A 107,457-nucleotide genomic window follows, 5' to 3' on the forward strand; every position below is an offset into this window, starting at 1 on the left:
ATGATGCGACCTTACGTGATGGTCAGGATAGTGGCGCCAAAGTCCAGCGTGAAGCTTTCGCCGTCCGCCAATGTGATCGACGAGCCATAGTCCCAATAACCGATCAGGGCATCGGCCGGCGATGTTGTGGTGTCGTTGTAGAGCACCGCATAGCGGAACGGGCCTACAGAGCCGCCTGAAGCAGTGAAGACATTGTCGGTGGCGACAAGGGAACCCACGCCTCCGGTCTCTGTATAGCCTACCCCAGCAAGAGTGAGCCCGCCACCAGCGCCGCCAGTGTAACCGCCGCCCGTCGAGATTTGGGTGATATCAGAGAGCTGAACGTGCGTTGCCGCGTTTGGCGCTGCATTCGTCAGCGCAATCTTGAGCGTATCGGCGTTCAAATTGTGGTTCTTCTTGCCGAGCTGCTCGGCGAAGTCCTGATATTTGGTGAATGACGACGTTGGCATATCGGCTCCTGATTATTCTTCGGACGCGTCCGGCTTCTTGCCCTTCGGCTTGCTTTCTTTTTCGGCCGCAACCTCTTCGATCGCACCGGCGCGCAGCCAGGCTTTGACGACGTCATTGCCGCTGACGATATCCCAGTTGTTGACCTCGACAGTCTTGCCGGCGCGGATCACAGGACCCTGCGGCAGACGAAGATCCGTATCGTGGTTGGATTTGATGACAGTCATGACGACACCTCGTGAGTGGACGAGCGCGGCAAGTGATCCGCCGCGCCCGAGGGATTATTCGGCCAGCTTGGCGTCGATCAGCTCTTTCAGCTTGTCGGTCGAGATGTTCTTGGCGTAGTCGATGCCAAGTTCATCGGCCTGCTTCTTGAGATCATCCCGAGAAGAGTCCGACTTCTGCGCGGCCGCCGTCAGTCGGGCGATTTCCGAGTCCCGGTCGGCGAGCTCGGCCTTAAGCGCGGCAAGCGCATCGTCGGGAGCGACGGTGCTCGATGCCTCCGGATTGGCCTTGTACGAGCCCGAGACTTCGAACCACTGCGTGGCCTCGATGTGCTCCTTCTCGCGGGCGTAGACGTCGACCTCGACGGTTTCACCAGCTTCGATGAGCACTGGGCCATTGACGGTGTTGACACCGCGCGGGCCCTTCTGGGTGTTGGTGATCTTCATGACAAACCCTCCTTAAATGCCGTCGAGATAACGGACAGACTTAGGACGGCGAACGTCGACGCCACCCAGACGCATGATTCCGGGAACGTCGAACTTCAGCGGCCCGGTCTGCCAGACTGGCAGGAAGCGGAACGACATCGGAATGTGCATTTTCAGCACTTCCGGCGACCGGCGATAAGCAACCATGCGTTTGGTGCTGCCGGCACCAGCCGCATCGAGATAGCCGAACAGGCCGCTAATGGTCAGCGGCTGGCGCCTGGTGCGGGTGTAGATGTTGTTCCGCTCGATCCATTCGAGGATCGTGGTCTGATTGACCGCATCGATCCGGCGGGTGGAAAGGTCCAACAACACTGAGTAGGGCAGAAGCAGCGTATCGGCGATTTCAGCGCCGAGCGTGCCTGTAAAGATACCCGTCAGAACGCCATTGATATCCCGAAGGATCTGGTCAGGGGTCTTGGTGGAGAAGGTTGTAGTTGAACCCGTACCGTCGGCCGGCGCAGTCGTTGCCGTGACAGTGGCGTTGTTGACCAATCCCGAATAGCCCTTGCCGGTATCACCGACAAAGCTGACAACATCGATTTTTTCTTCAGCGATACGGCGTGCCGCAGAAGCCTTTTCGGGATTGAGGTTCATGCCAAGAAGCTGGGCTGTGCCGAGTTCTTCAAGGTTATAGCCGTACCCGATGGCAGCCATGCTGACGGACGTTTCCAATTTGTCACGGGTCAGTTCAACCTTTGGCACGTCATGGGCATTGCCATTGAACCATTCTGCCCGACCGACAGAATCCATCGAGAAGTACGTGACGGACTGAATCCATTCGGGTGCACTGTAGTCGACCGGGATCAGGGAAGAATACTGTATCTCCTGATACTGCATCGCGTAGACGGTTGGTTCGATCAGCGAGGCCTGACGGATGAGAAAGCTCATCGCGACCTGCTGAGCGTCGTTCATGTTAATTGCGTTCATTGGAGGTCGCTCCTGTTAGCCGAGACGAAGCGCTGCGAGACCGGCACCGGAAGTGCTGGTATCCCATTGAGCGCCCGCGATGAGGGTGTTTCCGGAAGCGACGTTCGTGAGAACACCGGTTGCCGGGACGTAGTAGACGGGATCGCCGACGGCGACCGCGACCGAGGCCTGTGCAACAATGACGCCCTTTTTCATGACGGCGACGTTGTCGAACTGCTCGTATTTTCCGGTTGGACGGGTCGTGTCGAGAACGGCGATACCGCAGAACTTGACGGTAATCTCCGAATCCACGACCTGATTATCGGCCGTACCCTGAACCGCGACCTTGCCGAAACCGATGCCTTCAACGTCTTCCGCCAGGCGGGTGACGACGTCGGAAGGCTCCATGTTGAGGACCATGCCCTCAACCCAACGCGCGTGTGTGGCGTTATAAGTGGTCTGAATTGCGGGCATTACGCTGCTCCTTTCGTGGGTGTTTTCCATGCATCCCGGAGACGGGCTTCCATAGCGGCATGAGCTGTGCTCGCATCGTTGGTGCCGTCCGTCTTGAGACCGCCCTGCACGACAGTGCGGAAGGGATCGCCCGGGTTCTTGGCGGCATCCTCGGCGAGAATGTCGAAGCGGGCGTCGACATAGGCCTCGGCCTTGTCCTTGACGGCTTCGTCACCCAGCTTGGCGGCGACAACAGCCTTACGGATGGCTGCATCGGTCAGGCCGTCGGTCTTGACGTCCTTAGCAATGGCCTTGGCTGTGGTGATCAGGTCCGCACGGTCCTGAACGCGCTTGTCGAGCGCAGCAGCGTCGAGCACCTTGCCCTTGAGGTCGTCGATCTCGGCGTCCTTCTTCGCGAGCTGCGCATCCTTGTCGGCAACGAGCTTGGCATGATCGGAATCTGCCTTTGCCTGAGCCGAATGGGCGTCGGTAATCTGCTTGTTGAGGTTGTCGATCGTGCGCTGCACGATCTGGGCGTCCTTGTCGGCCAACTCGACCGAGAGGCCGTCAACAGTAATGGTCCTGGTCGTCATTGACCTGTTTCCTTTCGTTTCTTCGTCGGAAGTGATCGGGGTGATGCCCCATGCGTGCGCACCGTCGCCGATGCGAACCTGCTTGCCGGCGCGGCCGCGCTGCACGATGGCAACGTGGTTGATCCGGATGTTCTTCTGAATGGCGTCGTAGGCCTCGCCGCTTGGCGTGGTGCCGGCGGTGAAATCGAGGTCGCAGGTGTAGCCAGCGCTCAGTTCCTGCTTGCCGCCCTCAATGTCGTTGATCGCTGTCTCATCGCTGACCATCAGCGGGACACGGATAAAGATGCCCTCGCCCGCGATTTCGTCGCCGGTCTGACCGACTGCAACGTCCTTCCAGGTCTTCGAGGTGACCAGTTCGCTCGGATGATCATTCGTCACCGGTCGATGGGCCGCGCTCTTAAGTGTCTCATCAGAGAACACCTCTGAGCCCGGCCGATAGACCCGGACAAGTGGCATTGCCGGCTTGCCGACCTCGGAGCCGAGATACGTCTGGATACCAGTGCGCGCGATGCGTGCGTCGGCGACAAGATAGCCGTCATCTCGCCGGCGCGTTCCCGCGACGGTCACAGCATCTGTGAATTGCATGGGAATCTCGCTATAGGGGAGTGGGTATCGGGGGTTAGCAGATGTTGAAAATCGTAGTCTTCACAGCTTCTTTCGCTGTGTTCGTCGTTTGCTTTTGGTTTTATTGGGCTTTTTACTCGGACGATTTGGCATATCGCGCGGTAGGGCACATTAATGCTTTGAACCAAGCCGGGACATGGGGTGACTCATTTGGTGGTTTCAACGCATTGTTGGGAGCTTTGGGCTTTACTGGCGTCCTCGCCACGCTACTCCTCCAAGGTCAGGCTCTACTCGTTCAACAGAAAGACCTTCATAAACAGCGTTTTGAGCAAACTTTTTTTGAGTTACTGCGCATGATAAGAGAGGCCCGTGAACAAATCAGATTCAGACACTCGCGGACCTATCAAGGACTGTTTCCGAAGGAAGATGGAAGTACACTTTCCGGCAATCACGCATTTCGGGCGGCGTATAAAGAATTGAGTTATTGGGTATATCTCGCCAATAAAAACGGAACGGAAATCAACAAAGATACATTGGGAAAATTCTATGCTGAACATGTGCACTCAAGATACGAGAGCACTTTGGGCGCATACTATCGCTTAATTTACGGCGCATTAGATCGTGTCCGGAACGACTCCTATCTCTCCGAAAAGGAGAAAGATGATTTGGGCAATCTCATCCGCAGTCAATTTACAAGCTTCGAGGCATTAATTGCCGGCTGCAATGCGTTGAACGATTTTGCTAAAGATTTCGACACGATAGTAGTGCGCTTCCGGTTATTAAAGTATGCTCGACGAGGCGAGGTTTACGATGCGTTACGAAAGCTCTATCCTCGAGAAGCGTTTTTGGGCCGCGACGAAGTAGATGTCGCACCCGACGCCGACACCCGAGATGATGACGACCTCGCAGATTGATTGAAACCAGCAACATCAATGCAACAGACCGTATGACCGCAGAACAATTCCGCGAACTCAAACAGCTGATTCTGAACCTCGCCGTTCGCGTCGAGGCTATCGAATTGCATCTGCGGCGTCAGGACGAAATCGCCGATCACCGGCATTCCCAACTCTACCAATGGTGCGCGCCGGACAACTACAAGATCAAGGTCGAGCGGATCGCTGGCACGCTTGACGTCGGCATTCCAGACGACGTCAGAAAGTTCTTCCCCAAGAACTAGAACTTGACGATGCCCCGTGCCACACAGCGGCAGTTGATCGGCTGTCCAGGCGGCAATCCGCCCTCAGCCCCCGTGGCCTCACCGTACCTGTATTCATGGCCGTCCAGCGACCTATGCAGCGGCCGCACGCGCTCATCATGCGAAGTCATCCACTCGTAGGACGTCACGCCTGCCTGAACGTGTCTAATGCGGTTCAGATCGCTGTTCAGTTTCGATATCTGATCCCGCGCGATCAGTTTCGCCCGGCGATCGGACAATGCGAACTGCTCGGTCAATTCTTTTCGCAGCACAGTCGCTGAGCGGCCGTTGATCACCGCATCCAGCACACTGCCCTTGAGCCGCTTCGCAGTATCCTCGAGCAGGCCCTTGATCAGCCCGACATTTCGGGCCGTGGCAGCTTCGAGATAATCGCTCAGGTCTTCCTGCCGAACGACTGCAGCGAGATCGATGCCGAGCACCCGTTTTGCCGAAGCCATGAAGTTATCGGTATGCCGCCTTGCTTCCAAGTTGAGAATCCGGCGCACCATGGCGGATGCACTGGCCGTCAATCTGCTGGTGATGATATCCAGCGTCGTGAAGTCATGCTCGGTCATGTCGACCGTCATTCGCTTGGCCGCCGCAACCTCACGCTCGGCGATCGGCAGGATCATTTCCCGAACTTGTGTCGCCATTTCCCGCAAGGAAGCCCGTAGGGCCTTGAGGTATGCTGTCTCGGCCGCAACACTGCCGCTTATCGGCGGAAGCGTTACAGAGGCTCCCTTGGGGCGTTTGGCCAGCGACGCCAGCTTATAGCGCACCATCAGTCGGTCTGCTGGCTATTCGGATCGGTGTTGTCATCTTCCTCACCACCCAAATCAGGATCGAAGTCATCGCCAGTGTCGGCAACGACCTGGTCAAGACCCGGATAGAAGGAGGACTCCACCAACTGCGTGGTAACAACCGTGCGGAGCTCCTGCCCCATGAAAATGCCACTGTCGACCAACGTCTTCGCAGTCTCGGCGTTCATCTTGCCGATCTCGGCGAGCTGCTTCTCGCTCATCTGCTCAAGCGGCGCCCAGCTGTAGAACACTTCCTCGGGGCGGGCACCGAGCGCAGAGCGCATCAGGCACTCGTCCAGACGATGAATGGCCGGTGTGATCTCCATGTTCTGCATCGACGAGATACGATCATGATAGTTTTTCATATCGCTTTCGCCGGTGGCGCTCATGCCGGCCGGAGATTGGCCGAGGAGACGCGTTACCGGGATATCCGCAGCACCCGACACCATCTGCAGGAACGTCTGCATGACCTCGGGCAGCGTAGAAAAGCTGATCGTCTTGCGCTCATATTCCTCACTGGCATCCATGACCAGGGCGCGGTTGATACCCTTCATGGTGGCCGCGAGGCTAAAGCGCCTGATAATGCGCGCCTCGTAGTCTGGATCAGCAAGGCTGGACATGAAATCCGGCGTCTTGAACACATCCACGTTGGCTTCGAACACAAGGCTGGCGATATTCGCCGCGGTGGAGTCAGCCTGTTTCATGGCAGTGATGACCGAATCCAGCGCGCTATCACCCCAGCCGGTATTCACACCAGCAAGCAGCGGATCAGGATGGGCATTACCGACGAAGATGCAAAGCCGCGAAGGATGGATGCGAAGAAACGTGGTCGCGCCGGTCACCTCGTACCATGAAGGCTTGCCAAACCATTCTGCAGTGACATCCTGCTCGATCGGCCCGGCAGTGATATCGCGGCGGTTGAGCACGGTCAGGTATTTGATGCCACCCTTCTTGATGCGCTCGATGTCGAGAGGCTCGGTAAGGTCAGGGTCGCCGGTCCCAATGAACAGGGCAGCGCCGCCCCACAGGCGAGCCTTGATCTGGACCTCATAGAGCTTCTGCCAGAAGCCGAGACGCTTTTCTTCGGCTTCGATTATTCCGATCTGCTTCTGGTCCGCCTGCCAGTCCCTGCCCTTGCGGACAGCGTCCTGTGCCGGGATATCCACGATCTTGCGACCGAGCCAGGTGAAGCGATAGGCGTTAAGCAACTCCAGGTCAGTCAGGCACTGGCCGCTATAAAAGGCGGTAGCCATCTTGTCGCGCAGAGGATCATTCAACCCGGCGACGAGTGACGTCAGACCATCGGTCTTGAGCTTCACGACTTCACCCATTGCGGTTTGGCTTTCTGAGGCTCGGCGGGTTCTGGATCACATGCTTGACGATGGAAGGCGCAGTCTTCACCACACCCTTCAGTCCTTGCTTGCGCGCCTCTGCCAGCATGCGCCGGCGCTGTTCGCAGGAAGAGCAAGCCATCAGTCATCCTCAAAGGTTGTCGAGTGTGTAATTCGAGCCGCCGCATATCTCGTCGACCGCATCGATGAACGGGTCGATCTGATCGTCGAACGAGCCATCTGGAAACGCGGCGTACTCGGATATGAATGTTTGCTTCCACGGCGCTGACTTCGGGAGCACCACCATGCCGGAGGCGACCGCGGGCACCACGTCGAGCGCGCGGGTGTATTTGTCCTTGTCACGCTGCAGGGCGATGACCGGTATCGACTTCCGCTTCACGGTCTGGATAAGTCCGGTACCGGAGACCTTGTCTTCCACCACCATCTTGCGCAGGCTGCCGTATCTCGCAGCATCCATGCCCTTGGCCTTGGCCCAGAAGGTGAGTGCGGTCTTTTCCAGTTCCGGCGCTTCGAAGCGGCCGCGCACCAGATCGATCAGGTAGGCCTTGTTGTCGAACCCGGCTCCCCAGTGCTCAAAGACCGAATAATCGTTGCGCTCTTTCGTCTTCTGCGCTGTATCGACGTAGATGGCCCGCCATTTCAGTTTCGGCAGTTCATCGTATTCGCCGAGCGCTTCGGTCTTGAACAGGTTACCGCCGGCAACGACAGGATCCTGACCGTACTGGCCCGCATAGACCTGCATCGCGCTCTGCAAAACCTTGATCTGTTCAAGATTGTGCTTCTCGCCCCATAGCGGCCCGTCGGGCAGCCCGTGCGGTATGACGGTCACATCACCCGGCGGCGGCTCCATCGCTCCATCGATGAGGACGGGAAGCCGCAGCACATGCCAGTGCTCGCCGGAGTTCTCCATCAGGTGCGCGGCAAAGTCGTCGACATGCAAGCGCTGCATGATCACGACGACCGGCACATCCTCATGTGCGAGACGAGACCGGAAAGTATTTTCCCAACGCTCGTTGATGAACTTGCGCGTCGTGTCTGAACTCGCATCGTCCGGCTTGAGCGGATCGTCGATCACCAGTGCGCCGGTGCAGCATCCATGCCCTTGGCCTTGGCCCAGAAGGTGAGTGCGGTCTTTTCCAGTTCCGGCGCTTCGAAGCGGCCGCGCACCAGATCGATCAGGTAGGCCTTGTTGTCGAACCCGGCTCCCCAGTGCTCAAAGACCGAATAATCGTTGCGCTCTTTCGTCTTCTGCGCTGTATCGACGTAGATGGCCCGCCATTTCAGTTTCGGCAGTTCATCGTATTCGCCGAGCGCTTCGGTCTTGAACAGGTTACCGCCGGCAACGACAGGATCCTGACCGTACTGGCCCGCATAGACCTGCATCGCGCTCTGCAAAACCTTGATCTGTTCAAGATTGTGCTTCTCGCCCCATAGCGGCCCGTCGGGCAGCCCGTGCGGTATGACGGTCACATCACCCGGCGGCGGCTCCATCGCTCCATCGATGAGGACGGGAAGCCGCAGCACATGCCAGTGCTCGCCGGAGTTCTCCATCAGGTGCGCGGCAAAGTCGTCGACATGCAAGCGCTGCATGATCACGACGACCGGCACATCCTCATGTGCGAGACGAGACCGGAAAGTATTTTCCCAACGCTCGTTGATGAACTTGCGCGTCGTGTCTGAACTCGCATCGTCCGGCTTGAGCGGATCGTCGATCACCAGTGCGCCGGTAAAGCCCGGTTCAGCAAGGATACCAGCACGAAAGCCGGTTATCGGCTCGCCAGAAGCCGCGGCGCGCAGATGGCCACCATCCGTGGTGCGCCACAGCCCTTTGGCGTTGGTCTCCAGCCGCATCCGGATCGGCCAGTTGGCCTGGTAGCCATCGAGACCGATGACATCCTTGACCTTCGACGAGTTATCCAGCGCCAGCGCTTGCGCGTAGCTGGCATGAATGAACCTCGATCGAGGATTGATGGCAAAGCCGCGGGCGATGAAGTTGACCACTGCGAGCTCGGTCTTGCCATACCCCGGCGGGATATTGATGATCAGCCGCTTGATCTGGCAGGTGAGAACCTTGTCGATCGTATCGCAGAACACCGGATGGAAAGGTGCGATCGAAAACGGCTGTCCTTCCTTCTCCAGAAAGAACTTCTTCGTAAAGGCTAGATGCGAGGCGAGCAGCGTGACCTTCTCAGCCTTGCGCTCTTCCTCAGTCTTCCGGCTCTCCCGCTCCGTCCTGATCGCCTTCAGCAATTCCAATCTGGACAAGTGCACGTTCAAGAACTTCAAGCTCCTGTTCAGTCATGCCCTTGAGGCGGGTGATGTCGGCAATCTGTACCGGTCCGCCCTTGGGTCCAGTATGTGCAACTGCAGCCAGCCGGGCATGCATGTAGGGTGCAGCGTCCTTGGCGAACGATGCTGCGCCGGCCAAATCTTCTTTTTTGACGCATTCGTTCATTGCCATCAGCATGACCTCCAGAGGCGTTAAGCCTTCGGCCGATGCCTTATCCGCAATTGCGCGCGTTCGCTTTGTAGAGGCACCTGGCTTACGCCCAGCCCCTATTCTTTTGCCACCACGCGCCACGATGATTACCTTTGATTTTTTTCAATCCGAAACCGGAATCGCCCTAGTGAGGCACGACCCCAGCACGAGCCAGCACAGCAGCCTGGCTAGCACTATCCAATGATGCTGTGACGCTTTCCATGATCGGCCTTGCGACGATTCGAGCCCCTGCCGTGGTGAAGTGTCCGAAATCCCATGAGATGATATCGGACGCTTTCCCTGGTATTCGAGCAAGGCAACCCTGATCGTTGCATAATACATCAGTCAGGGAGAAATAACGGGTGCCATTTTCTGAGGCCAGATGCCTGATCTGCCCGTCGACATGCTCATTCTGCTTCGTCGGAAGATCGGCAATCCTCTCTGGGATATGCGATCTATCTGCGTTCCACAGATCGAAGAGAACATCGGGCAGGTTTTTCGGATACTCGGGGAATTGACCGATGAGGACGACGTTGCTGCCGATTTGATGCAGCGCGTCGATTGATGCGCGCAGGCCATCGGCGTACTGGCCGGAAGCCCAGTCACTAGAATATCCGGCCCATCGAGCATAGATCAAAACCACATCGGGACGGGATTTGGCAAGGCGCTGGATTACCTTCGCCGTCATCGCATTGCAATAAGGATCGGAACTTCCTCCGGGCGGGCAGTTGCTGACGCTGAATTGAGCAATTTCGATACCTGCGCCAGCCTCGGCGCGTAGCCCCGGGTAAAGGCGGGCGCTGTAAGAATCTCCCCAGATCGCGACCTTCTTCGATAAGGGACTGAACCTATCGCACTCATCGCCAAAGTCGTTGGTGCCGTCCGCCTTTATGAACCAGCACGACCCCTCGCGAGCGTCCGTTACGTAGTCGTATTTCGAGTAGGCGAGGATCTTGTTGATGTCGCTCGAATACCATAACGAGCGCAGGTCGAAATAGGACGTCAGCGCGAAGACAACGCCCAAGGCGCACATGGTCGGGAATAGGTGTGAGAACGCGGTTTTCAGGCTCTGCCGCTGAACGCGACGCTCGAGGAGCAGATAAGTAGCTGCTGCCAAGCCGACGCTGATCCCAACAAGGTATGCCATTTGGAGCGCGGTGGGGGCGCCGATCGCGATCCGTGCAAGAGAGAAGACTGGCCAATGCCAGAGATACAGCGGGTAGCTGATCAGGCCTAGGCCAACGAAAGCTGGACTGGATAGGATGGTTCGATTGAATGCGGCGCCGTTTCCTGCGGCGATAATAGCGCATGTGCCGACTACCGGGAGTAGTGCCGCGGGACCAGGGAAGAACAAATCGCTGCGCTGAAAAACGGCTGAAAGGCCTATGAGTAGCAATCCTCCAGCGGCAATGATCTCCCCGCGCTTCAGATTTCTGGTTGGCAACACCGCGAGGAGGCTCCCGGCTGACAGTTCCCATGCCCTGCTCAGTGGGGAAAAGAACGCAGCGGTAGGAGACCAATTGGTGGCGTAGACGCTGTAGAGTAGCGAGATGATCGTAATGCCGCAGAATACGGTGACCATCGTCTTTCGTTTGCGGAATATGAGCGCGACCAAAGCGGGCCAGAGGATATAGAACTGCTCCTCGATGCCCAGGCTCCAGAGGTGGAGCAGCGGCTTGGTTTCCGAGGCTGCATCAAAATATCCCGCCTCGTGCCAAAAGATGAGGTTGGGGATGAATAGTGCAGCCGCAACGCCATGCCTGCCCAACATCTGAAGCTGCGCCGTCGATAGGACAGCCAAAGACGCGATCGCAGTCGCTGCGAGGACAAGGCACAGTGCCGGGTAGATCCTCCTGACGCGTCGGCCGTAGAAGGCTGATAGACTGAATGTCCCGCTTTCCAAGCTTTTTACGATGATTCCGGTGATGAGAAAGCCGGAAATGACAAAGAAAATATCTACGCCGACAAACCCGCCTGGCAACGCGCCCGGGAAGGCGTGAAAAATCACGACGATACCTACGGCTACGGCGCGCAGTCCGTCAATCTCTGGGCGATATTGGGGCTGCATTCAATCAGTCGCATCGTTTCATGAAGGATAGTCGCCTGGTTGCGACCAAAACCTCATAGCCGTTTACCAAACTGATTTCAAGGAACATCCCCGCCGCTCCCCGGGCGCTTCGGTGCGCGGGGAGTGCGCTGTCGTCGTGCCGCCTACCATCCATTCGAGCGAGGCGAAACCCTCATCGCCCGTCAATGTGAGGATCGTCGAATACGAAATGTGATCGCGCGGGTTCTCGCCGACAGACTGCAACCACCTGACTTGCGCCGTGATGGCCTCGACCTCGAGGTCGTTGACGCCCTCGAACACGTTCCCATTCATCGGGATGCCGTTGCTGTGCTGCACATGGTGGACGAGCTCGTGCACCAGAACACACTGGTCGTATCGGCATCCCTGACGCCAGCGCTTCAGCGTTATCACCGGCATCCACTGAACCGAGAACCGGCCCCGCGGCTCCATGTCAGGATCGATGTGGATGAAAGGCAGAAACTCAGGCCGAGGATACTTGAGGAGATCAGCACCGAAGTGCATGAACTCCAGCGCCAGATCGTACATGGTTATTTGGCCTTCGCCGGCATCTTTGCAACGGGTCGGTCAGGCTTTGGAAATGCTCCAGCCGCGCCGGAAGACAACAGCACGCCGATTGCAGCAAGGAATGCGCGTCGGTTCATACTGTCTCTCCAAATGAGAAACCCCGCACTGGGCGGGGCTATTGGCTATCAAGACGCACCGTAATCGGCCCTTATCAAGGGAGGATGTCTACGCGGGCTTTTCCCATCCATTTAACCGACTGGCCCATGACCTGGCGTCGTCCTGCCATGGGTTCGACCGACGCTGCCGCCGTCCTGATTATGCCGCCTGCTTCTTGAGCATTGCTGCCCGGCGCTGGCGTCTCTGTTCATTGCGCTTTTCGGCCCAACTGAAATCGTTCTTGGCACCTGCGATGATCGGCTGGAAGGCTTCGTCGTCGGCCCAGGAGATCACACCGTTCGTTCGGCGGGGTTCTCTGATCTTATCTGCAAAGTATGCGATTTCGGGGTCGTCAGGCAACTCCCCGAATTCAGCCATATCGTTATTCTGCAATGGCTTGCGAAAGAGTTTGAATATAATTTCTGAGACAGCGCGGTCTTTTCGGCGCCGCCCGGTCTCGGGATGGATGCCCCACTTGAAGCAACTGTCCTTGAAATACCGACGACCCGACGCATGGCAGAAAGCCCATTCCGAGAGGCTCATGCGATTGTTGGCATTTGAGACCAGCGCGAGCCAACTCAGTGCCTCATCCGCTTCCGACACCTGCCGAGCGGTGGGCTGGCGGGCAAGGCTGTCCCAAAACTCCTTGCGCTCCTCGGCAAGTCGCTCACTGCCCCAGCCGTTCTTGTCAACCTGGTCATGGAGATAGGGGAGCGACATGGATTTCATCGCCGTCGGCCCCACGCTGCCATAACTGCGCAGCGCGATCTCGTAGGCCTCGATCAGGCGCTCTGCGATATCACCCTCGGTCAAGGAATCCTCCGTCTGTCGTCAAGTAGGTCAAGTTGGTCGGAATTAGGGCCGAAGCGGCGATACAGGCGTTCATAAACCATGCCGCCCAAGGCATGCCTCTGTGATACCACACCGGACAAATCATGGGTGATGAACTGCAATTCACCCACAGGCATTGCGTCCCATGTCTCGAGCCAATCGCCCGTGCGATTTTCAACGATACTGCGGCAAGCTCGGATCATATCGGATGCCATCCACAGACCCACCTCGTCGAGCAGCAGCTTGTTATTGGCGGTCTCGGCCAGCGTTGAAAGTACGAGCCGCAAGTGCCCCTCGCCGAAGCGCCGAGCAATTCGCTCCAAGGTGGCCACAGCACGGGTTTCACCGAGCTCCGGATATCTGCGCCCGTCGATCAGTGTCACGCCGTACTCGGCCGCTATGGAGGCGACGCGTTCTGTCATGTGGACAACGCCTTCAACAATCTGGAGTGGCGATCGATATCCTGGTTGATCTGCGGCAACTCGTCGTTCCGAGCGGTGCGTAGGCGCCGGCATTCGCGGTCCTGCTGGTAGCGCAATTCGTTGACGAGCCATTCGCAGTCGGCAGCATCGAGTACGACGGCGTGCTTCAAAGGCTTAGTCATTGCTGCCACGCCTCCGGAAGCACCATGCAACCCCAAGGATCACCAACGCATATGTGAGAATGTCGAAGGAGGTCATGCCTTTGCCCTTTCCTTCCGCTCGATCTTCACCTCGCGCCCTTTGACGTAGATCGCGCCCCACTGCTTCTCTGCCTCAGATATGGCCGTGGGGAGCGTTTCGCCGTCTCGCCGGTATGTCCCGTTGATGTGACTGATGACGTGAGCCTGTGCGGCTATCAGGGCCTCGTTGCGGTCTGTGTAGACCTTGGGGTTCTTCCCATCCATGATCGGCCATGGCTTTGCATCGTGCGAAAAGCGACACATGGCATGATATCCAAGCGGGACCGGTACGACATAAGCTGCAACGCAGTTCATAGGAGTGCCATCGGGTTGGAGATTGCTTCGCGGCGGATGAGCTCGCTTTCGCCAGCGCTGCCGGTTTCATAGAAGGTTGTGGTCGGACCGTCCCAGCCCATCTCAACTTCGGCCGGCCAGTTGGCTTCACGCGAGAGTGCCAGCACGAGCTTTGCCTTGTTCTTCTGATCGTTGACCATCTCCTCCCAGAGTAGGTGAAGATCCGAATGCTCGGATGGCTCGTGCTCCTTAAGAAATACGAAGGGACGGAACGGAATGATCACGTGGTCAGCATCGCGCTCGACCGCTCCGATCAGATCGGTGTAGCGGGGGCGTCGATTGAGGATGGATTGCAGGAATTTCTCGTTGAGCGGCCCACGGTTCTCGTTGAACACATTCTTCTTCAACTGTGCACAGCCGAGGACGGGGCAATCCAGTTCGCGCGCGAGCTGCTTTAGCTTCATGGTTACCACCTGGCCGAATTCCCAATCCGCCAAACTCTTCTCGCTCTTGGTGCGATCGATCAGCCCGATGTGGTCGACGACAATAAGGCCTTTTCCTTTGCGCTGGACGAAGGCTCGAGCCCTTTCCATCACCAGATCGAGCGTTAACCGGTTCTCTTGGATGTAGAAAGGCCTGTCCCGGTTAGCATTGCGGAACTGCATCAGCCTTTCATAGTCAGCCTCGACGACCTTGCCGCGCTTTTGACGATTGACCGATATCTTGGTGTCACGGCTGGATTCGCGCATGGCGAGTTCCATTGCCGTCATCTCACCCGAATACATCCACACCGGGAACCCGTCGATTGCTGCACCCATGGCAATCTGACCGGCCAAGGCTGACTTGCCCTGCTTGGTGGCGCCGCCGAGGATGATCAATTGGCCGCCGCAAAGCGGCCCTATGAGGCGTTCCAATGGTGGAAGGCGGTAGCTGACGCCGACAGTCTTCTTGCCGCTGTACGCCTGACTGGTGGCTGCTAGGGCATCATCACACGCTTCACCGAACGAAGTCGCGCCATAGATCGTGTCTTCATCCGACAAAGCGGTGGTGATTGCCGAGATCGCCTGCTCGCCGAGTTCCTTCGGGCTCACATTGGGCGCGCGATTCCGCACTGCCCTTATGAGATCCTCTGCACCATTGATCAGCGATCGATCGACAGCGAGATCGTAAATCTCGTTGGCATAGGTCGGCGCCATCATTGCCGGCATGGCCTCGGCCGCGAGACGGGCGAGGTATTGGGAGACTGTAAGCCCACCCACCTTCGCATTCTCATCAAGGTACGACTTGATCGTTATTGGACTCGCTATCTTGCCGGCGCGGATCATCTTCGATGCGTTGTCGTAGATCGCCTTATGCAGCGGCTCATAAAAATGTTCGGGGAGGAGTTGCCCAGAGATAAGACCGAACGCCTCGTTATTGATCAGGAGTGCGCCGAGGAGAAGCTGCTCGACCTCGATGTTGCAAATCTCGCTCATGCTGCTGCCTCAAACAAGTCTGTCGGGAATGGTCCGCCCCACTGGTCGGCCATCGCCTCGGCAATGCCGGAGAAGAAACGGGAGCGCTCGCGCCAACGATCGGGACCGGGCGAAGCACGATGAACGCGCGCCTCGCGGCCCTCGACGATGTTGGTGGGCGTCAAGGTCGGTAGGTTCTTGAGCCAAAAGCAGGTGCGCTTTGTCTCGCCATGGCCGAACTGCCACGGCTGCACCGATTGGGCCGGCTCCTGATAGTTCTCGATCAGTGCCTTGGCATGGCGATGCATTATGGGGTTCTCGACGCATATGCGGTCGATCGGCGCGTTCCAGAACGTTGAGAAGAGCGCTGCGCCTTCGCGGAGCTCTTCTTGCATCTGATCGGCAGTCTTCCCCGGCGGCGGTACTGAAAGCCAGCGAACGCCGGAATTGCACAGGCGGGTGCATGGCGGGTGCGCGACCATAAGCAAATCCCAGCCATCATTCAGGATGTCGCGAGCATCGCCGACTATATGTTTGTTGCTGCGATCATCGGCCGGCAGCAGATCGCATGACCATGCATCATGACCACGCGCGGCAAATGCCCGACGCACTGTGCCGGAAAACTCGCAGGCGACGAGAACGCGAAGCTCTTTCATGCCGCCACCGCCAGGTCGAGTTTCTTCTGTCTGGTTTTGGTGAGGCGTTGTTCTTTCTTCTTACGTCGGCTGCTTTCCAACGCATCGATGCCGCCAACCAAAGCCCAGAACATTATGCCGAGTGCATCAGCCTCGTTATCGTTTTTTGGATGAAGACCTCGCTCCGAACATACGCGCATAACCTTATCTTTAAGCCACTTGCGACGGGCTTCCGTCCTCGCGGCATCATCTTTAAGGCCAGCACCTACCTCTTTGGGCGCTCTCGTGCACTTGATGAAGGATTCGCGCCAGCTGTCCACCGGACACGTAATGGGAGGCGGAAGCTTCTTGCGAACACACATCATTTCCAGCACGACCAGCCACATAGCGGCCATGCGGCGCCCCGCCTCACTCTTTTGCGAACCGTATGACTCGCCTTCGAGAATTATTTGAAGTTCGTCTTCTTCAATTCCACGCTCTCGCCGAAGAGCGTTGAAATTTTCCCAGAGATTCCAGGCGAATTGTCCGCGGAGGCAGCACTTCTTGCCGTCGATGTCTTTTTCAAGATCCCACGTTCCATAGAAAAGCTGATCCTCTCGCTTGTAGGGCTCTGCACGCTCGGGCAACAGATCGATATCAAGATGGAGGCACCATCCGAACTTTTTGGAAGGGTCGAGCGCAAGCTTATGCATCTTTTCCATATTCCTTCATGTCTTGCAGGGCGAAGAGATCGAGGGCTTCCTCGTCGCGCATGATGCGCAGGCCGCGCGGTGCAATCTCGCGATTTACTCGGATGAGCGTGCTCGCGAACTGAGCGTAAGCTCCGACCGGTTGCTTGATCGGATCATCGAAGCCACAAGCCCGCATGACGGCTTGGCGGCGAATCCATCTGCCGGGACGCTGTTCGAAATAGGAAAGCAAACTGCGATCCAGTGGGTTGTCCAATCGAACGATGTGGCGAGCGAGGTTCATGCTGCATCCTCCGCGAAGAGGTTGGATTGACGTGCATCCGAATGGCGATCGAGCATGCGGAGAACGGTCTCGCCTTTCCATTTCTTGTCGAAGACGAACCAGGCATTGAGCATCGGCGGAGCGCCCTGCCCGGTGAAATCGATCTTCCAGCGCATCAGGTAGACTCGCGCCGGCGGATGCTGTGCCCAAAAATGCTTAAGCCCACCGGCACCCGGCCAACCCCAATTCATCAGCAGCGCCATGTATTCGACATTGAGGACGTCGAGTGCGTGCTTTAGCCAGCGAGCCTTACCGTTGCCCCATCCACATTCTGCAAAAGGCGGGTTGGTGACGATGGCATATGATGGGAAGGTCGCTTCCGTAAAGTCGTAGAAGTCCCTGATCACCGCGCCGCACCCGCGATCGACGAGATCCGACGCATTTACGTCGAGGCCAATAGCCTCCATCTCTCGGACCATGGCGCCGTCACCGGCGGCCGGCTCAGCTATAGTGCGGAAGTCGCGAAGCCGGTCAATCTCAGCGGCGAGGAAAGCGCGGGTCGGCTCTGGCGGTGTTGGATAGAACTCATCTTTCTCGCGCTCGAGGTGCTCTACCTTCTCGTAAGAGCCGTCGAGATTGAGCTGGACAACCGGCTTTGATTTCTTGCCCGTGGCACGAAACAGACCGCGTGCGGAAGGTGCGTTCATGGCCGCACCTCGCTCATAAACCCGATTGCGATCAGACCGACGAGGAGAACTGCCATGACGGCTGGAACGACGATCTCCCAAAGTTTGACAGGGCGCTCGTTCATGCCGCCCTCGCCTGAATGGGTTTCGGCGGGCGCGGGACATAGGCGAGATTCGCGTGATACGGGCACCACGACTTGCCTTCATCGGTCCGCTTGCCGCAAAAAAGGTGATCTTCGCCGACCGGGGCGTTATTCACTTCCCATTTGCACTGACGCGGTTCGAGCTCGTGAAGGAGCACCCGCAAACTGTCGGCTTCAAATGCAAGCTTGCTGACGACCGGTGCCTCAACGAGAACCGGATCGTTCACCCGGCTGGCCTTCTTGGCGGCGAGATTGCCGGAGTGGAAACGGTGCTGGGTGGGCTTTACAACGAGCGGGGCAATCTTTTGCACTGCCTTTTGCCGGACGGTCGCGTTCGTGCACTTCTCGGATTTGCTGATGCTTCCGCCCAGACCAATGCCCATCTGCTTTTGCAGCCGGTGGACCTTCCCGATGACACTGTTTCGCGACGTGCCAAGTTCCCTGGCGATCATGCTGCCGCTCTTGCCCTCGTGGAGTAATTCCCGCAGCAGGGTCACCCGCTCTTCCGTCCAGTCGAAGTTTGATAGCGACCTCATGCTGCGCGCTCCTCGACGAGCTCGATTGAGCGAGAGCGATTGGGCATGATCCTGACGAAGCCGCGCTCATGCAGGCGCACGATCAGGTTGTAGGCAGCGGTTTTCGAGACGCACAGTGCCTCGGCCGTTTCCTCGTAAGTCGGCGCAAGTTCAGTTTTGGCTTTGAATTCACGGATGAACTCGATCGCTTTCAACTGCTTCGGCGTGAGACCGGGCCGATCCGTCTGCAGTTCAAGTGCGATCGCCTTTGCCAGTGCCGGGCTCTCTTTGACGATGCGCCGGGCGCGCATTTTGAGCGTTTCCATGGGCTTCACCCTTTCTGCGCCAGCGCCGAGCGTGATGGTTCTGGGTCGCCCATAAGGCGCGAGGTGACCGTGCCGAATGCCTTGGCGCGCTCATGTGGGCCCTTGGGCGCTGCCGCTGCCGGCAGGGCTGCGACCTTGCTCTCGACCTTCTGGCGGGTCTCGTCGGCCCATTTCGGCAGGACGATTTCAAACCATCCGCCTTCCTCCTGGACCTTTTCCCACTGGCACCATTTCGCCGGCTCGACGCGGTTGACGAACATCGCCTGGTGACCAAGCTTGATGAGGAAATAGTCGCCCTTCCCTGTCGCCTTCTTCTCGACGATCGCCTGGCCGACACTGTTGTTCTTGCGAAGGCGGATCATGCCATGCTGGGGGCCGTCGCCGAGCAGGACCTCGACCTTATCCTGGTCGGAGACGCCAAGTGCTGAGGCCGACTTCATATCGATGTTGAGGAGAAGGATCGCGGTCTTCTTGCCGCGAAGCGTTGCCTTAATGCCGGTGCCGATCGAAGCGGGCTTGAACTGGATGACTGCTTTGACCCACGCCATTTACGCAGCCTCCTCGCTGAAACCCGGATCTTCGCCGTTGATGGTTTTTGACAAATCCTTGTTTGCAAAGGCCGTTCCGTCGTTCATGCCGCGCTGCCAGGCCTGCCCCATCGGGCTATCGACGCCATATGGATTGATGTTTTCCTTGCGGCCCTTACCTGCCGCGAGACCCTCGGCGTAGGCGCGCTCCTCGGCGTCCGCCCGATCTACGTCGAGTAAGTCAAGCTGGCGGCCAAGTGGATGACCAAGCCAGCGAGCAACCCTGATCTTCCATTCCAGATCGCGAATGACATCGTTGATGTCTTTGTCCTCAAGCTCCTGAGCCCATTTGAAGACTGACTTTGGAATCCCGGCGTTGCTGGCGCGCTTATAATTGTCCTTCATTCCCGACATGATGCCGGCGATCTCGCTCTTATCCTGCTTGATCACGCCGAGTGTCTCGTGGAAGACCTGCTCGATATAGTCGTCGTTGCTGTTATGGCCTGCTGCGGTCATCGTGAATCCCCTTCATCAGTGGGTGTGGAATTTTCAGTCCCGCGAAGTTCCGGCGCGATCCATAGCGCCAAGGAACGCGCGGAAAGCAGCAATGAACGAGCGAGAGATATCCTCCTCTTCGCCAGCCAAGAGAGCTTCGGCCCGGGCAATGATCCGTTCATTCTTTGATAGTTCTGATTGGCCGTATCGGACACCGGCTATCTCCTCGATTTCTTTGATTTCGTCGGCGCTGATCGATATGCGCGGATCCGCATACCAAGCGTCTTTGGTTCTGTTGAATGACCAGCCAAGCAGCCTTGAAGCGGCCCTGATGCGGTCCTTGACGCTCCGGCCCGACCCCACCGGAGAAATGCGCTCGTGAAGCGCGCACTGCACAAATTCAACGCTACTCATTTTGGATTTCTCCGATGATTTTTCGGACATTTCCGAAGTCCTTTCCGGTACGTGTTGAGACGTACTACCGGGGCGTTAGGCTTCGGTTCTGGGTTGAAAGGGAAAGACGATGAACCTGCAGCGAGCAAAAGGTTTGGCGACGCAGATGCCGGTGCAGTTGGAATTGTTCGGATCATTTGCGAAACTTCCCCGCAATGGGGGTCGCCAGACCCGAAATTACGGCCCAAAGAACAACTACAGGCCAGATTGCGACAACGATCCATTCGCGGACGCCCGGGGCTACATCCCACCGTATGAAGGCAGCACCCCCAAATAGACCCAAGACATAGAGGCTGATCGCGACGACGGTCATTCAAGCCACCGCTGCTGGTGCGGTTGGCCAAGGCATCCACGCTACTGGCGGAGAGTCCTTCGTGAACATCTCCCAAGCCTCACGCTTGGATATCCAACGACTGACGGTGACGGTGCCAGAAGAACCCACTGCGATGATCTTTCGATCTTGGGGCGCCGATTGCATGTCGAAGTTCCAATCCGACGCTGCTGATTTCGCAACCGCCAAGGCCTCCTCGAGGCCAGCAATGATTTTCTGAAATGCCTCAGCACTCACGCTTTCACCTCGTACTCGGAAGGATCAATCTTGCGGACGTCAGAAGCCGCTCCAAACGTACCAAGCTGTTTGGTACGAAACTCGCGCGTGCCCTGCGGATCGAACGTCGCTGCAGCTCCTGTTCGGAGCCAGCCCGGCGCTTTCGCAGCGGCACGCGCCATTTTCTTCTGGGAGGATTTACTCATGCTGCCGCTTCCGTAACCGGTCGAGAGACAGACGTGGGCCACTCCGCGCCGTCTGGCCAATTCTCGGAGAACCACAAGACAACTTCGTCGTACTTTTTCGCGGTGAAGGTCTTGCCTTCCCTGATACGAGTGAAGAACCGGCCATCGGAGGCGCAAAGCCGTCCGATGGTGCTCTCCTCGATCTTGCGAGAAACACCGAAAGCCGAAGCCAGTGACAAAAGATTGTTTGAAAGCTCTGTTTCCATATACAAAGGGTAGTGGGAAACTTCCCACTTATCAAGGGGAAATTTCCGATTTCACAAAATATGTGGAAATTTCCTATTGTCGCGAGATCATGGATCTCAAAACGATTGTAGTTAACCGCTTGGAACAACTTGGTGTTGGCGCTGTAGAGGCCGCCACTGCTGCAGGCATTGAACGAACCTTCATTCGCGATATCGTTGATGGCAAAAAGAAATCGGTGCGAGCGGATAAAATGGGGGCATTAGCGCGGGCTTTAAAACTTAACCCCGAAGCGCTTATGCAAGGCGAATTGCTGGCTGATGACGAGCCGGTCGACCACGCTTCCTATGTACGTCTCATGGGGTTCATTGGAGCTGGCGCTGTGATCGAGCCTGACTTTGAACAGACGCCTCCGGAAGGTCTCGATCAAATCCATATAGAAATCCCGCTTCCTGGCGACATGATTGCATTCCAAGTGAAGGGCGTTTCGATGTTGCCTCGCTATGACGAGGGCGACGTAATCATCGTTTGGCGGGAACAGAAGCGCGGGACCGACTCGTTCCTTGGCGAAGAGGCCGCAGTACGTACGCGCGACGGCCGAAGGTTTCTCAAAACTATACGTCGCGGCGAGAACGGCTATACGTTGGAATCGTGGAATGACCACCCCATTGAAAATCAAGAATTGGATTGGGTTGGCGAAATCTACGTCACGATTCGGGGCAATCAACTTCGGCGTATGGTGAAGTCCATGCACCGCCAAGGCGGTGTTCAAGGCCAATTGAAGTTGCGCGCCTAAATGGATCCCGTTCGTCTTATAGTTGTCATGGCCTTTGATCGCTCCGACGAAGGCGAGCTCGTTCCTGCTTTTGAGGCTATGCAATTCGACAGCGAAGATCGCGCGATGCGCAGCGCTCGCGAGTTGGCGAGAAAGCATGATGGCGTTCTCGCCTGGGCGCGTGACGCTCAACCGGATGTAGGTGAATACGGGCCGCCGACGGTCCTCTTTCAGTCCGGTCAAGTGCCGGAGATGGAATAATGCCGGATTTTCGGAGCGATGCCGAAGGGAATCGTCGGTGAGAAAATAGTTCGGTTCTGGCGCTGGAATGGCGACGGTGATGCACCGCAGTTTACTCACTGGACCAATCGTGGAACCATCAAAATCAGAGCGAAAACACCTGGCATCTCTAGCGAGGTCTTATTTAATGGCCTCCTGCTCGGAATAGACGATATCCTGCCGATAATTCCGGCTGAAAATCTCCATCGAGGCAACTACGACAAAGACGCGGGATTCAAGATCAGCGAGATTGTTCCGGCGGCTTTGGATGAATGGAATGATCTGGGAGGCTAAAATATTCGTCCAGAAGATATCGCAGACGCATAAGGCCTTCGTAACCTATCTGAATCCGCTGATGTTCACCGCCTACCTGAATAAGCAACGCGCCAGAAATGGTAATTCCGCTAGGATAGGCGCCTTCTATTGATCTAGCGTCCATCAAGGTTTTTCCTTCCTGTTGTGAATATCGAACGCTGATTGCGCACGCGTGTTTGATAGTTCTGAACCCTTTTCACTTAACCTTCCTTTCTATCTCTTCTCTCCTTCAGGGGATTTCTCAGGAACGATTAGGCTTTAAGGAAACGGCGTAGTAATCCCTTGGAGCCGGAATAATCCGACCCAAGGAAACTACACGTCTTCAGGACTCGATTGAGTATTCTGAGGTATCCGTGCATCCCCGCCAAGCCATATGTCGGCCCGTCCCACCTGCGGATCATGGTCGGCTTTTATTGGCTGGTGAGCCTCATGCGCCGGGACCGATCTCCCGTTGTCGTCGCGCCTTCCCTTCAACCTGATTGCCGGTTGACCGCTTGAGTCCCTTGCCTTCGACGCTGCCATGGACCGGCAAACCACTCCCCTACTGCACCTGCGTTACAGACTTGTCCGCTTCGCCGTGAGGCCGTCCCTTTCAGGATAGGCATTCCATGGAGACCACCAAAAAGCACTCGGTGATTTGCCATGGCATAAACCCGGTCGCGACAGCGCGTCAAACAAAAAATAGGAAACTTCCCACTTTTACGTTGACGAGTAGGAAATCTCCCACTATTGTAACTCCATGAAACGAACTTCATGGGGCATTACGATGAACACCTTCGACCCATTCACACTCACCGATCTGGCGCTGCAATCAGCGGGCGCCGTCGTTCTCGTCATCCTCTGCGAACTGGCCAAGCGCCAGATCAATCGCACCGTCTCGCGCCGGAGGATCGCACGATGAACAGTTCCTACCGCCAAAGCATCATCCAAGAAGTCAAAGCGCTTCCGCGCAACAAGTTTCAGCGCATTTCTCACGCCGACTTTGATCGCATCAATGGTCGTATCAATGCCGACTACAAAGCCGGTCGCATCGAGTTCCACGATTTCGCGAACTGCTACGCCGTCATCGGTCAGGCAGTGAACGGGTTTGCCAACGGGAGGTGGAATTGAACATGAGCGCGCACCCCGCCAACAGCGTCTTTCACGCACTCACCAATGTTGTGAAGAGCGTCCGATCAGTCACCGTTGAGGACATCTGCTCCGACATGCCAATGGGCCGCCACGTCAAGAAGGCGTTGGAGTTTGGCTACAACATTCCACCCGAGACCGAGATCAACCACGCCATTCGCTGGCTGGACCGGCTAATTCAAAGCCAGGTGTCGCTCCGGCAGGCAAAGAGCTGGGCATACGACAGCAACCGACTGATCGGCTTGGTCCAGAACAAGCGGTCCCTAGAAGAGGCGCTGGAGCGCCGGCAGGCAGCGTGATGGGCGAAGATGATCCTGACACCGACTGGTGGGAAGTCGATGACCCCATCGAGGTCGAAGAATTCGACGACGATTTCAACAACGATATCACCGAGGAGGCAGTTTGATGCTCAGTTTTTCAATCGCATGTGTCGGCCTTGCCGGTCTGACAGCAATCGTCCTCGCCAACATCGGAACATTGGTCAAGACCTACGACCAGATCATGAATGAGGTCGACCAATGAGCTGTAGACCCCTCAACGAACGGGAATTGCCAGACGACTACCCTGTTTATGGTGATTACCTGTACGTCGCTGACGGCAAGGTAATTCGGTCTGATGTGTTTGGCACGGTACGCGACTTACGGCGCGACACGGGTGCCAAGGTAATCACAAGCTGTGACATCTACGGTCGTGAAGCGCTCGCCAAGGCAGGTGCGCTATGAGCCCGATCTCCCTCATCGAACTCGAACACATCCGCCTGATGCAGGCACGCAAGCACAGAATGCGTGTCCGCCTCGTCGAGTGGTTCAGCATCGGCGTGATCGCCCTGTTCGGCGTGATCCAAGTGATCAATTTCATAGCGAGCGTCTGGCTATGAGCACTGAACGGATCATCGATACCGACGCCTTTGTCCAGATCGGGCAGCCCGCCAACGCGGTCGTTGCCGAGGTCGCCAAGAAAATCAACAAACCATACGAGGGAGCTGCAGCCATGAGCGCGCCAGCCGTAATCGACAATCAGAATGTAACTTCGACGACTCCGATCCGAGGTTCGATGACACCGATGGACATGCTCAACCATGCCGTCGAGACCGGTGCGAACATCGAGACCCTGACCAAGCTCATGGACCTTCAGGACCGGTGGGAAAAGAACCAGGCGCGAAAGGCCTTTGAAGCCGCCATGTCTGCTGCCAAGGCTGAGATCCCCGAAATCAAGAAAAGCCGCAAGGTTGATTTCACGTCAGGCAAAGGCCGCACCAACTACCAGTACGAAGACTTGGCGGGCATCATGAGCGCCGTCGCGCCGGTTTTGTCCAAGCATGGTCTTCATGTTCGGTACCGCACCGCGGCCGAACCCAACATGCCGATCTCGGTGACGTGCATCATTTCGCACAGCATGGGCCACAGCGAGGAGAACACGCTGACGGCCGGCCGCGATGACAGCGGCAACAAGAACAGCATCCAGGCAATCGGTTCAACGGTCACATACTTGCAGCGGTACACACTCAAGGCTGTGCTTGGTTTGGCAGCGGCCGCAGACGATGACGGCAGTACCGCAGATCAGACGACCGACGAAGCGAAGCCAATAACCGAGGCGCAAGCGTCGGTAATCCGCGAACTGATCGAACAGGGCGAGCTCGAGACGCCGACCTTCTGCGATCATTGGAAGGTTGAAGCCGTCACCGACATCCCCATGGACAAGTTCAACGAGGTGGTCGGTTCCCTGCGGCGCCGTGTGGCTTGGCTCAAACAGCAGAAGTCGGAGAGCGCGGCATGATCGAGATCATCGACTGCGACCAGAATTCGCCGGAATGGTATCAGGCGCGTTGTGGCATCCCGACCGCTTCCAACTTCGCCACCATAATGGCGAAGGGCGAAGGCAAGGTCCGTCGAACCTACTTGCTTAAGCTGGCGGGCGAAATCCTGACCGGCGAACCATCTGAAGGCTACACCAACGCCCACATGGAGCGCGGCCACGAGATGGAGCCGGAAGCGCGTTCACAGTACGCGTTCCTGACTGGTGCGGAGCTCACCCAGGTTGGGTTTGTTCGCAACGGCGCCAAAGGGGCGAGCCCCGATAGCCTGATTGGAAATAACGGTGTTGGCGAGTTCAAAACAAAACTCCCGCACTTGCTCATTGAGGTCTTGCTGAAAGATCAGTTTCCACCCGAGCATCGCGCTCAGTGCCAAGGCGCGCTTTGGGTCTGCGAGCGTGAGTGGGTCGATATCGCCTGCTACTGGCCGAAGCTTCCGCTGTTCGTTAAGCGCGCCTACCGGGATGACGTCTACATCAAGCAAATCGCCGACGAGGTCGATCGCTTCAACGCCGATCTGGCCGATACAGTCGAACTCGTGCGCCGCTACGGCATGCTGGAGGCAGCATGACCACCCGCCGGCAGCTAGTGATCAACACGCCAGCCGATCGGGAAATGGTTGCGGCATGGGCGCGCAACGTCGAATACGGAACCATTGTCGAGTTCCGCAAGAAGACGCGCAGCGCCGAGCAGAATGCCAAGCTTCACGCCATGCTGGGCGAAGTGGCGGAGCAAGTCGTCTGGTACGGCCGCAAGCTCGATATCGACGACTGGAAGAATATGTTCACCGCGTCATTGCGGCATGCCGACGTCATACCTGGCATCGACAAGGGAACCATCGTTCCGCTGGGCATGAAGACTTCGACCATGACCGTGGAGGAAATGGGAAATCTGATCGAACTCATTTATGCGTTCGGTTCCGATCCGGAACATCCTGTCCAGTTCAAAGAGCCACAAGAATCGGACGTACCCCATGCGTCCGATGATGGAAGCGAAGCCGACCTCCTCCCCGGCGAAGCTTCCAATACTGAGCCCGGCGGTTCTTCGGAAACCTCCTCCCCCGATCAACCGTCGGGCTCAAACTTTCTCACCGACGAGGACAAACGAAATCTCGGCGAATTCATCGTCCGATTGAATGCCGCTGTCGGCGCCGACCCCGATGTGGTCCGCATGGCGCGCAACAGCTTTGCAGCTGAACAACGCCCCTTGAGCAAGCTGGCTAAGGAAAAAGCCGAGACAATCACAGGGCATTTCCGCGATGCGTGCGGCAAGTCTGATGAGGTGCGACAGGCTGCCCTCGCCTTCACATGCGCTTTAGCTCAGATCGATGAGCAAGATTTGGCGGTGCAGCCGTGACCGAGATCACCAACAAAGACAAAGCCGAGTGCGCCGAGCGCGAGGTGAAACAACGCCAGCGTGTCTATTCCCGATGGGTTGCTGATGGCCGGATGGCGCAAGCCTTCGCCGACCGGCAGATCGCCGTGATGCAAGCCATCGCCCAGGAGTATCGCGCCAAGGCTGACGCCGACGATCAGGCAGGGAGGTTGCTCTGATGGCCCGCCAGGTCGACGAGTGGATCGGCAAGACCGATGACACGAAGGCCCCGCCCCGCGTGCGCCAGCGCATTTATGACCGGGACAAAGGCGTCTGCCATCTCTGCAAACTGCAGATCAAGCCGGGCGAGACGTGGCAAGCCGATCACGTCGTAGCCCTGATCAATGGCGGCAAGAATGCGGAGAGCAATCTCGCGCCGGCGCATTCTCATTGCCACCTCGGCAAGACCGCGCTGGACGTCAAGGAGAAGTCCAAGGTCGCCAAAGTGCGCGCGAAGCATACCGGCGTCACTCGGCCGAAGGGTTCGGTCAAATCCGCCGGTTTCGCGAAGGTCGTCAGGGCCAAGCCGGCTCCCACCAAATCCCTCCCGCCTCGCCGTTTATTCGAAAGGATCGAACCATGATGTACGGGCAACGCTTCAAAGGTTGGCTTGCCGATTTCACTGTTATTGCCGGGCCGTTCGTTGTCGTCGGCCTTGTCTTGCTGGCTGTTTTTGTAAGGTGCGTCGGATGAGCGTGTACGTCGACGACATGGCCGCTCCGTTTGGCAATATGATCATGTGCCACATGTGGGCTGATACCGACGAAGAACTGCTTGCGATGGCTGACAAGATCGGCGTGCATCGAAAGTGGATACAAGGCCATCCCACACTGTCTTTCGGTAAGCATCGCGGCGCGAGCTGGGTTCACTTCGACATTGCCCAGAGCAAACGCGCCCTGGCGGTTCGTAACGGAGCGATCGAGACGGATCGATATGGCCCGCTTGAACACACAGCACGTCTCTGTCTCGCGAAGGGCAAAGAAACGGGCAATCAGACGTTGGTAGACTATGGTAAAAAGCGGCTCGAAATGGTGAGGATGTCGAGGGCATCCGCGCCTCGCTCCACCGGGAGTCTGGCAAATGATTGACCTGCGCCACGAACCCATGAGCCCGACATTCGACAAGTGGCACGTTGGAGGCACACCCTTTCCCGCGGTCTTTCACCGCTTTACCGAGCCGGACTTGGGTGATCCCCACGATCACCCTTTTGCTTTCCGCTCGATCATCCTCCACGGCGGTTATATTGAGGAGGTCTACCACCCCGAGCGTGGCTTGATCGATGTCATTGCGCGGCCGCCGGGCGACAGTTTCCGGATCGAAGCCACCCACATCCACCGGATTGTTTCGCTACCTGGCGGTGAATGCTGGACGCTGATGCTGCCTGAGCGTCAGCTGCGCACGTCGTGCTTTTGGCAGTTCCGCGATGATGGTGCGTACTTTCGGAAATGGCACGACGAAGAGTGGACGCCGTACGACCGTGAGACGGTGGATAGCGGGGAGAACCCGCGTGGCTAAGGTTGACATCATTCGCAATGTGCCGCGCCTTGGTCTCAGCAGGACCGAGGTTGCGCTTGCGATCGGTGTTGCGCCGAATACGGTGGATGAAATGGTCCGGGAAGGAATGCTCCCTCGCCCGCGACGTTGGCACACCCGCAAGTTTTGGCGCATCGCTGAGTTGGAAGCGGCAATGGCGGAGTGGCCTGTAGATGGGGAACAGGAGGTCGACGTATCGAATTGGAGAGCGTCGGCGTGAGCGACGTGGCCGCAATCGATCTACCCTATATCGAAACCAACCGGAGTCGTCACGGCAAGGAGCGGTTCTATTTCCGCGTCGACAAGAAGCGCATTGCAAGGCTGCCAGACAACCCGCACAGCGAGGAATTCGCAACCAAGTACTGGGAGGCCAGAAACGCCTACGAAGCCTCTGGCGCGGCTCCTACGAAGGATAGCACTACGCTTCCTCTTGTGGCGCAGGCAGGCACGTTTCAATTTCTTTGTGCCAACTATCTCGCCAGTCAGTCATTCCGCAAACTCGACTCCACCACCCAGGCAAAGCGTCGATCGATCATCGACAGTATGCTCTCCGAGCCGCTGAGTGCGAAGGACAGGCGTCTATTCGCACATCTTCCACTTGCAGCCCTCGACGTCGCCAATCTCGAGGTCTTGCGCGACCGGAAGCGGGATACGCCCTTCGCGGCCGACGAGCGTTTGAAAATCCTTCGCCAGATATTCGAAGCCGGCAAAGCCGCCAAGCCCTCGCCCTTGGTGCGACAGAACACTGCAAAACTGGTCGAACCATTTCGCGTGAAAACCGACGGTCATGAGACCATGCGCAACGAGGACATCGCAAAATACATCGAGCATCACGGCCAGCAGTCAAAGGCCGTGCTCGGGCTTGCCATCCTGATGTACACGGGAATGCGGGTTTCTGACCTTGCGACTATCGGACCCCAGCACCGCCGCGGTGACACCTTGATTTTCAGGGTGTTTAAGAATCGCAACAAGAGCCCGACGACGCTGGAAATACCGATCCACCCTATTCTCGATGCTGTTATGGCTCTGCACCCGCAAAAGCGCATGACATACATGGTCACCGAGTACGGCAAGCCCTTCACGATCAAGGGATTGGGCAATCGTGTGTCGGATTGGTTCACGCAAGCTGGGCTTCCCCACCTGACCGCCCACAGCGTCCGCAAGGGTCTTGCCACGAACATGGCCGAGAACGAAGCCACCGACCTGATGCTGGAGGGAATGTTCGGGTGGAAGGACGCCAAGACGTCGAAAATCTATACCCGGAATGCGCAGCGCGCGCGCCTGGCGAGACAGGCCGTTTCGAAGATCGATTGGGGTGAAATGGGGAACATAGTGCCACACCCTGAAGGTGGGGTGGTGTCCCAGAGTGCCACACCTGAGAAAAAGATTAGCTAAATCAAGTGCTTGTAGTGGTGCCCAGAAGGGTTGGAGGCCTCGCCCGGAATCGAACCGGGATACAAGGATTTGCAGTCCTCTGCGTAACCACTCCGCCACGAGGCCTCAACTGCAATCGAAGCACGGAATAACCCGTTGAAACTCCGGTGCTGTTCTCTATGAGACCGAAATCGCTCCGTCAAGCCATTCCGAAGAAATTCCTCGTCCCATTCCGAACGGGCGTTCTCGCATCGTTCCTGATTGGTTAATTTCTGTTCTACGCTGCATCTTCCGCGGTATGAAGCCCCCAATACAGGCCGCCGGCCCCGGGATGCTCTAGGTATTTCAGTGTTGTCTCGCTGTCCGGTCTGCCGAGTCTTAGAAACGCTGGCAGATCCTCCCTAAGCATCCCACAAGATTGTCGCACACATCCGTACCGGGGTCGCCGTATGTGGTGGGTATGGATTCGAAGATTACCGCGAACCAAGTCTTTCTCGGCAGCACTTGCTCCCAATATGGAGAAAAGCTTGGCCATAGGCCCTTTATGCCCCGCTGGGAAATTGTCTGGACTGATCTGCCAGTCGCAAAACTGGGCCCCTTTTTGCGCTTGCAAGTTCTGAAATAGCAACGCGTGCATTCTGCAAATGAAATGAAAAAAGGTAAACGACGTAAGCCGCCTCGCCACACCTCAAAACGAACAGTCATTAGCGCGATGTGCCTCGTCACGACTTTTGGGTATGTCGTCAGCATCGCTCGCATCAAGAGAACCGCGACCCCGATCAACGCGATTTCTGGAACGTCAATTATCACGGGGGCGATTTGACTAAATACCCAACTTTATGCGGAAGGCATCACGTGCCAGAGCCGTCTTTCTTGTTCGCGGCATTCCCCTTCCAACGGCGTCCGAGCTTTACCTCCAGCTGACGCCGCTTACGCCGCACCAGAGCAGAATCATGCGACAGGACGACGAGGCCGAGCGGAATCATCCAGAACCCGAGAACCGGGAGAAACCCCAATGTACCGCCAGCGACAAGCGCACCGCCGAGCGTGCGACGCATTGCCACCGATTGCGGCATGGGTACGTGGCGGCCGAGAATCCGCATATGCCGGCGCTTGACCCGGGCCTTGTGCGTCTCTTCGCCGTGTTCCTTGTTGTCTTCCGGGCGGTCAGTCAAAACTTTTCTCATCAATCTGGACGTATTACGACCGGATGTAAGAAGCCGGGCCGGCCATGTCATCCTTCTGTTATGCACATTTGCGGAAAAAAAATCGAAATGGTCCTTTGCAAAAGCGAAACCCTTTTGCTATAGGCCACATCGCTGATGACTGAGTAGCTGTTCCCCGGTAGCTCAGCGGTAGAGCAACCGGCTGTTAACCGGTTGGTCGCTGGTTCGAATCCGGCCCGGGGAGCCACTTCCAAGCACAATCCCAGACTTTTATTGCAGTTTTTTGAAGGCCGACAAGCTTCGGACTTACGTGTCGGCCCATATTCATGAGTTTACCGGCCTGCGGCATCGGCGTTCACTCATTTATGGTCTGGAACCGCACCGCGCCATTGCTCAGAAACACTGCCTTGTCGAATAAGGCGAGATCGAGCGGATTGGGCAATCGAATATCTCGCAGATCGGGACAGGGTTTCAACGATGGATCGTATGACCGGTCGATCTGTGAAATGAAGACGATGATCAGCCCTCGTTGCCGTGCAAACCCTCGCAGCGCTTGCACCTGTGTCGTAAGATCCGGTCTGTCGCGCTTTTGATCGAGAATCTGCAGATAATCGATGACGGCCAATGTCCCATTTGGAGCCAGTGTCAGTCGCTCGATGATGTAATCGGCGCAAATGGCATTGGAGTGGTCCAGCTCGAAACTTTGATCAAATTGCGTGGGATTGACTCCGATAGCGCGCAAGCGATCGACGACGTCCCTTGCCGTATATTCGAGCGTAAAGAACGCGCTGCGACGACCTGCCTTCATCGCTTGAACGGCCAGCCTGAGACCCATAAGCGTCTTGCCTTGCCCGGGGCGCGCACCGATCAATACGAGGTCGCCCGGATCCAGTCGGCAAAACAACTCGCTGGCCGGCAATCCTGCAGGCGCTGTGGCTGCGAGCAGGCTCCAGCGCGTAAACCCTTCCCTCGCCGCGATCTGATCGAGCGCCTTGTACAGGGGAATGCCAAGTTCGCGCGCGAGGTTTTTGGCCTGACGCTTCAAATGAAAAACTGGTGCCGACAATCTCATTCAAATAACCTCCTATTGCGAGCAAATGCTGCAGTCCCTCCTTATGCGTCGTGCTCGAACAGTCGGTTTCAAAAATGTTCACCCTGCATGAATGATGCTTTCCCGAATGGAGGGGGGAGGCATGGGCTTTGCCGTACCGATTCCTAGCCGATTCTGCGTGGCAGCGGCAAGCCGTGCGGGGTGAACAATGCACCCTTGCGATGCGGCGGCTCGTATGCTCGAATTATGATCGTCGCCTTTCGATGATCCTTATACCGAGCTGCCCATGTCGTTTCGACCGCCACAAAACACTTCATCCGGTCTCGATCGCGGAGCGCCGCCGAGCGCGATCGACATGGAAATCATCGCTGAAATGGCAGCGGCGCTGGGCCGCGCGGGACAGAAAGTCGAACAGGCGCTGGAGCAACTGAACGCGGCCTCGGATACTGAACGCGCGGCGCGCCTGAAGGCAGCGGCGAAAGCAGTGCACGCCTATTTCATCCAGCGCGAACTTTGCGGGCTGCGCAGACATGACGACGCGATAAACCACTATGGTATCCCGCGCGCGGTGCTGGTGCGGCTGGGCGCCGACTGAGCTTCATAGACCAGCAAATACGCGTGGCGCTGCGGCCTGTTGAACTTTGCCGGCCTTGCCGCGTTTTGGAGGCTGCGGAGCGTACTTCCAACACCGGCTTCGCTTGAACCGGCTTCATTTCGCCGGGATTTGTTCTAGTCTCGAGCGAAATGTTCAAGGGAAAGCGCGAATGGCATATGAGATCTTGACGCCGGCCGAAATGAGCGAGGCCGACCGGCTCACCATCGCTGCCGGACCGGGAGACGGGTACACGCTGATGCTCCGTGCCGGCGAAGGCATCGCAAACTATCTCCTTGCTCATCACGGCGATGCACCAGCGTTTCACGTTCTCTGTGGGCCTGGCAATAATGGCGGCGACGGTTACGTGATCTCCCGCGCACTCAACGACAACGGCGCCAGCGCCTTCGTATGGTCGAACGGCGCGCCCAAGGCCGGCACCGATGCCGCCCGCGCACTTGCGGACTGCCCGCTACGTCCGCGTTCAATCGAAGGCTTCGCGCCCCAGCCCGGCTCTGTCGTCGTCGATGCCTTGTTTGGCGCCGGGCTGGACCGGCCGGTCACCGGCAAGGATGCCGAGGCAATCGAGCGCGCCAACCAGGAGCCGGTGCGCAGGATTGCCGTCGATGTGCCTTCGGGGCTCGACGGCGCCACCGGCCTGCCGCTCGGCACTGTCTTCCAGGCCGATAGCACGATCACGTTCTTCAGAAAGAAGCCGGCGCATTTGCTCTATCCGGGCCGGGCGCTGTGCGGCGATCTTATCGTCCACGATATTGGCATCAGGGATGAGGTGCTCGCCGCGATCGCGTCACGCTGCTTCGAGAACGCGCCCGGCTTGTGGCGGGACCAACTCCCCTCGCCTGATGTCGACACCCACAAGTATCGTCGCGGCCATGCCGCCGTATTCTCGGGCGGCGCCACGGCAACGGGAGCGGCTCGGCTTTCAGCCATGGCTGCCGCCCGCAGCGGCGCGGGGGCGGTCACGGTCCTCTCTCCAGGTGAGGCACTTGCGGCCAACGCAGCGCATCTGACGTCGATCATGCTTAGCCGGTGCGACCACGGACAGGACCTTGCCGACTTTATCGAAGCGCGCCAGCCAACCGCCTTCGTTATCGGGCCCGGCTTCGGTATTGGCGAAAAGACGCGCACCCTTGCGCTTGACCTCCTTGACAAGGCGTCCGGACACTTCGTCTTTGATGCCGATACGATCACATCGTTCAAGGACAAGCCGGATATGCTGTTAGCCGCGACCCGGCGCCTGCCGGAAGTGCGCCTGGTACTTACGCCGCATGAAGGCGAATTCAAGCGCCTCTTCCCTGATCTCGATGCGGAGGCCATGCCCTCAAAGCTGGAGCGGGCACGCGCTGCAGCTGCGCGCGCCAACGCGATCATTATCTATAAGGGCGCCGATACCGTCATTGCAGCGCCAGACGGGCGCGCCGTCATCAACAGCAACGGCACGCCCCTTTTGGCGACCGCAGGGTCGGGCGATGTGCTTGCGGGGCTCAACGCAGGACTGATGGCGCAGGGCATGGCGCCGTTTGCGGCGGCCTGCGCGGCGGTTCATATCCACGGCGCGGCGGCCCATGCACTTGGCTTGGGGCTGATTGCCGAAGATCTGCCACGGGCAGCCGGAAGCGTTTTGGCCTCCCTGATGGAAACCGCAGAGGAGAGCAAATAACCGAGCCCGAGGCGCCGATCCCGGTGCGCCTGACAGGAATGCCACGCCACTCAAGGCGTCAATTATGGAGTTACAGTATGAAACCTTCGCTGCTGCTGACAGCCCCTCTCCTCCTCGCCGCTTTGACCGGTTGCGCGGGGATCGACTACGCAAAATCCAACTATGGCGGCCTGCCGCAGCAACAATTTACGGCGAGCAACGGCCAGTCATTCCAGATCATCGACAATCCGCAGCGCAACCGCTTGATGATTGGACCGGGTGGCGGCGGTGGAGCGACGCAAGGCTTCGTCAAAGGCCTTGCGGGCGGCGTAGCCGGCGGTCTGGTGGCGACGCCACCGGTAGTCTACCGCGACGCCGCCGAACAGTTCCTGCGCAGCACCGGGCGAAACTGTACGGCTCAGGACGTGACCGCGATCATGGATCCGCGCTATGAAGTTCGCTACACCTGCATGGGCGGGCGAACCAACCAGGATCGATTGTTGGGACCGGCCCAATAGTTCGATAGCCGCATTAACCCGGTCTTTACCTTGATCGTTCACCTTGTTCCCGAGCGCGAAAAGGTGTTGCGTACGCGCTTCCCGTTTTAATCGATGCACGTCATCATTCTGTCGTAATAACAGGGTAGTGAACGTTCTCAAGCGAACAGCTTATCTTCGTCTTTGACCACGGATGTACTGGCACTGATGTAGAGGTAAGTTTAGGAAGGTCGGGTCGCTCCCGGCCTTTTGCTTTTGTGGATTTGCGTCGAATATTTGGATTACGTGAACCGAGTTCGTTGGCGGCCCAGCGCCAGGCCGCTAGCCGTATCTCGTCGCAACGGCGAGGTATTCCGGAACCCGCCACCGCGTCACAGCTTGAGGGCGGCTTGCCGCGTCCTGCCCGCTTCGCTTTAATCTCACCGCAGCGCCAAAAACGCGCGTCAAGCTCATCGCTCTCTGCCGTTTCGCCTCAATCTTCCTGCCGCGCCGAAACCCGCGTCGAGTTCATCGCCCGCTGCTGCCAGCAGCTGGACTAAACGTTTTCTCCTCGCGACGGCGAGGTCATCCCGAAGCGGCTCAAGTCAGCAGCCGGATGGCGGCTTGCCGCGTCAAGCTCATCGCTCTCTGCCGTTTCGCCTCAATCTTCCTGCCGCGCCGAAACCCGCGTCAAGCTCATCGCCCGCTGCTGCCAGCAGCTAGAATTCGATCGTCACCAGCACCGTGTCGGAATACTTTCCAGCCGGCTTTTTGTTTAGCGGTTCATTGATTCTGCCGTACACGGGGACCTTTATTGGAAAGCCGGTGCCGGTCCCCTTTTCAGGGTCAGTTTCTCGCCACGGTACGCCGGCGGAAGCATCCTTATAAAGTTCATAGCCGACAGAGGTCTCCATCTCGCCTGCCATGTACATTTTACGGACCTTCGGACTTCTCGACTTACCATTGTCGACCGTGATCGTGTAGTTGGCTTCGGGCGAGCACCGGACGTTCAGCGCGGTCGAGGCCCGCATATTTTTCCAATCCGTGACAGGCGTGACAACACCGAAATCGAGATCACCCATGACGTTCAGCTTGCAGCTCGGCTTGATTTCGACGCTAAGTGGACGCGTCGTCGCCATACGAATCATTTGTGGGGGTACTGATGCCGAGCACGAGGGATTAGACCCCTTGCTCAACACGCCATACCAGACATCGACTTGGAGATCTGTTTTATAGATACCTGCCTTGACCCAACGACCAGGTGGAATTTTCACCGTCCAATAATCGAACATGTATTCAATTGTACCCTTCGTGCCCGGCACGTCGTAGCGGTAGGTGTCGTAGCCGCCCTTGGCGGTGGACTGGCCGTGGGTCAAGACTTCGAACGCGAGTTTGTGACCGTTTTCGGATCTCAGGGTCTGGTCGTCGGTATCAGCCAGGGTGATGCATGCATAAAAAATCGAACCGACATTCGCCCCTGTCACATTGCAGGAGATACTTACCGGGGGAAAGGTCACAATGGCCGCCTCGCCGCTCATGGCCTCGAGTTCTATTGTATCCATCCGATTTGTGCACGTCGCGGATGCGTTGGCTGCAGCCGGAACCACCCACATTCCCAGGAGGAAAAAGAGGCAAACCAATAGCATTTTCATAAAACAGGTCTCCTCGGACTGCTTCCTTTGCCCTCCAGACGACGGCGCTTTATTGGCATCGAACACCTCCGATATGCACCTGTTGCCCTGGTGTCGGACGGTATTCAAACTCTGCCGCGCACACTGCCCCATCCGCCATATGAATGGACGCAGCGTTATTGGCCTTGAGCCCCTTGATGAAAGCCTGTCCGTCATAACCGACGACAAAGGCATCTTCTGCTCCGTTGAGACTGCCGGCCAACCCGGCTTCCAGCGGCTCGCCCGCCGCGTCGACGAAGGAAATGACAGCCGCTTCGGGGTCTTCCTTGACGCCGAAATCGACGACGACCCCGCTTTGCTGCGCCGGCACGACGATAGTGCGCGTCGAATCGATCGCAGCATCGACCGGAAGATTGGTCGTATCGATATCGATACGGTTTTCTTCGTAGGAATTCAGGTTTGGAACTATGATGCGGCCGGACTTGTTCGTGCGTCCGATCACCCGATTGTCCGAGCGAACCTCGACGTCCGGCGCGCCAACCTTGACCACGGCAAAGGCATCGTCGAGACGATTGGTGGCGAAAACTCCGCCGCCCGCGACAGCGATCGCACCATCAACCCAAAGATTGCCCTGTGCGGTATCGTCGTACTGATTCACCTGACCTTCGATTCGCGCATATTTCGATCGATAACTTGCCGATGCCGACCGATTTGCCGCCTCGCCCTCGCGGTCCCTGAGGCTCCAGCCGTAGCTGCCCTCTTGCTGCGTCTCCTGTTTCGTCAGGGCCGTCGTTACCGCCAGCCCGTCAGGAGATTGCTCGAGGCCCGTGTTGAGACCGATGCCATTGTCGAACGGGATCGACAGGCCGGCGAAAATACCGAAACTGTCGCTGTCGTTCAGGTCGGTGAAGGCCGAAGCATAGAAAGAAGTGCTTTTGAACATCGCTTGGCTGTAGGAAATCCCGGCAATACTGCTTTTCTCGCCCGTATCAGTCTCGATATGCGTGAAGGACAAGTTGAGGCTTGCCCGTTCGATCGGCGTCGGAACGCTTAAGGAAGCCTGGATGGTCCGGCGCGGTACGCGCGGGCTGTAGATTTGCGTGTAACCGGTAAATATGTAGCCGTTGCTGCTTAAATCGACGCCGTCATCGGCTGAGATCGAAGCAATGTCGTCATAGCTTCCAAAGGTCTGCTGGACGCTGCCATAAAGCCCGTATGAACCAATATCGAATTGCAGCCCACCATTGAGGAGCATGCCTGTGCCATCCTCGTACTGGCTACCGGCAGCCGCCAAGGAAAGCGCACCAAAGCTTCCTACCGAAAACACAGCGCCGGCGCCACCATTGATCAGACCCGCTCCGCCCTCGACATGGGATTGGAGCGTAAGTCTGTCCGTGGCGCCGTAGCGCGCCGTCGCGCTTCCGACCGGATCGCCGAAATAGTCGTTCGATTCGGTACCGAAGTTACGCCGGGGAAAACCCCCTTCGACCGAGAAGTCGACGAGACCTTGTTTCAGCATGTCGACGGTGCTGTAGAATGGCAGAGATGTCCGGGTTTCACGTCCAAGCGTGTCACGCACCACGACCTGCGCGTCGCCATTTCCCGTATATGCCGGAAGGTTGGTCAGACTGAAGGGGCCTGCGGGTACGTCCATCGAAAACGTCTTGGCGTTGCGCGTGTAGACTTCGAGTGTCGATGGAACGGCCGCCGAGCCGGTGAACCCCGGCATGGGCAAAGTCACCAGATCCGAACGCAGGCGGAAGTTTCGCGACACCTGCATGCCACCGAGATAGACGGGGCGTGTCCACGAAAGACCGCCCGACACGAAGTCGCCAACCTTGTAGGTGACGAGGCGGTTCTGGTCCGAATAACTCCAGAGCGTATTTAGGCGCTCGACGCCGCCAAGCTCGCCATCGGACAGGCTGGCGGTAAAAGACTGGCTGAGCGTGCCGTAGCGACTGAATATGCGCCCGTCAAAGCCGCCGGAGACGCCGCGAAACGCATCGAACGAACCATCGAGCATGTTGTCGGTGCTCGAGAACAACGAATAGTTGAGGACAGCTCCCGTACTCGCCGTCGCAGGCTGCCGCTTTTCTGTCGGATTGACGTCGATGACTTTTGGCAAACGCGCAGAATCCGCCGCCTCGATGTAAACCATCTGCGTCTCGCTCACGACGTGATAGGAAACGCCGATGAGTTCGTTCAGATTGACTAAATCGTCCGGCCTCGTGCCGTTCGGCGGACGCAAGCCAAGTTCCTTGAGTTCTTTGGCCCTGGCACTGAGATGGCCGTCCCGCGCCTGCTCGAAAGCGCCGAGCAAACCGGTGGAAACGTCGTTGATAAAGACTTCGAGTTGCAGTTCCTGGGTCGCTTGCGATTGCAGGATTCCCGGTTGCAGACCGGTTGCAGCAGGGATGACCGGCGTCGCCCCTTGCGTCGACTGCTGAGCAGAGGCAATGGCATCAAATACAAGTGTTCCGGCTATCGCAAAGCTAGTTACGTATAGGAACCGTCGCATCGATTGCGCCCCTATCGCTTTGAGCCCGGATCTGCAAGTTGCCCTGCAGCGGACCCTTCACCAGCCCCAACGCGAAGTCGGCGGTAGACCCGCCCTGCACGTAGCCGACAAGGCCCGACTTGCTGGCAACCACGCGGCCGCCCGAGAGAATCTTAAGATCGGAGATGCGTGCGGTGATATCGCCGGCATTGGAGCCAGTCACGACCAGGCCCCTAAGGGTCTGTTTCGCGCTCCAGCTTAGCTTGGCGTCAAGCGCATCCTTGTTGTGAAAAAAGACGGGAACCGAGAAACGCAGCGAAAAACCAACCGTACCGGCCTTGGCTTTCCTCGGGTCGGGAATCTCGTCGATCAGGATACGGTAGCGCTCTTCGCCGATGACGGGCGCTTTGCTGACCCGAACAACGCGAAGGACGTATTGCCCCCCTGCGGGCACTTTAGCGGCCGGAGGACTGGCAACCACGTCCGGTGTCGGGTCAAGCTTCTCGACACCGTTGACGGTCGACCAGCGGAACACCCGGACCTGAATATTGACCGGCTCATCGTCGCCGTTGGTCAGCGTAAGCTTGCTTGCGACCTGCGGGGAAGAAATATCGAGCTTTATGGGCATGACCGTCAGCGACGACGCCGCGGCCCATGTTGACATCGACAACCACAGACAAACGACGCTGATCAAAGAAAAGAATGGCAGCTTATACCGCAACATCAATAAAAATAACCTACAAATGTAATGTATTAAATGCGTTGTATTAAACGCGTTCTTCAGTAATCTGAAATACTGCAGCGACTGAGATATAGACCGAACAGAACGATGCGAGCAGGAAGAGAATTTCCCCTGCCCGCTTACGAGATTAGTAGGTCAGAACGATCTGTACCGTATCGGTATAGACGCCTACCGGTTTGCTGGTTATGTCGCTCTTCTTGACCACACCATAGATCGTCACTTCCTGCGGCGTATCATTGGTCAGGTTGTTGATAGTGAGCGGACCACCGGACCCGGTGCCGGCAAGACCCCAGGCATCACCGTAGTAGCCATTCTTGTAGAGCGAATAAGGAACCTTGTTGGTGCCGCTCTGCACATTGCGCTGGTTTCCGTCCGCGTGGAGACCGTAGCCAAGCCCGAGCGTCGGAGCAACGGCAGCAGGGCCCGTTGCCGGCTTGTAGCCACTGCAGGATACGCTGACGCGAGCAGAACGCTGAATGTCGTTTGTCGGCGTTCCGGCAACCTGGCCGAAATCGAGCGTCGCGCCCTCGAGCAGATTTGCGGTACAACCGGATTGGATTTCAAGCCGAACATTGAGTTCCGAAGTCTGGCTGGCAGCAAGCGCCGAGCCGGTCGACGAAGTGGCTGCGACCACGAACAGGGCAGCAGCGAGGCGTAGTGTTTTAGTGCTCATTGGTGGTGTCCTCAAATCAGATTCGTATGAAAAATTTTGACCCCTATTAATTGGGGTAGTTAAATTACCGTTTACGTGAGTACGGCAATAGTTTTGTCACAATTTTATTTGAAGCGACTAAAATTAAGAAATTAACGACAAACCGGGTGAATATATTAGTTCAGATGATCAGTTCACAGCTTTATTGCAAAATATTATGATACTTTAGTCTAATATCAACAACAACAAATCGCGTTTTATTTCATTTGTACTATTGAGATGATCTATTCGAACGTAAGCCAACGTTCATATGTCGGCTAAGAGACGTTCGAATGACGTCAATTGCCGTCGAATACTTGCGGCCCATCGCCTTTATGCTCAAAGGCGCCAATCCCTTGCTAGCGCGAGTTGATATTGGCGCTTTCGAAACACGAGTAGCTTGCGAACTACATTCACACGCGCCATCACTCGCTTGCGTTTTAGAACCACTGGATGCAACTTAAACGTTTGATAACATGGGCCAACCAATAGTCCGCCAATTGGAAGATCGACGGCATGAAGCAAACATCTATCGCCACCCCCGATGCCAAGTGGCTCACGCCTGAAAACGTCGGCATATTGCTGAAGGGGCTCCCTCTCAAGGCTCAGGCTGCACTTCGCGCCGCGGTTCATCTGCCCCGCGGAACGCTGGCGATCACAACCCCCAATGGTCAATTGTTCAAGGTTGGCGGCCGGCAGGCCGGGCCAAATGCGTCGGTCATTCTTCACAATTGGAACCTGCCGGGCCGCGCCTTCTCGGGCGGTACGATAGGCCTTGCCGAGTCCTATATGGACGGCGATTGGGAGAGCCCCGATGTCGCGACCTTCCTCGAACTCTTCGTCGTCAATGAAGAGGTCGGCGAAAACCTTGCCGGCGGCTCGAATTTTATGCTCAACACGGTGCAGCGGCTACGGCACTGGCTCAATGACAATACCCGCAGCCGTTCGCGCAAGAATATCTCGGCGCATTACGACCTCGGCAACGCCTTCTATCGCGAATGGCTCGATCCGACGATGACCTATTCGTCGGCCCTGTTTGCGGAAAACGCCACCGACCTCGAAAGCGCCCAGAACGCCAAGTATCGCGCCCTCGCCCGCAATATCGGCATTACCCCCGGCAGCAGGGTGCTGGAAATCGGCTGCGGCTGGGGCGGATTCGCCGAATTTGCCGCGCGTGAGATCGGCGCGCATGTGACCGGGCTCACGATCAGCCGCGAACAATACGACTATGCGCGCCAGCGCATCGAACGCGCAAAGCTATCCGGTAAGGTCGACATCAAGTTCCAGGATTACCGCGACGAGACCGGAAAATACGACCATGTCGCCTCGATCGAGATGTTCGAGGCGGTGGGCGAAAAATATTGGCCGGTATTCTTCGGCAAGGTGAAGGACTGTTTGAAGCCGGGCGGCAGCGCCGGCCTGCAGATCATCACCATCAACGACAAATCGTTCGATCGCTACCGCAAGCGGCCGGATTTCATCCAGCGCTATGTTTTTCCGGGCGGCATGTTGCCGACGCCGGAAAGGCTGAAACGGCTCGGCAAGGATTTTGGTCTCGACCTTTACCGCGAGCATGTGTTCCCGCAGGACTATGCGCGAACGCTCGCTGAATGGCGCCAGCGCTTCTGGGACTCGTGGGACCGTCTGCGTCACCTTGGATTCGACGGCCGTTTCAAAAAGCTCTGGGAGTTCTACCTGTTCTATTGCGAGGCCGGCTTCCGCTCCGAATACATCGACGTGCGCCAGGTCTTCTATAAGTCATGACTGAGAGCGGCCTGGATAAGGCGTTCGAGCGCATCTGGAACGTGGCGAGTGGGCTTGGATTGCCCGAACTCGTTGAGAGCACCACGCATGGAACACCTTCCCTGAAAGTAAAGACGTCGTTCATCGGTCGGCTCAAGGATGCCGACACCTTCGCCATCCACTGTCCGCTCGAGGAAAAGCCGCTCCTTATGGAGAGTGTCCCTGAAATCTACTTCGAAACCGACCACTATAAAGGCTGGCCCTATATCCTGATGCGTCTCGGCCGTATTTCGGATGCGGAACTTGGCCATCGAATCAAATTGGCCTGGCATGCCAAGGCGCCTGCCAAGCTCCGTAAAGCTGTAGAAGCAAAGCCTTAGCGCTCGCCTGTCATTTCGATCAGCGCGGTCTCGACCCCGAGCCCGGTCCGGTCCGCGACTTCGCGCAGCGCAAAGGACGAATTTATTTTCGTTACATGCGGCATCGCCGAAAGCCAGAATTTGTGGATACGCTCGTAGTCCTCGAGATCTTTCGCGGCGATCCGCAGCAGATAGTCATATTCGCCCGACATCAGATAGCAGACAAGAACATTGGGGCAGCGTTTCACCGCCGTTTCGAACTCCCGCAATTGCTTGTCGGCCTGCCCGGACAGCGAAATATTGACGATGACGATGACCGGATGCCCGAGCATCTTGTTGGAGAGCCGTGCGTGATAGCCGCGGATGACGCCGGATTTCTCCAGAAGGTCGAGCCGGCGCGAGCAGGCCGATTGCGACAGGCCGACCTTCTCCGCCAGCGTCGCATTCGACATGCGTCCATCCTTCTGCAAGCTGTCGAGAATCGCGATATCGATCCTGTCCAATGTCATTCTTCGCGCTTTCCGCTTTCAATTGCCGATCTTGCGCAAGAATATTCGAAATTTTGCCTTCCGTCGAGCCGTCTTGGCAAGGACATGCGACAGGATTCGTGATGAAATATTTGCCTCAAAAGGGAACTCAAAAATACTTACAGGAGGCGTTATGCGCGTTGGCTGCCCGAAGGAAATCAAAAACCATGAATATCGCGTCGGTCTCACTCCGGGGGCCGTACGCGAATACATCGCTCATGGCCACACGGTCATCGTCCAGTCCGGAGCTGGCATTGGAATAGGCGCCGACGACGGGGCCTACCAGGCGGCAGGCGCGAAGATCGCCAAGACTGCCGAAGAAGTCTTTCAGCAATCCGACATGATCGTGAAAGTGAAAGAGCCGCAGCCCTCCGAATGGGCGCAGCTGCGCGAGGGTCAGCTTCTCTACACATATTTGCATCTCGCTCCCGATCCGGAACAGACCAAGGGTCTCCTCGCATCCGGTGTGACGGCGATAGCCTATGAGACCGTTACGGATGATCGCGGCGGCCTGCCGCTGCTCGCGCCAATGTCGGAGGTCGCTGGCCGTCTTGCGATACAGGCGGGTGCAACGGCCCTGCAGAAGGCCAATGGCGGCCGCGGCGTTCTTCTCGGCGGCGTGCCGGGGGTTCTTCCGGGCAAAGTAACGATCATCGGCGGCGGCGTCGTCGGCATCAACGCGGCCATGATGGCGACCGGTCTTGGCGCTGATGTCACGATCCTCGACCGCTCCATTCCGCGCCTGCGCCAGCTGGACGACCTTTTCCGCGGCCGTATCCACACGCGCTATTCGACTATCGAAGCCCTCGACGAGGAGGTCTTCTCGGCGGATATCGTCGTCGGCGCCGTGCTTATTCCGGGCGCGGCAGCGCCGAAGCTCGTCACCCGCGAAATGCTGTCAGGCATGAAAAAGGGTGCTGTCATTGTCGACGTCGCCATCGACCAGGGCGGCTGCTTCGAGACATCGCATGCGACCACCCATTCCGAACCGACCTATGAAGTCGACGGGATCATCCACTATTGCGTCGCCAACATGCCGGGCGCTGTGCCGGTAACTTCAGCCCATGCGCTGAACAATGCGACACTGCAATATGGCCTGCAGTTGGCCGACCGTGGCGTCAAGGCGCTGGTCGACAACCCGCATCTGCGCAATGGCCTCAACGTCCACAAGGGGCGGATCACCAACCAGGCCGTTGCCGAAGCGCTGGGCCTGGAGATGGTCGAAGCCAAGGCCGCCATCGCCGCCTGACGCATCGCTGCAACATTATCAAGGAGCCCGGACCTGTGTCCGGGCTTTTTTCATGGCAGCTCGATCCGGCACTGGAAACAATTGTTGCGCGCCGAGCGTATATGCACATAGGCGACATCGTCTCGCGCCAGCAATTCCGCGGCGCGGTTGGCAATTGCCTCGGTTCGGATTACCCCGCCCGTTCCATAGACGATACGGTCCTGGCAGGAATAGCCGCGCAAGATGTAGTCGCTGGTCTCGCGAAACATCGCCGGCATCTCCTCTGTTTCCGGGTACCGCTCGCATGGATCAGCATGGAGAAAGATCGGCCCTGTTTCCGCGTAAGGTTGCGGCGCTGGAAACGGTCGATGCGACAGGATCAGATATTTGTCGCCTGCCGCAATGTTCTGCAGGCAATGGCGGCACGGCATGCCATCGCCGTCAGATAGGTAGGTTTCGGGTGTCTGGCCATTGGCGTCGGCTCCGCCCTGCTGGTAGTGGCGAGCGAGCGTGGTGGACATGGCAATATAGCGGATCGTGTTCATCGGTGTCTCCTTTGTTGGAGCAAGAAGACACCGAACGAGGGAGCCGAGCCACCCGATTCATGCGGATGTTGACCGGCTAGTTCGCGACCTCGATGTGGAAGGTGACGTAGCCGTAAACATCGCTGCCCGCGGCCTTGGCTGCAACGACGACCCGATCACTCCCCACGAAACCGGGCGCCGGTCTATAGAACAGTCCGAGTTGCGGCACCTTGTGCGAATTGCACTTGGCAAGAAAGTGCCCGGACGCATAGGTCGGATTGCCTGTGAAGCGTTGGATTCTGACCGTTCCGTGCGCAGGTTCCGTGACGACTTTCAGCGAGCCCGGGTTTCGACCTGAACAATCACCGTTCACTTTGTAAAATCCGGCAAGTCCGGTTTCCTGTCCGGCTTTCGCGGACACCTTGGCGCTTCCCGACCCTTCCTTGGTCGTCGAGAGTTCGGAAGGGACACAACCAGACAGCAAGGCCATGGCGATCATGGAATAAAGGGCACTGCGCATCGACAAGATAATTTTACCTCCCAGAACGAATCTATTTGCGTTCATAGGGGGTTATTCGCGTTTTCTCTATTCGGTGCGCGTCGAACTCCACAGATCGTTATTCGAACGTGGCAAGCCCTGGATTCTTCGTCCTGCGTCGGGCTTTCAGCCCAAGTCCCCAGACCAGAGCCCGAGGATGAGGGAGAGCATTTCGGAATGACGCTGTGCCTTAAACCCACGCCTCGATTTCAGCCTCGGCGAAGCTGACCGGATGAAATCCCATGCGCTGGTACATCTGCAAGGCACGTGGGCTGTCGAGCGTGTTGGTTTCGATGATGACCTTCTGCGGGTCGCTCATCCACGCCGTCGAGATCGCCTCGTTGAGAAAGAACCTGGCAAGGCCGCGACCCTGAAATTCCGGGATCAGCCCGAAATAGAGTATCTCCGTGACGCCTTCTTCCTCGCCAGTGACGAGTTCGAAGAAGCCGGCCGGAGAGCCATCCGCGTAGAGAACGTGGATATCGACATTGTCGCGGTGAATGATCGCGGCGAGCGCCTTGTCATCGAGATGGCGGTGGACCGACCAATGATGCGGCTTGCCCACCTGCTCATAGAGGAACCGGTAGAAGGGTAGTGAAATCCTCGTCGCCCGCATGATTGCCAGCTTGAAACTGACGGGCGTCGGAACGGATTGGGTCGGGCGATCGGTCAGTTCGAGATGCGTCACCCGGGTCTTCAGCATGCGGGGCTTGGGATTGTCGGCCATGGCTTACGCTTCGCCCGTTACGACGGGAGTATCCTTGTGGGCGCCCCACTCCGACCACGAGCCATCATAAAGCAGATTGTCCTTGTGGCCGAGCGATTCGAGCGCAAGGGTGATAACGGCTGCGGTGATCCCCGAGCCGCAACTCGTCACGATCGGACGGGACAAGTCCACGCCCGCCTCGTCAAGGACATGCCGCAACCCGCTGAGGTCCTTGAGATAACCCTTATCGGCAAGGCTCGATGAGGGTACGCTGCGGGCGCCCGGCATGTGGCCGGAGCGTAGGCCCGGGCGTGGTTCCGGATCGGTTCCGACGAAGCGGCCGGCGGAACGCGCATCGGCAATCTGACGCGAGCCGCTATCGACGATCTGGCGCATCTGCTCGAAACTTGCAACCTTGCCTGCATCGAACTTTTCCACGAATGCGGAGGGCGCGATCTTGGTCACCGCGTCCGTGACCGGGCGGCCCGAAGCCTTCCAATTGTCGAAGCCGCCATCGAGCACGAAGACTTTCTTCGCGCCCATGGTGCGGAACATCCACCACACCCGGGGCGACGTGTACATGCCGGGCCCATCATAGACGACGATCGTGTCCTCATTGGTAATGCCCATGCTGCTGACGGCAGCCGCAAAGGCTTCCGGCTTCGGGAAAGTATGCGGCAGGGCAGAATCGGGATCCGACAACTGCTCATGGTCGAAGAAAACAGCGCCCGGAATGTGGGCTGCCTCATACTCGGCCTTGGCATCGCGGTTCTGGAACGGAAAGTACCAGGACGCATCGAGGATGCTCAAGCCGGGCTGATCGAGGCGCTCCTCAAGCCAGTCCGGCGAAACGACAAAGGCGCTTTTTTCCGACACGTTCACTCTCCCTCCGGCAAGGCGCCGAACCTGATGCGAAAACGCCGGTTCTCCTTGCCCTTTTTTTCGATTTTGCCGATATGGATTGCTCCGACCTCGCCGGTGGTCGCTACGTGGGTTCCCCCGCAGGGCTGCGAATCGATCACCGCGTCCTTGCCGATGCACACGAGCCGGATACGTCCCGTGCCCATGGGCGGACGGACATTCTTCGACTTGATCAGGCCCGGATTTGCCGCCAGTTCCTCGTCGGTAATCCAGCGGGTGAATACCGGATGATTGGCGTTCACCAGTTCCATCAACTTGGCCGTTACGCCCTCGCGCGTGACCCCCGCTTCCGGCAAATCGAAGTCGACGCGGCTGTCATCTTCACTGACCGCAGCTCCTGTGATGGGAAACGGGCAGACGACACTCAAGAGATGGCAGGCCGTATGCATGCGCATCAACCTGTAGCGGCGGTCCCAATCGATGCGAAGCAAGAGCTTTTCGCCGACTGCGGGCACGGGCTGCTCCGCGGCCGGCACATGGATGATCTCTTCCTTGGTTTCGCCTGTTATCGTTGCGGCGATGGCGATGCTCGATCCGTCGGGCCGGATGAAGGCGCCGGTATCTCCGGGCTGGCCGCCCGAGGTGGCATAGAAGACCGTCCGATCCGTAAGAATGCCGCCGCGCTCGTTGACGCCGACAACCCTCGCCTCAATCTCCTTGAGGTAGGAATCGTCGCGAAACAGGATCGTGGTATCGTAAGCCATTATGAATTCTCGAAAGGGATGGAAATGTCGGACTTGGTCTCCATCCACGCCGGCACCGGCAGGTCCTTGGATCGCAAGAATTCGGGATTGAACATCTTCGACTGATAGCGGTTGCCATAGTCGCACAGCACCGTGACGATGATATGCTCCGGGCCAAGATCGCGTGCCATGCGGATGGCGCCGGCAATGTTGATCCCCGATGAGCCGCCGAGGCAAAGCCCCTCTTCCTGCACGAGATCGAAGACCACGTCGAGAGCTTCTGCATCCGGAATCTGATAGGAAAAATCAGGCTTGAAGCCTTCAAGATTGGCCGTCACCCGCCCCTGTCCGATGCCCTCGGTAATCGAGTTGCCCTCTGCCTTGAACTCGCCGGTGGTATAATAGGAGAACAGTGCAGCGCCGAGCGGATCGGCGAGCCCTATCTTGATCGACGGGTCGCGCCCCTTCAGCCCTTCCGCCACCCCGGCAAGCGTGCCACCTGATCCGACCGCGCAAATGAATGCGTCGACCTTGCCGTTGGTGTCGCGCCATATTTCCGGTGCGGTGGTTTCCACGTGCGCCTGACGGTTGATCACATTGTCGAACTGGTTGGCCCAGACCGCACCGTTCGGCTCGGACTTCGCCATCTGCTCCGCCAAGCGCCCGGAAACCTTCACGTAATTGTTCGGATTGCGGTAAGGGACTGCCGGCACTTCAACGAGTTCGGCACCAAGGAGGCGAAGGGCGTCCTTCTTTTCCTCGCTTTGCGTTTCGGGGATGACGATGACTGTGCGATAGCCGAGCGCCTTGGCCACCATGGTGAGCCCGATACCGGTATTACCGGCGGTCCCTTCGACGATCACGCCGCCCGGACGAAGCAGGCCGCGCCTTTCCGCGTCGCGAATGATGTAGAGTGCCGCGCGATCCTTCACCGATTGCCCCGGATTGAGAAATTCCGCCTTGCCGTAGATTTCGCAGCCAGTGAGATCGGAGGCGTTCTTGAGGCGGATGAGCGGCGTGTTGCCGATCGCGTCGATCACTGAATTCAGCATGGCACAAGTCCTTCAATCTGCAGGGCTTGAACCTATTTGTCCCGGGCGGGCCGTTCAAGCGCAGAATTCAATCAGCCACGTGAATTGTCTGATTACGCTGCAGGATGCCAGCAAAAAGAAAGGCCGCCGGCACGTTTATGCCGGCGGCCCTTATAAGTTTCAGACGCTAGGCTCAGGCAGCCTTGGCGCCAAAGCTGCGGCGCTTGTTGCGGCGGAACGGACGCTTTTGCGCCGGGGCGCCACCATCATTGCTCCAGATCTTCTCACCACGCGCCTCGCGCGGCTTGCTGGCTGCCTGACCGCGATGCGGCTTCTTGCCCGGAGCACCGCTGCCGCCTTCGCGGCGCGGCGGACGCTGGTCGCTATTGGCAGCACGGGCCGGCAGGCTCGAGAGATCAACCGGCGAATCGGCCATCGGCAAACGCATGCGAGTGACCCGTTCGACCGCCTTCAGCTTGACGCTCTCTTCGGCCGGATCGTAAAGCGTAATCGCCGAACCCGATGCGCCGTTACGCCCGGTACGGCCAATGCGGTGAACGTAGCTCTCGGGCTCATCCGGCAGGTCGAAATTGATGACATGGCTGATGCCGACGACGTCAATGCCGCGCGCCGCGATATCGGTCGCAACGAGAATGCGAACGGAACCGTCCTTGAAGCCGTTCAACGCCCGCTGGCGGGCATTCTGCGACTTGTTGCCGTGAATGGCGGCAACTTCATAGCCGTCCTTCTCGAGGACGCGCGTTACCGCATCCGCGCCGTGCTTGGTACGGGTGAAGACGATGACCGAAGCCAGCGCCTCGTCCTTCAGCATTGCCGAAAGAACCTGCTTTTTCTGCTTCGTCGGAATGGCGTGTACCACCTGCTTGATCTCGGCCGCGGTCGTGCCCTGCGGCGCGACTTCGACGCGAACCGGGTCGCGCAACAGGCCCTGGGCCAGCGTGGCGACTTCCTGGGGCATCGTTGCCGAGAAAAGCGCGGTCTGGCGGTCGCGATGCGTGCCCTTGGCGATGCGCTTCACATCGTTGATGAAACCCATGTCGAGCATGCGGTCGGCTTCATCGAGGACGAGCCAACGCGTCTCCGAAAGATCGATGCAGTTTTCACGCACGAGATCGGTCAAGCGGCCCGGCGTTGCTATAAGGACGTCGACGCCCGGCTGCATCTTCTTGATCTGGGATATGCGCGAGACGCCGCCGAGAACAAGCGCTGTCGAAATATGCGCGCCCTTCGAGAGCTTGCGGATCGTTTCTTCAATCTGCACGGCAAGCTCGCGGGTCGGGGCGAGAATGAGGGCGCGGGCAGTCTTGCCCTTGCGCTTGTCGCCAAGACCCATGATCTTCTGCAGGATCGGCAGGCTGAAGGCAGCCGTCTTGCCCGAACCCGTCTGGGCGATGCCGAGAATGTCCTTGCCGGACACCTGTGCCGGAATAGCCTGTTCCTGGATTGGTTTCGGCTCTGCCATGCCGGCCGCTTCGATGGCCTTGAGAAGGACCACGTTCAGGCCCATTGCGGCAAAGCCGTTTGTTTCTGGAGTGTTCAATTCAATCTTCTTTCACTGACCGGCGCGAATCTTCGCGGGTCACAAACGCATCGCAGGGCGCAACCTGCATGCACAATTTATGGATGAACGACGAGACGCGGAGGGAAGCACCGCCGGATTGGCGGGCCCAAGCGACTTGCGCAGCCGTGCCCATCGCCTTTTGCGGATGGGACTGAAGACGCCACAAGTCCAAATTCTGGAAGACCGGATCAAACCGGCCCAAGCGCCTGAACCGCATATGGGCCTTATCGCGCGAAAATGCAAATGAATTATTGTGCGGCGCAAAAACAGTGTCTGCGGCGCCGGTTAGCCGGCAAGTGAAAGCGGTTCGGGCTTCTGCCTGTCGTTGAGATTGCGCGCGTAGAGCGCAGCGATAAGGTCGGATTGGGTAACGATGCCCAACACGTGCCCTTCCGCATCGGCGACCGGCAAATGATGGAGGCCGCGATCGGCCATCGCCGGCACGAGTTCCGTGACAAGCGTGTCGGGTCTGACAAACTGAACCGGCGCCGTCATGATGTCCGCAACCACGCGCGGCTGTTTTTGGGCGACACCAAGAATGCTGCCAAACTTGCCGACAATGCCCGGTCTTAGCGCGGTTCGGGACGGCCAGGCGGCGCGCTGCATGAAATCCGTTTGCGTCACGATACCGATCAGCCTGCCCTCGGTATTGACGACGGGCAGTGCCTTTATCCGATGCCGGCGCAACAGGGCAAAGGCACGCAGTACGGACGTCTCGGGCGCGACGCTCACCACGTCGCTTGACATGATCTCTTCGCAGCGTATCTCGCCGAAGCGGCGATGATAGGCATGCATTTGCGCCCGATGCAGGATGGAATCGAGATCGTCCGGGCTCACATCGATCAGTTCGTCGTGCTGGCCTAGCGCAAATCGAAGATCGCCGGGCGTAAATCCAATGCGCTCCGACGGAATTGGATCGGCGGTATCGTGGATATTCTTGGCCGCCGGTGGCGCCAGATGCGGATAGCGCCGGCCCGTCAAATTGTTGTAGGCGATGGCGATAACGAGCAGCAGAAGCGAGTTCAAGCCCACCGGCCAGATGACGAAGCTATAGCCGAGATCGTGGACGACAGGCCCACCCAATACGGCAGTCAGCGCAACCGCTCCGCTTGGCGGATGCAGCGATTTCGTCAGCATCATGACGGCAATAGCCGCGCCTATGGCAGCGGCCGATGCAATGACAGGGTCGGGGATCCAGATAGCGCAGGTCACGCCGATCAGGCAGGCGAGTATGTTACCGCAAAGGATCGACCAGGGCTGTGCCAGCGGACTGGACGGAACGGCAAAGAGAAGCACCGCCGAGGCGCCCATTGGCGCGATGAGCAAGGGAACGCTGGAGGTCGGGCCGAGGGCGGCCGCGCTGACGATGCCGGTTGCGAGTATGCCGAGGAACGCGCCGATGCAGGCGCGCAAGCGCTCCATGCCGCTCACGGGGGCAAGCGGAGGCAGGAATCGCTTCAGGTAATCAGCCAGGGCATTCATCGAGGGTGCAGCATCCAGCATCACAGGAGTGCGTCAGGCGATAACCGGTCGATGCGGCCCTGGCAAAGGATAAGTTTGCGCGTGGGCCCACAGGAATAGAAAATCTGTCCAACCTATCGGGCAAAGCGCTTGGCGCCGACAACGCAGGCGATCACGCCGACCGTTGCCAGAATCATCGGCCAGCCGACATGCTCGCCGAGCAGGGTTGCCGCAAGGACGAGGCCGAAGAAGGGCTGCAGCAGTTGCAGTTGTCCGACTGCGGCAATGCCGCCCTGTGCAAGTCCGCGATACCAGAAGATGAAGCCGATCAGCATCGAGAACAGGGAGACATAAAATAGGCCGAACCAGGCAGGCCCGCTTATGCCCTGCCACTCGCCGGGCATGACGTATAGCGTTAGCGGCAACATGACCGGCAGCGAGATGACAAGCGCCCAGCATATAACCTGCCAGCCGCCAAGGCGGCGCGAAAGCTTTGCTCCTTCGGCATAGCCAAGACCGCACACGACAATTGCTGTGAACATCAAAAGGTCGCCAACGAGTGAGGCGCTGACGTTCTGAGTGAGAGCGAAACCGACGACAAGCAGGCTGCCGAGGCAGGAAAACAACCAGAACAGCGGGCGTACCCGCTCGCCGCCGCGCCAGACTGCGAAAATGGCGGTTGCGAGCGGCAGAAGGCCGATGAAGACGATCGAATGCGCGGACGTGACATGACGGAGCGCCAGCGCGGTCAACAATGGAAAGCCGACGACGACGCCAAGCGCGGTCACGACAAGCGAAATAAGATCGGCCTTGTCCGGACGCTTTTCGCGAAAGGCGAGAAGCAGCGCCAAGCCGAGGAATGCCGCGATGGTCGCCCGGGCCCCCGTCAGAAAGATCGGATCGAACCCGGATATGGCCGCGCGGGTCGCCGGCAGCGATCCGCTGAAGATAAGTACGCCCACGAAGCCGTTGATCCAGCCGCTCGCCATCTTGTCCATATTAATTCCCACTGCCTGCATTTGTGGGAACTTTCTGGCGTCGGAAGGATGGATTTTCCAGAGACGGTCCGGTACAATTTCGTCAAACTGTAATGGATACAAATGCAGTACAGATGGATGTGACCACGCACATTGCGGGCCCGCGGGGCACGCTGGTCGAACGGGTGATGGACGAGATCCGTCAGCGGGTAATGCGGCGCACGCTCGCACCGGGAGCCAAGCTGCCATCGATTCGCAGCTTTGCAGCCACAATGGGCGTTTCGAAATCGACAGTTGTCGAGGCCTATGACCGGCTCACCGCGGAAGGTGCCATCCAGTCGCGGAGAGGCTCGGGCTTCTACGTGGCCGGCCATCTGCCGCCGCTCAGCCTGACAGAAATTGGCCCGCGCCTCGACCGTGCCATTGACCCGCTATGGGTGTCGCGCCTGTCGCTTGAGGCTGGCGAGGACGTGGCAAAGCCCGGCTGCGGCTGGCTTCCCGCCGAATGGATGCCCGAGGACGGCATCCGCAGGGCCTTGCGGACACTGGCGCGGGGCGAGACTTCTGCCATCACCGATTACGCCTCGCCTCTCGGGCTGCATCCCCTGCGGCAACTGCTTTCGCGCCGCATGGCCGACCATGGGATCGAGGCAGCGCTGGACCAGATCATGCTGACAGAGTCAGGTACGCAGGCGATCGATTTGATCTGCCGGTTCCTCATCGAACCCGGCGATGCGGTTATTGTGGACGATCCCTGCTACTTCAACTTTCACGCCCTGCTCAAAGCGCACCGTGCCAGGATCATAGGCGTGCCCTTTACGCCGTCGGGTCCCGATCTTGAACGCTTTGCCGCTGCACTCGAGGCGAACAGGCCGCGCCTCTACATCACCAACGCGGCATTGCACAATCCCACCGGAGCGACCCTCTCGCCAGTCGTCGCCCACCGCCTGCTGAAGCTTGCCGAGCAATACGGCCTGACCATCGTCGAGGACGATATCTTTGCCGATTTCGAGCACGAGTCCGCTCCCCGTCTTGCCGCATTCGACGGTCTCGAACGGGTGATCCACATCGGCAGTTTCTCGAAGTCGCTATCCGCATCGGTGCGCTGTGGCTTCGTCGCTGCGCGCCGTGATTGGGTCGAGGCTCTGGTGGACCTGCGTGTCGCGACCTCCTTCGGCGCTGGCCGCATTTCCGCGGAACTGGTCTACCTGATGCTCAAGGATGGCGGCTATCGCAAGCACATCGATGGATTGCGCACGCGCCTGGCGCGCAGCATGGGTGAAACCCTCTCCCGGTTGAAATCCATGGGCGTTACGCCGTGGATCGAACCGCGCGGCGGCATGTTCGTGTGGTGCAAGCTGCCGCAAGGTGCGGATGCGGCGGCAGTCGCGCAGTACGGGCTAACCGAAGGCGTGATCTTCGCACCCGGGCAGGTGTTCAGTCCCTCGCCCGGAGCAAATGCCTACATGCGCTTCAATGTTGCGCAATGTTCCGACCCGCGCATTTTCCGGACGCTGGAGGATTCGCTCGCTCGGGCTCAGATGGCGCCTGCCATCTCCTGAAGCGTCAGAACCGTGCGCCAGTTGCGCGCCGTCAGCGGCACTTTCAAAACCTTGTCGAGCGCTTCGGCCAGCTCCGAGGTGCCGAAACCGTCGGGCGTATAGAGATAGAGCACGCGATTACTGACGGTGAAGCTCTCGGAACCGCTTGCCCTCGTCTCAAGCTCTGTAAGGGCAGCATCTGTCGGTTCGCTATCAAGGATTACTGCATGCAGCGATTTCGGGTTTTCCTTGGCCTGCGGATAGGGATTCTTCGCGACCATGCAATTCCATTCGTCGATGCTGCGAAGCGAGACGCGAGACTCAAAGCCAAACGTCTTTGGAAAGAGATCCGCAATCATCTTTTCGATACGCGCTGCCGTCTGGTTCGATTTGAAGACGACATTGCCGCTCTGAATATACGTCGTCACGTCCGCCAGACCCGCCTCCTCCAGCGCGCTGCGCAACGTCTCCATTTTGACAAGCTTGTTGCCCCCGACATTGATCCCGCGAAACAGCGCGATATAGACCGTCATTGCGTTCCCCCCTCCAGCCGCTCGGCCAGATCCCCCAATTTCAACACTGTATTCCAATTGCGCGCCGTCGCGGCAACCTTCAGCGTCGATTCAATTTTGCCATGCAGTTTCGACTGCGATGCCCCCTGCGGCGGATAGTAGTAAAGGACCTTGCCCAGAATTTTGAATTGTTCCGGCAACCCCGCCGCCTTCCGCTCAAGGGCCTGGACCGCCTCCTTTTCAGGCTCCTTCTCCAGAATGAACGCGTGGAGTTTGTTGCCCTCGGCCGCGTGCTGCGGGAACGGATTGCCGGCAATGAGGCTCGACCATTCCTGCCGGTCGAGGATCATGATTGCCTTGGAGAACGCAAAGTTTTCCAGTGCGATAGACGCCACTCTTTGCAAGATGGTTTGCCGCTGAAGCTCCGACACCAAAACGACATTGCCCGTATTGATATAGGTGGCGACCTTGTCGAGGCCGGCATCGACCAGCGCGTCCTTCAGCGGCTTGACGGGCAACAAGGTTGCTCCGCCCACGCCACGGAACAGGACGATATAGGTCGTCATCAGATGATCAGTCCGGCAATCGCCTCATTGTCGGTAATATCCTGATAGGCCCAGCCCGCCTCATCGAAGCGTTTGAACAGAATATCGAAATTGACCTTGTTCTTGGTCTCGATGCCAATCAGTACCGAGCCGAAGTTTCGCGCCGATTTCTTCAGATATTCGAAGCGCGCGACGTCATCCTCAGGCCCGAGAAGATCGAGAAACGAGCGCAATGCGCCGGGCCGCTGCGGAAAACGGAAGATGAAATACTTCTTCAGACCTTCATAGCGCAGCGATCGCTCCTTCAGTTCCGGAAGCCGCTCGAAATCGAAGTTGCTGCCTGAAACCACGAGGATGATCCGCTTCCCCTTGAGTTCGCTCTTCTTGAAGTCCTTGAGCGAGTCGATGGCGAGCGCACCGGCCGGCTCCAGTACGATGCCTTCGATGTTGAGCATTTCAAGGATCGTCGAACTCAGGCGGTTTTCCGGAATCAAAGTCACAGCGTCCGCTGTGAAGCCTTTGAGAATCTTGAAATTTTCACGCCCGATCTCGGCCACCGCCGCGCCATCGACAAAATTGTCGACGGTGTCGAGCTTGACGCGCTTGCCCGCCTCGAGACTCCGCTTGAGGCTCGGCGCGCCAGCCGGCTCAACGAAGCGAAAGCGCGTTTCCCAGCCGAGTTCGCCGAGATAGCGGGTAACGCCGCCAGATAAGCCACCCCCGCCGACGGGGAGGATCATCAAATCCGGCAAACGCTTGTCCGGTAGCTGATGGGCAATCTCGAACGCGACCGTCGCCTGTCCGGTGATGATGTCGTTGTGGTCGAATGGCGGCACCATGACGGCACCCGTTTCGGCGGCATAATCCTGCGCGGCGACATAGCATTGGTCGAATATGTCGCCGACAAGACGGATTTCGATAAACTCGCCGCCGAAGGTACGCGTCTTGTCGATCTTCTGCTGCGGTGTCGTCACCGGCATGAACACGACGCCCTTCTTGCCGAAATTCCGGCAGATGAAAGCGAAACCCTGCGCATGATTGCCCGCCGAGGCGCAGACAAAGCTGATGTCTTCGCCTTTGTGCTCGTTCAGGTAATGCGCGATAAAATTGAACGCGCCCCTGATTTTATAGGAGCGAACCGGCGACAGGTCCTCGCGTTTAAGCCAGATCTGCGCACCATACTTGTGGGACAGATAGTGATTGAGTTGCAGCGGCGTTTCTGGAAAAAGGGCGCGCATTTTTTCTGCCGCGCGCTCCACGGCCTTGATGAATGCAGTCATAGGAACAGGTCAACCTTCTCGAATGTCCTGACGTCGATAATGCCGACATCGGAAATGCGCAATTCCGGTATCACGACGAGAGCGAGCAAGGAATGCTGCATATAGGCGTTGTTGAGGCTGCAGCCCATGGCGCGCATGGCCTTGACCAGTTTGTCCGCCTGCTCGGCAACGACCTCGGCCCGCTGATCCGACATCAGGCCGGCAATCGGCATCTCGACCAGCGCCAGCTCACGCCCCTTCGAGAACAGCACTACGCCGCCGCCGACCTGGCCCAGCCGATTGGCAGCCTTGGCCATGTCTTCCTTGTTCGTGCCGACAACGATCATGTGGTGGCTGTCATGTGCGACCGTGGATGCCATGGCGCAATCGAGCGTATAGCCGAAGCCTGAAACGAAACCGTTGACCACTGCGCCGGTACCGCGATGGCGCTCGACCAGCGCGATCTGGCAGACATCGTTGCGCCGGTCCATCTGCACGATACCGTCGGAGACCGTAAGATCGGCTTCAAGCGCACGTGTCGGCGCCTGGTTCTCGATCACTCCAATCACCCTGGCCGTGACATGCTTTGCGGGCTTCGGCGCCTTGATGTCAAAGTCTTTCGCCGTAAGCTTCTTGCCCAGCTTGATCGTGTTCTTGGCGAACGCCGGATAGTTGTATGGCGGGATCTCGGCGAGGAGCTTACCCTTTTCGGCCACATGCCTGCCACGCGCATAGACGCGGTCGATGGTCAGATTGGCAAGATCCGAAACGATGAGGAAATCCGCAAGGCGTCCCGGGGTGATGGAGCCGATCTCGCGCTCAAGGCGGAAATGCTGGGCGGTGTTTAACGTTGCCATCTGGATGGCGGTCACTGGCTTCAGGCCCTGCGCGATCGCATGGCGAACGACGCGGTCCATATGACCTTCATGCACCAGCGTTCCCGAATGGCTGTCATCGGTGCAAAGAATGAAATTGCGCGGATCGAGCCCCTGCTCGGTCACTGCCTTGATCTGGCTGGCAACGTCATACCAGGCAGAGCCAAGCCGCAGCATGGCGCGCATGCCCTGGCGGACGCGCGCAATTGCATCGTCCATGCGCGTTCCTTCATGATCGTCCTCCGGGCCGCCTGCAACATAGCCGTGGAAAGCCCGTCCAAGCTCGGGGGAGGCGAAATGACCGCCCACCGTCTTGCCGGCGTTCATGGTCGCATCAATGCCGCCGCGCATGGTGGCATTGTTGCTGGCGACGCCCGGAAAATTCATTACCTCGCCGAGACCGATGATATTCGGCCAGGTCATGGCTTCTTCGATATCGTGCGGACTGATGGCGGCGCCGGCATTTTCGAGGCCCGGGGCTGACGGAACGCAGCTCGGCATCTGCACGTGGACGTTGATCGGCATCGCGAGCGCTTCGTCATGCATGAGGCGCACGCCTTCGAGCCCGAGCACATTGGCAATCTCGTGCGGATCGATGAACATCGAGGTCGTGCCATGGGGTATGACGGCGCGGGTGAATTCGGTCACCGTCACCATGCCGCTTTCGACGTGCATGTGCGCATCACAAAGACCAGGGACGAGGTAGCGCCCGCCCGCATCCACCACTTTAGTCTTCGGTCCGATACAGTGCTCGACACCGTGCCCGACAAACGCGAACCGGCCGGCGGCGACGGCTATATCCATGCCTGCAATGATTTCACCGGAATAAACGCTGACGAGGCGACCATTACGCACCACGAGATCGGCATGTTTGCGGCCCATCGCGACATCGACCAGCAAGGATGCTGATTCCGTCCAGGACTTTGGCTTTCCGCCATGATTCGCTTGCTTGACCATGAAACTGCCTCTGATGCTTGGTGGTGCGAACAAACCTATACTAAAGCCGAAGGCATAGTGGGTTTGTTCACAGTCGCTCTGTCAAAAATATTCACGAACCCCATGAATTGCTTGACATACCGGCCGTGGTTTCGTCCGATAGACTGGATGCTACGCGCCGAAAGCGACGCTGCCAATATCGGGAGGAGAAAGATATTGGCAAGCTTCGGCGCCATGGTTCGTTTCGAGTAATTTCAAGAATCGTCTGGGAGGAACAAAGATGCACAAACTCATCTCTTCGCTGGCTGCCACGGCTGCCTTCGCCCTTATCGCCGGTGGCGCCAATGCCGCTGGCTATCCCGAGCGCAGCATAACCATGGTCGTGCCCTTTGCGGCAGGCGGACCCACCGATACCGTTACGCGCCTCGTAGCCGAATCGATGTCGAAGGATCTCGGCCAGCAGATCGTTGTTGAGAACGTAGGCGGCGCCGGCGGCACGCTGGGCGCCTCGCAGGTCGCCAAGGCTGATCCGGACGGCTACACCCTCCTCCTGCACCATATCGGCATGGCAACGAGCGCCACGCTGTACCGCAAGCTTCCCTATGACACGCTGAACGCCTTCGAATATGTCGGCCTCGTCACCGACGTGCCGATGACCATTGTCGCCAAGAAGGATTTCGAGCCAGCGGACATGAAGGGCCTCGTCGAATACGTGAAGGCCAACGCTGACAAGATTACCCTCGCCAATGCGGGCATCGGTGCAGCTTCGCATCTGTGCGGCATGCTGTTGATGAGCGAGATCAAGACGTCGCTGGTAACGGTGCCTTACAAGGGAACCGGACCTGCCATGACCGACCTTCTCGGCGGCCAGGTCGATTTGATGTGCGACCAGACCACGAACACGACCAAGCAGATCAAGGGCGCGACGGTCAAGGCCTATGCCGTGACCTCGGCCAAGCGCCTTGATGCCCTCCCCGATCTGCCGACGGTTGCGGAAGCTGGCTTGCCGGGCTTGCAGGTCGGCATCTGGCACGGCATCTACGCTCCGAAGGGAACGCCGGCGGATGTCACCGCGAAGCTCTCAGCATCGCTGCAGAAGGCGCTGAAAGACCCGAACGTCGTAGCTCGCTTTGCCGAACTCGGCACCGTACCGGTCACCGACGCCGAGGCGACGCCCGACGGGCTCAAGTCGAAGCTTGAAAGCGAAGTTTCCCGCTGGAAGCCGATCATCGAGGCCGCGGGCCAGTACGCCGACTAGAACTATTCGCCGGTTCAGGTCCTCATGGCCTGAGCCGGCCCATTACAAAGAATTTATTGGTACGGGGGACATATGAAATCCTTAAGTTTCAGTATGCGCGACCTGATATGCGGCCTGTTTTTCATCGCAGTCGGTCTCTTCTTCGCAATTCAGGCCTATGGCCTCGATATCGGAACGGCCTTCAAGATGGGTCCGGGCTATTTCCCTCTGGTCCTCGCCGGCCTGCTCGTCATTTTCGGGATCATCGTGATCATCCAGGGCACGCAGGTCGAGCATGAGCCGATGGGCCCGATCGCCTGGCGCGGCATGCTTTTCATCCTGCCAGCTCCCATTCTTTTCGGCCTCACGGTGCGCGGACTTGGCTTTGTGCCTTCCCTGTTCTTGTCCGGCCTGCTCGCCGCCTTCGCCAGCTCGAAGATGCGGCCTGGAACCGCCCTTCTCCTCGTCAGCGGGCTGACGCTTTTTTCGGTAGTCGTTTTCAGCTACGCGCTTGGCCTGCCCTTCCGGCGGTTCGGCCCCTGGCTCGGACAGTGAGGCCAAGATGGAACTGATCGACAATCTCACGCTTGGCTTCGTTACCGCGGGACACCCGTGGAACCTGTTGTTCTGCCTGATCGGCGTTATTCTCGGCACGCTGATCGGCGTATTGCCGGGCATCGGCGCGACCGCGACGATCGCCATGCTTCTGCCGCTCACATTCCAGCTCGAGCCGGTCTCCTCGCTGATCATGCTCGCCGGCATCTACTACGGCGCGCAGTATGGCGGCTCGACGACGGCAATCCTGATCAACATGCCGGGGGAATCGTCCTCGGCCGTCACCGCCATCGACGGCTACCAGATGGCGCGCAAGGGCCGCGCCGGCGCAGCGCTCGCTATCGCCGCCATTGGCTCGTTCTTCGCCGGTACCGTTTCGACGATACTTGTCGCCGTCTTTGCGCCGCCGCTCACCGCCGTGGCGCTGCAATTCGGTTCAGCCGAATATTTCTCGCTGATGATCGTCGGCCTCGTCTCTTCCATCGCGCTTGCCCATGGCTCGGTCATCAAGGCGCTCGGAATGGTCGTTCTCGGGCTCCTGCTTGGACTTGTCGGCACCGATATTTATACGGGTACGCCGAGGTTCAACCTCGGGATCCTCGAACTCTCGGATGGCCTGAATTTCGTCGCCCTCGCCGTCGGTGTGTTCGGCATCGCCGAGATTCTGCGCAATCTCGAAAACGAGCATGAGCGCGACGTCATGATCAAGAAAGTGACCAATCTCTGGCCGACGCGCGAGGACTGGAAGGCGATGACTGCGCCGATTCTGCGCGGCACGGCCATCGGTTCGGCACTGGGCATCCTGCCCGGGGGCGGCGCAATTCTCGCTTCATTCGCCTCCTATACGGTGGAAAAGCGTATCTCGAAGACGCCGGAAGAGTTCGGCAAGGGCGCGATTGCCGGCGTTGCAGGACCGGAATCCGCCAATAATGCCGGCGCGCAAACGTCGTTCATTCCGATGCTGACCCTAGGTATTCCTGCCAATCCGGTCATGGCGCTGATGATCGGCGCGATGATCATTCAAGGCATCGTTCCCGGCCCGAATGTCGCCACGGAACAGCCGGCGTTGTTCTGGGGCATCATCGCGTCCATGTGGATCGGCAATCTCATGCTGATCCTGCTCAATCTGCCGCTGATCGGTCTTTGGGTGAAGCTGCTGACCATTCCCTATTACATGCTCTTCCCTGCGATCATCGCGTTCTGCTCGATCGGCGTTTACAGCGTCAATTCCAATGTATTCGATCTCTACGCCGTCGCCTTTTTCGGGCTTCTCGGTTACGGGCTTTCGAAACTGCGCTGCGAACCGGCGCCGCTTCTCCTCGGCTTCGTGCTCGGACCGCTGCTGGAAGAACACCTTCGCCGCGCCATGATCATGTCGCGCGGCGACCCGACGACATTCGTGACGCGGCCGCTGAGCCTCGGTCTGCTGCTCCTTGCGGCTGCCGTCCTCGTCGTCGTGCTGCTGCCGAGCATCCGCAAGAAGCGCGACGAGGTGTTCGTCGAGGATTGAGGTGCCTAAGGCTTTGCCGGACCTGGAACGAGGACGTAGCTGACGGCCTCGTTCCGATCCGGATAATTCCTGAAGTTGAGCGAAATGTGCCGCACATCCGTGGGCGGTGTGGGCACGCCGGCAGCGCTCATCAAGGCCATGACGCCAGGATTGAGATCCTCGCCGAACCAGACGAAGAGCGCAGGAAACTTGATGCGCGCCGAGGCGTTCGGCATTTCCATGTGCACAGGCGTTAGTGACGTATCATAAAGCCGCAAATTGCCGGGAAATTGCGGGCCGTCGGAAACAACCGACTGATAGTTGCCCTCGGCGCGCGTCGTGGCAAAAAGCTTCGCATAGTCGAGTTCGCCGATATAGGGATCTTCACCGTCGCGGGCGTAGAGCATGTTGATGGCGAGGCCCGGAATGACGATGAGGCCGCAGATCGCCCCGACCACCGCAAAGCGCTTCAGGGGAAGATCGGATCTGATAAACCGGTCGAGCAGCACGGCAAGATACAAGGGCGACAGGAACAGGACCGGCTGCAGCCAGCGATCCTTGACCTCGGCAGCGCCGCTGACCAAGACCCCGACCGCAACGCATGCGAGCGCGAACCAGATGAGCCGCGCAACAAACTTTTCCGCATCGGTCGCGCTGGAGCGCGCAGTCACCCGGTCGCGGCGGCTGCGCCACCAGGCAATGCCGAAGAACGCCAGCGCGACGCCTGAGAAAAGCACGCTGTTGAGGAACACCTTCCATTCACCGTGAAGACGGCTGAGGAGAAAATGGCCGCCCGCGTTCATTTCGAATTTGTGCGTCCGGGCGAGCAGGTTTTCGGTATGGGCGAGCGCCCAAAGGCCCGTCGGTATGACGGAAGCTATGAAGGCGAGGACCGCAGCGAGTGTTGAACGCGAAAGCAGCACGGCACGATAGGACGGTATGGAAAGACCAGCCAAAATCAAAGCGATAAGAAAGAAACTTGCATTGAATTTGCCTAGAAGGCCGGCGGCGATGCCGAGCCCGAGCAGTGCCGCCGAATGCCATGACCGCGACTTCATATGCCAGGCAAATGCGAGGAAAGCCCAGGCGCAACCGGTCGTTCCGCCGACGGAGTGGGTGAGCGTGCGCTGCGATTCCCATGAGATTTGCGGCAGCATGAACATACCCAGCATACCTGCGGCGGCGACCATGCGCGACAGCCCGAGAAGCCTCGCGCCGAAATAAACGCTGGCAAAGAGGCTCGCGAGCATGCTGAATTTGACGAGATAAATCGTAAAGAGGCTGATGCCGAGAACATCGCCGGCAATGCTGTTGATCCACGTATAGAGCGGCGCTTGCGAGCCGCCATAGCCCCACTGCAAGGCACCGACATAGGCGAGCTGCTCGGCGTCATCGACCCCTGCGCCATTCGAGATCATCGTCAGGAAGAATATCTGGAAGGCGAAATAGCACAGCACGAACAGCATCGCTGGATTGCGCGCGGCGAATGACTTGATCCTGGTGGTCGGGGTCTGTGCTGAAATGGCCGGCATCATCTTCTCTTGGCGTTGGAAGTGCCGCTTTTATGCGATGTTGGATACCAAATCCACCCGCCATGCCTCGCCTCACGCAAGCGTGCATGGTGCGGACGGCGGGGATCGAACCCGCATGACCTATGGCCGAGGGATTTTAAGTCCCTTGCGTCTACCAGTTTCGCCACGTCCGCACGACAGAAATTCAATTACTTAGAGCAATCTTAGAAAGCAAGGTTGCACAACATAAAAAGCGTTGTGCAATTTGATGTTCACCGAGCGTTCCCAATCGGCTAGGTTCAGCCATGCACATCACTTGGAAACGAACGGTTATCGGTGGCGATGAACTTCCTTACGACTTCTGCGCCTACGTCGAGAACATCACGATCGCACGTATCTACCGCAGCAAAGACTCGAGCGGGGTTTCAATCTGGTCGGTCAATATGCAAATCGGGGATGCCACTTCGGACACCTGCTGGACGCGCCTGGATGCCATCCAGATGGTTGAGCAGCGCCTGGCGCACTTCTTGACGACCGAGAGGGGCAAGACCGATCCGCAAGAATGGCCGCATGACCAACGATCAGCGCAGCTCTGGTTGTTGCGGCATAGCAACCCGAAGCAGCATGCCGTGCTCGTCGAGGACCTTCGCAGCGGGCGGGTCGACCGCTGCAGCGGCCACTTGCTGATGACAAATTGGTTCTGCTTGACGCTGACACGGCAGAAGAGCCCCTGCTCCTTTGAGCCGACTTCTAACTCTGGTCTCGCTCTGCATCATCCAAGCGGCGAAGCAATTCCGCGAAAACATCGTCAGGGGATAGGCACGTGACCGGAGTGGACGCCCTCCTGAAATTCGGACTTGGACATGTTCCTGCGCAGCGACTTGGCCGATTTCCTATCTTTGTTGTCTTTGTCTGGACTCATATGTCGCCGCTCGCTTGAACCTCATGAACACGTCTTCGTGAGATAAGTTCCAGCTTGACCGTTACGCGTGAGTGAATAGGCACCTTTTTCTGAAGTTGGTCACTCGGCAAACCGCGGCAGCTCCTGCGCTTTTGGGATTCGATTGACAAACCCCATCCATAGGTCAACACTTTCAAGGTCGTCAGGCATTTATGGCCGCTGACGTTTGAGAGATGCAATGCGCTCCCGCCCAATTCTAAAGGGGAGCTCCATTGTGGATCGCCGAAAAAAGAGCCTCATTTTTTATTCATCACAGGATTGGAGCCTTATGCAGACCGCTCTGCTCAAGGCGTCAAGGGAGCTTGGCCGCAGCCCAAAGGGAAAACTTGCAGAGAGACTGGCCCGCCGTGTCATGACCCTGTTTGATCAGGGCATGCGCGACGATGAAGCGATTGCATCCGCAGCGGCTTACCAGGAGAAACTGATCGCACAAGTCATGGCGCTGCGCCATCAAGGGGCCACGCCATGAGTAGCACCCCGCCTACCCGCCTCGATCACAAGCTCGAATGCCCGCGCTGCCACACTATCTATTTGACACTTACGGAGCAGGCTACCGGGAGCACGCCAATCGAGTGCAGTTCCTGTCATCAATATTTGGGCACTTGGGCCGAGCTTGAACACGATTTTTACCGACAGGGCGGCAGCCACGGCGTGTTCGTACTGCGAGAAGGACAAATTCTCCGGATGGATTGAATCAACCGGAGCCGCCTCAATTTCTCTAACGTTCAAGGACGTAATGCCCCAAACGATCAACGGAAGACTGCAGTGCGAGGAGTGCGAGACCATCTATCTGAGCATTCCGGAAACCGCTTTAAGCAACAGTCCGATCTTTTGCAGCGACTGCGGGGCATTCATGGGCCGATGGTCGGATATCAAGGATGAATTCTTTTCCCAAGGCGGCAGAGATGGGATTTTTGAGCTGCGTGACGGTCAGATCATGCGTACGGACTTAAAGCTGCTCGCCATACTCGGCTCACGTTCGATCGTGAGAATTCGCACTATTCGCGTTGCTTCGGACTCGGAGTTTGTGCGTTCTCGCTCTCTTCCAATCGCCGCAACAGATTCTTGAATACTGCGTCTGTAGGAACAGAAGCGCTAGCCGTGCGCACGGCGTCTTGGTACCCCTGCAGCATGACTTGAGCTCGGATGTTTCGAATGCGTTTCTTCGTTTCGTCTGACACGTGCGTTCCTTGCTATGACTGTAAGAGAGTCGGGTGCTTACTGTTCCGGCAAAAGATAAAGAATTAGCGTCTCGGCTCTTTAGGAACGAACAAGGTCTCGCGTCGTTTGGACTGGAGTTGCATCAAAGTAGGTGTTCGAATGGCAGCAAAATCGTCAAAGTCGATAGGGCTATCCGTGGATGGGCCCGAATTAGTGAAGGGCAAGCCCAGGCCGAAGTTTGACAAGAAGGCGCCGCACCTACCTTTTGATCCCATGCCCGAGCGCATAGAGCCTTGCCTGGCGCTGCTGAAAACGAAGCCACCGCGCGGCCCGGAGTGGGCTTTTGAAGTCAAATGGGATGGCTACCGGCTCGCTGTTCACGTCGAGCCGACCGGCGTCCGCATCATCACGCGCGGAGGTCACGACTGGACCTCCTATTTCCCATCCATCGCCGATGCCGCAAAGGAACTTGGCTCCACCATGATCCTCGACGGGGAAGCTGTCGTGCTCGATACGCAGGGCCTTCCCAACTTTGGTTTGCTCCAGCGTGCCCTAGGTGGCCGTAAGGCAACACGCGCTGCCAAGGAGGCGGTGTTCTATGCGTTCGATCTTCTCTATTTCGACGGCCACGATCTGACCCCGCTCGAGCTCTCTTCCCGCCGGCACATGCTTGGCAAACTGTTGGAAGGTGAGACAGGCGCCATCCGCCTTTCAGAAGAGATCGACAGCGACGGCGAAGCTATGTTGCGCCACGCCTGCCAGCATGGGCTTGAAGGCATCATCGCCAAGCACAAGGACGCTCCATATCGATCAGGCCGCACCGGCGACTGGCTCAAGATCAAATGCGTCGCCAGCGAGACCTTCGCCGTGATCGGGTATGAGCCTAGCATCAAGGTGCGCGGCTCGATCGCCAGCTTGCTACTCGCAGCCCGAAGAGGCGACGAGCTGGTCTATGCCGGTAACGTGGGAACCGGCTTCTCAGCAAAGCTTGCGCGTGATCTCCGCGTCCAACTTGACGGAATGCGCGTCGACAAACCAGCCGTCCCGATCAAAGGCAAAAACCTCGTTTTCGTCGAGCCTACGCTTGTGGCCGAAGTGAACTTTAGCGCCTGGACCCATGATGGACATCTGCGGCACCCCTCGTTCAAAGGCATCCGCCAGGTCGAGGATCATGCGGACGTGTTGGACTTGAGTAGTCTCTAAAATATAGGGTTTTCTTGTGACGCCACCATCTGAACGCCCTTTCCCAACTTCACCCGGCATCCTTTTGGGGCTGGGCTTGGGTGGTTTTTTCGACGGTATCGTGCTGCATCAGATATTGCAGTGGCATCACATGGTAACGAGCGCCGGCTACCCTGCCAACACGCTTGAAAATCTTGAGCTTAATACCATGCTGGACGGGCTCTTCCATGCAGCGACCTATATCATCACGGCTTCAGGGCTGCTTGTTCTTTGGCACCAGGCACGAAAGCCGCATTTCTGGTGGTCGTCCAAACTGCTTTTCGCGACGATGCTGATGGGGTTCGGGCTCTTCAACCTGGTTGAAGGCGTGGTCGACCATCACGTACTCGGATTGCATCACGTGAACGAAACCGTTCCCCGTGATCAGTGGATTTATTGGGATATCGGCTTTCTGCTCTGGGGAGCGGCGATGTTGCTCGTGGGATTCGTGCTTTTGCGCCAAGGTTTGCGTGAACCGCAGCCTGGGCCAAGTGTTTGACAGACAAAACCGCCGGGTCCAGAGTTCGGCTTTGCCGGGCCTTATCTCCTTTTCATACATCACCCGTAGCATCGGCCTCGTCATCGCGATCGATGACCACGATTACCCCCGCGGCGTCGGCGCCTCGAGCGGCTTCGTTCAAACCCCAACTCCTTGTCTCGCCAACCTGCACGAGCTGGAGGGTTTCCCCGGCGATCTTTGCCAAGCGAACGACATCGACGTTGCGCTCGTGTATGCCGCGATAGAGCAGCGCGCGGACAGGATTCCACTCAGCTCTATGCCGCGCCAACACTTGAGCCCTTAACTCGGCGGCCGTTTGATCCGCCAGCTCGCGGGCAACTTCCGCGGCCGCTACCTTTCCGGCATCCTGGGAGCCCATAAGCAGTAACAAGCAGGTCACTCTTCTGTACTTTGGAAACGTACAGCAACGGTTCCCACAAGGGTATCGTCTTCACCAGGTCATGCTGAAGAACGATGCGAAGATGCGAAAGCATCTCTGGGCCATTAGTGGCAAAGCCTCCCAGCTGGGCGCATCCACCCTCGGCCATCATTTTTATTTCGATGAAGAAACCGCCCACTACAGCGTCTATTGTTTTTCGAGCCGCGAGAATGCCGAGTTATTTCAGGCTGCCTGGTGTGCGGAATGGCTCACGCCCGAGGACCGCAAGAAGAGCCGTTGGCGTCCATGGAGCAGCCTCGGACCGAAGCGACCATGAGGAAGCGGCATCTTCGGCCAATCAAGGACAGGACTCGGCTCTCGGAGCTTGCAGCGTGGAATGATTTGTTCGGCTACTGCATTCAGTGCGGCAAAATCGGTCAGATTGAAAAATCCGCGTTGTCCAAACGCTACGGCGCTGACGTGATCCTCGAGGATATTTCCCGCAGGCTTGTTTGGCGGGCGTGCGGGACGCGACGCGGCAACGAATTTGGCACCAGCAATCGGCCGCGCGACTGACGATGCTTGCGCCAAGTAATTGATCGGATATCGTCCATTAATCTGCAGGGACCAGTCAGCCTGATGTGCAATCTCTATAATGCCACGACCACGTTTGAAGCGATGCGGCAGCTCTTCCTGCCGATCCACGACCTTACCAACCGCTTGACGCCGCAGATCGATATTTTCCCCGACTACCACGCGCCGATCGGCCGCACGAACGCCGACGGTAAGCGCGAGCTTGCCCTCGCCCGTTGGGGTATGCCGACGCCCCGGCAATACCTGAAATCCGAGGTCGATAGCGGGGTGACCAACATCGCAACCCGACGTCCTCACACTGGCGCCGGTGGATTAGTCCCGAAAACCGTTGCGTCGTTCCGGCGACCAGCTTTTCGGAGTATGGCGAGGTCGCCGATCCCGCTACCAAGAAAAAGCCTATTCATTGGTTTGCGCTCAACGAGGAAAAGCCGCTCTTCTGGTTCGCCGGCATCTGGACGAGCTGGTACAGCGTCCGCAAGAACAAGGAAGGCCCGGTACAGGCCGATATCTTTGCTTTCCTGACTACCGATGCCAACAGCGTCGTTGCGCCCATTCACCCAAAGGCAATGCCGGTTATTCTCACCACCACTGATGAAATCGACGTCTGGATGAATGCTCCCGCCGAGGAGGCGCTTACTGCAGCGTCCGCTGCCCGACGAGCAGTTGATCCTGCTGCCTCAACCGGCTGCCGAAGCAGCGCAGCCGTCATTGCTGTAATTGCAGGACCTGGAAGCCCAAATGTTCCCGATCGGTTAGAATTAGCTGTGTGACCACCCTGCTTGCCTTTACAAAACGGCTTTCGTCGTAGTGCGAAAACATCACGGTTGCTCGAGAATTGCGACTTCGCATAGGGAAGCTCACGGCCCTTTTCCCACACCCGGTAGAGACTTGGCTCCTCCGTCTCCCCGACTGGTGGGAACATTCTAACCTGAACATGGTTCTCAATCGACTGACGTCTGATCGTCAGCAGGGGCTCGACCGGACCAAACGGGTAGGCAGCCGCTCGAGCCCCAATTATGACGAGCGGTATGAACGAGGGCGAGTTCGATGATAGAGCATCTCCTCATACCAGCGTCATTCCTGGCGCGGGTTGGAACATGTTGCGACATTGAAGGTTATCGTGTGCCGAGGAGCCGCCAGCGGGATGGTTCACCTCGTCGTATCGCGTGAGGCATCCATGACATCAAAGAGGCGTTCTGCCAAAATCAAAGCTTATTCTGGCCCCGCCGGTGGATGGGGCTCTGCGAAATCCGTCGCCGAGATCACCCTGAAAGAGCATGTCGCTCTGCGCGGGCCTAAGCTACTGTCGACGCAAAACAAGCCGGAAGGCTATATGTGTGTGAGTTGCGCCTGGGCAAAACCTGCGAAAACCCATCCGCTTGAATTCTGCGAGAACGGCGCGAAGGCCACGGCCTGGGAAGTGACAACACGACGTGCGGATCGAGAATTCTTCGATAAATATACACTTAGAGAACTCGAACGCTGGCCGGACCACAACCTTGAGGAACAGGGTCGGTTGACTCATCCGATGCGCTGGGACGAGGCCATGGATAAATATGTCCCGGTGGCCTGGGCCGAAGCGTTCGCAGAGATCGGTCGGGAAGTGCGCGCCCTGGACCCGCATCAGGTCGATTTCTACACGTCCGGCCGAGCATCGCTCGAAACCAGTTACATGTATCAGCTATTCGCCCGTATGTACGGCAGCAATAACTTGCCCGACAGTTCGAACATGTGTCATGAGAGCTCTTCGGTGGCGTTGCCTGAAAGCATCGGCGCGTCGGTCGGCACTGCCGTTCTGTCTGACTTCCAGAATACCGACTGCATCTTCTACATCGCTCAGAATGTCGGCACATCGTCGCCGCGTTTTCTCCATGATCTGCAAGACGCAGTCGATCGCGGCGTCAAGATCGTAACCTTCAATCTGTTGCGGGAACGCGGCCTCGAACGCTTCGTCAACCCGCAGTCGCCGGCGCAGATGCTCACGGGCAAGGAGACGAAAATCTCCTCCGAATATTACCAGGTGAACAACGGCGGTGATATCGCGGCCCTGTTCGGCGTTTGTAAGGCGCTCATCGAAGCCGACGATGCGTTGAAAGCCTCTCATCAAAGCCGTGTCGCTGGCGACGATGGGAGCCCAAAAGATCCGGAAAACGCTGCGATGGTCGCCTTTGCCGCCTCGATGGCCGCAGCCGACAAGAAGCATGTTCTCGATCACGACTTCATCAAGGAGCACACCACCGGTTTCGAGGAATTCGCCGACGCCGCACGCGGCCATCGGTGGGAGGAACTGGAGCGAATTTCGGGCCTCAGCCGGGATCAGATGACGCAAGCAGCGGCCACCTACGCGAAATCCGATGCTGTCATGATGGTCTATGGCATGGGCCTGACGCAACAGCTCATGGGCGTCCAGAACGTCCACATGGTCTGCAATCTGGCACTGTTGCGCGGCAATATCGGCAAACCGGGGGCCAACATCTGTGCCGTCCGCGGTCACTCCAACGTCCAGGGACAGCGGACCGTCGGCATCACCGAGAAGCCAGGCCTGGCGCCCCTCGACAAGCTCTCTGAACTCTACGGCTTCGAACCGCCCCGATGGACGGGCCGCTCAACGGTCGAGACGTGTGAGGCGATCATGAGCGGGCAATCGCGAGCCTTCATCAGTCTCGGCGGCAACTTCCTGAGAGCCGTCCCCGACACCACCGCTATGGAAGATGGGTGGCGCAAGATGCGCCTGAGCGTGCAGATCGCCACCAAGCTCAATCGCAGCCATGTCGTCCATGGCGAAATTGCCTATCTGCTGCCCTGTCTTGGCCGCATCGAAGTGGATGAGCAGGCAAGCGGTCCGCAGGCCGTGTCGATTGAGAGTTCCATCGCCCATTTCCATGGCTCCCGGGGCAAAACGAAACCGGCAAGCCCTGAGCTTCTCTCCGAGCCGGCAATCGTGGCCGGCATCGCAAAGGCGACGCTCGGCGAAACGAAGGTGCCCTGGGATAGTTGGGTGGGGAACTACGCGGAGATCCGTGATGCGATCGAGCAAACCTATCCGGAGACGTTCAAGGATTTCAACAAGCGCTTGTTTACGCGGGGCGGATTTGTCAGGCCGCTTCCGGCGCGTGAACGCAAGTGGGTGACTAAGAGCGGCAAGGCGAATTTCCTGACGCCAGAAAAACTGTTTCCCGAATTTTCGACAACGAAGAGCACTGACGTCCTCCATTTGGCGACGCTTCGATCCAACGACCAATTCAACACCACGATCTATGGGTACAGCGATCGCTTTCGCGGGGTGGAGGGTGCGCGGAAGATCGTCTTCATGAACCCGGAAGATATCAGCCGATTGGGCTTCGCCGATGGCGAGAGCGTCGATCTAACCACCGCAATCGATGCGCACAAAGTTCGCAAAGTCACGGCGTTGAGGATCGTCCAATACGATATTCCCAAGGGCTGCTGCGGCGCGTATTATCCGGAGACGAACCCGCTGTTTCCGCTGGCTCACCATGATCCCAGGTCAAAAACGCCATCTTACAAGCTCCTGCCGGTACGTCTCAGCCGATCGGCAGAAATTCCGCGTGATTGAAAGGGGCCGAATGGGCGCATTATGTTCCGAGGGATAAACAAAGCAAAATGGCCGTTTCTGGCAACCTTTGTTCTGCTGGTCGTAGCGGGCGCGTTTCTCGGCTGGGCTCGGCAGCCGCGGGAACTCCGCACCGATCCACCTATTGCGGCCGATCTTGACCACTTGCGGCTGATGCCCAATGGTATCAGCGGAGCGCCGCCTGAGAGTTATTTTGCTGAAGGGAAACTCTACGAAAGCGATGCTTATAATCTCAGCCAGGGCCAGCGCCTCTATGACTGGTTTGGATGTCCGTCGTGCCACAGAGATGGACGTGGCAACGTAGGTCCTTCCTTCCTCGATGGCTGGTGGCTTTACGGCCCTGAGATGGTGTCCATTGTCGCGTCAATCCGCGACGGTCGCCCGCACGGCATGCCGGCCTTTCGTGACCGGATGACGATCGAGGAGATCTGGCAATTGGCCGGCTATGTCCAGACCATCGGCGCCTATTCGGCCAAGGTAGGGGCGACGGGTCGCAAGGACGACCGTCAGACGCGACCGGCTGAGAACCGGGCACCAGCAAGAATCCTATTCGATGAAGGACCGGTCGGCGTCCACCCGGACCAGGGGCCCTCCCCTTGAGAACCGCGCTCGTTCTTCTGCTGTCGATCACCGCTACGGCCGCGGGCGGCAGCGGCAACCAATCGGCACTGAATTCCCAGGGCGCTCCCGCCATCCATGTCGAGCATCTGATCATCGGCATAACCGTCGTTTGCGCTGTCGTGTGGCTGCTGGTTATGATCGTGCTCGGCTGGGCACTCTTGCGAAAACGGTCCAGCGACAGCGGCCCACCCCGTGACCGGCCCTTGACGACCATCGTGTCCAGTGCCGTCGCAGCAACGGTTGTCATCATCGCAGCTCTGACGATCGCGAGCTTTTACACCACCCGCAGCATCGGCCTGCCGGGAAACACCGCACTGACGATCACCGTCAGAGGGCAGCAATGGTGGTGGCAGGTTATCTACGCCGACGCCAATCCGGCGTTCAGCTTCCAGACCGCCAACGAAATCCATATCCCGGTCGGTCAGGATGTTCAGATCCAGCTCGAAAGCGCCGATGTCGTGCATTCGTTCTGGGTGCCGAGCCTTGCCGGCAAACAGGACCTCGTGCCGGGGCGCAGCAACAGTCTGCTCCTAAGGGCGGAACGCCCCGGCACCTATCGCGGTCAATGCGCCGAATTTTGCGGACTTCAGCATACCCATATGGCAATGATGGTCATCGCCGATGAGCCTGCGGACTATCAGCGGTGGATTGCAGCACAACGCGAAAACAGCGTGATGCCGACCTACGCGGACGCTGCCGCCGGAAAGGCTGCGTTCCTGTCAAAGCCGTGCGCTGCCTGCCATACGGTTCGCGGAACGTCTGCCGCGGGGACTACCGGCCCCGATCTGACCCATATCGGAAGCCGTCAGACGATCGCGGCCGGACTTCTCGAAACCACACGCGGATCGCTTGCGGCGTGGATTGCCGATCCGCAGACACTCAAGCCCGGTAACAACATGCCGATGGTTCCCCTCACCAGCGTCGAGCTGCGGGATATCTCCGCCTATATGGAGAGCCTCAAATGATCGTCAGGGATGAAGTCGAGGATCTGCGCGATACGGCACTGGACGAGGTGCAACTCGACCGCCGTCTTTCAGAGACCTGGTCGACGCCTACGGGGTTATGGGGTGCACTTTCGACCGTCGACCATAAAATCATTGGACGTCGCTACATCTATACGGCCTTCATATTTCTGGCGCTCGGCGGGATCCTGGCGCTGGCGATGCGGCTGCAACTGTCCGAGCCCGAAGCCCGGTTCATTGGCCCCGATCGTTACAACCAGATCTTCACCATGCACGGCACGAACATGATGTTCCTGTTTGCCGTGCCCGTGATGGAGGCGATGGCCGTCTACCTCGTGCCGCTGATGGTTGGCACCCGCAACATCGCGTTCCCGCGACTTAACGCGTTTTCCTACTGGATGTATCTCGCCGGCGGACTGCTGTTGTGGATCGCCTTTGCGGTTGATACCGGGCCGGACGTCGGCTGGTTTGCCTACGTGCCACTGTCGGGGCCGCAATATGCCGCGGGAAAGCGCGCCGACATCTGGGCGCAGATGATCACCTTTACAGAAGTCTCCGCGCTGGCCGTCGCCGTCGAGATCGTTGTTACCGTGCTAAAACAACGGGCGCCGGGCATGTCCCTTGACCGGATCCCGTTGTTTGTCTGGTCGATGCTGGTCACATCGTTTCTGATCATCCTGGCGATGCCGGCAATCATGATCGCAAGCACTGCCTTGATCCTCGACCGACTGGTCGGCACGCACTTCTTCAATCCGGCCGAAGGCGGCGACGTATTGCTGTGGCAGCACCTGTTCTGGTTCTTCGGCCATCCGGAGGTCTACATCATCTTCCTGCCGGCCGTCGGTATGGTCTCGACGATTGTTGCGACCTTCACCCGACGCCCTGTCTTCGGCTATCTTGCCATGGTGATGGCCTTGGTTACGACAGGGGTCCTGGCATTCGGGCTCTGGGTGCATCATATGTTCGTCGCCGGTCTTCCCCGCTTGGGCGAAAGCTTTTTCACCGCGTCGAGCATGGCAATCGCGATTCCCGCTGGTCTGCAGATATTCTGCTGGCTGGCAACGATGTGGGCCGGCAGACCGGTGTTCAAGACGCCATTCCTGTTCGTCATCGGCTTCATGGTGATATTCGTCATCGGCGGGATGACAGGCGTGATGGTGGCGTCCGTTCCGTTCGACACGCAGGTTCACGACACCTATTTCGTGGTTGCTCACTTCCATTACGTTCTGGTGGGCGGCGCGGTCTTTCCGCTTCTCGGGGCGATCTATTACTGGTTTCCGAAAATTACCGGCCGGATGATGAGCGAGACGCTCGGTCGCTGGACATTCGGCCTGATCTTTACCGGCTTCAATCTGACTTTCTTTCCGATGCATATCCTCGGGCTGCAGGGCATGCCCCGCCGCATCTATACTTATCAGCCAGAAATGCCGTGGTCGGGACTCAACATGTTCATCAGCCTGAGCGCCGTCATCTTAGCGGCCGGTTTCCTGCTGTTTTTTATCGACGCCATTCGCAGCGCGGCCTCAGGGCCGGCCGCGCCGGATAATCCCTGGGGCGCGTCGACACTCGAATGGGCGACATCGTCACCGCCGCTGCCGTATAATTTCGCGCGACTGCCGGTGGTCGGCAGCCTTGAACCGTTGTCCAATAATTCCGAAACGCTTTCCGTTGCCGGTGGCCTGTCTGTCGACCGCCGCGAACTGATCGTCACCAGCGTCGTCGAAGCGCTTCCGGAGGCGCGCGAGTCATCACCTGGAAATTCGATCTGGCCGCTCTGGTCGGCTCTCGCAACCACGGTGTTGTTGATCTGGTCGATCTTCACGCCATGGGCAGTGGTGTGGGGATCGATCCCTGTGTCGATTGCCCTGATCGGCTGGTTCTGGCCGAAGGGCACTCCGGAGGACGACACATGAATCGATCCGTCGTGCTTGATCTGTCGAAGCTTCCCCCGCACGGGCTTGGCACCGCAAGCCTGACCTGGTGGGGAACGCTCGCCTTTATGCTGATCGAGGGCACCGGCTTCGCGCTTTCGATCGTCGTCTACCTCTACCTCATGAGCCTGGCACCGCACTGGCCGTTGGATGCGCCGCCACCTGATTTGCTGCCGGGATCAGGTCTGACGGCGTTGCTCATAGTCAGCCTGCTTCCCAACATGCTGATTGCCCGCTGGGCACGTCAGCAGAATTTGGCGAAGGTTCGCATCGGCCTGGTCATTATGTCCCTGCTGGGAGTTGCGCCGCTGTTTCTGCGTGTCCTCGAGTTTCCAGCAATGCATATCTCGTGGGACCAAAATGCCTATGGTTCGATCGTCTGGGTGATGCTTGGGCTTCATACGACGCATATTCTGACCGACCTGGTCGAGACGCTGGTGCTGACCTGCCTGATGTTTTCCAAGCATGGCGACAATCCGCGGCGCTACGGGGATGTCAGCGACAACGCGATGTATTGGAACTTCGTGGTGGCCACTTGGTTGCCAATGTATGTCTGCCTTTATTGGATACCACGCCTATGACCAGAACTTTAATGCGACATGGCGGACTTGCCGTCCCACTGCTGGCCTGGACCGTCGGAATGCAGCTGGGGCAGATCACCCCCTATATCGATTGCCGACAACAGGTGGCTTGGACGCCCGCCTTTTGTGCAGCACTCTTGTTCGTTTCGATTGCGGGGGTGGCTGTATCTCGTCTGTCTCCTAAGCCCATCGGCAGGACGGAGCGATTTATCGTCGATTCGGGATTTCTGATCGCATCAACATTCCTGTTTGTGCTGATACTCCAGGGAGCGGCTTCAATGCTGCTGGATCCATGTCAACGGTGATCAGCGCCATGATCTTTCTGATAATAGCGGCGCCGGCAATGGCGCATGGTGATGATGCTCATGAGGCAACCTTGGGCTGGACGTTCGATCCGTGGATCGTGTGGCCGATTATCGTGATCAGTCTCCTCTATGTCACAGGACGCATCAGGCTTTCTCGCCGGGCACACCGCTCCTTTCCGATGCACTGGCAGGACCTGTTCTTCTGCGGCGGAATCCTGACTTTGGCGGGTGCTCTCATCACTCCGCTCCACTGGCTTGGAGAGCACCTTTTTACCTTTCATATGATCGAGCATGAGATCCTCATGGCCGTCTCGGCACCGTTGATCGTGCTTGCGAGGCCGGTCGGGTTCCTTCTATGGGGATTGCCGAGGCCGGCGCGTCGCGACTTGGGCGCTGCCATGCAATCTCCTCTCATCCGGCGGTCGTGGGCCTGGTGCACGGGACCGATCAACGCGACCGTAATTCACGGCGTCGCCATATGGGGTTGGCATTACCCCTTGCTGTTCGATGCAGCCGTGACCAATACTGCTATGCATCGCCTCCAGCACCTCAGCTTTTTCGCAACAGCAATTCTCTTCTGGTGGGCAGTCGTCTGGAAAAGCAATCACGGCGCGGCGACCTGGCACCTTTTTCTGACGATGATTCATACCAGCATTCTCGGGGCCTTGATGGCACTGGCGCCGCGCGTTCTCTATATCGCTCAGACACAAACCGCGTCTGCTTGGGGGCTGACTCCTCTGGAGGATCAGCAATTGGCAGGCATGATCATGTGGGTGCCGGCCGGCACCATCTATGCAGCCGCGGCAATGACGATGCTGGCACTCTGGATTCACGGCTCAAGCGAGAAAGGAGCGCAAAATGCCTGAGGCTCTCGCTCCGGCCTTTCATCGAGCGGCCGGAATAGCCGCCGCCGTCCTCGCTGGGTTGGCCGCGCTGATTATAACCAATATGGTGCGTGATCACGAGACAACGGTTGCCGCAGCTGTCGCCCTGACCGGTGGCGACCCGGCGCGCGCTCCCGCACTTTTTCGTCGCTATGGCTGTACGGGTTGCCACACCATTCCAGGCGTACCCGGTGCAGACGGCCAGACCGGCGCGCCACTCACCGGGTTATCCAAGCACGTCTATATCGCTGGCGTGCTCCAAAACCGCCCCGACAACCTCGTTGCATGGATCGTTTCGCCGCAGAGCTTTTTGCCGCAGACGGCGATGCCAAACACTGGCATCTCAGAGCAGGAAGCAAGGGACCTCGCCGCCTATCTCTACAGCCACTGAGATCAGGGATGTGCAGTCGGTATCGGCGCAAGTGCTTTGATATAATGTGCGATCGCCTGGCGGTCGCTCTCAGCCAACATGGCAGTGTTGGTTACGACATCGGCCATTGATGACCCGACACGGCCATGGTCAGGCGTAGTGCCAGTTTTTAGCATCGTTGCAATGTCTTGCTCGTTCCACTCAGCAAGGCCCAGCTGCGTGATGTTCGGCACGAATCCCGTACCCTGGGGATCGACACCCCCGGCGAACCGGGTGTCGGATTTGATGGCGCCCAACACATTCCGGCTCGAGTGGCATTCGGCGCAGTGAGAGATGCTCTCAACAAGATAAGCGCCCCGATCGTAGACCGGGTCGCCGCTCAGTGGTGCAACTGACTGGCCCTCGCGAAAAAACAGGAGCTTCCAAAACCCGACGAATCGGCGGATGCGAAACAGGATCGACGGGTCATGCGGCGGCACGCGTCCTGAGACTTTAGGGAGGGTCATGAGATAGGCATAGAGATCCTTGATGTCGGCGATCGTCATGCCAGTGAAGCTCGTGTAGGGAAAAGCGGGATAATAGTGCTCATGCTGCGGCGACACCCCCCCGACGAGCGCGTTCGCCATATCAACCACCGTCCATCTACCGATGCCGTCCACCGTATCCGGAGAAATATTGGGCGGCCGAAAGGTCCCGAATGGCGAGGCAAGCGCCACGCCGCCGCCGAGTTTCAGCCGATCGGATTGCCCCGGTGTTGCGTGGCAGGAAGCGCAATCGCCGGCCGCGAAAATTAGCTGCCCGCGCGCGACGTCTCCGCTGCCCTTGAACTGCCAATCGCCTTCTGAGAACGGCGGCCGGGCTGCAGTTACATACCACGCGGTAGTGATCGCGGCGCCCGCGCAGAAAATGATTACGAGAGCAATTTTCCCTGGCATGGGGAGTATGCCATTTTCAGCCCGAGGTCGCGAAGTTCCTGATTGTGACAAGATCAGGCGTCTTTGGTCGTGAAAACATCAGAAACCCTTTTAGCCTCCGGGTCGCTGTTGCTTTCGCCGTTGGCATCAAAGTCCTTGGATGGCGATTGATCCGGGCCCTTAACGCCGTGCTTTGATGAATTTAAAACCATGCTCACTTCCTCCTTTGATCAAAGCTAACTGAGGCCAGAAATGATAGTTCCGCCATCGCGCGTCGGCAACGCCTCGGAGTTGCGCCCCCGTCTTTTCCGAGCCCATTTTCTTTCCGGGCATGCTAGGCAAAGGCATTGATGGCTGCTGCAGTCGAAGAACGATAATCGGTTTCGAGGACTGATAGCCGGCTCTCCTCGCCGAGTAATGCCAAAAGAGTGAGTTTACCCCGACTGATCCGGCTTTTGATGGTCCCGATTTCACAGGCGCATATATCCGCCACTTCTTGATAACTGTGACCGAGGACGCAGCATAGAACGATGGCTATGCGCTGTTCTGTTGGAAGGCTATGGAGGGCCGTTTGCACGTCGCGGGCTCGGAGTCTCCACTCCTGCGGCGCAGCTTGTGCGCCTTGATACTCGGCAATATCTGTCGTAAATCCCGTCGTCTCCCGGGCGCGTATTCTATAATCCGTAATGAAGACGTTGCGCATGATGGTGAAAAGCCATGCGTTCATGCTGGTTCCGGGCTGGTATCGATCGAGCGCATGCCAGGCGCGCACCAATGTCTCCTGAACCAGATCGTCGGCGGCCGGCTGTGATTTGTGAAAAGTACGGGAAAATCGGCGCAACGCCGGAATAGCAGCGAGCATTTCCTTTTTGGAGGTCGGAAAGTTTTCCGGCGCAGCGTGGTCCATGTCCTTCTCCCAATCGGTGCGATGGATTTCGCTCCGCTGCGATCCTGACTGTTAGGTGCAGTCAAGATCGCAATTTCTAACTATGCTGCTCTGGCGGCAGCGTTGAGGCTGCTTTCGGCAAGGGCCGTCAGGGCCTGATCGGTGGCTTCTTCTTCTTCGAGCGTTGCCACCAGGAGCGCTTGGGCATCGGCCAGCCCCAGCTCTTCCGCCCATCTCGCCAAAGTCCCGTAGCGGGCAATTTCGTAGTGTTCAACGGCCTGGGCGGCCGAAGCCAAGCCTGCATCAAGGGCTGGTTGACCCTTGAATTCTTCCATTATCTCTTCGCCTTCGGCGATAATGCCTTCAATGGCCTCGCAGGTTTTACCCTGCGGGCGTTTGCCAAGAGCTTCAAATACCCCCTGCAACCGTTCCACTTGGCCTTCGGTTTCTTCGCGATGTTTTTCGAACGCAGCTCTGAGCTCGGGAGAAGATGCGGCCTTCGCCATTTTTGGCAAAGCCTTCAGAATTTTTCGTTCAGCGTAGTAGATGTCTTTCAGCGTTTCATGAAACAGCGTTTCCAGGGTCTTGTCAGCCACGGCGAAATCTCCTCTTTGTTAATTACCGCAAGTTGCAGTCCCTTAAGGTGCACAAGCCCATAAGGTTCCACCGGAACCAAAATCCTCAGAAGGTCGTTGCTAGAGGAGCTTGCATCATAAATGGTTCAACAAGGCCGCCACTTTAGTGGCGCATGTGTCCGGCCGACCCCTTACTTTTATTACGTGTCTGTTTCTAGTCTTGGTCTGGGCAATCAGCGGGCCTTTTTTTGACTTCTCTGAAACTTGGCAGCTCATCATCAATACCAGCACCACCATCATCACCTTTCTCATGGTGTTTCTGATTCAAAACACCCAGAACCGCGACGGTGCCGCCATTCAAGCCAAACTCGATGAAATTTTGCGGACGAGCGATGCTCTCAATTCGTTCATCGGGATTGAACATTTGACGGAAGACGAAGTCTACCGATTTCGGGATCAATGCGAAGCCGCCGCAAGAAAAGCAGATGCGGATGAGAAGCTCGCAGCGTAAACCGCCCTCATTCGAGCGGGCCGGCGGCTACATGCCAGCGCGCGACACTCGTCCGCTTCAGCACGGAACAATAAAATCTATGTTTCGTTGTCGCTAATCACCCAGAGCGAGAGCTCGCTCGAAACCCTGGGGAACTTGGCTCGTGCTAAAGGAGGACTTATTGCCATGCCAAAAGCCTATGACGAATATAACGCGAAGCGACCCGCTCCTGATTTTCGAACATCCTTGATGTACGGCGCGTTGTTTTTCGCTGGTGTGGCCATCGCGGCCGGCATTGCATATTTTCTATGAAACTGATCGACGCAGTGGTCAATATCAGATGGAAAGCGGTGCATTCGGACGAGCGCGGTAGACCCGACGACTTTATAGCAGTCGCATGTGGCATGGCCGTGGGACGGGTCTATCGGATTTATGGTGGGCCTCGGCACGGAGACTGGTATTTCAATTTCCAGCTCGGGCATTCGCCCTTTCGCACGAGTGCAATGAATGGGGTCGTAGCCAAGCGCAAAGTCGCTGAGCAACAGGTAATACATGCATTCGTCGATTATCTGGCAACGCCATCTGATCTGGGCGGCGGGAAGCCTGGAGCGAGGCTCCTGTAGAAGTACGGAATGGCCAACTTCGATCAACATCCAGGCGAGAAAATCGGTATCCTCGCAACCTCACGCACGGCTCGCCTGAATCATAGCCTGTTGCCAAACGATCAAACCGGGGACTGAGGACAACCACTCCAACAATCCAGGATTTCCTCCGTTTCTGCGGTCTCAACTTGCTGCGAGAGGCGTTGACTGTAAAACAACTGCATGGCGTCATGAGCCGCATCCGACGAACTGCAAACCGCGTCGCTCGCCACAATCACTCGAAAGCCTAGATCAATTGCGCCAAGCACCGAAGCGAGGACACAGACATCTGTTTCGCCGCCACTTACGATAAGGGTGCGGACCGCTCCGCGATTGAGGTGCAAAAACAGTTCGCCGGATTGCCAAGGCGAATACACAACCTTGTCAAAGGTCCGCGCGGGCGGAACATGCCGCGCGAGCTCAGGAACGATATCAACCTGGCCGGCGCCAAGTTTATCAAGGGTCATGTTATTCCAGCGTTGATAATAGCGCAGCCAAGTTCCACCTGCATCTTGTACATTGCGCGGAGGAACAAACCGGGTGAACACTGTCCGCGTGGGGTCTTTGCCTACCAAGGCTTCAATGTGCGGTAAGACCCGGTCGAACCATGGCATGGCCCATGGACTGTGACCTCGGAAAATGCCCTGCATGTCGACACAAAGGTGAACTGTCACTGCATCGATGGGGCCAAATCTTAATCCGCTCGCCACGGTCGCCATCCCACTAGAGAAGCATTTTTAACCAGCATGCGGAGGGCGGCAGCAGCCATGAATATGGGTGCGAACCAGCCAAAACAAGGGCTTCCAATCTCAATGGTTTCCTTAACCATTATCCTTGTGGTCTGCGTCATCAGCTTCCACGGCCTCCATTAGCATCGTCACCTCCATAACGGGAACCGCTACTAGATCATTAATGACGGCGCTCCTGCGGTCTAGCGCCGCGGCTTCGGGTTCTCGAAGGGTAAAAGTGAAATTTACCGCATAACCGCCTAACACCCTGATGGTTCCACCGCCGTGGTGGAACTTGTGCGCGCGACGTTAGGAGGTCGGTAAACCAAAATTGGAAAATCCCATGGTACTGGACGAGATCGAGGGAGGATGTCGGTGCGGCTCCGTACCCATCGAGAAGAAATGAAATGCCCCCATCGAGCAGACTATCGCAATCGCGGTTTCCGCACCTGCTCCTACCTCACCGAAAATGGCGAACCGTACACAGATCCGGAGGAGCTCGGCAAAAGCGATTTGGATGCGGGTATTCTTCCAAGACGCAATGACGCCAAGTCTCCTTCGTTAGTGGGAACATTATTTCCTAAACGCAGCTCCAGATTCACTGACATGCTATCGTCAGCCGGGGCTCGACAGGCAACTTGGTCGGCTGCTGATCGAGCCCACAAGTTCCCATCCTTGCCGTCAACTACTTGGTAAATTCCCGGTTGGAAACAGTCGTCGAAGATTCAACATACGTGCGTGTGAAGCAGCAGCTAGAGCACGTCCACTTTATCAGGGATCATATCCGCATGCCGCGAAGGAGTTTGCACATTCCTGCGGTTTGAAGAGCGCGATAGCCTTACCGACAGCCTCCCAGGGCCCCGTCGGTTGACGTGAAAGTCGCTACCTTTCGCATTTTCCGCAGCCGACCCGCACGAACATGCCGTAACGGCCGCTTGCCGCAGATTCTATTCATGACCGAGATCCCTGATGGATAAAGGCCTGCGGAATGCGAAGAGTGCTGAAAGGATGAGCGGCGCAGGACCATCATTCCTGAAAAACCCAAGCTGCCGAAGTACGCACAAATGGCGCGAGGATATCGTGAGAGCGGTTCCAGCATGGATGCTGGAAAGAAACTGGCGTAATATTCAAGTGACAATAAAGGCAGCGCTTACAGCGCAAATCGGCAGACGACTAAGCATGCATCACGACCTCATCGACCAAGAACTTGGACAGAAGTTAAAAGCTCTGCGATTAGCCGGCGGTATGAGCCAACAGCGCCTCGGCGGCGCCATCGGCGTTTCGGCTACGCAAATTCAAAAGTACGAGCGGGGCGCAAACCGCATAAGCGTTTCGACGTTGATTGCGCTTTGCCACGCGCTCAAGCGCGATCCGATGGCATTGTTGGGGCGGTATTTCGACGACAATGCCCACACAATCGAAGGGCCAGAGCGACAGGTGGAACCGTGTTTTAACGTACCCACGCCTAGAAAATGATCTGCAACTAGCGGTAGCGATAAGCTCTTGATGATAGTAAAAAAAAGTCCTTTGACGGATGAGAAAGACATGAGCAGCAGCGTCATCGAACAAGACCTACGCAAAGCGAAAAATGCCGAAAAGATGAGGAGCTGGCGTGCCAAGAACCCAGCTTCCCCCGAAAAGAAAGCCAAGGAAGCCGAGCGAGCAAAACAGTGGCGGGATGCAAATCCGGAGAAATATCGGGAGCAGCAAAACGCGTGGTATGCCAAAAATCGCGAGCGGATACTTGCCAAAGAGCGCGAGAGACGCCGCGCTCGGAATCAGCTTGGCCCATTGCCTCCGCAGGTATAAAATGAAACTGCGAGTTCGCCCAATATGCTTGCAACCCCCGGGAGCCCGCCATTGAATGTTCAATGGCGGGCTTTCCAGTTTAGTAGCCAACATTATTGTCCGCTTTTGGACTGGGAACCCCATCCCTTTTACATGGTTTCTGTAGGCTGGCGTCCATCCACGTCAGTAAAGTCCGTGCTCATGGCCACCCGAGGCCCGGGCTTATTCTGGGCGGTGGGCTTCTGGCATGTGGTTCATCGCCCTTTTCATATCAGCTTCCCGGAACAACTCCCTACCTGCCTTGTTTCATCTACTCGGGGAGTGACATCACCGAAAAAGAGGCTCGGCACTACGGCGTACAACCTGGTGTCGGGCCTCACCCTATAATGCCTCAATTGCCTTTGCACTGCCCCAACCGCACCTACAAATGACTCGCCAATGCCCGAATTGAGCGTAGACTATTGGCGTCGCCAGGCATGTAATGGCCGCTGGTGCTAGAGAGATGCGATGTGCTCCCGCCTAACCCGGCAAAGTGGAGTCCGTCTCATACCCCACAGAATGCGAAAACTCTATTATACCGCTGACGAATGGCGCCTGATGCAGGCAGCACATCTTGCCGCCTCTGAAGCACTCGGACGCAGTCCTTCTTCACACGAAAATGCGGACCGCCTCGCCCGGCGCGTCATACTGTTCTTTGATCGCGGACTGCGTGACGAGGCCGCCTTGGCATATGCGGCCGCCAGCGTGGAACGGCTGGCCTCGGCGATCGTCGCCCGTCGGGAGGGGCGCTATGAGCAGTAATCCCAAATACCTGGATCATGAATTGACGTGCCCGAATTGCGGCACCATTTACCTTCGCATCCCGCATGACGTCGATAGTTTCACGCTGATCCGCTGCAGCCGTTGCGACGCGCTCCTCGGCACATGGAGCGAGCTTGTCTCATCGTTCGACGGTCAGGGCGGGCAGAATGGCGTGTTCGAAATGAGCGATGGCCAGATCGTGCGCAAGGACTGATGCAACATCGCCTGGATCAAAATGGCAAATTAGAGCCCCCAAAAGACCGAACCAACATAATGCTTGGCTTGGGTCTTCTCTTGGGCGTCGCCGTCGTAATGGGCCTTCGATGGTACTTCGGGTAAAGGAAAGCCCCGGTGCAGCTTGAGGTGAATGCTCTGCCGGCTCCTTGATCCAAGATGGCTCGTCGTTGAGCACTTGCAACGGCGGGCTTTTCATCGGACCCTCCGGCATCCTGGGAGGCATAAGCAATAACCAGCAGATCACTCTTCTGTAGATTGGAAACGCACAGCAACGGTTCCCACAAGGGTATCCTCTTCATCGTGGACGCGAACAATAAACTCGATTGGGTCAAGAGACCTGAATTTTCTATCCGTGAGATTGTCCCATACTGACTCGGCTGCAGCTGCAAGTGCTGCTTTGCGGTCAGCAAACGGCAAATGTACGACCTCTTCTTCCAGTTGCCCTTGTTCTTGGAAAGTGAATTGAAAAAGTGGCATTTACCTCTTTGTCCCTGTCGCACGCCTGTGAAAGCAAGCGATAAGGGTAAAGTTCCCCCGAATAAGCAAATTGATTGATTCGGAATCCCGAAACACCGGCCCTATATTTTCCGCCATGGATTACGAGGATTACAAGATATTCCCAGCGAGTGCCGGTGTTCGGACGGCAGTCAGGCCAGCTGGTCAGCGTACGTCAGCTTATGACGCCCCAAGGTTCGTGCTCGAACAGTGGCCAGATCAGGCTGGCCCGAAGCATCTTATGGCGCGCGAGATATTGCTGAAGTGCCTTGAAGGCAGTTGTTCGGCCGCGGTGGCGCGTGTTGCCTTTATCGAAGCCGCGAGAGAAGCCGGCATCTATATGGAGGCCCAACCGCTGCGGCCGGCCTATACCGGAAAGCCGGACCCGAAATGGGGCAAGCAAGGCGGCCCGGCGATGAACTCGCGGCCGCTCTGACTGCCTCACCACTCCGTTTCGATCTGAAACTTAGGAACTCACTACGATCCCAGGGGGCGCCCAGGTCCCCTCGCCCGCCGGCAGCACCGAAGGCGGCGTTGTCTTTGGCCAGTAGAGCCGCATAACCAAATAGATCGGCCCGTCAGGAGCAGGCAGCCAGTTCGCTTCCTTGTCTGCGCCCGGAGACTTGTTCTGGATATGCAGTGTCAGCGACCCATCCGCGTTGGTCTTCATAGCGGGCAGCATGGGCGAGTTGATGAGATAGCGGTTGATCGGGTTTTCGATCAGGAGCTGGGACTTGCCGTCATACATGGTCAGCGACCAGAATGAATTCACCGGCGGCAGTTGTCCTGCCGGAAACGTCAGCGTGTAGTTGTGCTTGCTGCCGTCGAGCGTCTGCCCGTCGCTGTCGACGCGGGTGAACGGATATGTCGCCTCCTCCGGGTCATTACCATATATACCGGCCTGCGCTGCGACAGCGCGCTTTAACCAGTCCCCGTTGTAGTGGGCGCTATCGCCGGGAAGACCGCTAACCCGCCAGCCATTGATTGTTTTGCCAACGTTGGCGACCGCCTCGTCGACCTTGCGCTGGCCCTCTTTCATGCCAAGGGCAAGCTCCAGCTTATGCTCCACTGGCAGCTCCTTGAAGTTGAAGGTCTTGCCTGGACCGACGCCGATGCGAGCCAGCTTAGCGCGTATCTCCCTCTCATTATCCTGCGGCGGCGCGCCCTTATGCTTGACGTCCCAGACAAACCAGGCATTCAGCATCGGCGGAGCGCCCTGCCCGGTGAAATCGATCTTCCAGCGCATCAGGTAGACGCGCGCCGGCGGATGCTGCGCCCAGAGCCGTTCGTGGCCGCCAGCGCCGGGCCATGACCAATTCATCAGGAGGGCCATATATTCGACCTGCAGCGTCTCCAGCGCGTGCCAAATCCAACGGCCCTTGCCATCACGGCTGTTACACTCGTTGAATGGTGGATTGGTCACGATCGCGTATGACGGGAACGTCTCGAGGGCGAAGTCGTAGAAATTTTTGATCACCGCACCGAACCCGCGATCGACCAGATCGGACGCAAATACGTCCAGGCCAAGGGCTTCCATCTCGCGGACCATGGCACCGTCGCCGGCGGCCGGCTCAGCTATGGTGCGGAAGTCACGCAGTCGCTCGATCTCGGCGTGAAGGAGTGCCCGGGTCGGCTCTGGCGGCGTCGGGTAGAAATCCTCAGTCTCGCGCTCGAGGTGCTCAACCTTTTCATAGGAGCCGTCGAGACTGCGCTGGACAACCGGCTTTGACTTCTTGCCGGTGGCGCGAAACAGGCCGCGTGCGGAAGGCGCGTTCATAGCTGCATCTCGATCGCGACATATGGGAGGAGGATAAGACTGGCGAGAATTGCGGATGCGATCAGCAAAACGACAATCTCCCATGCTCGAATTGGCGTGCGATTGTCGTTCATTGTCCACCTCGACGAGCAATGGGTGACGTCGCGCGACGAACAGTCTCGACGGCGAAATCCATCGCGATCGCCACTTCATTGTTTGTCAGGCCGGACTGGTAGAGACGGCGCGCCTTGTCGGGATCAAATGACTGAGGCCGAGGCTTGTATTTGAGGCCTCGCTTGCGCAGGGCATGGAGGACCGTGGTGTGATCCTTGTTCAAGAGCCGACCAATCTCGGGGAGGCTCAAATCTGGACGCTTGCGGTGGAGATCCTCGATCGCGTCGTATTTTGCCTCGACGATCGTGCGTATGCGGCGGTCGCCTTTGAGGTCGTCGACCTTGAGGCCGTGCTTGCGAGCATTGAATTCAACGATCGCTGCGCCGCTGGGCTTGTCGCTATTGTACTCCGCATTGAGGAGCCAGGTGTAAAGCCGCCATCGCTCCGCTGCGTCATCGACCTCGGCGCTGGTGGCTTTGATGGGGAGGTTGATGACCCTGCCCATTACGGAAGGCATGGGGAGGAGTTTGGCTCCTGTCGAGCCCGGCGCAGCTTTCGCGCTCTCTTTGGCCCTCTGGGCGGCAACCGCCCGCTGATACGCGGGCGATGCTTCTAATCTTGAACCTAATTTCAACATGGGGATTACTCGGCTGCAGCAGGGAAGTCCGGATCACCGGCCTCGTCGGCGTCGTCTTCATCTTCGCCGGCCATCTTGGCGTTGATTTTCTCCATCGCGCTCTGGAGGTTGTCGCGCATGATGGCTTGGCCCTTGTCCCAGCCGCGCAGCCAGGCGAGATCCTCATTCGATCCCTTGTCGTAGGGGCTGATCGCATCCTTGCCAGCAAGACCAGCAAGCTCGCCCTCGCCTTCGATACGCTCGATCGCCGGCGCCCGATCGCGGAGAAGATCAGACTGAAAGCCGGGAATGACATTGAGCCATGTCAGCACCTCGCCGTGAGCAAGGAAGCGATCGGTAACAGTGATCTTGTCTTCGGCGTTGAGTGTCTTGATCGCGTAATCGAGATCGCCGACCACGATCTTGTCAGCCTGCGCGAGCTTGGCGTCAGCCTTTTTCGCCGCGTTCACTTCCTCGATGACTGCATTGTGCGCGATGCGCTTGCGCATGTGGTGGAAGAACAAAGCCTTCCGTTCGGTTTCGGTGAGTTCCTTCGAATTGTGTCCAGTCGTCGACATGCTCAATCCCTTCTACGTTGTTGCCGCTTCTCCCATTCGAGCAGCAGCCATTCTCGAGCCCGCTCAAGCAGACTTTTGATGAGCCTCATTGGTGATCCTTAGTGTCTGCCGCTGCTCGCGCATCGCGTCGGCGGCCTTCTCATTTCGCTCGCACATATCCTCGTATGCGAGCATCAGTGACCGGTAGACTGAACCGGCCACGTCCTTCATCTCTGCAGTCTTGTATTGAAGTCGGTAGAGATAGCTTTCGGGAACGCCCGTCTTCTTTGAAAGCCGGTATCTGACGGGCCCGTCACGGTCCTTGCGACCGCGCCATTCGGCTTCCATCAGTGCATCAGCCCATTGTTTTGCTTCGGTTAACGCGGTTGTACTCATGCTGTCCTCGGAAATCCTTTTTCCGTTTTCGGAAACTCTTTTGCCGTACATTCTTCCCATCCTTCGATACGTTCTGAGGCGTACCTGGATGGGACTTTTGGAAGGAACTGAGATGAAGCTGCAGCGGACAAACGGTCGCCAAACTCAAAAGCCGATGCAGTTAGAATTGTTTTCACGGGCGGAACCTCGCCCGAGCAAAATGGAAAAGCCCGGCAACGGTGGCTACGGCCACCGCCAGCGGCCAGCAAATGACAACTGCCCCTTCACGCAGGCCGTAAGGCGCGTCCCTGCCCACCGCAGAAGCGGCCCCGATAACGCCTAAAAGATAGAGCGCGATCGACGTCATCATTTGGAATTCTCATATTCGGAAGGATCAATCTTGCGGACGTCAGAAGCCGCTCCGAACGTACCGAGTTGCTTGGTACGAAACTCGCGCGTGCCCTGCGGATCGAACCTTGCCGCCGCTCCTGTTCGGAGCCAGGCCGGCGCTTTTGCAGCGGCACGCGCCATTTTCTTCTGCGAGGAGTCACTCATGCGGCCGCTTCCGTAACCGGTCGAGAAACAGACGTGGGCCACTCCGCGCCGTCTGGCCAATTCTCGGAGAACCACAAGACAACTTCGTCGTACTTTTTCGCGGTGAAGGTCTTGCCTTCCCTAATACGAGTGAAGAACCGGCCATCGGAGGCGCAAAGCCGTCCGATGGTGCTCTCCTCGATCCTGCGAGACACACCGAAAGCCGAAGCCAGTGACAAAAGATTGTTTGAAAGCTCTGTTTCCATATCCAAAGCGTAGTGGGAAACTTCCCACCTATCAAGGGGAAATTTCCGATTTCACAAAATATGTGGAAATTTCCTATTGTCGCGACATCATGGATCTCAAAACGATTGTGGTTAACCGCTTGGAACAACTCGGTGTTGGCGCTGTAGAGGCCGCCACTGCTGCAGGCATTGAACGAACCTTCATTCGCGATATCGTTGATGACAAAAAGAAATCGGTTCGAGCTGACAAAATGGGGGCGTTGGCGCGGGCGTTAAAACTCAACCCAGAAGCGCTTATGCAAGGCGTGTTGCTGGCTGATGACGAGCCGGTCGAACACGCTTCCTATGTACGTCTCATGGGGTTCATTGGAGCGGGCGCTGTGATCGAGCCTGACTTTGAACAGACACCTCCGGAAGGTCTCGATCAAATCCATATAGAAATCCCGCTTCCTGGCGACATGATTGCATTCCAAGTGAAGGGCGTTTCGATGTTACCCCGTTATGACGAGGGCGACGTGATCATTGTTTGGCGGGAACAGAAGCGTGGGACCGACTCGTTCCTCGGCGAAGAGGCTGCAGTACGTACGCGCGACGGCCGAAGATTTCTCAAAACTATTCGTCGCGGCGAGAACGGCTATACGTTGGAATCGTGGAATGACCACCCCATTGAAAATCAAGAATTGGATTGGGTTGGCGAAATCTACGTGACGATTCGGGGCAATCAACTTCGGCGTATGGTGAAGTCCATGCATCGCCAAGGCGGTGTCCAAGGCCAATTGAAGCTGCGCGCCTAAATGGACCCGGTTCGTCTCATAGTCGTTATGGCCTTTAACCGCTCCGATGAGGGAGACCTCGTTCCTGCTTTTGAGGCTATGCAATTCGACAGTGAAGATCGCGCGATGCGCAGCGCTCGCGAGTTAGCGGGCAAGCATGACGGCGTTCTCGCCTGGGCGCGTGACGCTCAACCTGATGTAGGTGAATACGGGCCGCCGACGGTACTATTTCAGTCCGGCCACGTGCCGGAGATGGAGTAATTGGAGTACTTCAATTTTGGGGCTTCCGTCGTCAGCGCACTCGCGGCGGTTGCGGCCGCGATAATAGCGTGGAGAGTATATAGAACACAGAGTCAGGTCGATCGGCCAGCAGTTGAAGTCCAACTGGAACGGATCAATCGCCATATCATAAAACTCAGCGTCATAATTCTGAATCGATCCGATGTAGGGTTAAAGGCAGAGTCTCTAAGGGTTAAGTCCCCCAAGGAAGCCACCCTCGTCGCTGAAAACCTGGTAGGATCATTCAATGACATGGGAAATTGGATGGTCGATTTTGATGCGCTTGATGGAAGTAAATTTGATCGAAATACCACGATGAGTGTTTCAATAGGCCCCAGAGGATCGAAGGGTACCAGGTGGGGCGAAGGCGAACGACAACGCCAAGACCTGCTACTTTTTGTTCAGCCATCCAGTCGATCAAGAATTTTGTCCATGCGCTTGACTCTCGTTTCAATGGAAGCCGTCCAACGGCGAACCACGATCGCTATAACAAGAGCACTGGATGCAGAAAATAGCATTGCCGCCGATTGAATAATTCCTAACATCTGAGTTCTTCCTCTAAATTGTAGATATCGGATGCGAGTACGCGCGCATTTGGTAATTCTGAAACCTATGCACATAACATTCCTTTCTATCTCTTCTCGCTTCAGGGGATTTCTCAGGAACGATTAGGCTTTAAGGAAACGGCGTAGTAATCCCTTGGAGCCGGAATAATCCGACCCAAGGAAACTACACGTCTTCAGGACTCGATTGAGTATTCTGAGGTATCCGTGCATCCCCGCCAAGCCATATGTCGGCCCGTCCCACCTGCGGATCATGGTCGGCTTTTATTGGCTGGTGAGCCTCATGCGCCGGGACCGATCTCCCGTTGTCGTCGCGCCTTCCCTTCAACCTGATTGCCGGTTGACCGCTTGAGTCCCTTGCCTTCGACGCTGCCATGGACCGGCAAACCACTCCCCTACTGCACCTGCGTTGCAGACTTGTCCGCTTCGCCGTGAGGCCGTCCCTTTCAGGATAGGCGTTCCATGGAGACCACCAAAACGCATTCGGTGATTTCGCAGGCATAAACCCCATTGCGACTTAGCGTCAATAAAAAAATGGGAAACTTCCCACTTTTACGTTGACCAGTAGGAAATCTCCCACTATTGTAGGCCCATCAACTCACATGGGGCCGACGATGACCAACCCTCACCAATACCTCTTAGGAACGGCGTTTATCGTCGCCGCTGTCACTGCTTCGCTGCAGTTGAGCGGCTGCTCGACGATCGGCGACTACAAGCCCGACGCCAATGACAAGTGCATCGAGACCTATGTTTGGAACACGACTGCGAATAGCGGCGGCGGGCCATTGCTCTGCCCCGGCTGGTATCGCGAGCGCCAGGTTCTCGATGGGGTGAAGAAATGAGCGCCCTTCTCGCCAATGCGGCGTTTCACGCGATCAACGCGGCAGTTGAGCCTTCCTTGGAAGATCAGATCGCCGACGCCGAGGCCCGTATCTACATCGCAGAGCGTCGGTCTGACCCGTACATGCGTCAGCGCGAGATCGAGCGTTGGACCCGTCACCTGCGTCACCTCGAAGAAAAGAGGAGCGCGCTTTGATGGCCATGCAGAGGTTTCTACGCGAACGCGAAATGATGGAACAGGTCATCAGCAGCGAACAGAGCGGCCTAGCTGAACGTATCGAGGCGGTCGCCGTCCTTCTCCAGCATCCATTGGACAAAAACCTGCGCGTCGATCTGCACCGCATGTTTCTCGAATGGACTGACGAACTCGCATCGAGGAGCACCCACTGATGGAACTCCTCGCAATCCTTATCGCCCTCGCCGGTCTGTTCCCTGCGGTTGTTTTCGCAGGCGACGTGGACGCGGCTTACGAAGCTACAAAAATGGAGATCGACCAATGAACCGCCGGTTCGAGCAGCAGCACGATCGCATCCTTATCCACGAAATCAGAGAGAACCGCGCCCACCGCGTAGCATGGTGCTTTCACATCGCGATTGCGGTCATGGGGCTCTGCTTCATCGCCGGCTCGCTGGTGAAGATGCCGTAAGCCACCGCGCCGAAAAAGGAAATCAACATGACAGACACGTTTCAATCCATCGGTGGCCTTTCGGCTGTCGTCGTCACGCGCTGGGCGTGGTGGCAGGAAGCTTTGAAGGGCAGGTTCGGCCCAATCCACTCCGAGCCCAACCAGGGCTATTTCCGCACTCGCAAGAAGGATGGCCCATGGGAGCCGGTTGCCATCTGGTGGGATGAGGAGGTCGGCGGCTGGCTGGCATATCGCAATGGCCGCGACGTTCCCGCCGATGAGATTTGGACGTGGTGCTGCCGCAACCCGATCACCCATGAAGCCTATGAAAAGGCGATGGCCGGCGGCGGGTTCGACGACGAGCCGCAACAGGCCGCCGCTCCAGTCGGCCACAATTCCGCCGATGCCGATCCGTTCGAGGCGATCAAGATTGAACTCGCCGGCGAAAAGGAAATGGCCGAGTCCTTCCTCAAAAGCGAGGTGAAGACGCAGGCGCAAGCCGACAAGGCCGGCATCTGGGCGAAACGGATGACCGATCTTGCCAAGCGTGCCGACAACCACCGTGTCATCGAGAAGGAGCCGCACCTCGCCGCATCGCGAGAGGTTGACGATAAATGGCGGGATCCGATCGCCGATGCGAAGGACTTTGCGAACAAGCTCAAGCGCCACGTTGAGCCCTTTCTGATCTCCGAGAAGCGCAAGCAGGAGGAACAGCAGCGCAAGGCCCGCGAGGAGGCCGAGAGGCAGCGCCAGCAGGCGGCCGAGGCCGAGAGCGAGGAACAACGCGTCGAAGCGCTCCAGAAGGCGGAACAAGCCGAAAAGCAGGCCGAGACGCGCAACGCCAGCGCCGGCCGCACTGGTGCTCGTGTGTCGGTGCGGGTCGAGAAGGTCGGCGCCGTCACTGATTACGCCAAGGCCGCCGCCGCGCTCGTCGCCATGAACCATAAGGATATCCTGACGGTGATCGACACCCTAGCCCAGCGTGCCGCCAAGGCCGGGATGCCCTTCGACGGGATGGAAGTTAGGGAACAGGAGCGCGTCGTCTAATGATCATCGACCCCGATTTCCAAGATGGCTCTGAAACCATCGTCACCGTTCCAATGACCCTCAATCAAGCCGAGCAGTTGCAAGGCGAGTTGTCCGACCTTGCTTGCTGGGCTCGAGGCTACAACGCGGCTCTCGGAAATGATGATTACGACCGTCGCCCTATGGGAACGGAGGGAGTTACCGCCCTCAACATCGCGCTCAAAAGGGCAATCCGCAAAGCTACGGAAGGAAAAATGAAATGAACGCGTTAGTCGAACACGAATCCCCGAGACTTCCCTCGCTGCAGTCAGGCGGCCAGGTTCGAGCGATCGTCCCGCAGGACTTCGAAGGTGCATGGCGCATCGCAACAGCGGTCTGCAAGGCCGGGATGGCGCCGAAAGGGCTCGACACGCCAGAGAAGGCAATGGTCGCCATCATGCATGGAATGGAAGTTGGCATGACACCGATGGCCGCTCTGCAGTCGATCGCCGTCGTCAATGGCCGCCCAACGATATGGGGTGATGGGGCGATCGGCCTGGTGCGAGGATCCGGCAAGTGTGAATGGATCAAGGAGCGCATCGAGGGCGAAGGCGACAAGTTGGTTGCCATCTGCGAGGCCAAGCGCAAGGGCGAGGCAGACCCGCTCAAGGGCCGGTTCTCGGTCGACGATGCGAAAAAGGCTGGGCTCTGGGGTAAGTCAGGGCCGTGGCAGCAGTATCCGAAACGCATGCTTTCCATGCGCGCCCGAGCCTTTGCGCTCCGCGACGGATTTGCCGATGTGCTTCGCGGCCTTGGCATTGCCGAGGAGGTTCAAGACCACCAGCCCATTCGCGACGTGACGCCAGCCACGGCCCAGCGCACGCCACCTAAGCCGCCGGCGCCGCGCGCGATTGAACAGCAGGAGCAGCCCTCCACAGTCGTTGATGCCGAGATCGAGACCAAGGTCGAGGAGCGGGACTTCAACGGACACATCACCGAGGACGGCGAGATTATCGAGGACGGCGAGATAGTCGACGATACCGCGTTCTTCGAGCGCCTCGAGGAGGATCTGGCCGTCGCGCAGGACGAGGCAAGCATCGAGGAGGTCTGGACCGAAGCAGACCCAATGGCTCGCTTTGAAGGCGACGAGACCAACCAGTCGATCGCACTCGCGATCAAGAAGCGTGCCTTGAAGCGGATCGGAGGCTGACGTGACCAAGCATGAAGCCCCGCCGTTCAACATGGTGATCGAGGCAGGCCGGTTAATCCCGGCCACGCCATACGATGCCGAACGCCTCGACAGCTATCGCCGCGGCACCAGGGTGAAGGTTCGCTTTACCGAGGAGAAAGACCGCGTTCTCGTGCGCAAGTGGTGGACGATCGTTGGGAAAGCCGTGAAAGAGTGCAACACGCCTTGGAAGACGCGCGACGAGGCCAGCGAGGCGATCAAGCTTGCGCTCGGCATCGTCAACCTGGCGAAGACGGTCAGCGGCGCTTTCATGCAATATCCGAAGAGCCTCACCGAATTGACGGATCCTGAATTGCAGGAAGCCGTCGAGCAGATGATGGCGCTTATTCATCGCATCACTGGAGTCGATCCGGACGAGTGGCGTAAGCAAATTGGCGACCTCGGCCGTGATGACGAACCCAATATCGAACCGTCGGAGACTCCCCATGCCTCCGATGCAGGAAACGATGCTGCCCCAAACAGCGTCGTTTCCGACCATTCCGCGCAAGCGGCCACAGAGCCCGGCGATTCCTCGTCTCCTCCCACCGCGGAGTTGTCGGGCTCTACATCTTTAACCGATGAGGATAGGGACCATCTCCTCGCCTTCATCCGGCGATTGAAAGCCTCGATCGGCGACGACGAGACGGTTGTTCTCGCGACCGGACACAGCTTTGCGGCCGAAGGCAAGAAGTTCACTGACCTTGGCGCGGCCAAAGCGGCGTCGATCGTCAAGTACTTTCGCGCTGTATGCCGCAAGGAGATGGAGGCGGCTGACGCTATCGAATTGGCTTGTGGCATCGCTCAAGTCGACATCCTCGAATTGGGGATGATCTGATGGCCGAGAACACAGCAATTTCGTGGGCGACCCATACCTTCAATCCGTGGATGGGATGCACCAAAGTCTCACCGGCATGCGATGGCTGCTATGCCGAAGCTCTGATGGACAAGCGCTACGGCAAGGTCCAGTGGGGCCCGCATGGCGAGCGCGTCCGGACTGCGCCGGCAAACTGGAAGCAGCCGATCAAATGGAACCGCCAGGCAGAGCATGACGGAACGCGCCCATTCGTGTTCTGCGCTTCCCTCGCCGATGTCTTCGACAACCAGGTGCCGGCGGAATGGCGCCGCGATCTGTTTGACCTGATCCGGGCAACGCCGAATCTGGTTTGGTTGCTTCTCACCAAGCGTCCGCAAAACATCGTCAAGATGGTAAAGTTTGTTGGCTTCATGCCTTCCAACATCGCTTTCGGCACCACGATCGAGGATAGGCAGCGCCTCGAAAGCAACCTGCCTGCCCTCATTGTCGCTGGTGGGCTTCGTCCACTCTTCCTTTTCGCGAGTTGCGAGCCGCTACTCGGCGACCTTGGTGATTTGTCGCCGTGGATGACCGGTGACTCCCATCCGCAGCGACTTGCCGAGGGAGAGACCTTCGAGAAGGGTTTCAAGATCACCGCAGATGGTTGGCCGACATTGCCAGCCGTAGGGTGGTGGATCACGGGCGGAGAAACCGATCAGGGGGGCCATAGAGCGCGACCGACACATCCGGACTGGTTCCGAGCGATCCGCGATCAGGCTCTCGCCCATGGGCTCGCCTACCACCACAAGCAAAATGGCGAGTGGTCACCATTGCAAGCCAATGATGGTGAATGGCCAACCGACGAAGGGTCCTTCATTCGCCTCAACGATATGGGCGACCGCGCCGATGACGGATGGCCGATGCAGAAAGTCGGAAAGAAGTTCACGGGTCGATTGCTCGATGGCGTCACCCACGATGCATTTCCGGAGGTGAACCATGGCTGACCGACCAATCCTTTTCAGCGCGCCTACGGTCCAGGCATTGCTCGCCGGCCGGAAGACGCAGACGCGGCGGATCCTGAAGCCGCAGCCAAATATGCTGAACGGTGGCCGACCCTTGAACAACGGGCGAGGAGCCTATTCGACGGAAGCAGGATGGAAGCGCATCCGATTTGCGGTTGGCGACCGGCTTTATGTTCGCGAACATTGGCGCACGTTTGCCAGTCTCGACGTCACGCCACCTCGCGATCTGTGGTCACCTAACTGCGGCCATGGGGCCGGCATCCTCTATATTGCGGATGGCTTCGGACTCGCGGTTACCCGAGAAGGTGAGCGTTGGTCTGGCGATCGAGACGATCCAGCAGCATTCGGCAAGCATCGCCAAGCTATGCATATGCCGCGTTGGGCTTCACGCCTGACACTGCTTGTCACGGGTGTTCGCATCCAGCGCTTGCAGGACATCAGCGAGGAGGATGCGATCGCAGAAGGCGCGGAACTATCATCGGGTTTCTCGATGGTCAGCGGTGGCCAAATGGTGAAGATCGCGGCCGGGACGTACCTGTCACCAGTCGCCTGGTATCACTGGCTTTGGGATCAGATCAACGGCAAGGGATCATGGGAAGCAAACCCATGGGTGGTCGCTGTCACCTTTGATGTCCTCAAGCAGAACATCGACGAGGTGCGCTGATGGAGACGATCGAAAACCTTTTCGACCGACTTCGATACATGGGGTTCTCGGTTGAGCCGTGCGGTTCGCGCGTTACGTGCGATCCAGCGCCGATAGACACCGACCAAGATTATCTGGTCGAGGTCCAAAGTGGCGAGGCAATAGTTTCCTCACTTGTCATGGTTCTCGTCGACTTCGGTTTCAGATGGGAAGGCAATGAACATTATCAGGATGCCGCCCGAAACGACTTCATGTCCTGGCGGCGCGACGACATCAACCTGATCGTCACCGCAAACTATGACTTTGCGTCTCGCCATCGAGCCGCAACGCATGTGTGCACGCGGCTCAATCTCCAGAACAAAGACGATCGCATCGCGCTGTTTCAAGCCGTTCTCTACGGCAACAAATGGTCCGGAAAGAAAGCTCCAGAAGAGGATCTCGTATTCTGATGGCCTACTCCAAAGACACATCCGTATCTGTCGAGCGCACCGAAGGCGAGATCAAGTCGATTATTCGCAAGTATGGCGCGACAAGCTTTGCATCGTTCGAAAGCGGTGTGACGGCCATGATCGCCTTCGAAATGCAAGGCCGGCGCATCGTGTTCAAGCTGCCCCTGCCTGACAAGGATGCAAAGCAATTCCGGTTCACGCCTGGTCGAGGCTTGGCGCGAACCAAGGATCAGCAGTTGCTAGCATGGGAACAGGCTTGCCGATCACGCTGGCGGGCATTGTTGCTATCGATCAAAGCCAAGCTGGAAAGTGTCGAGGGGGGCATTGAGACGTTCGAAGATGCGTTCCTCGCCCATATCCAGATGCCCGATGGATTGTCCGTCTCGGAGCATGTGCGCCCGCGCATCGCGACCGCCTACGAAACCAATTCGATGCAGCCATTGTTGCCCGGCCCGCGGGGTGAGCAGTGATGGCCCGCCAAGTCGACGAGTGGATCGGCAAGACGGATGACACGAAGGCCCCGCCCCGCGTGCGCCAGCGCATCTATGACAGGGACAAAGGTGTCTGCCATCTCTGCAAACTGCAGATCAAGACGGGCGAGACGTGGCAAGCCGACCACGTCGTAGCCCTGATCAATGGCGGAAAGAACGCCGAGAGCAACCTCGCGCCGGCCCATTCTCATTGTCACCTCGGCAAGACAGCGTTGGACGTTAAGGAGAAGGCCAAGGTCGCCAAGGTGCGCGCCAAGCATACCGGCGTCACTCGGCCGAAGGGCTCGGTCAAATCCGCCGGGTTCGCCAAGGTCGTTAAGACCAAGCCGGCTCACACCAAATCCCTCCCGCCTCGCCGTTTATTCGAAAGGATCGAACCATGATGTACGGGCAGCGTTTTAAAGGCTGGCTCGCCGACTTCACTGTTATCGCCGGGCCGCTCGTTGTCGTCGGCCTTGTCCTGCTGGCTGTTTTTGTGAGGTGCGTAGGGTCATGACCCGCTGCCGATGGATACGCGATCCAAAGGTTCCTGGGGGAAGGTTCCTTGTCCCCGGATGTTGGAACCGCGTCATCCATGGCGACTGCGCTGACTGCCATTGCGTCGGCTTCGATGCAGCAGAGGCAGAGACGTTTGAAGAAAAGGTCGAGCGCGCGCTTGAAGACATTGTTGACCGCATCAAGAAATTGGAAACCCGCCCATGACCAGGATTCAACTTCGCCATGAAACAATGAGCCCGATATTTGACAAGTGGCATGTCGGAGGCACACCCTTCCCCGCGGTCTTCCATCGCTTCACCGAGCCGGATCAAGGAGATCCCCATGATCATCCCTTCGCGTTCCGCTCAATCATCCTACATGGCGGGTACGTTGAGGAGGTGTTCGATCCTGAGAGCGGCTTGGTCGACGTCATTGCTCGGCCACCGGGTGATAGTTTCAGGATCGAAGCCACCCACATCCACCGGATCATTTCTCTTCCCGCCGGAGAGTGCTGGACGCTGATGCTGCCCGAGAAATGCGAACGCACTTCCTGCTTCTGGCAGTTTCGTGATGACGGCGCCTACTTTCGTAAATGGCACGACGAGGCGTGGACGGCCCATCGAAAGGGTGCAGCATGAGCCAACAAGCACCATATTGGCCCGCTGCCATGCCACTGCACCAGGCGGCGGCATATTGCGGCCTATCCGTAGACACATTCAAGGAGGTCTGCCCCGTTAAGCCTCTTTCATTCACGCAATCCACACGCGGCGATCGATATCTTCGCGCCCGGCTCGATGAATGGATGGACAGTCTCGATACAAACAAGTCAAAGTCACCCGTCAAGTCGTTCGGGGACATGTTCAATGGTGGTAAGAGTGAAGCTTACCGGGCTTAACGTTCGCCAATCTCGGGGTAAATGGTACGTGTCCCTAAGAGCGACAGGTGACAGCCTTTTAAAGGGCTTCGAGGGCTCACGGGACCAACTTGACAAAGCCATGGCCACGCCGGCTTTCCTTCAGGCCTATAATGCCTCAAAGGCACGCGATCGGCGCCCCGTCTATGCTGAGGGCACTCTTGGTGATCTGATCAAATGGTTTCAGGAAGAATGCCCACGCTGGGACAAACTGTCCGAAGCGAGCAAAGAGGACTACACGAAGAGTTTCAAGTATCTGGAACCGGGCTACGAGTTCGCAGTCAAAGACCTGACTCCGCCTGACATCTACACATTGCGCAACAAGGCGGCCAAAGCCAAATGGGGCCGGTTTGCGGACAAACTCGTCACTCACCTCTCTACGATCTTCAAGGAAGCGGCCAAGGTGGGGAAGATCGCCACGAATCCCGCCGCTGGTGTCGAGAAGCTGCACAAGGCTGATCCGAACGCCAATCATGAGTGGAGAATGGAAGAGGTGGCAGTCGCCCTCGCTTTTGCGCCCGATTATCTCATCACCCCCCTTATGCTCGCCCGCTTCCAGGGATTCCGCGGCCAGACGATCGCAGCTATGACATGGGCGTCATACATCAGGGATAACCAGTTTGGGCGCGCGTTTTCCGTCGACCTGCGCAAGAACAATCAAATGGATTCGTGGTTTCCCTGCACACCTGAGATGATGTCCCACTTGGAGGCCGTCGCGCGTCCATCAACCTTCATTTGCGTGAGTAGCGATCGAAAGCCATGGAAGGACGAGAAGGCTCTCCAAGGGGCTGTCAGCGCCTATCTGTCAGCCTTGAAGGAAGAAAATCTGATCAGGGAAGGCTGCACCTTGCACGGCCTTCGGGTGACATACGCTGCCGACATTCGCCGGCGAGGACACGACAAGGGGATGGTGGCGGATGCGCTTGGGGATAAGTCGGAGAGGATGGGCGCACACTACACCCGGCATGTCGAAAAAGAGGCGAGTCTTATCCGCATCTTTGACCGGAAAAACGGTGTGCAAAACAGCTAGTTTTCCATCGTTTTTGATCGACTTTTTCCCTAGGGGTGGCGGAAAAACCGTAATTAAATCAATAAGCGTGAAGTATTTTAAGTCCCTTGCGTCTACCAGTTTCGCCACGTCCGCGCGCTTTGCTTTTCGACGGTTCAGGCGATTCAGTCAATCGTTGATTTGCCCTCGCCGGCCTTCCAAGGGAAGAGCAACGACGCCCATCGGAAATGGCTTGCCGCAGGCCCCGCCTGCAATTACCGTCGCCGTCCGATAGGAGAATCTGATGTCGAACGAAGTCGTGACCGCTGCCATGCTTGCCATCGGGGATGAATTGCTCTCCGGCCGGACAAAGGACAAGAATATCGGCCATCTCGCCGATATCCTGACAGCGGTCGGCATTGACCTTGAGGAGGTGCGCATCGTTCCCGACGAGCAAGACCGCATCGTCGAGGCGCTGAATGCGCTGCGCGCCCGCTATGACTACGTCTTCACCTCCGGCGGCATTGGTCCAACGCATGACGACATCACCGCCGATGCCATCGCCAAGGCATTCGATGTGCCGTGCGAACATGATGCCAGGGCCATGAAGATCATGGGCGACAATTATGCGGCGCGCGGCATCGAGTTTACCGAAAGCCGCCAGCGCATGGCCCGCATGCCGCGCGGATCAGAGCATATCGCCAATCCGGTTTCAACGGCCCCAGGCTTTCATATCGGCAATGTCTATGTGATGGCGGGCGTTCCATCGGTTTTCCAGGCCATGCTCGATAACGTCTTGCCGACTTTGCGTGTCGGCCAGCAGTTGCTGTCGCGCTCGGTGAATTGCCCGTTTGGCGAAGGAACGATCGCCACTGCCCTGCGCGATATCCAGGCCGCCCATCCCGATACGATCATCGGGTCCTATCCGAAATATGAAAATGACAGGTTCTCGACTGAACTCGTCATCCGGGCTCGCGATAAGGAAAAACTCATCGCTGCGGAAACCGCGGTCAGGAATATGGTCGAGGGCCTGTCGGCGTCGCAGCTTGGACGCTGAGACACATCGAATTGACGCCAGCCTACGGAAAACGCAAAGAAATTCTTGTGTTTAAGGGGTATAATACTGTCAGATGCGCCGGGCGGCGCAAGATATGATGGAGACCACCATGGCATTTCGCACGATCATCGCATTCATTCGCAGCGAACGTGAAGCAAAGAGAGTGATCGATGCCGCAAGACTGATTGCTTCGTCGAGCGAGCGAACCCACATTATTGGTCTCTATACGATCCCTTCGCCGATCGTTTACGCCGATCCTACCGGCTTTGCCGATACGACGCTGTTCGAAGCGCATGAGCAGCGGCACAAGGAAAATTCCGAGGCGATCACCAAGCTTTTCAATGCCGAAATGGGGCGCGGCAAGATCAGCCATGAATTTCGCATCGTGCGCTCGGAAAGCAGCAGTCCTTCCGCCGGCGTCACGCAAAGTGCATTGCGCGCCGATATAATCATTGCTGGCCAGCCTGACCCGAACGATCCCGACAGCGTCAACGACGTCACCGATCCGCTTGTGATGGAAAGCGGCCGGCCGGTGCTCTTCGTTCCCTACAAGGTCAGCATCCCGGAACGGATCGACCATGTGGTGCTCGCCTTCAATGGCAAGCGCGAGGCGTCGCGCGCCGCGTTCGATGCGCTTCCCCTGCTTCTCAAGGCGCACTCCGTCGATATCCTGTGGATCGATCCCAAGAAGCCGCTCGATCCCAGCCTCGAAATCCCGGGCACGCCGCTTTCCGATGCGTTGCGGCGCCACGGCGTCAACGTCACGCCCCACATCGTCGATTCCCATGGCGAGGCCACCGACAAGGTGTTGCGTCGCCGCATTGCCGAGACCAATGCATCGCTGTTCGTCATGGGTGCCTATAGCCAGTCGCGCCTGAAGGAATGGGTGTTTGGCGGCGTGACAAGTTCGATCATGGCGGACATGCCCTGCCTGACGCTGATGTCGCGCTAGCGCCCGCAATACACATATTTCGAGTACTCGCGATGGGCCAACATCGCATGCCGCTTGCCATCGGCCGGCATTTGCCGCTATTGCGAAATGCATTCCGAGCGGATTTCCGCTATTTTATCGATCCAGCCTTATTGGAGTGCGCGCCATGTCCCTGCCCGACAAAGCTTTTCCGGTCTCCTGGGACCAGTTTCATCGCGACGCGCGCGCCCTCGCCTGGCGCGTTGCCGGGATGCAGCGGGAATGGCGCGCCATGGTGGCGATCACGCGCGGCGGGCTTGTGCCAGCAGCGATCATCTGCCGCGAACTCGGCATAAGGATGATCGAGACAGTCTGCATCGCCTCCTACCATGATTATGACGAGCAGGGCGATCTCAAGGTGCTGAAGGATGTCGATGCGCGGCTCCTCGAAAACGAGGGCGAAGGCATCCTCGTTGTCGACGACCTCACCGATACCGGCAAGACGGCGGCGATCGTCCGCTCGATGATGCCAAAGGCGCATTTCGCCACTGTCTATGCCAAGCCCAAGGGCCGCCCGCTCATCGATACGTTCGTTACGGAAGTCTCGCAGGATACCTGGATATATTTCCCCTGGGACATGGGCCTGACATATCAGGAACCGATAACCAAGGGACACCGTGGCTGATCGCTAGAGCCAGCCGCTCTTGCGGAACCGCCAGAAGAGAATCAGGCACACGCACAGCATCAGCGCCATGATCCAGTAATAGCCGTTGGGCGAGTCGAGTTCGGGCATGTATTTGAAGTTCATGCCGTAGATCCCGGCAATTGCAGTCGGCACGGCGAGGATTGCCGCCCAGGCAGCAAGCCGCTTGGAAATAATCGTCTCCTGGCTTTGACCGACAAGCAAGCTCGCCTCGAAGGCGAAGGCGAGAACCTCGCGCAAACCGTCGATCTTTTCCTGCACCGTGCGCACATGGTCTGTCACATCGCGAAACAGGGGCTGCATCGCAGTCTGTATCTGCGGCAGGTCCGTATTGCTGAGCCGCCCGCATACATCGACCAGCGGACCAATGGCGTTGCGCAGGCGCAAAAGATCGCGCCGAAGCATGTAGAGCCGCTCGAGATCGCTGCTGGTCATGGGCTTGGTCAGGACGCGATCTTCGATCGACTCGACCTCGTCATGGATCGACTCGAGCACCGGCATGTAATTGTCCACGATGAAATCGAGAATGGCGTAGAGGATGAAATCCTCGCCCTTGGCCAGGGCATAGGGCGAAGTTTCCCAATGTTGGCGGACGGCCGTATAGGACGTTGAAGGTCCGTGACGGACGCTGACGAGATAACCCTTGCCGACAAAGACATGGGTCTCGCCGAAAGCCACCCGGTTGTCGATGAGTTGCGCTGTGCGCGCCACCACGAAAATGGCATCGCCATATTGCTCGAGCTTCGGCCGTTGGTGTGCGTGCTCGGCATCCTCGATCGCAAGGCTATGCAGGCCAAACTGGTTCTGTACCCGGTGCAGGAGTTCGCCGTCAGGCTCGAGCAGCCCGATCCACACCACATGTCCGTCTTTCTTGGACCAGTTGCCCGCCTCATCGATCGGAATATCCGCAATCCGCTTGCCATTGGCGTAAACACACGAGGCAATGACGCTCGAACGGCCGGTGTCCGCGGTCGAAGTGTGCGAATGAGGTAAATCGTGCTCGAAAGACGAATGTTGGGAAACCATTGCACCTCCGATCGCGTTGAACGACAGATTATCGCGTGTAGCGATCCCTTTCCAGTTATCACTTGGTCGTGTGATTGGTTTGCGCTGCAATTAGAATGGTGGAGCGTGAGATTTTTGCACTGCTGTTCAAAAAATCGTCACAAGTGGCGTATAAGCAACCTGTAGTTGGGCCGAAACACTTGTGAATTCGGAGAATCGGTCCACATTAGTAGAAAATAGTAAGACTAAAGTACGAGCGGACCATTGAACGTAACCTACCTGGATGAGATCGTGACCGACAAGCGAATTGAATTGCCAAACGGCAAAATTCGCCAGGTGGCGGCGCTTGTCTATCGTACGAAGAAGAGCAAGACCGAAATCTTGCTGGTTACGAGCCGGGGTACCGGCCGCTGGGTGTTGCCCAAAGGCTGGCCGCAGGTCCGGAAGACTTTCGCTCAATCCGCACGCACCGAAGCCTATGAGGAAGCGGGCGCACGCGGCGATGTCGCGCCCTTCTCCATCGGCACCTACACCTACAAAAAGAGCGACATGTGCGACGGCGAGAATGGCGACTTCATTGTCGACGTTTTTCCGATGCATTTTTCCCGGCAGGAAAAGAACTGGCCGGAGCGCGGCCAGCGCCGCATCGAATGGATGAGCGTCGCCGCAGCAGCAGAATGCGTCGACGAGCCGGAATTGCGCGAGCTCATCGCCAGCTTCGATCCTGCAATCCTGGATCTTCACTAGTTTCAAGCTCGCTGATTCCGCTGACTTGACGATCGTCGTCGTTTTTCGCGACTTCCACAGGCGTTTTTTTCCGCAAGGTTCTCCCCGTTATCCACATATGTGACACACAAGATATTGCGGTCACAAATATGTAAAAAACTATGCCTTGACGCTCACGCCCGAGTCATTTTTTATGATCGACGGCGTTGCGTTGGTGGCGTGGCCGGCGTGTCTGTTACCGGTCTTCTTACCAGTTTATGCAGGTTTTTCCGCAGCTTGGCCTGTTGTGCCAAGGCGTCGGCGAAGCTGTGCCCGGACGGACAACTTCTTTGCATCTGCTGGCAGATATTTCTTGGGTAAACGGCAATTTAACACTATATTTAGTGTTTACAGGGTACAGTGAATACCAGATAGTGTGAACACATCATAAAAGATGAATCACACGACAGGCGTCAAAAAAAGGGCCGCCAGGCCCGGAAATCATGCGGGCGACTGCGCCGATGACGGGTCGAGGAAATTCGGCTGGCTCCAGACCGCTGGAGCCGGATAGGGCGGACATGTGTCCATAGCTGCGCGTCTCTTCACAGAGAGCCCGATGGACACTATATATAGAGACAAGGACGAGAGAGATGCGGATAGAACGGCGTTTTACCAAAGACAATCAGTCAGCCTATGCGGACATCGAATTTCGTGTAGCGACGAGTGAGATCAAAAACCCTGATGGATCCGTCGTGTTCCGTCTTGAGAATATCGACGTTCCGGCCCAGTTCAGTCAGGTGGCTGCCGATATTCTGGCCCAGAAATATTTCCGCAAGGCCGGCGTGCCGGCCAAGCTGAAGAAGGTCGAAGAGAACAACGTTCCGTCATGGCTCTGGCGTTCGGTCGCCGACGAAGAGGCGCTCGCGGCATTGCCCGCTGATGCGCGCTATGGTTCGGAAATGGACGCACGCCAGGTCTTCGACCGGCTTGCCGGCACCTGGACCTATTGGGGCTGGAAGGGCAAATACTTCGACAGTGAGGAAGATGCCCTCGCCTTCCGTGACGAACTTGCCTACATGCTCGCGACCCAGCGCGTCGCGCCCAATTCCCCGCAATGGTTCAACACCGGCCTGCATTGGGCCTATGGCATCGATGGTCCCGGCCAGGGTCATTATTATGTCGATCCCGAAACCGGCAAGCTGACAAAATCAAAGTCCGCCTACGAGCATCCGCAACCGCATGCCTGCTTTATCCAGTCTGTCGCCGACGATCTCGTCAATGAAGGCGGCATCATGGATTTGTGGGTGCGCGAGGCGCGCCTGTTCAAATATGGCTCGGGCACCGGCTCGAACTTCTCCTATCTGCGCGGCGAAGGCGAAAAGCTTTCGGGCGGCGGCCGCTCATCCGGCCTGATGTCGTTCCTGAAAATCGGCGACCGCGCTGCCGGCGCCATCAAGTCGGGCGGCACGACGCGCCGCGCCGCTAAGATGGTCGTCGTTGACGTCGATCATCCGGATATCGAGGAATATATCGACTGGAAGGTCAAGGAAGAGCAGAAGGTTGCCGCGCTTGTAACCGGCTCGAAGATCGTTCGCCAGCACCTGACCGCGATCATGAAGGCTTGCGTCAATTGCGAGGCCGACAATGGCGATTGCTACGACCCGACCAAGAATCCGGCGTTGAAGCGCGAGATCAAGGCCGCGAAGAAGAACCAGGTTCCGGAAAACTATATCCAGCGGGTCATTCAGTTTGCCCGGCAGGGTTACACGGACATCGACTTCAAGACCTACGATACGGATTGGGATTCGGAAGCCTATCTCACCGTTGCCGGCCAGAACTCCAACAATTCGGTTTCGCTGAAGGATGAGTTCCTGCGCGCAGTCGAAGGTGATGGCAACTGGAACCTGACCGCCCGCAAGGACGGCAAGGTTATGAAGACGCTGAAAGCCCGCGACCTCTGGGAAAAGATCGGCTACGCCGCATGGGCCTCGGCTGATCCGGGCCTGCATTTCAATACGACCATGAATGATTGGCATACCTGCCCTGCGGCAGGGCCGATCCGCGCGTCAAATCCGTGCTCGGAATACATGTTCCTTGACGATACGGCCTGCAATCTCGCCTCGATCAACCTCCTCACCTATCGCGGCAAGGACGGAAAGTTCGACGTCGTCGGCTACGAGCATACAGCCCGTCTGTGGACCATCGTCCTCGAAATCTCGGTGATGATGGCGCAATTCCCTTCAAAGGAAATCGCACGGCTCTCCTACGAATACCGCACGCTCGGCCTTGGCTATGCCAATATCGGCGGCTTGCTGATGACCTCCGGCATTCCTTATGACAGCGCTGAAGGTCGCGCCATCGGCGGTGCCCTCACCGCGATCATGACCGGCGTTGCCTATGCGACCTCAGCCGAAATGGCGAAGGAGCTCGGCACTTTCCCGGGCTATGCGCCGAATGCCGCCAACATGCTGCGCGTCATTCGCAACCATCGCCGCGCTGCCCATGGCGAAACCCAAGGCTACGAGGCGCTTTCGGTAAACCCGGTCGCCCTGATCGCTATCGACTGCCCTGACCAGGACCTGATTGCCCACGCGAAATCCGCCTGGGACCAGGCCTTGGCGCTCGGCGAGAAGCATGGCTATCGCAACGCCCAGGCAACCGTCATCGCACCGACCGGCACGATCGGCCTTGTCATGGATTGCGACACCACCGGTATCGAGCCCGATTTCGCCCTGGTGAAATTCAAGAAGCTTGCCGGTGGCGGCTACTTCAAGATCATCAACCGCGCCGTACCGGAAGCCCTGCGCACGCTCGGCTATACGGAAAGCCAGATTGCCGAGATCGAGGCCTATGCCGTTGGTCATGGCAATCTCAACCAGGCGCCCGGCATCAATCCCGGCTCACTGAGGGCGAAGGGATTTACCGACGAGATCATCGCCACGTTGAACACTGCGCTGAAGTCGGCCTTCGACATCAAGTTCGCCTTCAACAAGTGGACGCTGGGTGAAGATTTTGCCAGGAACGCTCTCGGTTTCACCGACGAGCAGCTCAACGATATTTCCTTTGAGATGCTGCCGGCTCTCGGCTTCTCGAAGAAGGAAATCGAAGCCGCCAATATCCATGTCTGCGGTGCAATGACGCTCG

The 107,457-nt window shown here is 57.9% G+C and carries 137 protein-coding genes, 3 tRNA genes and 1 pseudogene (2 of these 141 running past the window's edge); 74 read left to right on the forward strand and 67 right to left on the reverse strand.

Features of this window, described 5'->3' with window-relative positions; all coding sequences use genetic code 11:
* The 7 genes in view from HQ945_RS08385 to HQ945_RS08415 are tightly spaced (at most 54 nt apart) and all read right to left on the reverse strand, a layout consistent with a single transcriptional unit that may run on beyond the window.
* Positions 1-2: a 2-nt sliver of a hypothetical protein gene (locus tag HQ945_RS08385; protein WP_174207929.1), read on the reverse strand. It extends 454 nt beyond the left edge of the window; just 2 of its 456 coding nucleotides fall inside the window; only part of the start codon is in view: it crosses the left edge, with 2 bases visible at positions 1-2; its stop codon lies off the left edge, out of view.
* A 9-nt stretch (positions 3-11) separates the two neighbouring features.
* The gene (locus HQ945_RS08390; RefSeq protein ID WP_174207930.1) at positions 12-449 is read right to left on the reverse strand and encodes a hypothetical protein; all 438 of its coding nucleotides are present in this window, start codon (positions 447-449) and stop codon (positions 12-14) included.
* A gap of 12 nt (positions 450-461) precedes the next feature.
* Positions 462-674, reverse strand: a complete 213-nt coding sequence (locus HQ945_RS08395) for a hypothetical protein (RefSeq protein ID WP_174207931.1) — start codon at positions 672-674, stop codon at positions 462-464.
* A 54-nt stretch (positions 675-728) separates the two neighbouring features.
* The gene (locus HQ945_RS08400; protein ID WP_174207932.1) at positions 729-1,118 is read right to left on the reverse strand and encodes a hypothetical protein; all 390 of its coding nucleotides are present in this window, start codon (positions 1,116-1,118) and stop codon (positions 729-731) included.
* 12 nt (positions 1,119-1,130) lie between these two features.
* Positions 1,131-2,084, reverse strand: a complete 954-nt coding sequence (locus tag HQ945_RS08405) for a DUF2184 domain-containing protein (protein WP_174207933.1) — start codon at positions 2,082-2,084, stop codon at positions 1,131-1,133.
* 15 nt (positions 2,085-2,099) lie between these two features.
* Positions 2,100-2,537 (reverse strand): structural cement protein Gp24, encoded by a 438-nt coding sequence (locus HQ945_RS08410; protein ID WP_174207934.1) that lies wholly within the window; start codon positions 2,535-2,537, stop codon positions 2,100-2,102.
* Positions 2,537-3,694 (reverse strand): DUF2213 domain-containing protein, encoded by a 1,158-nt coding sequence (locus HQ945_RS08415; RefSeq protein WP_174207935.1) that lies wholly within the window; start codon positions 3,692-3,694, stop codon positions 2,537-2,539. Before HQ945_RS08415 ends, HQ945_RS08410 begins: the two co-directional genes overlap by 1 nt.
* Positions 3,695-3,735: 41 nt before the next feature.
* Here HQ945_RS08415 and HQ945_RS08420 point away from each other — a divergent pair, with 41 nt between their 5' ends.
* Positions 3,736-4,587 carry a putative phage abortive infection protein gene (locus tag HQ945_RS08420; RefSeq protein WP_174207936.1) on the forward strand — a complete coding sequence of 284 codons (852 nt, stop codon included), beginning with the start codon at positions 3,736-3,738 and terminating at the stop codon, positions 4,585-4,587.
* A gap of 32 nt (positions 4,588-4,619) precedes the next feature.
* The gene (locus HQ945_RS08425) at positions 4,620-4,850 is read left to right on the forward strand and encodes a hypothetical protein (protein WP_174207937.1); all 231 of its coding nucleotides are present in this window, start codon (positions 4,620-4,622) and stop codon (positions 4,848-4,850) included.
* Here HQ945_RS08425 and HQ945_RS08430 read toward each other — a convergent pair.
* The 23 genes from HQ945_RS08430 to HQ945_RS08535 all read right to left on the reverse strand — a co-directional run bounded on the left by HQ945_RS08430 (position 4,847) and on the right by HQ945_RS08535 (position 20,972).
* Entirely contained in the window at positions 4,847-5,650 is an 804-nt protein-coding gene (locus tag HQ945_RS08430; RefSeq protein WP_174207938.1) for a phage head morphogenesis protein, read from the reverse strand. The two genes, HQ945_RS08425 and HQ945_RS08430, sit on opposite strands and share 4 nt — an antisense overlap.
* Complete coding sequence (locus tag HQ945_RS08435; RefSeq protein ID WP_174207939.1) at positions 5,650-6,999, reverse strand: DUF1073 domain-containing protein; 1,350 nt, start codon at positions 6,997-6,999, stop codon at positions 5,650-5,652. The genes HQ945_RS08430 and HQ945_RS08435 overlap by 1 nt, the downstream gene beginning before the upstream one ends.
* Positions 6,992-7,141 (reverse strand): hypothetical protein, encoded by a 150-nt coding sequence (locus HQ945_RS08440; RefSeq protein ID WP_174207940.1) that lies wholly within the window; start codon positions 7,139-7,141, stop codon positions 6,992-6,994. The genes HQ945_RS08435 and HQ945_RS08440 overlap by 8 nt, the downstream gene beginning before the upstream one ends.
* Before the next feature lie 9 nt (positions 7,142-7,150).
* Positions 7,151-8,095 carry a phage terminase large subunit gene (gene terL, locus HQ945_RS23105; RefSeq protein WP_343051195.1) on the reverse strand — a complete coding sequence of 315 codons (945 nt, stop codon included), beginning with the start codon at positions 8,093-8,095 and terminating at the stop codon, positions 7,151-7,153.
* Positions 8,092-9,285: a hypothetical protein gene (locus tag HQ945_RS22830; protein WP_246272618.1), complete on the reverse strand. Its 1,194-nt coding sequence runs from the start codon at positions 9,283-9,285 to the stop codon at positions 8,092-8,094. Before HQ945_RS22830 ends, terL begins: the two co-directional genes overlap by 4 nt.
* A complete protein-coding gene (locus tag HQ945_RS08450) occupies positions 9,227-9,481 on the reverse strand; it encodes a hypothetical protein (protein WP_175584990.1) in 255 nt (84 codons plus the stop codon). The genes HQ945_RS22830 and HQ945_RS08450 overlap by 59 nt, the downstream gene beginning before the upstream one ends.
* 163 nt (positions 9,482-9,644) lie before the next feature.
* Complete coding sequence (locus HQ945_RS08455; RefSeq protein ID WP_174207942.1) at positions 9,645-11,567, reverse strand: acyltransferase family protein; 1,923 nt, start codon at positions 11,565-11,567, stop codon at positions 9,645-9,647.
* Positions 11,568-11,630: 63 nt separating this feature from the next.
* Entirely contained in the window at positions 11,631-12,113 is a 483-nt protein-coding gene (locus HQ945_RS08460; RefSeq protein WP_174207943.1) for a hypothetical protein, read from the reverse strand.
* A 294-nt stretch (positions 12,114-12,407) separates the two neighbouring features.
* On the reverse strand, positions 12,408-13,061 hold the full coding sequence (locus HQ945_RS08465) for a hypothetical protein (RefSeq protein WP_174207944.1): 654 nt from the start codon (positions 13,059-13,061) through the stop codon (positions 12,408-12,410).
* The gene (locus HQ945_RS08470) at positions 13,058-13,501 is read right to left on the reverse strand and encodes a hypothetical protein (RefSeq protein WP_246272619.1); all 444 of its coding nucleotides are present in this window, start codon (positions 13,499-13,501) and stop codon (positions 13,058-13,060) included. Before HQ945_RS08470 ends, HQ945_RS08465 begins: the two co-directional genes overlap by 4 nt.
* Complete coding sequence (locus HQ945_RS08475) at positions 13,498-13,683, reverse strand: hypothetical protein (RefSeq protein WP_174207945.1); 186 nt, start codon at positions 13,681-13,683, stop codon at positions 13,498-13,500. Before HQ945_RS08475 ends, HQ945_RS08470 begins: the two co-directional genes overlap by 4 nt.
* Before the next feature lie 72 nt (positions 13,684-13,755).
* On the reverse strand, positions 13,756-14,004 hold the full coding sequence (locus tag HQ945_RS08480) for a hypothetical protein (protein ID WP_174207946.1): 249 nt from the start codon (positions 14,002-14,004) through the stop codon (positions 13,756-13,758).
* Between the two features lie 47 nt (positions 14,005-14,051).
* The gene (locus HQ945_RS08485; RefSeq protein WP_174207947.1) at positions 14,052-15,509 is read right to left on the reverse strand and encodes a replicative DNA helicase; all 1,458 of its coding nucleotides are present in this window, start codon (positions 15,507-15,509) and stop codon (positions 14,052-14,054) included.
* Positions 15,506-16,144: a hypothetical protein gene (locus HQ945_RS08490; protein ID WP_174207948.1), complete on the reverse strand. Its 639-nt coding sequence runs from the start codon at positions 16,142-16,144 to the stop codon at positions 15,506-15,508. The genes HQ945_RS08485 and HQ945_RS08490 overlap by 4 nt, the downstream gene beginning before the upstream one ends.
* The gene (locus HQ945_RS08495; protein ID WP_174207949.1) at positions 16,141-16,824 is read right to left on the reverse strand and encodes a hypothetical protein; all 684 of its coding nucleotides are present in this window, start codon (positions 16,822-16,824) and stop codon (positions 16,141-16,143) included. Before HQ945_RS08495 ends, HQ945_RS08490 begins: the two co-directional genes overlap by 4 nt.
* Positions 16,808-17,095 carry a hypothetical protein gene (locus HQ945_RS08500; RefSeq protein WP_174207950.1) on the reverse strand — a complete coding sequence of 96 codons (288 nt, stop codon included), beginning with the start codon at positions 17,093-17,095 and terminating at the stop codon, positions 16,808-16,810. The genes HQ945_RS08495 and HQ945_RS08500 overlap by 17 nt, the downstream gene beginning before the upstream one ends.
* Complete coding sequence (locus tag HQ945_RS08505; protein WP_174207951.1) at positions 17,092-17,781, reverse strand: hypothetical protein; 690 nt, start codon at positions 17,779-17,781, stop codon at positions 17,092-17,094. The genes HQ945_RS08500 and HQ945_RS08505 overlap by 4 nt, the downstream gene beginning before the upstream one ends.
* Before the next feature lie 100 nt (positions 17,782-17,881).
* Complete coding sequence (locus HQ945_RS08510) at positions 17,882-18,439, reverse strand: GcrA family cell cycle regulator (RefSeq protein ID WP_174207952.1); 558 nt, start codon at positions 18,437-18,439, stop codon at positions 17,882-17,884.
* Complete coding sequence (locus tag HQ945_RS08515; RefSeq protein WP_174207953.1) at positions 18,436-18,744, reverse strand: LexA family protein; 309 nt, start codon at positions 18,742-18,744, stop codon at positions 18,436-18,438. Before HQ945_RS08515 ends, HQ945_RS08510 begins: the two co-directional genes overlap by 4 nt.
* Before the next feature lie 5 nt (positions 18,745-18,749).
* Positions 18,750-19,292, reverse strand: coding sequence for a hypothetical protein (locus HQ945_RS08520; protein ID WP_174207954.1), 543 nt, complete (start codon positions 19,290-19,292; stop codon positions 18,750-18,752).
* Positions 19,293-19,787, reverse strand: coding sequence for a hypothetical protein (locus tag HQ945_RS08525; protein WP_174207955.1), 495 nt, complete (start codon positions 19,785-19,787; stop codon positions 19,293-19,295). It lies immediately after the preceding gene.
* Positions 19,788-19,820: 33 nt separating this feature from the next.
* Positions 19,821-20,180, reverse strand: a complete 360-nt coding sequence (locus tag HQ945_RS08530; protein ID WP_246272620.1) for a hypothetical protein — start codon at positions 20,178-20,180, stop codon at positions 19,821-19,823.
* Positions 20,181-20,783: 603 nt separating this feature from the next.
* Positions 20,784-20,972, reverse strand: a complete 189-nt coding sequence (locus HQ945_RS08535; RefSeq protein WP_174207957.1) for a hypothetical protein — start codon at positions 20,970-20,972, stop codon at positions 20,784-20,786.
* 211 nt (positions 20,973-21,183) lie between these two features.
* On the opposite strand from HQ945_RS08535, the gene HQ945_RS23110 reads away from it, so the two are divergent.
* The 17 genes from HQ945_RS23110 (at position 21,184) to HQ945_RS23115 (ending at position 29,806) form a co-directional block, all read left to right on the forward strand.
* Positions 21,184-21,990, forward strand: coding sequence for a S24 family peptidase (locus tag HQ945_RS23110; protein ID WP_174207958.1), 807 nt, complete (start codon positions 21,184-21,186; stop codon positions 21,988-21,990).
* Positions 21,991-22,230, forward strand: a complete 240-nt coding sequence (locus HQ945_RS08545; RefSeq protein ID WP_174207959.1) for a hypothetical protein — start codon at positions 21,991-21,993, stop codon at positions 22,228-22,230.
* A gap of 18 nt (positions 22,231-22,248) precedes the next feature.
* A complete protein-coding gene (locus tag HQ945_RS08550; RefSeq protein WP_174207960.1) occupies positions 22,249-22,542 on the forward strand; it encodes a hypothetical protein in 294 nt (97 codons plus the stop codon).
* Between the two features lie 787 nt (positions 22,543-23,329).
* Positions 23,330-23,464 (forward strand): hypothetical protein, encoded by a 135-nt coding sequence (locus HQ945_RS23025; RefSeq protein WP_281358729.1) that lies wholly within the window; start codon positions 23,330-23,332, stop codon positions 23,462-23,464.
* A complete protein-coding gene (locus HQ945_RS08555) occupies positions 23,461-23,673 on the forward strand; it encodes a hypothetical protein (protein ID WP_174207961.1) in 213 nt (70 codons plus the stop codon). Before HQ945_RS23025 ends, HQ945_RS08555 begins: the two co-directional genes overlap by 4 nt.
* A 2-nt stretch (positions 23,674-23,675) precedes the next feature.
* Complete coding sequence (locus tag HQ945_RS08560; RefSeq protein WP_174207962.1) at positions 23,676-23,990, forward strand: hypothetical protein; 315 nt, start codon at positions 23,676-23,678, stop codon at positions 23,988-23,990.
* A gap of 219 nt (positions 23,991-24,209) precedes the next feature.
* Complete coding sequence (locus tag HQ945_RS08565) at positions 24,210-24,413, forward strand: hypothetical protein (protein ID WP_174207963.1); 204 nt, start codon at positions 24,210-24,212, stop codon at positions 24,411-24,413.
* On the forward strand, positions 24,410-24,568 hold the full coding sequence (locus HQ945_RS08570; protein WP_174207964.1) for a hypothetical protein: 159 nt from the start codon (positions 24,410-24,412) through the stop codon (positions 24,566-24,568). Before HQ945_RS08565 ends, HQ945_RS08570 begins: the two co-directional genes overlap by 4 nt.
* A complete protein-coding gene (locus tag HQ945_RS08575; protein ID WP_174207965.1) occupies positions 24,565-25,467 on the forward strand; it encodes an ERF family protein in 903 nt (300 codons plus the stop codon). Before HQ945_RS08570 ends, HQ945_RS08575 begins: the two co-directional genes overlap by 4 nt.
* The gene (locus tag HQ945_RS08580; protein ID WP_174207966.1) at positions 25,464-26,075 is read left to right on the forward strand and encodes a lambda exonuclease family protein; all 612 of its coding nucleotides are present in this window, start codon (positions 25,464-25,466) and stop codon (positions 26,073-26,075) included. Before HQ945_RS08575 ends, HQ945_RS08580 begins: the two co-directional genes overlap by 4 nt.
* Positions 26,072-26,860 (forward strand): recombination protein NinB, encoded by a 789-nt coding sequence (locus HQ945_RS08585; protein WP_207719707.1) that lies wholly within the window; start codon positions 26,072-26,074, stop codon positions 26,858-26,860. The genes HQ945_RS08580 and HQ945_RS08585 overlap by 4 nt, the downstream gene beginning before the upstream one ends.
* Positions 26,857-27,057, forward strand: coding sequence for a hypothetical protein (locus HQ945_RS08590; protein WP_246272621.1), 201 nt, complete (start codon positions 26,857-26,859; stop codon positions 27,055-27,057). The genes HQ945_RS08585 and HQ945_RS08590 overlap by 4 nt, the downstream gene beginning before the upstream one ends.
* Positions 27,057-27,461 carry an HNH endonuclease gene (locus HQ945_RS08595; RefSeq protein WP_174207967.1) on the forward strand — a complete coding sequence of 135 codons (405 nt, stop codon included), beginning with the start codon at positions 27,057-27,059 and terminating at the stop codon, positions 27,459-27,461. The genes HQ945_RS08590 and HQ945_RS08595 overlap by 1 nt, the downstream gene beginning before the upstream one ends.
* A gap of 106 nt (positions 27,462-27,567) precedes the next feature.
* Positions 27,568-27,966, forward strand: coding sequence for a DUF4031 domain-containing protein (locus tag HQ945_RS08600; RefSeq protein ID WP_174207968.1), 399 nt, complete (start codon positions 27,568-27,570; stop codon positions 27,964-27,966).
* The gene (locus HQ945_RS08605) at positions 27,959-28,393 is read left to right on the forward strand and encodes a hypothetical protein (protein WP_174207969.1); all 435 of its coding nucleotides are present in this window, start codon (positions 27,959-27,961) and stop codon (positions 28,391-28,393) included. Before HQ945_RS08600 ends, HQ945_RS08605 begins: the two co-directional genes overlap by 8 nt.
* Entirely contained in the window at positions 28,386-28,631 is a 246-nt protein-coding gene (locus HQ945_RS08610; RefSeq protein ID WP_174207970.1) for a hypothetical protein, read from the forward strand. The genes HQ945_RS08605 and HQ945_RS08610 overlap by 8 nt, the downstream gene beginning before the upstream one ends.
* On the forward strand, positions 28,628-29,806 hold the full coding sequence (locus tag HQ945_RS23115) for a tyrosine-type recombinase/integrase (RefSeq protein ID WP_174207971.1): 1,179 nt from the start codon (positions 28,628-28,630) through the stop codon (positions 29,804-29,806). The genes HQ945_RS08610 and HQ945_RS23115 overlap by 4 nt, the downstream gene beginning before the upstream one ends.
* Positions 29,807-29,837: 31 nt before the next feature.
* Here the strand turns inward: HQ945_RS23115 and HQ945_RS08620 are convergent.
* Both HQ945_RS08620 and HQ945_RS08625 read right to left on the reverse strand, forming a co-directional pair.
* Positions 29,838-29,911: transfer RNA gene (locus tag HQ945_RS08620), tRNA-Cys, on the reverse strand.
* A 725-nt stretch (positions 29,912-30,636) separates the two neighbouring features.
* Positions 30,637-30,888, reverse strand: coding sequence for a hypothetical protein (locus HQ945_RS08625; RefSeq protein ID WP_036814496.1), 252 nt, complete (start codon positions 30,886-30,888; stop codon positions 30,637-30,639).
* 235 nt (positions 30,889-31,123) lie between these two features.
* Between HQ945_RS08625 and HQ945_RS08630 the strand changes: the two genes are divergently transcribed.
* Positions 31,124-31,198 (forward strand) — tRNA-Asn (locus HQ945_RS08630).
* A 108-nt stretch (positions 31,199-31,306) separates the two neighbouring features.
* Here the strand turns inward: HQ945_RS08630 and HQ945_RS08635 are convergent.
* Entirely contained in the window at positions 31,307-32,023 is a 717-nt protein-coding gene (locus HQ945_RS08635) for a DNA helicase (protein WP_113280698.1), read from the reverse strand.
* A gap of 265 nt (positions 32,024-32,288) precedes the next feature.
* On the opposite strand from HQ945_RS08635, the gene HQ945_RS08640 reads away from it, so the two are divergent.
* From HQ945_RS08640 to HQ945_RS08650, 3 genes are all read left to right on the forward strand, one after another.
* Positions 32,289-32,597, forward strand: coding sequence for a DUF6665 family protein (locus HQ945_RS08640; RefSeq protein WP_113280697.1), 309 nt, complete (start codon positions 32,289-32,291; stop codon positions 32,595-32,597).
* Positions 32,598-32,766: 169 nt separating this feature from the next.
* Entirely contained in the window at positions 32,767-34,275 is a 1,509-nt protein-coding gene (locus HQ945_RS08645) for an NAD(P)H-hydrate dehydratase (protein ID WP_113280696.1), read from the forward strand.
* 77 nt (positions 34,276-34,352) lie between these two features.
* Complete coding sequence (locus tag HQ945_RS08650; RefSeq protein WP_091945815.1) at positions 34,353-34,772, forward strand: hypothetical protein; 420 nt, start codon at positions 34,353-34,355, stop codon at positions 34,770-34,772.
* 677 nt (positions 34,773-35,449) lie between these two features.
* On the opposite strand, the gene HQ945_RS08655 is transcribed toward HQ945_RS08650, so the two are convergent.
* The 4 genes from HQ945_RS08655 to HQ945_RS08670 all read right to left on the reverse strand — a co-directional run bounded on the left by HQ945_RS08655 (position 35,450) and on the right by HQ945_RS08670 (position 40,273).
* Positions 35,450-36,382 carry a Csu type fimbrial protein gene (locus HQ945_RS08655; RefSeq protein WP_162737185.1) on the reverse strand — a complete coding sequence of 311 codons (933 nt, stop codon included), beginning with the start codon at positions 36,380-36,382 and terminating at the stop codon, positions 35,450-35,452.
* 49 nt (positions 36,383-36,431) lie between these two features.
* Positions 36,432-38,879 carry a fimbria/pilus outer membrane usher protein gene (locus HQ945_RS08660; RefSeq protein ID WP_113280694.1) on the reverse strand — a complete coding sequence of 816 codons (2,448 nt, stop codon included), beginning with the start codon at positions 38,877-38,879 and terminating at the stop codon, positions 36,432-36,434.
* Positions 38,854-39,522, reverse strand: a complete 669-nt coding sequence (locus HQ945_RS08665; protein WP_162737184.1) for a fimbrial biogenesis chaperone — start codon at positions 39,520-39,522, stop codon at positions 38,854-38,856. Before HQ945_RS08665 ends, HQ945_RS08660 begins: the two co-directional genes overlap by 26 nt.
* 205 nt (positions 39,523-39,727) lie before the next feature.
* Positions 39,728-40,273, reverse strand: coding sequence for a Csu type fimbrial protein (locus HQ945_RS08670; RefSeq protein ID WP_113280692.1), 546 nt, complete (start codon positions 40,271-40,273; stop codon positions 39,728-39,730).
* A gap of 534 nt (positions 40,274-40,807) precedes the next feature.
* Here HQ945_RS08670 and HQ945_RS08675 point away from each other — a divergent pair.
* Both HQ945_RS08675 and HQ945_RS08680 read left to right on the forward strand, forming a co-directional pair.
* Positions 40,808-42,055, forward strand: coding sequence for an SAM-dependent methyltransferase (locus HQ945_RS08675; protein WP_113280691.1), 1,248 nt, complete (start codon positions 40,808-40,810; stop codon positions 42,053-42,055).
* The gene (locus HQ945_RS08680; protein ID WP_174207972.1) at positions 42,052-42,414 is read left to right on the forward strand and encodes an MmcQ/YjbR family DNA-binding protein; all 363 of its coding nucleotides are present in this window, start codon (positions 42,052-42,054) and stop codon (positions 42,412-42,414) included. Before HQ945_RS08675 ends, HQ945_RS08680 begins: the two co-directional genes overlap by 4 nt.
* Here HQ945_RS08680 and HQ945_RS08685 read toward each other — a convergent pair.
* Positions 42,411-42,902: an Lrp/AsnC family transcriptional regulator gene (locus HQ945_RS08685; RefSeq protein ID WP_027231533.1), complete on the reverse strand. Its 492-nt coding sequence runs from the start codon at positions 42,900-42,902 to the stop codon at positions 42,411-42,413. The genes HQ945_RS08680 and HQ945_RS08685 overlap by 4 nt on opposite strands.
* Before the next feature lie 151 nt (positions 42,903-43,053).
* Between HQ945_RS08685 and ald the strand changes: the two genes are divergently transcribed.
* A complete protein-coding gene (gene ald / locus HQ945_RS08690) occupies positions 43,054-44,169 on the forward strand; it encodes an alanine dehydrogenase (RefSeq protein WP_027231534.1) in 1,116 nt (371 codons plus the stop codon).
* A 50-nt stretch (positions 44,170-44,219) separates the two neighbouring features.
* On the opposite strand, the gene HQ945_RS08695 is transcribed toward ald, so the two are convergent.
* The 9 genes from HQ945_RS08695 to HQ945_RS08735 all read right to left on the reverse strand — a co-directional run bounded on the left by HQ945_RS08695 (position 44,220) and on the right by HQ945_RS08735 (position 52,592).
* Positions 44,220-44,693 carry a DUF1203 domain-containing protein gene (locus tag HQ945_RS08695; protein ID WP_174207973.1) on the reverse strand — a complete coding sequence of 158 codons (474 nt, stop codon included), beginning with the start codon at positions 44,691-44,693 and terminating at the stop codon, positions 44,220-44,222.
* A 76-nt stretch (positions 44,694-44,769) separates the two neighbouring features.
* A complete protein-coding gene (locus HQ945_RS08700; protein ID WP_174207974.1) occupies positions 44,770-45,198 on the reverse strand; it encodes a hypothetical protein in 429 nt (142 codons plus the stop codon).
* Between the two features lie 202 nt (positions 45,199-45,400).
* Positions 45,401-45,937 (reverse strand): GNAT family N-acetyltransferase, encoded by a 537-nt coding sequence (locus HQ945_RS08705; protein WP_036814320.1) that lies wholly within the window; start codon positions 45,935-45,937, stop codon positions 45,401-45,403.
* A 3-nt stretch (positions 45,938-45,940) separates the two neighbouring features.
* Positions 45,941-46,792, reverse strand: a complete 852-nt coding sequence (gene sseA, locus HQ945_RS08710) for a 3-mercaptopyruvate sulfurtransferase (protein WP_091945787.1) — start codon at positions 46,790-46,792, stop codon at positions 45,941-45,943.
* Between the two features lie 2 nt (positions 46,793-46,794).
* A complete protein-coding gene (locus tag HQ945_RS08715) occupies positions 46,795-47,541 on the reverse strand; it encodes an alanyl-tRNA editing protein (RefSeq protein ID WP_091921783.1) in 747 nt (248 codons plus the stop codon).
* Positions 47,541-48,572, reverse strand: a complete 1,032-nt coding sequence (locus HQ945_RS08720; RefSeq protein ID WP_174207975.1) for a cysteine synthase A — start codon at positions 48,570-48,572, stop codon at positions 47,541-47,543. The genes HQ945_RS08715 and HQ945_RS08720 overlap by 1 nt, the downstream gene beginning before the upstream one ends.
* A gap of 172 nt (positions 48,573-48,744) precedes the next feature.
* On the reverse strand, positions 48,745-50,079 hold the full coding sequence (locus HQ945_RS08725; protein WP_051615001.1) for a DEAD/DEAH box helicase: 1,335 nt from the start codon (positions 50,077-50,079) through the stop codon (positions 48,745-48,747).
* A 339-nt stretch (positions 50,080-50,418) separates the two neighbouring features.
* Positions 50,419-51,606: an HPP family protein gene (locus HQ945_RS08730; RefSeq protein ID WP_162737191.1), complete on the reverse strand. Its 1,188-nt coding sequence runs from the start codon at positions 51,604-51,606 to the stop codon at positions 50,419-50,421.
* Between the two features lie 122 nt (positions 51,607-51,728).
* Positions 51,729-52,592, reverse strand: coding sequence for a DMT family transporter (locus HQ945_RS08735; protein WP_113280773.1), 864 nt, complete (start codon positions 52,590-52,592; stop codon positions 51,729-51,731).
* A 92-nt stretch (positions 52,593-52,684) separates the two neighbouring features.
* Between HQ945_RS08735 and HQ945_RS08740 the strand changes: the two genes are divergently transcribed.
* Positions 52,685-54,133, forward strand: coding sequence for an aminotransferase-like domain-containing protein (locus HQ945_RS08740; protein ID WP_113280683.1), 1,449 nt, complete (start codon positions 52,685-52,687; stop codon positions 54,131-54,133).
* Here HQ945_RS08740 and HQ945_RS08745 read toward each other — a convergent pair.
* From HQ945_RS08745 to ade, 4 genes are read right to left on the reverse strand one after another with little or no spacing between them, the layout of a single operon-like run.
* Complete coding sequence (locus HQ945_RS08745; protein ID WP_113280682.1) at positions 54,109-54,645, reverse strand: DUF1697 domain-containing protein; 537 nt, start codon at positions 54,643-54,645, stop codon at positions 54,109-54,111. The two genes, HQ945_RS08740 and HQ945_RS08745, sit on opposite strands and share 25 nt — an antisense overlap.
* A complete protein-coding gene (locus HQ945_RS08750; RefSeq protein ID WP_113280681.1) occupies positions 54,642-55,190 on the reverse strand; it encodes a DUF1697 domain-containing protein in 549 nt (182 codons plus the stop codon). Before HQ945_RS08750 ends, HQ945_RS08745 begins: the two co-directional genes overlap by 4 nt.
* Positions 55,190-56,449, reverse strand: coding sequence for a threonine ammonia-lyase IlvA (ilvA, locus tag HQ945_RS08755; RefSeq protein WP_113280680.1), 1,260 nt, complete (start codon positions 56,447-56,449; stop codon positions 55,190-55,192). Before ilvA ends, HQ945_RS08750 begins: the two co-directional genes overlap by 1 nt.
* Positions 56,446-58,260: an adenine deaminase gene (ade, locus tag HQ945_RS08760; RefSeq protein ID WP_113280679.1), complete on the reverse strand. Its 1,815-nt coding sequence runs from the start codon at positions 58,258-58,260 to the stop codon at positions 56,446-56,448. The genes ilvA and ade overlap by 4 nt, the downstream gene beginning before the upstream one ends.
* A 259-nt stretch (positions 58,261-58,519) precedes the next feature.
* Between ade and HQ945_RS08765 the strand changes: the two genes are divergently transcribed.
* From HQ945_RS08765 to HQ945_RS08775, 3 genes are all read left to right on the forward strand, one after another.
* A complete protein-coding gene (locus tag HQ945_RS08765) occupies positions 58,520-59,497 on the forward strand; it encodes a tripartite tricarboxylate transporter substrate binding protein BugD (RefSeq protein WP_091921795.1) in 978 nt (325 codons plus the stop codon).
* A 72-nt stretch (positions 59,498-59,569) separates the two neighbouring features.
* Entirely contained in the window at positions 59,570-60,031 is a 462-nt protein-coding gene (locus HQ945_RS08770) for a tripartite tricarboxylate transporter TctB family protein (RefSeq protein WP_174207976.1), read from the forward strand.
* A gap of 7 nt (positions 60,032-60,038) precedes the next feature.
* On the forward strand, positions 60,039-61,541 hold the full coding sequence (locus HQ945_RS08775; RefSeq protein ID WP_027231553.1) for a tripartite tricarboxylate transporter permease: 1,503 nt from the start codon (positions 60,039-60,041) through the stop codon (positions 61,539-61,541).
* 5 nt (positions 61,542-61,546) lie between these two features.
* Here the strand turns inward: HQ945_RS08775 and HQ945_RS08780 are convergent, their stop codons facing one another.
* Both HQ945_RS08780 and HQ945_RS08785 read right to left on the reverse strand, forming a co-directional pair.
* Positions 61,547-63,052 carry an ArnT family glycosyltransferase gene (locus HQ945_RS08780; protein WP_174207977.1) on the reverse strand — a complete coding sequence of 502 codons (1,506 nt, stop codon included), beginning with the start codon at positions 63,050-63,052 and terminating at the stop codon, positions 61,547-61,549.
* A gap of 87 nt (positions 63,053-63,139) precedes the next feature.
* A tRNA-Leu gene (locus tag HQ945_RS08785) sits at positions 63,140-63,225 on the reverse strand.
* Positions 63,226-63,336: 111 nt separating this feature from the next.
* On the opposite strand from HQ945_RS08785, the gene HQ945_RS08790 reads away from it, so the two are divergent.
* From HQ945_RS08790 to HQ945_RS08810, 5 genes are all read left to right on the forward strand, one after another.
* Positions 63,337-63,858 (forward strand): hypothetical protein, encoded by a 522-nt coding sequence (locus tag HQ945_RS08790; RefSeq protein ID WP_174207978.1) that lies wholly within the window; start codon positions 63,337-63,339, stop codon positions 63,856-63,858.
* Positions 63,859-64,206: 348 nt separating this feature from the next.
* Entirely contained in the window at positions 64,207-64,461 is a 255-nt protein-coding gene (locus HQ945_RS08795; RefSeq protein ID WP_174207979.1) for a hypothetical protein, read from the forward strand.
* Positions 64,462-64,605: 144 nt separating this feature from the next.
* The gene (locus HQ945_RS08800; RefSeq protein ID WP_174207980.1) at positions 64,606-65,061 is read left to right on the forward strand and encodes a hypothetical protein; all 456 of its coding nucleotides are present in this window, start codon (positions 64,606-64,608) and stop codon (positions 65,059-65,061) included.
* 251 nt (positions 65,062-65,312) lie between these two features.
* Entirely contained in the window at positions 65,313-66,356 is a 1,044-nt protein-coding gene (gene ligD, locus HQ945_RS08805; RefSeq protein ID WP_174207981.1) for a non-homologous end-joining DNA ligase, read from the forward strand.
* A 16-nt stretch (positions 66,357-66,372) separates the two neighbouring features.
* Entirely contained in the window at positions 66,373-66,873 is a 501-nt protein-coding gene (locus HQ945_RS08810) for a DUF2243 domain-containing protein (RefSeq protein WP_174207982.1), read from the forward strand.
* 52 nt (positions 66,874-66,925) lie between these two features.
* Here HQ945_RS08810 and HQ945_RS08815 read toward each other — a convergent pair whose 3' ends face one another.
* Complete coding sequence (locus HQ945_RS08815; RefSeq protein WP_174207983.1) at positions 66,926-67,264, reverse strand: hypothetical protein; 339 nt, start codon at positions 67,262-67,264, stop codon at positions 66,926-66,928.
* 70 nt (positions 67,265-67,334) lie between these two features.
* On the opposite strand from HQ945_RS08815, the gene HQ945_RS08820 reads away from it, so the two are divergent.
* The 9 genes and pseudogenes from HQ945_RS08820 to HQ945_RS08860 all read left to right on the forward strand — a co-directional run bounded on the left by HQ945_RS08820 (position 67,335) and on the right by HQ945_RS08860 (position 77,113).
* A complete protein-coding gene (locus tag HQ945_RS08820; RefSeq protein WP_174207984.1) occupies positions 67,335-67,589 on the forward strand; it encodes a hypothetical protein in 255 nt (84 codons plus the stop codon).
* 302 nt (positions 67,590-67,891) lie between these two features.
* Positions 67,892-68,563, forward strand: a pseudogene (locus HQ945_RS08825) (SOS response-associated peptidase).
* Between the two features lie 460 nt (positions 68,564-69,023).
* Positions 69,024-71,420, forward strand: coding sequence for an FdhF/YdeP family oxidoreductase (locus HQ945_RS08830; RefSeq protein WP_174207985.1), 2,397 nt, complete (start codon positions 69,024-69,026; stop codon positions 71,418-71,420).
* A 21-nt stretch (positions 71,421-71,441) separates the two neighbouring features.
* Positions 71,442-72,038, forward strand: a complete 597-nt coding sequence (locus HQ945_RS08835; protein ID WP_174207986.1) for a c-type cytochrome — start codon at positions 71,442-71,444, stop codon at positions 72,036-72,038.
* Positions 72,035-73,024, forward strand: a complete 990-nt coding sequence (gene coxB / locus HQ945_RS08840) for a cytochrome c oxidase subunit II (RefSeq protein WP_246272622.1) — start codon at positions 72,035-72,037, stop codon at positions 73,022-73,024. Before HQ945_RS08835 ends, coxB begins: the two co-directional genes overlap by 4 nt.
* Complete coding sequence (gene ctaD, locus HQ945_RS08845; protein ID WP_174207987.1) at positions 73,021-74,934, forward strand: cytochrome c oxidase subunit I; 1,914 nt, start codon at positions 73,021-73,023, stop codon at positions 74,932-74,934. Before coxB ends, ctaD begins: the two co-directional genes overlap by 4 nt.
* Complete coding sequence (locus HQ945_RS08850; RefSeq protein ID WP_174207988.1) at positions 74,931-75,533, forward strand: cytochrome c oxidase subunit 3; 603 nt, start codon at positions 74,931-74,933, stop codon at positions 75,531-75,533. The genes ctaD and HQ945_RS08850 overlap by 4 nt, the downstream gene beginning before the upstream one ends.
* Before the next feature lie 313 nt (positions 75,534-75,846).
* Positions 75,847-76,704, forward strand: a complete 858-nt coding sequence (locus HQ945_RS08855; RefSeq protein WP_246272623.1) for a cytochrome c oxidase assembly protein — start codon at positions 75,847-75,849, stop codon at positions 76,702-76,704.
* Positions 76,697-77,113: a c-type cytochrome gene (locus HQ945_RS08860; protein WP_174207990.1), complete on the forward strand. Its 417-nt coding sequence runs from the start codon at positions 76,697-76,699 to the stop codon at positions 77,111-77,113. Before HQ945_RS08855 ends, HQ945_RS08860 begins: the two co-directional genes overlap by 8 nt.
* A 2-nt stretch (positions 77,114-77,115) precedes the next feature.
* On the opposite strand, the gene HQ945_RS08865 is transcribed toward HQ945_RS08860, so the two are convergent.
* The 4 genes from HQ945_RS08865 to HQ945_RS08880 all read right to left on the reverse strand — a co-directional run bounded on the left by HQ945_RS08865 (position 77,116) and on the right by HQ945_RS08880 (position 79,488).
* Positions 77,116-78,027, reverse strand: a complete 912-nt coding sequence (locus HQ945_RS08865) for a c-type cytochrome (protein ID WP_174207991.1) — start codon at positions 78,025-78,027, stop codon at positions 77,116-77,118.
* A gap of 53 nt (positions 78,028-78,080) precedes the next feature.
* Positions 78,081-78,218 carry a hypothetical protein gene (locus HQ945_RS08870; protein ID WP_174207992.1) on the reverse strand — a complete coding sequence of 46 codons (138 nt, stop codon included), beginning with the start codon at positions 78,216-78,218 and terminating at the stop codon, positions 78,081-78,083.
* A gap of 122 nt (positions 78,219-78,340) precedes the next feature.
* Positions 78,341-78,913, reverse strand: coding sequence for a sigma-70 family RNA polymerase sigma factor (locus HQ945_RS08875; RefSeq protein WP_174207993.1), 573 nt, complete (start codon positions 78,911-78,913; stop codon positions 78,341-78,343).
* A gap of 80 nt (positions 78,914-78,993) precedes the next feature.
* Positions 78,994-79,488, reverse strand: a complete 495-nt coding sequence (locus HQ945_RS08880; RefSeq protein ID WP_174207994.1) for a DUF892 family protein — start codon at positions 79,486-79,488, stop codon at positions 78,994-78,996.
* 109 nt (positions 79,489-79,597) lie between these two features.
* Here HQ945_RS08880 and HQ945_RS08885 point away from each other — a divergent pair, with 109 nt between their 5' ends.
* Complete coding sequence (locus HQ945_RS08885; RefSeq protein ID WP_174207995.1) at positions 79,598-79,978, forward strand: low affinity iron permease family protein; 381 nt, start codon at positions 79,598-79,600, stop codon at positions 79,976-79,978.
* Positions 79,979-80,143: 165 nt separating this feature from the next.
* A complete protein-coding gene (locus tag HQ945_RS23030) occupies positions 80,144-80,269 on the forward strand; it encodes a hypothetical protein (RefSeq protein WP_281358731.1) in 126 nt (41 codons plus the stop codon).
* 412 nt (positions 80,270-80,681) lie between these two features.
* Here the strand turns inward: HQ945_RS23030 and HQ945_RS08890 are convergent, their stop codons facing one another.
* On the reverse strand, positions 80,682-81,317 hold the full coding sequence (locus tag HQ945_RS08890; RefSeq protein ID WP_174207996.1) for a cysteine hydrolase family protein: 636 nt from the start codon (positions 81,315-81,317) through the stop codon (positions 80,682-80,684).
* A 978-nt stretch (positions 81,318-82,295) separates the two neighbouring features.
* On the opposite strand from HQ945_RS08890, the gene HQ945_RS22845 reads away from it, so the two are divergent.
* From HQ945_RS22845 to HQ945_RS08910, 4 genes are all read left to right on the forward strand, one after another.
* Positions 82,296-82,802 (forward strand): helix-turn-helix domain-containing protein, encoded by a 507-nt coding sequence (locus HQ945_RS22845; protein ID WP_246272624.1) that lies wholly within the window; start codon positions 82,296-82,298, stop codon positions 82,800-82,802.
* Positions 82,803-82,871: 69 nt separating this feature from the next.
* Positions 82,872-83,135 carry a hypothetical protein gene (locus HQ945_RS08900; RefSeq protein WP_174207997.1) on the forward strand — a complete coding sequence of 88 codons (264 nt, stop codon included), beginning with the start codon at positions 82,872-82,874 and terminating at the stop codon, positions 83,133-83,135.
* Positions 83,136-83,672: 537 nt separating this feature from the next.
* The gene (locus HQ945_RS08905; protein ID WP_174207998.1) at positions 83,673-83,915 is read left to right on the forward strand and encodes a hypothetical protein; all 243 of its coding nucleotides are present in this window, start codon (positions 83,673-83,675) and stop codon (positions 83,913-83,915) included.
* The gene (locus HQ945_RS08910; protein WP_174207999.1) at positions 83,905-84,129 is read left to right on the forward strand and encodes a hypothetical protein; all 225 of its coding nucleotides are present in this window, start codon (positions 83,905-83,907) and stop codon (positions 84,127-84,129) included. The genes HQ945_RS08905 and HQ945_RS08910 overlap by 11 nt, the downstream gene beginning before the upstream one ends.
* 263 nt (positions 84,130-84,392) lie before the next feature.
* On the opposite strand, the gene HQ945_RS08915 is transcribed toward HQ945_RS08910, so the two are convergent.
* The gene (locus tag HQ945_RS08915; protein WP_174208000.1) at positions 84,393-84,629 is read right to left on the reverse strand and encodes a DUF6894 family protein; all 237 of its coding nucleotides are present in this window, start codon (positions 84,627-84,629) and stop codon (positions 84,393-84,395) included.
* 115 nt (positions 84,630-84,744) lie between these two features.
* Here HQ945_RS08915 and HQ945_RS08920 point away from each other — a divergent pair, with 115 nt between their 5' ends.
* Complete coding sequence (locus HQ945_RS08920; protein ID WP_246272625.1) at positions 84,745-85,083, forward strand: DUF982 domain-containing protein; 339 nt, start codon at positions 84,745-84,747, stop codon at positions 85,081-85,083.
* Positions 85,084-85,113: 30 nt separating this feature from the next.
* On the opposite strand, the gene HQ945_RS22850 is transcribed toward HQ945_RS08920, so the two are convergent.
* From HQ945_RS22850 to HQ945_RS08950, 6 genes are all read right to left on the reverse strand, one after another.
* Entirely contained in the window at positions 85,114-86,424 is a 1,311-nt protein-coding gene (locus tag HQ945_RS22850; protein WP_246272626.1) for a DUF1254 domain-containing protein, read from the reverse strand.
* A gap of 109 nt (positions 86,425-86,533) precedes the next feature.
* The gene (locus tag HQ945_RS08930) at positions 86,534-87,154 is read right to left on the reverse strand and encodes a helix-turn-helix domain-containing protein (protein WP_174208002.1); all 621 of its coding nucleotides are present in this window, start codon (positions 87,152-87,154) and stop codon (positions 86,534-86,536) included.
* A 5-nt stretch (positions 87,155-87,159) separates the two neighbouring features.
* Positions 87,160-87,711, reverse strand: coding sequence for a hypothetical protein (locus tag HQ945_RS08935; RefSeq protein ID WP_174208003.1), 552 nt, complete (start codon positions 87,709-87,711; stop codon positions 87,160-87,162).
* Positions 87,712-87,774: 63 nt separating this feature from the next.
* A complete protein-coding gene (locus HQ945_RS08940; protein ID WP_174208004.1) occupies positions 87,775-88,137 on the reverse strand; it encodes a hypothetical protein in 363 nt (120 codons plus the stop codon).
* A gap of 121 nt (positions 88,138-88,258) precedes the next feature.
* Entirely contained in the window at positions 88,259-88,435 is a 177-nt protein-coding gene (locus HQ945_RS08945; RefSeq protein ID WP_174208005.1) for a hypothetical protein, read from the reverse strand.
* Positions 88,432-88,620, reverse strand: coding sequence for a hypothetical protein (locus tag HQ945_RS08950; RefSeq protein ID WP_174208006.1), 189 nt, complete (start codon positions 88,618-88,620; stop codon positions 88,432-88,434). The genes HQ945_RS08945 and HQ945_RS08950 overlap by 4 nt, the downstream gene beginning before the upstream one ends.
* A 211-nt stretch (positions 88,621-88,831) precedes the next feature.
* On the opposite strand from HQ945_RS08950, the gene HQ945_RS23120 reads away from it, so the two are divergent.
* The 21 genes from HQ945_RS23120 to gpt all read left to right on the forward strand — a co-directional run bounded on the left by HQ945_RS23120 (position 88,832) and on the right by gpt (position 102,585).
* Positions 88,832-89,638, forward strand: a complete 807-nt coding sequence (locus HQ945_RS23120) for a S24 family peptidase (RefSeq protein WP_174208007.1) — start codon at positions 88,832-88,834, stop codon at positions 89,636-89,638.
* Positions 89,639-89,878: 240 nt separating this feature from the next.
* Positions 89,879-90,427 (forward strand): hypothetical protein, encoded by a 549-nt coding sequence (locus HQ945_RS08960; RefSeq protein WP_174208008.1) that lies wholly within the window; start codon positions 89,879-89,881, stop codon positions 90,425-90,427.
* 646 nt (positions 90,428-91,073) lie between these two features.
* The gene (locus HQ945_RS08965) at positions 91,074-91,301 is read left to right on the forward strand and encodes a hypothetical protein (RefSeq protein ID WP_174208009.1); all 228 of its coding nucleotides are present in this window, start codon (positions 91,074-91,076) and stop codon (positions 91,299-91,301) included.
* Positions 91,298-91,495, forward strand: coding sequence for a hypothetical protein (locus HQ945_RS08970; protein WP_174208010.1), 198 nt, complete (start codon positions 91,298-91,300; stop codon positions 91,493-91,495). The genes HQ945_RS08965 and HQ945_RS08970 overlap by 4 nt, the downstream gene beginning before the upstream one ends.
* Complete coding sequence (locus HQ945_RS08975) at positions 91,495-91,689, forward strand: hypothetical protein (protein WP_174208011.1); 195 nt, start codon at positions 91,495-91,497, stop codon at positions 91,687-91,689. Before HQ945_RS08970 ends, HQ945_RS08975 begins: the two co-directional genes overlap by 1 nt.
* A gap of 106 nt (positions 91,690-91,795) precedes the next feature.
* Entirely contained in the window at positions 91,796-91,945 is a 150-nt protein-coding gene (locus HQ945_RS08980) for a hypothetical protein (RefSeq protein WP_174208012.1), read from the forward strand.
* 27 nt (positions 91,946-91,972) lie between these two features.
* A complete protein-coding gene (locus HQ945_RS08985) occupies positions 91,973-92,971 on the forward strand; it encodes a hypothetical protein (RefSeq protein ID WP_174208013.1) in 999 nt (332 codons plus the stop codon).
* The gene (locus HQ945_RS08990) at positions 92,971-93,213 is read left to right on the forward strand and encodes a hypothetical protein (RefSeq protein WP_174208014.1); all 243 of its coding nucleotides are present in this window, start codon (positions 92,971-92,973) and stop codon (positions 93,211-93,213) included. The genes HQ945_RS08985 and HQ945_RS08990 overlap by 1 nt, the downstream gene beginning before the upstream one ends.
* The gene (locus HQ945_RS08995) at positions 93,210-94,139 is read left to right on the forward strand and encodes a recombinase family protein (RefSeq protein WP_174208015.1); all 930 of its coding nucleotides are present in this window, start codon (positions 93,210-93,212) and stop codon (positions 94,137-94,139) included. The genes HQ945_RS08990 and HQ945_RS08995 overlap by 4 nt, the downstream gene beginning before the upstream one ends.
* Position 94,140: 1 nt before the next feature.
* Positions 94,141-94,992, forward strand: a complete 852-nt coding sequence (locus HQ945_RS09000; RefSeq protein ID WP_174208016.1) for a hypothetical protein — start codon at positions 94,141-94,143, stop codon at positions 94,990-94,992.
* Entirely contained in the window at positions 94,992-95,954 is a 963-nt protein-coding gene (locus tag HQ945_RS09005) for a DUF5131 family protein (protein ID WP_174208017.1), read from the forward strand. The genes HQ945_RS09000 and HQ945_RS09005 overlap by 1 nt, the downstream gene beginning before the upstream one ends.
* Complete coding sequence (locus HQ945_RS09010) at positions 95,947-96,636, forward strand: hypothetical protein (protein WP_174208018.1); 690 nt, start codon at positions 95,947-95,949, stop codon at positions 96,634-96,636. Before HQ945_RS09005 ends, HQ945_RS09010 begins: the two co-directional genes overlap by 8 nt.
* Positions 96,636-97,064 carry a hypothetical protein gene (locus HQ945_RS09015; protein WP_207719708.1) on the forward strand — a complete coding sequence of 143 codons (429 nt, stop codon included), beginning with the start codon at positions 96,636-96,638 and terminating at the stop codon, positions 97,062-97,064. The genes HQ945_RS09010 and HQ945_RS09015 overlap by 1 nt, the downstream gene beginning before the upstream one ends.
* Positions 97,064-97,534, forward strand: coding sequence for a hypothetical protein (locus HQ945_RS09020; RefSeq protein ID WP_174208019.1), 471 nt, complete (start codon positions 97,064-97,066; stop codon positions 97,532-97,534). The genes HQ945_RS09015 and HQ945_RS09020 overlap by 1 nt, the downstream gene beginning before the upstream one ends.
* Positions 97,534-97,938, forward strand: a complete 405-nt coding sequence (locus HQ945_RS09025; protein WP_174208020.1) for an HNH endonuclease — start codon at positions 97,534-97,536, stop codon at positions 97,936-97,938. Before HQ945_RS09020 ends, HQ945_RS09025 begins: the two co-directional genes overlap by 1 nt.
* A 109-nt stretch (positions 97,939-98,047) precedes the next feature.
* A complete protein-coding gene (locus tag HQ945_RS23125) occupies positions 98,048-98,257 on the forward strand; it encodes a hypothetical protein (RefSeq protein WP_174208021.1) in 210 nt (69 codons plus the stop codon).
* Positions 98,254-98,670, forward strand: a complete 417-nt coding sequence (locus HQ945_RS09035; protein ID WP_174208022.1) for a hypothetical protein — start codon at positions 98,254-98,256, stop codon at positions 98,668-98,670. The genes HQ945_RS23125 and HQ945_RS09035 overlap by 4 nt, the downstream gene beginning before the upstream one ends.
* 357 nt (positions 98,671-99,027) lie before the next feature.
* A complete protein-coding gene (locus HQ945_RS09040) occupies positions 99,028-99,975 on the forward strand; it encodes a tyrosine-type recombinase/integrase (RefSeq protein WP_246272628.1) in 948 nt (315 codons plus the stop codon).
* A gap of 262 nt (positions 99,976-100,237) precedes the next feature.
* A complete protein-coding gene (locus HQ945_RS09045; protein ID WP_091945753.1) occupies positions 100,238-100,990 on the forward strand; it encodes a competence/damage-inducible protein A in 753 nt (250 codons plus the stop codon).
* Between the two features lie 109 nt (positions 100,991-101,099).
* Positions 101,100-101,942 (forward strand): universal stress protein, encoded by an 843-nt coding sequence (locus HQ945_RS09050; protein ID WP_027231555.1) that lies wholly within the window; start codon positions 101,100-101,102, stop codon positions 101,940-101,942.
* 145 nt (positions 101,943-102,087) lie between these two features.
* Positions 102,088-102,585, forward strand: coding sequence for a xanthine phosphoribosyltransferase (gene gpt, locus HQ945_RS09055; RefSeq protein ID WP_027231556.1), 498 nt, complete (start codon positions 102,088-102,090; stop codon positions 102,583-102,585).
* Positions 102,586-102,588: 3 nt separating this feature from the next.
* On the opposite strand, the gene corA is transcribed toward gpt, so the two are convergent.
* The gene (corA, locus tag HQ945_RS09060) at positions 102,589-103,629 is read right to left on the reverse strand and encodes a magnesium/cobalt transporter CorA (protein ID WP_027231557.1); all 1,041 of its coding nucleotides are present in this window, start codon (positions 103,627-103,629) and stop codon (positions 102,589-102,591) included.
* Positions 103,630-103,872: 243 nt separating this feature from the next.
* Between corA and HQ945_RS09065 the strand changes: the two genes are divergently transcribed.
* Together HQ945_RS09065 and HQ945_RS09070 are read left to right on the forward strand one after the other, a co-directional pair.
* Positions 103,873-104,355, forward strand: coding sequence for an NUDIX hydrolase (locus HQ945_RS09065; protein ID WP_027231558.1), 483 nt, complete (start codon positions 103,873-103,875; stop codon positions 104,353-104,355).
* A 608-nt stretch (positions 104,356-104,963) separates the two neighbouring features.
* On the forward strand, positions 104,964-107,457 hold the 5' portion of the coding sequence (locus HQ945_RS09070; RefSeq protein WP_113280675.1) for a vitamin B12-dependent ribonucleotide reductase. Its footprint extends 1,304 nt past the window's final position; only the first 2,494 of its 3,798 coding nucleotides appear in the window; the start codon lies at positions 104,964-104,966; its stop codon lies beyond the right edge, outside the window.

It is taken from the genome of Phyllobacterium pellucidum (genome assembly GCF_013327855.1).
Taxonomy (GTDB): Bacteria; Pseudomonadota; Alphaproteobacteria; order Rhizobiales; family Rhizobiaceae; genus Phyllobacterium; species Phyllobacterium pellucidum.

What these genes read in the sequence shown, in the direction of transcription:
- HQ945_RS08390 (WP_174207930.1), bottom strand. Translation starts at nt 449, where the DNA reads ATGCCAACGTCGTCATTCACCAAATATCAGGACTTCGCCGAGCAGCTC.
- HQ945_RS08395 (WP_174207931.1), bottom strand. Translation starts at nt 674, where the DNA reads ATGACTGTCATCAAATCCAACCACGATACGGATCTTCGTCTGCCGCAG.
- HQ945_RS08400 (WP_174207932.1), bottom strand. Translation starts at nt 1,118, where the DNA reads ATGAAGATCACCAACACCCAGAAGGGCCCGCGCGGTGTCAACACCGTC.
- HQ945_RS08405 (WP_174207933.1), bottom strand. Translation starts at nt 2,084, where the DNA reads ATGAACGCAATTAACATGAACGACGCTCAGCAGGTCGCGATGAGCTTT.
- HQ945_RS08410 (WP_174207934.1), bottom strand. Translation starts at nt 2,537, where the DNA reads ATGCCCGCAATTCAGACCACTTATAACGCCACACACGCGCGTTGGGTT.
- HQ945_RS08415 (WP_174207935.1), bottom strand. Translation starts at nt 3,694, where the DNA reads ATGCAATTCACAGATGCTGTGACCGTCGCGGGAACGCGCCGGCGAGAT.
- HQ945_RS08420 (WP_174207936.1), top strand. Translation starts at nt 3,736, where the DNA reads ATGTTGAAAATCGTAGTCTTCACAGCTTCTTTCGCTGTGTTCGTCGTT.
- HQ945_RS08425 (WP_174207937.1), top strand. Translation starts at nt 4,620, where the DNA reads ATGACCGCAGAACAATTCCGCGAACTCAAACAGCTGATTCTGAACCTC.
- HQ945_RS08430 (WP_174207938.1), bottom strand. Translation starts at nt 5,650, where the DNA reads ATGGTGCGCTATAAGCTGGCGTCGCTGGCCAAACGCCCCAAGGGAGCC.
- HQ945_RS08435 (WP_174207939.1), bottom strand. Translation starts at nt 6,999, where the DNA reads ATGGGTGAAGTCGTGAAGCTCAAGACCGATGGTCTGACGTCACTCGTC.
- HQ945_RS08440 (WP_174207940.1), bottom strand. Translation starts at nt 7,141, where the DNA reads ATGGCTTGCTCTTCCTGCGAACAGCGCCGGCGCATGCTGGCAGAGGCG.
- HQ945_RS08450 (WP_175584990.1), bottom strand. Translation starts at nt 9,481, where the DNA reads ATGGCAATGAACGAATGCGTCAAAAAAGAAGATTTGGCCGGCGCAGCA.
- HQ945_RS08455 (WP_174207942.1), bottom strand. Translation starts at nt 11,567, where the DNA reads ATGCAGCCCCAATATCGCCCAGAGATTGACGGACTGCGCGCCGTAGCC.
- HQ945_RS08460 (WP_174207943.1), bottom strand. Translation starts at nt 12,113, where the DNA reads ATGTACGATCTGGCGCTGGAGTTCATGCACTTCGGTGCTGATCTCCTC.
- HQ945_RS08470 (WP_246272619.1), bottom strand. Translation starts at nt 13,501, where the DNA reads ATGACAGAACGCGTCGCCTCCATAGCGGCCGAGTACGGCGTGACACTG.
- HQ945_RS08475 (WP_174207945.1), bottom strand. Translation starts at nt 13,683, where the DNA reads ATGACTAAGCCTTTGAAGCACGCCGTCGTACTCGATGCTGCCGACTGC.
- HQ945_RS08480 (WP_174207946.1), bottom strand. Translation starts at nt 14,004, where the DNA reads ATGTGTCGCTTTTCGCACGATGCAAAGCCATGGCCGATCATGGATGGG.
- HQ945_RS08485 (WP_174207947.1), bottom strand. Translation starts at nt 15,509, where the DNA reads ATGAGCGAGATTTGCAACATCGAGGTCGAGCAGCTTCTCCTCGGCGCA.
- HQ945_RS08490 (WP_174207948.1), bottom strand. Translation starts at nt 16,144, where the DNA reads ATGAAAGAGCTTCGCGTTCTCGTCGCCTGCGAGTTTTCCGGCACAGTG.
- HQ945_RS08495 (WP_174207949.1), bottom strand. Translation starts at nt 16,824, where the DNA reads ATGGAAAAGATGCATAAGCTTGCGCTCGACCCTTCCAAAAAGTTCGGA.
- HQ945_RS08500 (WP_174207950.1), bottom strand. Translation starts at nt 17,095, where the DNA reads ATGAACCTCGCTCGCCACATCGTTCGATTGGACAACCCACTGGATCGC.
- HQ945_RS08505 (WP_174207951.1), bottom strand. Translation starts at nt 17,781, where the DNA reads ATGAACGCACCTTCCGCACGCGGTCTGTTTCGTGCCACGGGCAAGAAA.
- HQ945_RS08510 (WP_174207952.1), bottom strand. Translation starts at nt 18,439, where the DNA reads ATGAGGTCGCTATCAAACTTCGACTGGACGGAAGAGCGGGTGACCCTG.
- HQ945_RS08515 (WP_174207953.1), bottom strand. Translation starts at nt 18,744, where the DNA reads ATGGAAACGCTCAAAATGCGCGCCCGGCGCATCGTCAAAGAGAGCCCG.
- HQ945_RS08520 (WP_174207954.1), bottom strand. Translation starts at nt 19,292, where the DNA reads ATGGCGTGGGTCAAAGCAGTCATCCAGTTCAAGCCCGCTTCGATCGGC.
- HQ945_RS08525 (WP_174207955.1), bottom strand. Translation starts at nt 19,787, where the DNA reads ATGACCGCAGCAGGCCATAACAGCAACGACGACTATATCGAGCAGGTC.
- HQ945_RS08530 (WP_246272620.1), bottom strand. Translation starts at nt 20,180, where the DNA reads ATGAGTAGCGTTGAATTTGTGCAGTGCGCGCTTCACGAGCGCATTTCT.
- HQ945_RS08535 (WP_174207957.1), bottom strand. Translation starts at nt 20,972, where the DNA reads ATGAGTAAATCCTCCCAGAAGAAAATGGCGCGTGCCGCTGCGAAAGCG.
- HQ945_RS08545 (WP_174207959.1), top strand. Translation starts at nt 21,991, where the DNA reads ATGGATCCCGTTCGTCTTATAGTTGTCATGGCCTTTGATCGCTCCGAC.
- HQ945_RS08550 (WP_174207960.1), top strand. Translation starts at nt 22,249, where the DNA reads ATGCCGAAGGGAATCGTCGGTGAGAAAATAGTTCGGTTCTGGCGCTGG.
- HQ945_RS23025 (WP_281358729.1), top strand. Translation starts at nt 23,330, where the DNA reads ATGAACACCTTCGACCCATTCACACTCACCGATCTGGCGCTGCAATCA.
- HQ945_RS08555 (WP_174207961.1), top strand. Translation starts at nt 23,461, where the DNA reads ATGAACAGTTCCTACCGCCAAAGCATCATCCAAGAAGTCAAAGCGCTT.
- HQ945_RS08560 (WP_174207962.1), top strand. Translation starts at nt 23,676, where the DNA reads ATGAGCGCGCACCCCGCCAACAGCGTCTTTCACGCACTCACCAATGTT.
- HQ945_RS08565 (WP_174207963.1), top strand. Translation starts at nt 24,210, where the DNA reads ATGAGCTGTAGACCCCTCAACGAACGGGAATTGCCAGACGACTACCCT.
- HQ945_RS08570 (WP_174207964.1), top strand. Translation starts at nt 24,410, where the DNA reads ATGAGCCCGATCTCCCTCATCGAACTCGAACACATCCGCCTGATGCAG.
- HQ945_RS08575 (WP_174207965.1), top strand. Translation starts at nt 24,565, where the DNA reads ATGAGCACTGAACGGATCATCGATACCGACGCCTTTGTCCAGATCGGG.
- HQ945_RS08580 (WP_174207966.1), top strand. Translation starts at nt 25,464, where the DNA reads ATGATCGAGATCATCGACTGCGACCAGAATTCGCCGGAATGGTATCAG.
- HQ945_RS08585 (WP_207719707.1), top strand. Translation starts at nt 26,072, where the DNA reads ATGACCACCCGCCGGCAGCTAGTGATCAACACGCCAGCCGATCGGGAA.
- HQ945_RS08595 (WP_174207967.1), top strand. Translation starts at nt 27,057, where the DNA reads ATGGCCCGCCAGGTCGACGAGTGGATCGGCAAGACCGATGACACGAAG.
- HQ945_RS08600 (WP_174207968.1), top strand. Translation starts at nt 27,568, where the DNA reads ATGAGCGTGTACGTCGACGACATGGCCGCTCCGTTTGGCAATATGATC.
- HQ945_RS08605 (WP_174207969.1), top strand. Translation starts at nt 27,959, where the DNA reads ATGATTGACCTGCGCCACGAACCCATGAGCCCGACATTCGACAAGTGG.
- HQ945_RS08625 (WP_036814496.1), bottom strand. Translation starts at nt 30,888, where the DNA reads ATGCGGATTCTCGGCCGCCACGTACCCATGCCGCAATCGGTGGCAATG.
- HQ945_RS08635 (WP_113280698.1), bottom strand. Translation starts at nt 32,023, where the DNA reads ATGAGATTGTCGGCACCAGTTTTTCATTTGAAGCGTCAGGCCAAAAAC.
- HQ945_RS08640 (WP_113280697.1), top strand. Translation starts at nt 32,289, where the DNA reads ATGTCGTTTCGACCGCCACAAAACACTTCATCCGGTCTCGATCGCGGA.
- HQ945_RS08645 (WP_113280696.1), top strand. Translation starts at nt 32,767, where the DNA reads ATGGCATATGAGATCTTGACGCCGGCCGAAATGAGCGAGGCCGACCGG.
- HQ945_RS08650 (WP_091945815.1), top strand. Translation starts at nt 34,353, where the DNA reads ATGAAACCTTCGCTGCTGCTGACAGCCCCTCTCCTCCTCGCCGCTTTG.
- HQ945_RS08655 (WP_162737185.1), bottom strand. Translation starts at nt 36,382, where the DNA reads ATGAAAATGCTATTGGTTTGCCTCTTTTTCCTCCTGGGAATGTGGGTG.
- HQ945_RS08660 (WP_113280694.1), bottom strand. Translation starts at nt 38,879, where the DNA reads ATGCGACGGTTCCTATACGTAACTAGCTTTGCGATAGCCGGAACACTT.
- HQ945_RS08665 (WP_162737184.1), bottom strand. Translation starts at nt 39,522, where the DNA reads ATGTCAACATGGGCCGCGGCGTCGTCGCTGACGGTCATGCCCATAAAG.
- HQ945_RS08670 (WP_113280692.1), bottom strand. Translation starts at nt 40,273, where the DNA reads ATGAGCACTAAAACACTACGCCTCGCTGCTGCCCTGTTCGTGGTCGCA.
- HQ945_RS08675 (WP_113280691.1), top strand. Translation starts at nt 40,808, where the DNA reads ATGAAGCAAACATCTATCGCCACCCCCGATGCCAAGTGGCTCACGCCT.
- HQ945_RS08680 (WP_174207972.1), top strand. Translation starts at nt 42,052, where the DNA reads ATGACTGAGAGCGGCCTGGATAAGGCGTTCGAGCGCATCTGGAACGTG.
- HQ945_RS08685 (WP_027231533.1), bottom strand. Translation starts at nt 42,902, where the DNA reads ATGACATTGGACAGGATCGATATCGCGATTCTCGACAGCTTGCAGAAG.
- ald (WP_027231534.1), top strand. Translation starts at nt 43,054, where the DNA reads ATGCGCGTTGGCTGCCCGAAGGAAATCAAAAACCATGAATATCGCGTC.
- HQ945_RS08695 (WP_174207973.1), bottom strand. Translation starts at nt 44,693, where the DNA reads ATGAACACGATCCGCTATATTGCCATGTCCACCACGCTCGCTCGCCAC.
- HQ945_RS08705 (WP_036814320.1), bottom strand. Translation starts at nt 45,937, where the DNA reads ATGGCCGACAATCCCAAGCCCCGCATGCTGAAGACCCGGGTGACGCAT.
- HQ945_RS08715 (WP_091921783.1), bottom strand. Translation starts at nt 47,541, where the DNA reads ATGGCTTACGATACCACGATCCTGTTTCGCGACGATTCCTACCTCAAG.
- HQ945_RS08720 (WP_174207975.1), bottom strand. Translation starts at nt 48,572, where the DNA reads ATGCTGAATTCAGTGATCGACGCGATCGGCAACACGCCGCTCATCCGC.
- HQ945_RS08725 (WP_051615001.1), bottom strand. Translation starts at nt 50,079, where the DNA reads ATGGGCCTGAACGTGGTCCTTCTCAAGGCCATCGAAGCGGCCGGCATG.
- HQ945_RS08735 (WP_113280773.1), bottom strand. Translation starts at nt 52,592, where the DNA reads ATGGACAAGATGGCGAGCGGCTGGATCAACGGCTTCGTGGGCGTACTT.
- HQ945_RS08740 (WP_113280683.1), top strand. Translation starts at nt 52,685, where the DNA reads ATGGATACAAATGCAGTACAGATGGATGTGACCACGCACATTGCGGGC.
- HQ945_RS08745 (WP_113280682.1), bottom strand. Translation starts at nt 54,645, where the DNA reads ATGACGGTCTATATCGCGCTGTTTCGCGGGATCAATGTCGGGGGCAAC.
- HQ945_RS08750 (WP_113280681.1), bottom strand. Translation starts at nt 55,190, where the DNA reads ATGACGACCTATATCGTCCTGTTCCGTGGCGTGGGCGGAGCAACCTTG.
- ilvA (WP_113280680.1), bottom strand. Translation starts at nt 56,449, where the DNA reads ATGACTGCATTCATCAAGGCCGTGGAGCGCGCGGCAGAAAAAATGCGC.
- ade (WP_113280679.1), bottom strand. Translation starts at nt 58,260, where the DNA reads ATGGTCAAGCAAGCGAATCATGGCGGAAAGCCAAAGTCCTGGACGGAA.
- HQ945_RS08765 (WP_091921795.1), top strand. Translation starts at nt 58,520, where the DNA reads ATGCACAAACTCATCTCTTCGCTGGCTGCCACGGCTGCCTTCGCCCTT.
- HQ945_RS08770 (WP_174207976.1), top strand. Translation starts at nt 59,570, where the DNA reads ATGAAATCCTTAAGTTTCAGTATGCGCGACCTGATATGCGGCCTGTTT.
- HQ945_RS08775 (WP_027231553.1), top strand. Translation starts at nt 60,039, where the DNA reads ATGGAACTGATCGACAATCTCACGCTTGGCTTCGTTACCGCGGGACAC.
- HQ945_RS08780 (WP_174207977.1), bottom strand. Translation starts at nt 63,052, where the DNA reads ATGCCGGCCATTTCAGCACAGACCCCGACCACCAGGATCAAGTCATTC.
- HQ945_RS08790 (WP_174207978.1), top strand. Translation starts at nt 63,337, where the DNA reads ATGCACATCACTTGGAAACGAACGGTTATCGGTGGCGATGAACTTCCT.
- ligD (WP_174207981.1), top strand. Translation starts at nt 65,313, where the DNA reads ATGGCAGCAAAATCGTCAAAGTCGATAGGGCTATCCGTGGATGGGCCC.
- HQ945_RS08820 (WP_174207984.1), top strand. Translation starts at nt 67,335, where the DNA reads ATGCTGAAGAACGATGCGAAGATGCGAAAGCATCTCTGGGCCATTAGT.
- HQ945_RS08830 (WP_174207985.1), top strand. Translation starts at nt 69,024, where the DNA reads ATGACATCAAAGAGGCGTTCTGCCAAAATCAAAGCTTATTCTGGCCCC.
- HQ945_RS08835 (WP_174207986.1), top strand. Translation starts at nt 71,442, where the DNA reads ATGTTCCGAGGGATAAACAAAGCAAAATGGCCGTTTCTGGCAACCTTT.
- ctaD (WP_174207987.1), top strand. Translation starts at nt 73,021, where the DNA reads ATGATCGTCAGGGATGAAGTCGAGGATCTGCGCGATACGGCACTGGAC.
- HQ945_RS08850 (WP_174207988.1), top strand. Translation starts at nt 74,931, where the DNA reads ATGAATCGATCCGTCGTGCTTGATCTGTCGAAGCTTCCCCCGCACGGG.
- HQ945_RS08855 (WP_246272623.1), top strand. Translation starts at nt 75,847, where the DNA reads ATGATCTTTCTGATAATAGCGGCGCCGGCAATGGCGCATGGTGATGAT.
- HQ945_RS08860 (WP_174207990.1), top strand. Translation starts at nt 76,697, where the DNA reads ATGCCTGAGGCTCTCGCTCCGGCCTTTCATCGAGCGGCCGGAATAGCC.
- HQ945_RS08865 (WP_174207991.1), bottom strand. Translation starts at nt 78,027, where the DNA reads ATGCCAGGGAAAATTGCTCTCGTAATCATTTTCTGCGCGGGCGCCGCG.
- HQ945_RS08870 (WP_174207992.1), bottom strand. Translation starts at nt 78,218, where the DNA reads ATGGTTTTAAATTCATCAAAGCACGGCGTTAAGGGCCCGGATCAATCG.
- HQ945_RS08875 (WP_174207993.1), bottom strand. Translation starts at nt 78,913, where the DNA reads ATGGACCACGCTGCGCCGGAAAACTTTCCGACCTCCAAAAAGGAAATG.
- HQ945_RS23030 (WP_281358731.1), top strand. Translation starts at nt 80,144, where the DNA reads ATGCCAAAAGCCTATGACGAATATAACGCGAAGCGACCCGCTCCTGAT.
- HQ945_RS08890 (WP_174207996.1), bottom strand. Translation starts at nt 81,317, where the DNA reads ATGGCGACCGTGGCGAGCGGATTAAGATTTGGCCCCATCGATGCAGTG.
- HQ945_RS22845 (WP_246272624.1), top strand. Translation starts at nt 82,296, where the DNA reads ATGGATAAAGGCCTGCGGAATGCGAAGAGTGCTGAAAGGATGAGCGGC.
- HQ945_RS08900 (WP_174207997.1), top strand. Translation starts at nt 82,872, where the DNA reads ATGAGCAGCAGCGTCATCGAACAAGACCTACGCAAAGCGAAAAATGCC.
- HQ945_RS08905 (WP_174207998.1), top strand. Translation starts at nt 83,673, where the DNA reads ATGCGAAAACTCTATTATACCGCTGACGAATGGCGCCTGATGCAGGCA.
- HQ945_RS08910 (WP_174207999.1), top strand. Translation starts at nt 83,905, where the DNA reads ATGAGCAGTAATCCCAAATACCTGGATCATGAATTGACGTGCCCGAAT.
- HQ945_RS08915 (WP_174208000.1), bottom strand. Translation starts at nt 84,629, where the DNA reads ATGCCACTTTTTCAATTCACTTTCCAAGAACAAGGGCAACTGGAAGAA.
- HQ945_RS08920 (WP_246272625.1), top strand. Translation starts at nt 84,745, where the DNA reads ATGGATTACGAGGATTACAAGATATTCCCAGCGAGTGCCGGTGTTCGG.
- HQ945_RS22850 (WP_246272626.1), bottom strand. Translation starts at nt 86,424, where the DNA reads ATGAACGCGCCTTCCGCACGCGGCCTGTTTCGCGCCACCGGCAAGAAG.
- HQ945_RS08930 (WP_174208002.1), bottom strand. Translation starts at nt 87,154, where the DNA reads ATGTTGAAATTAGGTTCAAGATTAGAAGCATCGCCCGCGTATCAGCGG.
- HQ945_RS08935 (WP_174208003.1), bottom strand. Translation starts at nt 87,711, where the DNA reads ATGTCGACGACTGGACACAATTCGAAGGAACTCACCGAAACCGAACGG.
- HQ945_RS08940 (WP_174208004.1), bottom strand. Translation starts at nt 88,137, where the DNA reads ATGTACGGCAAAAGAGTTTCCGAAAACGGAAAAAGGATTTCCGAGGAC.
- HQ945_RS08945 (WP_174208005.1), bottom strand. Translation starts at nt 88,435, where the DNA reads ATGATGACGTCGATCGCGCTCTATCTTTTAGGCGTTATCGGGGCCGCT.
- HQ945_RS08950 (WP_174208006.1), bottom strand. Translation starts at nt 88,620, where the DNA reads ATGAGTGACTCCTCGCAGAAGAAAATGGCGCGTGCCGCTGCAAAAGCG.
- HQ945_RS08965 (WP_174208009.1), top strand. Translation starts at nt 91,074, where the DNA reads ATGACCAACCCTCACCAATACCTCTTAGGAACGGCGTTTATCGTCGCC.
- HQ945_RS08970 (WP_174208010.1), top strand. Translation starts at nt 91,298, where the DNA reads ATGAGCGCCCTTCTCGCCAATGCGGCGTTTCACGCGATCAACGCGGCA.
- HQ945_RS08975 (WP_174208011.1), top strand. Translation starts at nt 91,495, where the DNA reads ATGGCCATGCAGAGGTTTCTACGCGAACGCGAAATGATGGAACAGGTC.
- HQ945_RS08980 (WP_174208012.1), top strand. Translation starts at nt 91,796, where the DNA reads ATGAACCGCCGGTTCGAGCAGCAGCACGATCGCATCCTTATCCACGAA.
- HQ945_RS08985 (WP_174208013.1), top strand. Translation starts at nt 91,973, where the DNA reads ATGACAGACACGTTTCAATCCATCGGTGGCCTTTCGGCTGTCGTCGTC.
- HQ945_RS08990 (WP_174208014.1), top strand. Translation starts at nt 92,971, where the DNA reads ATGATCATCGACCCCGATTTCCAAGATGGCTCTGAAACCATCGTCACC.
- HQ945_RS08995 (WP_174208015.1), top strand. Translation starts at nt 93,210, where the DNA reads ATGAACGCGTTAGTCGAACACGAATCCCCGAGACTTCCCTCGCTGCAG.
- HQ945_RS09005 (WP_174208017.1), top strand. Translation starts at nt 94,992, where the DNA reads ATGGCCGAGAACACAGCAATTTCGTGGGCGACCCATACCTTCAATCCG.
- HQ945_RS09010 (WP_174208018.1), top strand. Translation starts at nt 95,947, where the DNA reads ATGGCTGACCGACCAATCCTTTTCAGCGCGCCTACGGTCCAGGCATTG.
- HQ945_RS09015 (WP_207719708.1), top strand. Translation starts at nt 96,636, where the DNA reads ATGGAGACGATCGAAAACCTTTTCGACCGACTTCGATACATGGGGTTC.
- HQ945_RS09020 (WP_174208019.1), top strand. Translation starts at nt 97,064, where the DNA reads ATGGCCTACTCCAAAGACACATCCGTATCTGTCGAGCGCACCGAAGGC.
- HQ945_RS09025 (WP_174208020.1), top strand. Translation starts at nt 97,534, where the DNA reads ATGGCCCGCCAAGTCGACGAGTGGATCGGCAAGACGGATGACACGAAG.
- HQ945_RS23125 (WP_174208021.1), top strand. Translation starts at nt 98,048, where the DNA reads ATGACCCGCTGCCGATGGATACGCGATCCAAAGGTTCCTGGGGGAAGG.
- HQ945_RS09035 (WP_174208022.1), top strand. Translation starts at nt 98,254, where the DNA reads ATGACCAGGATTCAACTTCGCCATGAAACAATGAGCCCGATATTTGAC.
- HQ945_RS09040 (WP_246272628.1), top strand. Translation starts at nt 99,028, where the DNA reads ATGGCCACGCCGGCTTTCCTTCAGGCCTATAATGCCTCAAAGGCACGC.
- HQ945_RS09045 (WP_091945753.1), top strand. Translation starts at nt 100,238, where the DNA reads ATGTCGAACGAAGTCGTGACCGCTGCCATGCTTGCCATCGGGGATGAA.
- HQ945_RS09050 (WP_027231555.1), top strand. Translation starts at nt 101,100, where the DNA reads ATGGCATTTCGCACGATCATCGCATTCATTCGCAGCGAACGTGAAGCA.
- gpt (WP_027231556.1), top strand. Translation starts at nt 102,088, where the DNA reads ATGTCCCTGCCCGACAAAGCTTTTCCGGTCTCCTGGGACCAGTTTCAT.
- corA (WP_027231557.1), bottom strand. Translation starts at nt 103,629, where the DNA reads ATGGTTTCCCAACATTCGTCTTTCGAGCACGATTTACCTCATTCGCAC.